Origin of the sequence: Enterococcus sp. ZJ1622 (genome assembly GCF_011038845.1) — a bacterium.
Taxonomy (GTDB): Bacteria; Bacillota; Bacilli; order Lactobacillales; family Enterococcaceae; genus Enterococcus_B.
Genome location: NZ_JAAKDW010000008.1, coordinates 1 through 115,343, shown reverse-complemented (window position 1 = coordinate 115,343; position 115,343 = coordinate 1). Strand labels below are relative to the sequence as shown.

Genomic DNA, 115,343 nt, shown 5'->3' with positions numbered 1-115,343 from the left:
ACGCAATGATTCCGCTAGATGGATCATCACGCTATCCAATTCTTTTTTCTTCTCTTCGTCTTTTGCCAATACCCATGGTTCTGTTTCATCGATATATTTATTCGCACGGGAAATCAATACCCAGATTTCAGCTAAAGCTGTATTGAACTCCATTTTTTCCATTGCATCATGATAACGACCTACGACGTTTGCAGCTGTAGTTGACAATTCGCTGTCAAATGGTGTCACTAATGAAGCATAATCAGGCACGATTCCTTCGCAATATTTATTGATCATCGCAATCGTACGATTCAACAGGTTCCCCAGATCGTTTGCTAAGTCGTAATTCACGCGTGAGACAAAATCTTCAGGGGTGAACACACCGTCTGACCCAAATGGCACCGCACGAAGCAAATAGTAACGAAGGGCATCTAATCCATAACGTTCGACTAACATTTCAGGATAAACGACGTTGCCTTTTGATTTAGACATTTTTCCGTCTTTCATCAATAGCCAGCCATGTCCAAATACTTTCTTAGGCAAAGGCAAGTCCAAAGCCATCAGCATGATCGGCCAATAGATCGTGTGGAAACGAACGATTTCTTTTCCTACCATATGGACGTCTGCCGGCCAGTATTTTTGGAAAAGCTGGTCATCTTCTGAGCCATAGCCTAAAGCTGTGATATAGTTCGACAATGCATCGATCCAGACATATACTACGTGTTTCGGATCATTTCTCACTGGGATCCCCCAACTGAAAGTCGTTCTTGAAACAGCAAGATCTTCTAATCCTGGCTTGATGAAGTTATTGATCATTTCATTTTTACGTGATTCTGGCTGGATGAATTCCGGGTGTTCTTCGTAATATTCCAGCAGACGATCAGCGTATTTACTCATACGGAAGAAGTATGACTCTTCTTTGACCAATTCTACCTCGTGTCCGCTTGGCGCTTTCCCGCCAATGACATTGCCTTCATCATCTTTATACACTTCTGCTAATTGTGTTTCTGTAAAGAATTCTTCATCAGAAACGGAGTACCAGCCTTCATATTCGCCTAAATAGATATCACCTTGTTCTAATAAGCGATCAAAGATTTTTTGAACAGCGGCTTTATGATAATCATCTGTTGTACGGATGAATTTATCATAGCTGATATCAAGCGTTTTCCACAGTTTTTTGACATCTGCGGCCATCTTATCTACGTATTCTTGAGGTTTGACACCTAGTTCTTCTGCTTTTTTCTCGATTTTTTGACCGTGTTCATCCACCCCAGTTAGATAAAACACGTCAAAGCCCATCAACCGTTTGTAACGGGCAACTGCATCACAGGCAATCGTTGTGTAAGAATTGCCGATATGCAATTTGCCACTTGGATAATAGATTGGCGTAGTAATATAAAAAGTTTCCTTTTCTGCCACGGGGCTCTTCCTCCTTTATCGCATGATGCGAATTCGTTTCCTTGCTAGTATACCACAAAACGGATTGGCTGTTGGCTTTTTTTCGAATCTCACGATTGAAACTGATTGCCTACTCCTTGATTTTTTTCATCGGAAACATGTTATAATGAGAACTATCTATTTTATTAAAAGGACTGGAATGCTCATGCAAAAGAAACATTTGTTTTTTACGATCAGTATCGCGCTGCTTTCTTTACTACATTTATTATTCAGCTATTTTTATGTAAGAATGTACGGATATTTTAATTTGACTGGCAGCTTAAGCAGTTTTTTACTGGCGGCTCGACTTTTTCGGTTTGCCATTGATGCGTATATCATCATCTGCGGTTTTTATGCCATCCGTGAAGAAAGATTGAAAATCCTGCCGTTTTATCTGCTTTTCTTCTTATTTAATTTGATTCTGCCTTTCTTGTTCCATATCTAAGTGAATGCACCGCTTTTTCATGCAAATTCTTGGTTTTTTTCCAGAGTCTGCTACAATAAGGTAAAAAGTACTTTTAAAGTCAGTGGAGGTGGCATAAATGAAACAATTTGCTTCTAAAGAAGAAGAAAAATTATATTACGAGCACGAAGCAAGTGAGGAAGATTTTCTTGCTTGGTACCAAAAACAAGAACGTCCAGAATATGACAAACCCTCCTTGACTGTCGATATCGTACTGATGTGCTACAACAAAGAAGAAGATCAGCTGAAAGTGCTGCTGATCCAGCGAAAAGGACATCCATATCGGAATTCATGGGCATTGCCTGGAGGGTTTGTTCAGAAAAACGAATCTACTGGAGAAAGTGTCTTGCGAGAAACACAAGAAGAGACAGGCGTGATCATTTCTCAGGAAAACATTGAACAGCTTCATACTTTCAGTACCCCCAACCGTGATCCGCGCGGCTGGGTGGTGACGGTGAGCTACTTGGCGTTTATTGGCGAAGAACCGCTGATCGCAGGAGATGACGCAAAAGAAGTCCAATGGTTCACTTTAGAACGTCATGGAAACAAGATCAATCTGTCGAGCGGTGATGTGGCAATTTCTCTTGATTTGCTGACAGGTGAATCTTCCGGAAAGGACACATTGGCTTTTGACCATAGCGAGATCATACTCAAAGCATTCAATCGGGTGGTCAATAAGATGGAACATGAACCACAAGTCCTGCAGGTCCTAGGCAAAGATTTCACGATCACTGAAGCACGGAAAGTATTTGCCAAATTTTTAGGGATCGATTATAAAACGATCGATCATTCGAATTTCAAAAAAGCGATGCTGCAGTATTTCGATGAAATCGGCGAGCGGCCAGTGGGAATCGGTCGGCCTTCGAAGATCTATCAGTTGAAGCCTGGACATCATGAATAAGGTTGTGACAGAGGCGTTCAGCTTCCGATCCTTAAAGCACGGATCATGTCTGTTAACTTGATGAACCGAAAAAAGGAATGACACAAGAAATCAATACTGATTTCCTGTGTCATTCCTTTTTTGGTTTATCATAATTAGTGAGCTTTTCTTATAAAAAGAAAATTCCTAGAAACAAAAACGGATTCATTTTTTATGAACAAGGCGATCCCTGGCGCTCCTACCAGTTTTTTTGTTTTCAAAAACCACTCAATCTGCCGATCTGTTCCCTTTTTTGGCTTCTTTCCAATAAATGAGAAGAGAAATCCTTCTGATCGATCAAACAGACCGTCTTGTTATACCACTTTGCTTTATACTGGAGCTTCATCAGTAGCTTATGCCAATCATGGAGTGAAAATTCAGCGGACGCTAAGTGGACCGGTGTCTCTTCGACAAGCAAATAGTCATATTCTCTGATAAATAGCCCAGATATCTTTTCCAAGTAATCTTCTTTCTGACACTTTTGCTTTAGATACAGATCCATCACTTTTCTTTTTTGCTTTTGATAGTTCTTGGCTCGATACACAGGTTCTTTTCGCTGCTGTGCCGACTTTCCTTTGATAACTAGTTTTCTTTTTGCGATTTCAAGCCTTTTCGCGGTTTGGTTAAATGGAGGAACTGGGAGCTGGACAGGAAAAGAAGTCTTGACCAGCTTTTCAGGATCGTACGCGATTTCGATTCTTTTATTTGAACCGGTTCGATCCACCGGCAGAACCTCACAGAGCAGAGAAACATAAAACTGTTCATTGTATCGGGCAGAAATGGTCGCTGAACGGATCTTCCCTTCCACAGGCCGATGAAGCTCCACTTTGAACAATTCTTTTTGCTTCGGCAATTTTAACCGATCGCCTTTCAGGTAAATCGTATGGGATTGATTATTTGTCGTATAGGATTGCCACATGTTCTTTTTGCTTTTCAGCTTGGGAAATCCTGCACGCCCTTTGAAATAATTCCGAAAGGCACGATCCAGATTCAATTGTGCATTGGCTAAAGCCAAGCTGTCTGCTTCTTTCAAAAAAAGATATTCTTTTTTTAACGAAGCAGGTGTCAGCGTATAGTCGATGACACCTGTTTTTTTATAAGAGACTTGCCGTGCGTGCAATAAGTGATTATACGTGAAACGGACACAACCGAAATTACGGATCAGCCATTGTTTCTGACATTCTGACGGGTATATCCGGAATCTAAAGGCTTTTAGCATAATCACTCACCTCCACTTACTTCTTAGTTTGCAACGAGCATGGCTTCCTTTTGTTTTTTCAATTTTTTCGCGTAATAAGGAACTTCTTGTTCAGTTGCATAAACAAAATGTTCTGGTGCGATCTCTCGAAGCGTCCGTACCTGTCCATCTTCCGGCTCCGGCTGATACTTGATACGTCGGCGTTGTCTTTCATGATCTGGATCAGGCAAAGGGATCGCAGACAATAAACTTTCGGTATAAGGATGAACCCCGTGATTATAAATCTCGTCACTTGTGCCCATCTCTAATAAAAGTCCGTTGTGCATCACGCCGATCCGGTCACTGATGTGTTTGACCATCGACAAGTCATGCGCAATGAACAGATACGTCAGCTGATGCTGTTTCTGAAGATCCTGCAGCAGATTGACGACTTGTGCCTGGATCGAAACATCTAATGCTGAGATTGGCTCATCACAGATGATGAAACGAGGTTTGACTGCCAATGCTCGGGCAATCCCGATCCTCTGCCGCTGTCCTCCGGAAAATTCATGCGGATAGCGCGTCCCGTGACTGGGGTTCAATCCTACTGTTTTCAACAGTTCGTCTACCTTTCTGGCACGTTCTTCCGGCGTCTTTGCCAACCCATTCACATCGATTCCTTCTGCGATGATATCACGAACTTTCATACGCGGATTCAAAGAAGCATATGGATCTTGAAAAATCATTTGGACATCATGACGGAATTTCGTCATTTCTTGTTTTCCTTTGATTTGTGTTACGTCTTTTCCGTCGAATAAAATTTCGCCAGCTGTTGGCTCATTCAATCGGATGATTGTACGTCCCGTTGTCGATTTTCCGCTTCCGGATTCTCCTACTAAGCCAAATGTTTCGCCTTCATAGATATGGAAGCTGATATCATTCACTGCATGGACTTCATTCTTTTTCCCTACATTAAAGTATTGTTTCAGACCTTTAACCTCGAGTAGCTTCTTTGACATCCATCATTCCCCCTTGGCTGTAAATATGGTGTTGTTTTTCTCTGAAAATAGCCCAGCGGCGTTGGATCTCTTCTGGTGGCGTTACTTTTGGCGCTTGTGGTGCAAGCAGCCAAGTTGCTGCTTGATGTGTGTTCGATAATTCAAAAAATGGCGGTTCTTGTTCCGCATCGATTTTCATCGCATACTCATTTCGCGGATAAAACGCGTCACCCTTTGGCGGATTCAACAAGTCAGGCGGAGAACCTGGGATCGCATATAACCGGTCGCTGGCACTATCCAATGTCGGCATCGATCCCAGTAATCCCCATGTGTACGGATGCTGCGGATTATAAAAGATTTCTTCTGAGGTTCCTACCTCCACGATCTTCCCGCCATACATGACAGCTACACGATCAGCCACATTGGCTACTACGCCAAGATCATGGGTGATAAAGATGATCGAAGTGTCGATTTTCGTTTGGATCTCTTTCAGTAATTCCAGAATCTGTGCTTGGATCGTTACGTCCAATGCGGTCGTAGGTTCATCAGCAATCAGGATTTCTGGATAACAAACAAGTGCGATCGCAATCACGATCCGCTGCCGTTGTCCTCCTGAAAACTGGTGCGGATAACTGTTGATCCGTTTTTCTGCTTCAGGGATTCCTACTAATTTCAACAGTTCCAGCGCTGCCTTTTGTCCCTCTTTTTTCGATACTTTGTTATGTTTACGAAGAGACTCCGCTACTTGTTTACCGATAGGCATCGTTGGGTCCAGAGAAGTCATCGGGTCTTGGAAAATCATTGCGATTTCTTTTCCGCGGATCTTTTGCATTTCCCGCTCCGTTTTTCCAACGATATCTTCTCCTTTGAATAAAATCTGACCGGAATCGATGTTGGCATTGCTTGAAAGCAGCCGCATGATACTTCTTGTCGTGACAGACTTCCCACTTCCGGATTCTCCTACGATCGCTAATGTTTCGCCTTTATTCAAATGAAAATTGACACCGCGAATCGCCCGGACTTTTCCAGCATACGTATCAAAGGAGATTTCTAGATTTTTCACTTCCAAAATTTTCGTCATAAGTCTCACTCTTTCATTTTAGGATCAAAGGCATCACGCAAACCGTCAGCCAGCAAATTGAAGCCGATCATGATGACCGATAAAGTCACTGCCGGAATCCATAGAAGATACGGCAAGTACAGGAAGGTTTTGTATCCTTCGCTCAGCATCGTTCCAAGGGAAGCAGATGGTGGGGTCAGACCCAGACCGATAAAGCTCAAAAAGGCTTCAAAGAATATCGCTGACGGGATACTGAACATCATTTGGATAATGATCACACTGGAGATGTTCGGTAAAATATGCTTGAAGGCAATCTTCATTTTCGACTCACCTAAGGTCATCCCGGCTAATACATATTCCTGATCTTTCAATTTCAAGGTTTGTGCACGGACGATCCGCGCCATGGGAATCCAGTTCGTGATCGCCATTGCAGCTACGATCGAGAAGATCCCTGGTTCAAATACCACTAGCATCAAGATCATGACGACTAAATTGGGGATACCAGATAAGATTTCCAAAAAACGCTGCATCGCATTGTCGATCCGTCCGCCTAATAAACCGGAGACCAGCCCATATGCAACACCAATCGTCACATCAAGTAAAGCAGCGATGAAAGCGATCAGCAGTGAGATCCTCGTGCCCATGAACAATCGGCTCAATACATCTCGTCCCAAACCATCTGTCCCTAAAAAGAAGTTCACATTTGCCGGGATATTCGCTTGGGCATATTTATCGACTAATTCGCCGCCGACCATGGCTTTCCCATTCAGACCATCAATGTTGATCCCAGGGATACGAGGCGGCAGATTGATATACGCTACATTTTGTGCAGTGGGGTCATGTGGTGAAACAAACACCGTGATAATCGAAACAAAGATAATTATCAGCAGTAAGACCATCGAAATGACTGCTGCTTTGTTTTTCTTCAAGCGCCGCCATGAATCCTGGATAAAATTCAAAGACGGAGCTGTGATCTGTTCTCTTTCTTCTTCCGTATTCTTCTGTAATGGCAGAAACTCATCAGCTGGAATCTCTGCGATCGTTTCATAACGTTTCGGTATCATTTCCATCTAGCTTCGGCTCCCTTCTGAAACACGGATTCTCGGGTCAACTAACCCGTACAGTAAATCCACTACCAAGATCACGAAGATCAGCATGAATGAATAAAGGATCGTTACTGCCATGATCGTTGGATAATCATTGGTAGTGATCGATTTGACAAACTGTTCGCCGATACCTGGGATCGCAAAGATATTCTCAACAACAAGTGAACCTGTCATCAATGCGACAGCAAGTGGCCCTAACAGCGTCATCAATGGAATCAAGCTATTTCGGAGTCCATGTTTGAAAGCGATCTCCCATCGGCTGAGTCCTTTTGCTTTGGCTAATTCTACATAATCACTGTGTAAAACTTCTACCATTTCTGTTCGGATGAATCGTGCGGAATCTGCTAACGGCGACATGGCTAACGCAATCGTCGGCAAGATCGTATAGGCGAACCCATCCCATTTTGCAATAGGCAGCATTTGTAATTTGATTGCAAAGATATATTGCAGTAATACCGCAAATACAAAGTTTGGGATAGAGCGTCCCAAGATCGCTACTAATGTAGAAGAAGTATCTGCCCATGTGTTTTGCTTCATGGCAGAAATCGTTCCTAAGATCGTCCCGATCACTGTTCCGAAAATAATCGCCTGCAATCCTAGCTGTAAAGAAGGACCAACCCTTCCTGCAAGCAGGTTTGCGACTGGCTGGTTTTTAAATTGGAAGGAAATACCAAAATCTCCTTGAAGAAGGTTTGACAGATAAATCCCGTACTGTACGATTACTGGCTTGTCCAAACCGACTTGCTTGTTCAGCATCTCGATCGTTTCAGGACTTAATCTTTCCTGATTGGTATAAGGCGTGCCTGGTAATAACTGCATCAAGAAAAAAGTGATGGTCGCAATTAACCATAGTGTGATGACCATAAAGAAGACACGTTTCAATACATATTTGATATAACTATTCACGAATGTTTCCCCCTAGCTTTTGACTTCTGACAAATGTTTCGCTACATTTAATGAAAGAACCAAAGATAAAGGAGCAAAATAATGAAAAAGAATTCTCTTCCTTACACATTTGCCGGTGCGTTGATTCTCCTCGTTTTACTGAAAAACGGTTTGACTAACCAATTCACCCTGATCCAATTATCGAATGATTTATTTTTATGCGCGCTGCCGTTTTTGATTATCGGCGGATTTTTATGGGTCTTTTCTTCGGGTTTCTTTGATCATTTTCAACGATCGATCCATTTAGCCCGAACAAGAAACCGAAAGAAAAAACCGGAATTTTCTTCACTCTCGTCTGCTAGCTACGGTATGTACAGCTTTTGGCTGATCATTGCCGGAATCTTGCTTGTTCTTTCTATCGTGTTGATGTTTCTTTCTTTTTTATAATCGTTGAGTATGAGATGGGGCGTGACAAAGATCTTGTCAAGCCCCTTTTTTCTCATCCTCATCTCATGCGCTTATTCTTCTACGTAAGTCCACTTGTAATCCCAAGAAGCGCCAGCCGCATGGTGAACGATCCCTTTGATTTTTTCATTGACTAAGTGTCCTTCAGCCTTTTGGAAAACTGGAACGACGCCCATGTCATCAGCAATGATCTTGTTCGCTTTTTGGAAATCATCCCATCGTGCTTTTTCATCGCCAGCATCTTGTGAAGCAGCCGCAGCTACCGCTTTATCGTATTCTTCATTGCTCCATTGGCCTCGGTTATAAGAATTCCCTGTAACAAACAGATCAGTGAAGCTGCTTGGGTCTGCATAGTCTGCACCCCATCCGCCTAATACAGCATCGAAATCACCAGAAGTCGAGCGGTCAAGACGTACAGAGAACGGTACTGGTGTAGGTTTTACCTTGACACCATCTAGATTTTCCTGGATCGAGTTTTGGATATATTCGATCACTTTCTTCGTTGAATCATCATCGGAAGCCATCAGATCGAATTCCAATGAATCGATTCCCAATTCTTTTTTCGCTTTGTCCCAGTGTTCTTTTGCTTTGTCTTTGTCGTAGGAAACCAATTCGCCAGCTTCTTTTGCGAAGTCTTCATTCGTTTCCGGATTCGTTGACATATCTGACGGGATCAGACCAGTCGAAACAACTGAACCGTCACCCATTACTTGTTTGACTAAAGCTTCACGGTTGATCGAATAAGAGATTGCTTTTCTCAAATTCACGTTATTGAATGGCGAATCCTTTTCACGCTGATTGAATTCGATGTAACTTGTACGTGCTTCTTTCACGGAAGTATACGCAGGATCATTGGCATTTTGCTGAGCAAGTTCACCTGATAAGATCACATCGTCTGCTTGTCCGTCTTTAAACAGATTCAATGCAGTAGAGGATTCTTTGACGACACTGACCTTGATTTCTGAGAGTTTCACTGTGTCTTTGTCCCAATAGTGATCGTTCTTTTTGTATGTCCATTCTGTATCTGTTCCTGGTCCGTCAAAGTCCTCTAATGTGAATGGCCCATTGTAGACGGCTTTGTCACTTGCTGAAGCATATGCATCTCCATTCTTCTCAACTACAGCTTGACTTTGTGGGAAGAATGATGGAAAGGCAAGCAAGTATTGGAAATACGGAGTTTGTTTGTTCAACGTGATTTCCAGTTCGTAGTCGCCTACTGCTTTGATCCCTAATTCTGATTTGTCTTTCTTGCCAGCTGTGATATCTTCTGCATTTACGACTGGAGCAAAAAGATACGCATATTCCGAAGCTGTAGCTGGATCAACTGTCCGCTGCCAGCCATATACGTAGTCTGCCGCTTTCACAGGTTCGCCGTTAGACCACTTGGCATCTTCTCTCAATTTGACTTTATAGGTTAATCCATCTTCACTGACTTCAGCCATCTCACTTGCGCCTGCAGGTTGAGGCTTGCTGTCTTCATCCAGACGATAGATCCCTTCATATACGTTATTCAATGCGGTGAAACTGATGGTATCGGTTGCTACAGACAGATCAGCTGTCGGCATTTCTTGAGGTACAACTAGATTGAATACGCCACCTCCATCTGCTGAACCGCTACTTGCAGAACTACTGTTACTTGTTGCTGAACTACCGCCATAACAACCGGCAAGTACAAGGCCGCATACTGCAACCAAACCAAATGTCATCTTCTTTTTCATTTTCTGTACCCCTTTATTGGAATTTTCAGAATAATTAATATTTTCTGAAGTTGTATAAGAGTTTAATGAATAATTATTAAAAAAGCAACACTTTTTTTCTCTTTTTCCAAAAAATAATGCTTTTTTCGTGAATTGTTACGTACTTTTTTCTGAAAATTCTTTATTTAATAAGGATTTTCTTTCACAAATAAAGAAAATAAAATAATAAACCTGAAGAACCGTTCATACGAACAGTTCTTCAGGTTTATTCTAGAAAAGGATGATTAGATGCTCTTTACTCACCCTGTGAATCAATCCCCTTATTCAATTTGTTCCGGCCGGGAAACGATTCCTTTAGCCATCCAAATGTCCGGTTTGTCCCAACCGTTCGCATTCGGGATCACACCCACGATCTTATACCCCAATTTCTCATAAAACTCATAAGGGTGCTCTTTCAGATTTTTGACTGCCTCTACTTTGTCAAATGTATGTTCAAATAGATCTGCTTGACTTAATGTTGTCGCATGATCCAAGTCGTCTGCGCCTAAGTATAAGGTGATCCCACCTCTTGAAGCTACTTCTTTTTCCAGATAGTCCACAAGACGAGTCCCGATTTTATTTTTTCGACGAGAGCTTTCGACAACTAAAGGATGAAGCTCCCAGCCAGTCACTCCGTATTGCGGAATCGCTCCGACAAACCCTAGAAGCTGATCCCCATCAATTGCAGAAACAGCCACACGTTCAGGCTTCATCAGCTCTTCAACTGCTTTTAAAGAATCTTCACTGTATTCCTCTGGCCAAGTCAACCTCAATAAGTCAGCAAGCTGATCTTTCAAAACTGGATTGTTGCGATCGAATTCACTGATAATCATCTGTTTCCCTCCATTCCTGCTTATTCTAACAGTCTGGGGGAAAAAAGCGAAAAAATAATGCTTAAAAAAGGTTGTGAAAAAGCTGCCCTGCATCAAGCAGTAAAAAAGGGACATGTGACAACATTATTGTCACACCCCCCTTTTTATCTTGCTGCTTTTTCTTTTTTCATCTGTTTGCTCCGCAGCTGACCGCACGCTGCGTCAATATCCGTTCCGTGTTCTTTTCGTATAACGCAATTCACGCCGTTTTTCTTCAATACATCATAGAATTTCAGTACATCGGCTTTGGGACTGCGGGAATACTGGTCATGTTCACTCACTGGATTGTAAGGAATCAAATTCACATAAGCAAGCTTCTTCTTATCTTTCAAGAGATCTGCTAATTGCTGTGCATGTTCCGGCCGGTCATTCACCTGGTTCAGCATGATATATTCGAAGGTGATTCTTCGATTTGTCTTTTCCAGATATTCATCTACTGCTTCCATCAGTTTTTCGATCGGGAAACTGCGGTTGATCCGCATGATCGATGTTCGAACGTCATTATTCGGTGCATGTAAAGAAATCGCCAAGTTCACTTGTAATCCGTTATTAGCGAATTCTTTGATTTTATGTGCCAAACCGCTTGTTGACACGGTGATGTGACGTGCGCCGATTGCCAATCCCTTTGCATCGTTGATGATATGAAGAAAATTCATTACATTATCATAGTTGTCAAATGGTTCGCCGATCCCCATCACAACGACGTGAGAAACTCGCTCTCCTAGACCTCGTTCGTCGAAATAATGCTGGACCATCATGATTTGCGCCACGATCTCGCCTGCGGTCAGATCACGGTTTTTCTTCAATAAACCACTCGCACAGAAAGTACAGCCGATGTTACATCCTACTTGTGTCGTCACACAAACTGATAACCCGTATTCCTGTCTCATCAAAACCGTTTCGATCATGTTCTTGTCAGGTAATTCGAACAGATATTTCACTGTCCCGTCAGCAGCTTCTTGAACCACCATCTGCTTCAAAGGATTGATCACAAAATGATCAGACAGTTTCTGGATCAGCTGTTTGGACAGGTTCGTCATTTCTGAAAAATCACTGACACGCTTTTGATACAACCATTCCCAAACTTGGGCAGCTCGGAATTTTTTCTCACCGTTTTCTAAAAACCAATTTGTTAACTCTTCATTCGTCAAGCCGTATATGGATTGTTTTTCCAAAATATTTTCCCTCTTTTTCTCAAAGTTTCGCTACATACTATACCTGATTCAGTTAGTTAATGCAATACTTCACAAATAAATCGAATAGAACTTTAATCTAACAAAATAAAAAAAGACAAGACCGCGTATCAAAAGGATAAAGCTCAGCTTTCCCCCTTTGGTATCGCCATGTCTTGTCTTTTACATGATTGTTTGTTTTTTATCGTATAAGGAACTGGAGGACTTACATCCCTTCATCTTCAGGGATAGTCTCTGATTCCTCTGCTTGTTCGATAAAGACTTTTCTTGGTTTGCTTCCTTCAGATGGCCCCACTACTCCATGGGCTTCCAGCTCGTCTACGAGACGTGCCGCACGGTTGTAGCCGATCCGGAATCTTCGCTGCAATAAAGAGATACTTGCTGTCTGCATTTCGATGACGAGCGCTTTTGCTTCTTCGAACAGATCGTCTTGTGGCTGCTCTGTCGTTCCAGTCGATTCCACTTCATCTGTCGGCATCATTTTTTCCTCATAATGCGCTTCTTGCTGATCGGTCACAAAGCTTACGATACGTTCCACTTCATGATCAGAGATGAACGCACCTTGGACACGGATCGGTTTGTTTTCTCCCATAGGCAAGAAGAGCATGTCTCCTCGACCTAGTAGTTTTTCGGCGCCATTTGAATCAATGATCGTACGAGAATCGGTCCCGCTGGAAACTGCAAAGGCCATTCGTGATGGTACATTGGCTTTAATGATCCCGGTGATAACGTCCACACTTGGCCGTTGTGTTGCCAAAATCATATGGATACCGGCAGCACGAGCCATTTGCGCTAACCGAATGATCGCATCTTCTACTTCGTTACTTGCGACCATCATCAGATCAGCCAATTCATCCACGATAACGACGATAAATGGCAAGGTAGGATGTTTCGTCCCATTTTCCAGATTTTTCTGCTGGATGAATTCATTATATCCAGAAATATTTCTGACACCTGTTGCTGCAAATTTTTCGTAACGTTCTTCCATTTCTTGAACGACTTTTTGCAAAGCTTGTGCCGCTTTTCTCGGATTGGTTACAACGGGCGTCAAAAGATGCGGTATCCCATTGTACATGTTCAGTTCGACCATTTTCGGATCGATCATCATCAGTTTCACTTCATGTGGTTTCGCCCGCATCAGGATACTTGTGATGATCCCATTGATCGCGACCGATTTCCCGCTACCGGTAGAACCTGCCACAAGCAAGTGAGGCATTTTGGACAGATCCGCTGTTTGGACACGTCCAGAGACATCTCGACCTAATGGCACTTCCAGCAGCTTGTCAGGATGGTTGGGCTGAGCCTCAATGATTTCTCTAAACGAAACCATACTGATCTTCCCATTCGGCACTTCGATACCAATCAATGATTTCCCGGGGATCGGTGCTTCCATCCGGACATCCTTAGCTGCTAGAGCCAGGGCAATGTCATCCGTCAAATTGACGATCTTACTTACCTTCACTCCTACAGCAGGCTGTACTTCAAACTTAGTGACGGAAGGGCCTAAGCTAGCTTTGACCACTTTGGCATCCACACCGAAACTTTGGAACGTCTGCTCCAGTACACCGATATTTTTTTCGATCTTCTTATATTCATCACTTTGATCCACGGTTGGGATGGAGTCGAGCAGATCGATCGACGGCAATTCATAATCATGATTCTCCTGCTCTGCCTCGATCTCAAATTCCAGAGCAGTCCCATCGTCTTCTACCACTTCATCTGACTGCGTCTCTGACAGTGGTGCCAGATCTTGCTGCGGCATTGCTGGAGGACTTGCGACGGGTTTTATCTTTTCCTGGAAGCTGTCGATCGGAACAAAACTTAATTGCTCCGGTTCTGCTTCTTCAGGTTCATCTTTATCCCCAGTTGGTCTATCCTCTACTTGCTGTTTCCTTGACGCTCGTTTTTGTTCCAGCTCCGCTATTTCCGCTTCTGCTGCTTCTTTTGCCGCCAGTCGTCTTGCTTCTCTGGCTTCTGCCCGCTGCTTTTGGCGTGCTTCTCTGGCTTCTTGCTTACGTGCCTGTTTCGCAGGATCACCTTCTAGTAATTCCTGCAAGCGTTCGCCGATTGTCTGGATACCGTTCAGTAACTGATAACCTTCTAAATTACTGAATAAGAATGCGCCTCCTGCCAATAACAGGAGTGCCGCTAGATAACTGCCAGGCTGTGCGATCAGAAAATACGTAAAATGATAAAGAATTGCACCGAGCATACCGCCGCCTACATTGTTATCGACTTGGCTTTGTTTGATATCGCTAGCTAGCAGATCCCAGGTCGTTCCGATGATGTTCGGTTCTCCGCTATGCATTTTCCCGAATAAATGCGCGTGTAAGACAAGTAAAATCCCCAGATAAAAAAGGAGCCCGCCAAACCAGCGCCGATTTTTTCCTATTGAAAATTCCGTATTCTTGATCACAATCCAAAATCCCAAGATGGCTAACAAAAGACAGAGAATCTGATAGGTATTTCCTGCAATGATCCGAAAGCCGTTTGCAACTAGAATACCTAAAAAGCCCAATTTCAAAAAACCGAAAACGGCAAATAAAATCAAGGCAAATCCCACACCGATCGTCAGCATTTGTTCCTGCTGCTGTTTTTGCTTTTTGGTCTTTTTCCTTTTCTTCGCAGGACGTTTCTTCTGTGCCATATTTATCCCTCATTTCATCAAGTTCCATTATACAAAAAAAAGCAAGGGAACAAAAGTTTTGTTTGAAAGTTCTTTCTTTTTCTTTCATATTTAAATGGATTGTCGAATGATCCTTAAGAATACTTTAAGAGGGATGAAAAAGAGCGTCACTAAAAAAGGGAGTGACAAAATTCCGTCATCTCCCTTTTTCACGTCATCTTCTTTATTTTATAGATTTTCGCCGTTTTCTTCGATTACTTTCTGATACCAGTAGTAACTGTCTTTTTTATAACGTTCAAGTGTACCTTCTTGTGTTTCGTCCTGATCGACGTAGACAAAGCCGTAACGTTTCTGATAGCCATTCAGCCAGCTTAACAGATCGGTGTAAGACCACGTACAATAGCCTAATACTTCCGCCCCATCGGAGATTGCATCTTTGATTGCCTTGACATGATTCTCCAGATAGCTGATCCGATAGTCATCATGGATCTTCTTGTCTTCCGTCAATTGATCATATTCTCCCAGACCATTTTCAGTAATCAGCACAGGAATCCGGTAACGGCTAGTGATCCGTCTAAGCCCGATCCGCAGACCTTCTGGATCGATTTCCCAATCCCAGTTGGTGCGTTCGACAAATGGATTTTCAACTTTCTTATACATCCCCGGCACGCCTGTTTCTTCAGAAGAGCCTTTTTTACCGGTTGTATTCATTTTTCCTGCGCCTACGCCGTTCAATGGATTGAATGCATTCGTTGCTGTCTGATAATAATTGATTCCTAAAAAGTCCGGTTTAGCCGATTGGAGCAGTTCATCGTCCCCTGGTTCGATCTGCGGCGCCCAGCCTTGTTCTTCCAAGAATTTCATCGCGGCGATCGGGTACTTGCCCCACAGATAAACATCCATCCAGTAATGAGCCATCAGATCTTCTGCATTTTCTGCTGCTAAAATATTTTTAGGATCGCTGTCGATCGGATAATTTGGCGTATACGCAAAACTTGGTCCGATTTTCCCTGGCATTTCCAGTTCATGGAATTTATTGATGACTGAAGCATTTGCCAGATTGGCAATATGGTTTACTTGATACATCCGTTTCGGATCTGTGACACCTGGCGGATGCACGGCTAACAAATAGCCTAAAGAAGTGAAAATATTCTGTTCATTCAAACTGATCCAATAATGGACTTTCCCGCGAAAAGCGTTGAACAGAGTCTCTGCATAATTCGTGAAATCTTCGATGATTTGGCGGGATTCCCAGCCGTTATATTCTTCTTGAAGCGCTTGCGGAAGATCCCAGTGATATAAAGTCAGCATCGGTTCGATCCCATTTCTGATCAATTCATCAATCAGCTCGTGATAAAAATCAAGGCCTGCCTGGTTGATTTCTCCGCGTCCATCAGGAAAGATCCGTGTCCATGCGACTGAAAAGCGATAGGCTTTCAGCCCTTGCTCCTTCATCAGTGCAATATCTTCTTTATATCGGTGATAATGATCCACCGCTAAATCGCCATTCGTTCCTTTGAATGTTTTCCCAGGAATGCGAACGAAGCGGTCCCAAACCGATTCGCCTTTCCCATCTTCTTGCCAAGCACCTTCTACTTGGTATGCGGCAGAAGCAGATCCCCATAAAAAATTTTTCGGGAATGAAGTTCGTTTTTGATGTTCCATCCAGCTCTTCCTTTCCTATGCCTACTTATTTCTTTTTAAGAATAACACGAAACCCTTTTCATTACAAAATAGAAACAAAAAAATCGCTGCACTTCGTTTCCAATCGTCCAGTTTTTTTGAATGTCTCATCTTTTTGAGCTTCAAAAAGATAAAGAATAGTTATTTCACTGATTTTTTAGAGAAAGATTTTACTTTATTTTTTATAGTAGTATAATAACAATTGTAATTGAAATCGTTTTTACAAGGAGATGTCTATATGGAAAACAAGAAAGTGGCATTTGTTACTGGCGGAGCTCAAGGGATTGGCGAAGCAATTGTGAAGCGTTTAGCCAAAGACGGATTTGCAGTCGGGATAGCGGATCTAAATATAGAAAAAGCGCAGGCTGTTGCCGAAGAAGTGAATACACAAGGCGGTGATGCGCTGGCTGTACGGGTCGATGTAAGTGATAGAGAAGATGTTATTCGTGCTGTAACAGAAGTATCGGATCATTTCCATGAATTCAATGTAATCGTAAACAATGCGGGTTTAGGGCCTACTACGCCTATAGAAACAATCACACCAGAACAATTTGACAAAGTATACCATATCAATGTCGGCGGAGTGATCTGGGGCATTCAGGCAGCTTTGCAGCAATTTGAGCGGTATGGACATGGCGGCAAGATCATCAATGCGACTTCTCAAGCAGGAGTTGTCGGGAATCCGGATCTTGCATTGTATTCAGGCACTAAATTTGCTGTACGTGGTATCACACAAGTTGCTGCCAGAGATTTAGCGGAAAAAAACATCACCGTCAATGCTTTTGCACCTGGGATCGTTCGCACACCTATGATGATGGATATTGCCCATAATGTTGGGAAAAACGCCGGAAAAGATGATGAATGGGGCATGCAGCAATTCGCTAAAGACATCACCTTGAAACGACTTTCTGAACCAGAAGATGTAGCGAATGCAGTTGCATTTTTAGCAGGAAATGATTCAAATTATATGACAGGACAGACATTGATCGTCGATGGCGGGATGCAATTCCATTAATTTATTCTTATCCTCCAAATCTGAACGGCTCTGTCACAAACTCTTGGACATTGGTCCTGAAAAAAACATCTCTCCATTCAGGTGATGGAGAGATGTTTTTTAATTATATCGCAAATTTTCATGATTTACGGATTGATTTTTAGCGGACCAGCACATATGAGTGTCTTTTCCCGTTTTTATTAAAAAAATCAAGATTTCGGCGTAACATCTTCGCCGAACCATTTATTCGATATTTTCTGGAATTCACCTGTTTGTTCTAATCGTTCGAAGGATTCATTGATTTTCTTTACTAATTCATCATCATTTTTTCTGGCACCAACAGCGAAATCTTCACTTTGGTAATCCCCACTCGTGATGTTGAAATCATCTAGCTCATCTCTTTGCTTCAAATAGTAATCCGCATATACTTGGTCCATCAGCAGACCATCGATCCGTCCGCTTTTCAAATCGATCAGTGCTTCATTGAAACTGTCATATAAAACAGCGTCGTGATTCTTTACGATGTTTTTCAGGATATCGGGCTGTTTCTGGAATACATCGTACCCGGAAGAACCATTCTGTGCGCCTAGCACTTTTCCTCTCATCTGCTCGAAGCTAGTGATATTGGATGCTTTAGGCGTGATCAGTACTTGATCATTTTCCATATACGGTTTGGTGAACTGCACCTTTTTTTCTCGGGCGGGTGTTTTGGAATAGCCATTCCAGATCAGATCGATCGTCCCATTGTTCAATTCGAACTCTTTCATCGACCAGTCGATTGGCTGGAAGTCAACAGTAATACCATATTGTTTAAATACCGCTCTTGCAAGGTCGATGTCAAAGCCTGTCAGTTTTCCTTCCTTATCCCGAAATCCCATTGGAACAAAGGTATCATCAAGACCGATCGTGATTTTTTTCTCTTCCTTGATAGCTGCCCAATTGTCTTCATCAGTCTTTTTGTTCGTACAGCCGGAAAGAAGGATAAGACCTGCAACTACTGCAAGCAACAAGCTGATTTTTTTCATCTGTCTTTCCTCCTTATTGATTATTCGGGGTCACTTTCAACAGCTGATCCCCTATATTTTCAGCAAATACCAGATCATGGGTCACGATGATCTGGGTGACTCCATCCTTTTTCAATGTAAGGATCAGGTTCTCTACTTGCTGGCGCAATTCAGGGTCCAATGCACTCGTAGGTTCATCATAAGCGAGTACCCGAGGATTCATGGCAAGGGCTCGTGCAATGGCTACACGTTGTTTTTGTCCGCCAGACAGCTGGTAAGGATAGTTTTTCAGCAAATCACTGATTCCTAACGATTGAGCAAGGGATTCTGCTTTTTTGGTGTATTCTTCCTTCGTTTGCTTCAAGACCATTTTCGGTGCAAGGGTGATGTTGTCAAAAATATTCAAGTGCGGAAAAAGTTGGAAATCCTGGAATACGACTCCCACTACTTGTTCCTTTGTTTTTAATTCAAATGGATTGAACGGCGTACCATCTAAATAAAATTCGCCGCTGTCTGAACTTTCCAAGCCTGCAAGGATTCTCAGAAGCGTGGTTTTACCGCCTCCAGAAGGCCCGACGATTGCCAGTGTTTGTCCATCTGGAATGACTAGATCCAATTCTTTGATGACTGCTTTGTCACCGAAAGCTTTACTCACTTTTTTTAATTCAATCATGTGTTCTCCTCCTAGCGTTTAGCGATAATAGTTTAATTTTCCTTCGACTTGTTTCATGATCAAAGTCAAAATACCGGTCAAAGCAAGATAGATGATCGCCACTCCTAGAAGAGGCAGAAGTGTAGCATCTCTTTCCATGGCGATTTTTCCTGCTCGCATCACGTCACCTAGTCCTAAGATATAGATCAGTGAAGAATCTTTGACTAAATTGATGACCTCATTCCCAACAGAAGGCAGGACGATCTTTGTCACTTGCGGGATGATGATTTTGGTCACAGTTTGAAAAGGGCTAAGCTGCAAAACTTGGGCTGCTTCATATTGTCCCTGTGGAATGGACTGGATCCCTCCTCGAAAGATCTCTGCAAAATAAGCGGCATAGTTCAATATGAAAGCGATCAGCGCCGCTTCGAAACGATCAAATACAATGCCAATCGTCGGCAGACCGTAAAAGACAAAAATCAGCTGGAGCAATAAAGGAGTCCCGCGCATGATCCAGACATATGTTTGAAGTACATAACGGATCGGTTTAAAATGCAGGGACAGTCCCAATGCTAAGATGATCCCTAATGGCAAAGACCCAATCAAGGTAAACATAAATAATTTCAAAGTGGTAAGTGCGCCCGCTAATAATTGCGGCATGACTTCAATCAGATAATTCATTTCTTCTTCCTCCTTTTAATAAAAAAAATCCTCTTGGCCTAAGCCAAGAGGACGTTCACAACGTGGTTCCACCTCTGTTTGTTTTTTCCTCGCAGAAAAAACCTCCAGCAGTCGCAGCTAACAGAAACAGGCAAACAAAAAATCCTTTGGTCCGAAGACCAAAGGACGTCAATAACGTGGTTCCACCTTTTTTTGCCGGCTCCTCACGGAAAAACCGACCTTATCTGGTCATCAAGCAACGACCGCAGCTGTAACGGGCTTCCCGGATTTCCCTACTGTATGCTTCAGAAAATCGACTCCAAGATGTGTTTCACGATTAGCTGCTGCCTCTTTCCACCTGCCAGAGACTCTCTAAAAACATCTAATTGCTACTCTTCTTTTCGATGTCGTTTATTTTAACTTTAGGTGTAATTTACATGATTCTTTTCCTTTTGTCAACTATTATTTATGATAAACTAAGTAAAAAGGAGGAATTCATGAAATGGTCTGCGCAACTGAACAAGAAGCCTATGAACTACTGAAACACTTGGATATCTCTTATGAAAAAGTCGAACACCCAGCAATCACTTCGGTCAAAAACGTCCCGTTCGCTCTTCCCGGTCCCCAAGTAAAGAATCTAGTCCTCCAGTCCCGTAAAGGCAAACAGGTCTATTTGGTGATCCTACCTGATGAAAAACAGGCAGATCTCAAATTTTTAGCTGAACAGCTGAATGAAAAACGGTTGTCTTTCGTACCTGAGGACAAACTGAACCAGTTATTAGGCGTCTCGGCAGGCACAGTTACCCCACTTGCCTTGATGCATGATCAGGAAAAGAAGATCCAAGTCGTGATCGATGCAGCAATCGACCGAAAGGATACAGTGGGTTTCCATCCGAATGTGAATACTGCTACGCTGATCATGAAATTTGAAGATTTCGAAAAAATTCTGGAATATCTCGGTTATACCCCTGTCTATGAACAACTATAAGCCAGTCAAAAAGCAGCAGCTGTGACAAAAGGCTTGTCGCAGCTGCTTTTATTCTAGCTCTTTTCCATTGCCGCCTTCAGAGCTGCTGCTAATGGACTTTCCTCTGGTTCTTCTGCTTGTGCATATTTTTTCACGAGACGGCGTTCTTCCTGCTTGGTCATTTTTTTCTTCTGTTCTTTTTTGCCAAGCATCTTTTCAGTCGTACCGTCATATTTACAACGGAAATAGGCACCGTTTTTACCTTCGATGATCTCCATTTTCCGGTGACACTGCGGACAGCGATGGTTCGATACTTTTGGATCTTTTCGTCGTCTGTAGCTGCAGTCGTTATTCGTGCAAACATAGATCTTGCCATCACGGGTATTTTTTTCACGCAAGTTCGATCCGCAATCCGGACATTTTTTCTGAGTAATCGAAAAGTCCTGATATTCTTGTTTGCTTGTTTTGATTTCCTGGACTAAACGTTTGGTCTCTTTTTCGATGCTTTGGAGGAAGCTTTCAGCTTGTTTTTTCCCAGCGGCGATCGCTTCAAGGTCCTTCTCCCAGCTTTCTGTCAGATCAGGCGTGACCAGAGAAGGATTGACTAGCACTAATAGCTGTTTTCCTTTTGGCGAGACTTGCAAGCCTTGCGGTGTCCGTTCCATCAATTCTGATTTGATCAGTTTTTCGATGATCTCTGCACGTGTAGCTGGTGTACCTAAGCTGTATTTTTCCATTTGTCCCAGCAAACTTGCTTCAGTCAATGGTTTCGGCGGTGCGGACAATTCTTTCTTGATCGTAAAGTCAGGATTGATACGCATGCCTTTCTTCCAGTCAAAAGATTCTGTTTCACTTTCTACTGAGGCTTTCCAGCCTGCTTCTATGACACGGTTATGACGAAAGACAAACTGTTCTTTACCAAAAGCCACAGTGACTTTTGTCTGACTGACTTTATGCGGTTCTGCGAATAATCCTAAGAACCGAGTGACGATCATTTGATAGATCTTTTGTTCTTCATTACTCAATTTTTCGTAACGAGCACGGTTTTCTGTCGGCAAAAGCGCATGGTGATCCGTTACTTTGCTGTCTTGGAACACCTTTGTCTGGCGTACGACTGCGCCGTTTTTCAAATAAGTTTTCACTTCTGGTGCAAAATCGCTGACTGCTTGCAGACGTTCTTTCATCGTGCTTTTCATGTCATTTGTCAGATACTTGCTGTCTGTTCGAGGATAGGTCACGATTTTATGGGTCTCATATAAGCTTTGGACGACACTTAATGTTTTCTTTGCAGAATAACCATAACGCTGATTGGCTTCTCGCTGGATCTCGGTCAAGTCGTAAGGCAGTGGTGCACTTTCTGTTTTCTGCTTTTCTTGGATCTCTTCTACCGTACCTTTGATTTTGCTCATTTCCTGGACAAGTGCTTGTGCTTCGTCATGGTTCTGCAAGGCGAACTGGTTTTTCTGGACCATTTTCGCTTGTTCTTTTCCAGCTTGAAGAGAGATCGTGAAATATGTTTGCGGACGGAACTGGTCGATTTTCTTTTCCTGTTCTCTCACTAATGCGAGTGTCGGCGTCTGGACACGTCCGGCAGACAAATTATCCTGATATTTGACTGTCAATGCACGTGTCACGTTCAACCCGACCAGCCAATCTGCTTTTGCTCTGGCTAATGCTGATTCATATAAGGCGTTATATTCTTTCGCCGGTCTCAACTGCTTGAAGCCCGTTTTGATCGCTTTGTCCGTTTGTGAAGAGATCCAAAGGCGTTTCACAGGTTTGCTGAAATGGACATATTCCAGAATCCAGCGAGCGACAAGCTCTCCTTCTCTTCCTGCATCGGTCGCAATCACGGCTTCAGAAACATCTTTTCGATTTGCCAGCTGTTTGATCGCTTTTAACTGATGCCCGGTTTTAGGCAGCGGCTTGATCCCCAGTTTTTTCGGGATCATCGGCAGTGTCTCCATCTGCCAGCTTTGCCATTCCTTGTTCAGATCTTCAGGCATCTTCAATCCCAATAAATGACCAAGGGCCCAAGTTACGATCACCTTGGGTCCTTCGTAATAATTTTTATGTTTCTGATTAGCACCAAGCACCTTGCTTAGGTCTTTCGCAACGCTTGGTTTTTCCGCTAGAATTAGTTGTTTCATAAAATTCCTTTCCGCTTTCTATTGTGACTGGCTGATGATTTTTCAATAAAGCAAGTCCTTTGTACTGCTGCAGATCATCATCACACTCTTCACACCAGCGCTCATCTCCGTCATTCCAGAAGGCGCTTAGAAAGTTGCTTTTTGCATTGATATATTCGTATTGCTGATGGATCGCCATCCATTTTGTTTCATAATCTTGGCGTGCTTCTTCAAAAGATTCAAATGAATCTTCTAGTTCGATATCGTCTTCCCAGTTTTCAAAGAACCACCATGGCTCATTGTCACCGAACATGGTTACTACTTGATACATACTCGTGCCCCTTCTCTTCCTTTTTTTCTAGACTTATCTTAGTCACTTTTCAAGAAAGTTGCAAGAAATTTCTCTTATAAAAGGGTCATTTAATGAATCTCCTAGAAAACAAATAAGATCAGTCTGGATGCTTGCCTGATAATGTCGTGATAAAGTCTTCAATCATCCAAAGATAGCTTTCTTCCGGATCCACTTTCGGCTCTTTCGTGAAATAGCCTAGAAAACGTAAAGAGAGGTAGCCATGTATCATACTTCTGAGTTCTCTACTTCTGTGGATCTTTTCTTCCTTCGTCAATTGGAATGATTCGAAGATCTGAAGGATGATTTGATTGGTCTCATGTATTCCTTCTAATAGAATCTCTTCTTTTGTATTCGGCACACTGATCAGCAGTTCGTACACACTTTGATTGGCAAAAGCAAAAGACTGATAAGTTTTGGCATACACGCGTAAGGCGTCGCCCCCACTCTTGCCGACAAGTGCCCGGCGCAGCTGGTCATTCAATTCTTGCAGGAGTTTAGCAGTCAATGCTGTTTTGACTTCTCGAATATTTTTGAAGTAATTATATAATGAAGGTGATTTGATATCCAAACGCTTGGCTAGATGCTGAAAAGTAACTTGCTGAATATCCATCTCTTCTGCCAGCTCACGAAGGCAGTCGACGATTTTTTCTTGAGACAGATTTCTTTTTTTCATTCTGGTGGTTCCTCTCATAAAATAGATCCTTGACAATTTTAGTTTACCACGAATAAGCCAGATAAAAAAGAGACTTTCATTGATAAACTACAGATTGTAGTTTATAATAATCTATCGTAGATGAAAATTTTCAGAAAGAAGGAATTTACTTGGCTGCACGAATAAAGGAACGCTTATTCAAAAAACGGGAGCCGTGGGAACAAAATTTATTTGTATTATGGTTTGGCACATTTATGGCAGGGATCGGTTTTAGTTTAGTCATGCCTTTTATGTCACTTTACATAGATACTTTGGGAAATTACAGTACGTCGCAATTGAATTTCTGGAGCGGATTGACCTTCTCTTCCACTTTTTTAGTGACGACCTTGATCTCTCCTTGGTGGGGGAAGCTAGCAGACCAAAAAGGCAGGAAGCTGATGCTTCTGCGGGCCTCATTAGGGATGGCTATTGTCATCGCTTTGATGGGCTGCGTTACAAGCGTCTATCAATTGGTCGCCTTGCGTTTGCTACAAGGGATTTTTTCCGGCTACATCAGTAACGCTACTGCGCTTGTCGCAACTGGCACACCTAAAGAAAAAAGCGGGCAAGTACTCGGTACATTAGCTACTGGTTCTGTGACTGGTACGCTGCTTGGGCCATTGCTTGGGGGGATTTCTGCTTCAGCATTCGGCTATCGCCCTACTTTCTTTATCACGGGGATCATTTTGTTCTTCGTCTTTCTACTTAGCCTGTTTTTCGTTCACGAAACTTTTGTCCCAGTGGAGAAAAAAGACATGGTCTCAGCAAAGCAGATCTTTAAAGACCTGAAATATCCGCATGTCGTGATCGGTATGTTCGTGACAACGATGATCATTCAAGCTTCAAACAACTCGATCAGTCCGATTATCAGTCTCTATATCCGTCAATTGCTCAACGGTCATGGCAATGTCACCTTGATCAGCGGGATCATCGCTTCGATTCCAGGGATCGCCACACTGATTGCTGCTCCTCGATTTGGACGATTAGGAGATAAGATCGGCAGTGAACGTATCCTTGCTATCGGATTGGGCTTTGCGATTCTTGTCTATATCCCTATGGCCTTTGTGACGAATGTATGGCAACTGGCAGTGTTGCGCTTTTTGATCGGTATTTCTGATGCTTGTCTGCTTCCAGCTGTCCAAGCATTGATCACGAAATACTCACCACATCAAGCAGCAGGAAGGATATTTAGTTACAACCAGTCTTTCCAGGCAACAGGGAATGTGGTCGGTCCGATGATCGGCTCCAGTGTTTCTAGCATGTTTGGTTACCGCGGAGTCTTTCTTTCGACTTCATTGCTTGTGTTCGTCAACTTCCTGTTAGTACGTCACAATACACAAGAGATCCATCAGCAAGAAACAGCAGAAGAAAAAGCTTCAGGAGTATCCATATCTTCAGAACACTCTCCTTCTCATAGACAATAAGAATAAATGAAAAACACTGCAAGAACAGTTCTGTGACAACTGTTCACGCAGTGTTTTTGTTTAGGCCTGTTTTTTCAAGAATTCAGATAAGAGAGATAATCCCTTTTCCAAGGTCTCTTTTTTACAGCAGTACCCTAGACGCGCGTGTTGCGGCAAGTCAAAGGCACTGCCGGGTACAAGCAGCACTCCCGTTTCTTTTAATAATTCAGAGCAGAATACTCGATCATCTTCTTTGATCGCTAATTTGATAAAGGAAGTAGATACGTAATTAGGCATCACTAGTTCGACTTTTGGTTCATTTAGGACCCATTCTTTTAATATCGCAAGATTCTCAGAAACGATTTTTTTATTGCGGGCAACGATCTTGTCCTTATTTTTCAACACATGGACAGCTAAATCATCTGCTAACACCCCACCGCAGATCATCGTGTAATCCCGATATTTCCGGAATAATTCTGTTAATTCGGAACTAGCAGCGGTCCAGCCGATTCGTATCCCGGGAACCGAATATGTTTTGGAAAGTGAATTGGTCGCGATGCCTTTTTCATAGACATCTACGATCGATACGAATTCGCCGTCAGCTGTCAATGGTGCATAAACTTCGTCTACTAAGACATATGCGTCAACCGTACGTGCGATTTCTGCGATTTTTTCTAGTGTCTTTCGATCAAGTAACGTACCTGTAGGGTTATTCGCACTATTCAAACAGATCATTTTTGTCTCAGGTTTGACTAGAGCTGACAGTTGTTCTAAATCAAATCGCCAATCGTCTTCTTTCAAGTGGACAAAGTCGACTACTGCTCCTAGAGATTTCGGAATATCATATAATTGCTGGTAAGTGGGCAGCATCGAGATCACATGATCTTCTGGTTCGATCAACGCATAGAGCGATAGCAGATTTGCGCCAGTTGCACCATTTGTTTGTAAGATATTTTCTGGTGTGATATTTTGATATAACGAAGCCACTTCTTCTTTAAATGCATCCGATCCTTCGATCCAGCCATAATCCAATGGCATCTGACGGCGCTCTCCAAAAAAGGTTTCGACCGTTGTCCCGTCCAGTCCAATCAACTCCTCTAATGTCAGTGCTTCGATCGAGCTTTGCGCAATATCGTAGACTGCTTGCTTTTCCCATTTATTCAACCATTCTTCTACACCAAAATTTGCGATTTCCATGTTCTCGTCCTCCTCAGATTTGAATCGTTCCAGTTGCAAGCAATGCGATCGAAATCACTGCCGCGATACTGATGACTGTGATCATGACCTTTTCTTTTCCAGTGATTTGATGCCCCGTTTCTCGACAAGCGACCCAGTAAAAATAAAATCCCGGTATATAGGCGATACTGCACAACAGCACATAGGAAAATCCTGCTAGAATGATCCCCATCAGCTCAAAAGCGACAGTAATGACACCGATCACGACTTGCTTGCTGTTTTTTTCAGTTAAAGAAAACTGGACTTGATAGATTCCGACCAGTAGATAACAGATCAAGATCGCAGCCGTACATAATGAATACGCAAATTGATACGCATAGTCTGTTACTAAAAAGGTCAGTAAAAACAGATTTGTCAACACAGCTGTGATGACGAGTGAATACGTCGGCGCTTTTTTTCGGTTGGCTTTTCCCCAGCTTTTCGGAAGCAAGCCATCTCTTGCCATCAGCATCGTTGTTTCTGCTGGCAGCATCGTCCAAGAAAGCCATGAACCGATGATCGAAATGATCAACCCGATATTGATCAGCGCTGCACCCCAGTTTCCTACGATTCCCTTCAGAATATTAGCCATCGCAGGCTGGGAGATCGTTGCTAATTCACTTTGGGACAAAACACCATATGGAAGAAGAGAAGCTAAGATATAGATGAATAGCAAGCAGAAAAGCCCGATAATGGAAGCTTGCTGCGCTTGTGACCGTTTTTTGGCCCGATTCGCTAAGACGCTTGCGCCTTCAATCCCGACAAATACCCACATCATGACCATCAGACAGCCTTTGATCTGTGTCCAGATGCTTAACTGATTCTTGGGATCTTGTGCAAGATTTGCTGATACATTTCCCCAAAAATCGGCTGTGAAAATATTTGCTTTAAACGCAATAATGGCAAAAACTAAAAATAAGAATAATGGTACTAATTTACAGATCGTCACGATCGTGTTGATCACACTCGCGCCTTCGATCCCGTTATTTACTAATAAAGTCAATCCCCAAATAAAAATACTTGCGAATAGAATCGAAGGGATGTTTTGTCCGCCTTTGAATAAAGGAAAAAACTCACCCATCGCACTCATCAGCATCGTTGCAAAAGCGACATTCCCAAGCCATGCCGAAAGCCAATATCCCCAGCCGCTGATGAAACCGCCCAATGTACCAAACGACGCTTCTGCGTACCCAAAAATCCCACCGTCCAAATCCGGTCTCTTTTCGCCCAGATGATTCAGCGACAACACTAAAGCCAAGATCCCGATCCCTACGATGAGCCAAGAAAGAATCGCGGGGCCTGGCGCTGCCGCATTCGCTAAATCACTCGTGATCCCAAACACGCCGCTGCCGATCGATGAACTTACGACCAGTGCAACTAATCCCCACTTACTGATACCTGTTTTCTTTTGTTCCATTTACCTCACACCTTTTCGATTGATTGTTTGCTTGAAAAATATGTCGTCCTCCTTTTTTCGAATAAATGGTGTTCAAAAGCTTGCATCTACGGTAATAAGCCCAACCAAACGAAAAATATGGAGAGCTATTTTTGTTTGGCTGTTCTTATTACTTGATGCAGGGCAGCTTTTTTACAACCTCTTGATATAAATGGTGTTCCAACTGCTGCTTCTCGGCAATAAGTTCACTGAACAAGAAAATATGAGGAGCTATTTTCTGTTCAGTGTCCTTATTCCTTAAAGCAGAACGTAGTTGTCACAACCTCTCCACTAAACGGTGTTCCAGAAGTAGCTTCTTCGGAAATAAGCCGAAATTTTACAAAAAGTTGAGAAGCAAATTTCGTAAATTCCTTCTTATTTCTTGAAGCTTCCCACTTCTGTCACAACCTCTCCACCAAACGGTGTTCTCCTGCCAACTCCTCGGGCACAAGTCACAATATTCACAAAACATGAGAAGCTGGCCTCAGAGTTAAACGGCAGGCTCACAACCTCTGATTCACGGTGTTCAAGAGACAGCCTATCGGCAATAAGGCACGATTTTGTAAAATATGGGAAGCTATTTTTCAAAATCGCTTCTTATCGCTCAAGGCTGAACATCTCTCTCACAGCCTTTCTAAATATATACTTATTCAGATTAACGAATATTATGCGCCTTTTTATTCGTTTTTTCAAGGTGAAAATGAATAAAAATCAATTATTGTTTTTTTGTACAAAAAAACAGCCAAGACGTTCAAAAGAAAAATACATTTCTTTTTACTTGTCTTAGCTGTTTGATATCGTTCGTCATTTTTGGTGATCAATGATTATACATATTGTAAAACTTTTGTTTCCTGGTATGCATGGTCGATCAAACCGCCACCTAAACATTCCATTCCATCATAGAATACAACGGCTTGTCCTGGAGTGATGGCACGTACTGGTTCGTCGAAGATCACTTCTGCGCGGTCTCCATCTAATAAACGGACAGTCACTGGCACATCTTGCTGACGATAGCGGAATTTCGCTGTACATTTGAATTCTTTTGGCATCGCTTCATTGGTTGTAAAGTGGATTTCGCTTGCATCAAGGCTAGTTGCATATAATGCAGGATGATGGAAGCCTTGACCTACGTACAATGTATTTGTAGCAAGATCTTTTCCGACAACAAACCAAGGTTCTTGTGAAGCGCCACCGCCGCCGATCCCTAGTCCTTGGCGTTGACCGATCGTATAGTACATCAAGCCAGCATGCTGACCTTTTACTTCACCGTCAAGTGTCACCATGTTTCCTTTTTTCGCTGGCAGATAGTTGCTCAAAAATTGTTTGAAGTTCTTTTCTCCGATGAAGCAGATCCCAGTAGAATCTTTTTTCTTCGCAGTAGCAAGTCCCGCACGTTCAGCGATCGCACGTACTTCTGATTTTTCCATGCCGCCTAGAGGGAACATCGTTTTTGAAAGTTGTTCTTGAGACAATTGGCTAAGGAAGTAAGTTTGATCCTTGTTGTTGTCTACGCCGCGAAGCATGTGGACAACGCCATTTTCATCCCGAGTGACTTGTGCATAATGTCCAGTAGCTACATAATCAGCCCCAAGATCCATCGCATAGTCTAAGAAAGCTTTGAATTTGATTTCTTTGTTGCACATCACATCTGGATTCGGTGTACGTCCAGCGCGGTATTCAGCTAAGAAATATTCAAATACCCGGTCCCAATATTCTTTTTCAAAATTCACGGAATAATAAGGGATCCCGATTTGTGAAGCAACTTTTGCTACATCTTTGTAGTCTTCTGTCGCTGTACACACCCCGTTTTCGTCTGTATCATCCCAGTTTTTCATAAAGATCCCAACGACGTCATATCCTTGTTCCTTTAATAAAAGTGCTGTTACAGATGAGTCGACACCGCCGCTCATCCCAACGACAACGCGTGTTTTGCTGTTGTCTGTCATGGTATCACCATCATTTCAATTAGATTCTGAAACATCTACGAGTTGAAGGTCGCAACTTTTCAGTATTTTACATTATACGTCATATTTCTGAAAATTTCACCCCTTAATTCTCAGAGTTCGAATACATAACATAGTAGAAGAAAAAGACATCGTTTTCCACCTACTCCAATGATTCCTGGGATCACAAGCGAACAGCGGCTTTTGATTCATAAGAAAAACAATAGAACAATATTGTAATAAGTAACAAATAGATAGTTCATTCCTAAAAGCAGCCATTTTATTCGACTATCTTCGAGTTTTGTAGAGAAATACAGACCCATCAAGCCAGAAATCATCATGAAAAGCAACAAAGGGATAGTAAGCCAAGATTTAATAGTATTTAAATGGAAAGCCAACAGGTAATGGATCCAAATAAGCGAACTGATCGATATCAACATCGGTAGACCTAGACCGAACAGATAGAATGTTTTTTTCTTTTTTTGATAATCTAATGTTACGACTGCTCCAAAATACAACACACATACTAACAACAACTCCCACCTAGGTAAACTTAGCCACCCGATGATCCACCCGATGATGAAAAAAAGCCCTACTCCGCAAGTCAAAAGAAAATGAAGAGCAATCACTAGCCATTTACTTTTTGGGAACCCATTCTTCTTGAAAAAGCTAGACTGATACCACTTAAAATCCAACATGAATACTGGACAATTAGAAACCCTATCACTTCATGACGAATATACAAATGACTGCTGAGCAAAATCATACAGAATACTAACAGAACCACCGATACCCACTTACTTTTCTTACTTTCTATTGACAACATCCAACTCGCTCCTTTTTAATTGTTTGCTTCATTGCTGACTTCAAAAAGTTTGAAACAAAATAAATAGAAATTGGAAAACATTAAAATATGTAGCAAATAGATAATTGATAACTAACAACAGCCATCTTCACTTCACGGACTTGATCTTTGTCGAAAAAACCAAACTCAAACCGCCAGTACTCCAACAACAAAATATTATGAACACTAAGAACTGAAGATTATTTTCTATAGAAGGATGAAAATAAAAACTAGCTGAAATGAAACAAATCGACAACAAACTTATTGAAATGATCGTACACGTCTTACTTTTTAATGGTAACATTCACACATCTCCTTTCTAATTGATTGATACTTGTCTATCTTCAAAAAAACTCTAAACAAAAATCTCACAATTTGTTATTTAAAAATAAACAAATAAAAAATATAATAACGTAATAAAACAAATAGATATACAAATCAACACGCCTATTCAATACTTATCCCTACCAATAAATTGTATTTTCTGTAGACTATCTAACCCCAAATAAAATATAACATCTTTGATTTTATTCGTAAAAAGCCTAAGTTAACCGCTAATTATTCCATTAAAGATAACAGTTCTCAATCATCGATATAGCTGATTTTACTCTTTGGTGTTATGTGCAATATACGCCTAGATTAAATAACCAATATATTTTATTTTTAAGCTATCATCATACTTATTCATATGTTATTATTTTAGCATAAAACAAGGAGGGATTACATTGAAATCAAAAATTAAATTGCTTCTGACTACCTGTTTACTCGCCGTCGCATTTGCCATCCCAATCACTACTGTACATGCTGATACAGATACCCAGCAGATATTGGAGGAGTATTATGAAGAATTCAAAAATAAATACGCTTCCTTTGATCAGACATTTGAAGAATTCACCTCGAATTATTACAATCATCTATTTTAAGGATTCACGGTTCGTTCATGAATGCTGCTTCTGCAAGAAACGGTTATGGCTTCAATCACGATTTCACGATGACGGATGAAGCAAAAGCGATTTATGGGAATTATTTCTATCATATCGGCGTGAATCAATCGGTGGATTATGTGATCGACTGGCTCAATCAGTACACGAAAGAAAAAACCCTGATCGTTTATTCCAATGATATAGACAATGATCTCAGAAAACTGAATAACGGTACTGCAACTGTCAGAAAAGCAGTCAATGATCAAGGAAAATTCGTATACTGTATTTTGTAGTTCCTCTTGATCGAATATGAATGCATTACTAAAAAAAGTATAAAAAGTCGTACCCTTTTCGGCGCGACTTTTTATACTTTTTTTGAAAATCAGATACTTCAATTATTTTATAAAATGCGGAGAACTGTTTTTCCATCTTCTTCCTTGTAACGCGGAGTTGGACGGCAGGCTCACAACCTCTTCACTTCATAGATTTCTTTGATCTGCTGCTCCGATAATGGTGTCCCGAATGGCAGTTCTTCTTTTAGAAATGCTCGTTCTGGTGCATCTACCCCAACATTCACATCGTTTCCGATCGGCACGCTGTAGCGATGGATGTGCCCGTGAAGGTTTCGGATCGTATCATTGGGACCAAGCAGCATCGGATAATGGGTCAGATAATATTGCTGATGATCGAATTTGACGATCGCTCCTACGTCGTAAAAATAAAACTTGTTACGTCCATCAGAAAGTCCAGGGTCATGTTTCTCTAAATAACGGAAAAACGCTCGACTGTCATGGTTTCCTTTGATGAAATGGATCGTTCCATTCAATTGTGCCACCAACTCAAGGATATCTCCGCTGCCTTTCTCATACTGCGGATGCATGGCCAGATCACCTAAATGATAGACGTGGTCGGTTTCTTTCACTACCGCATTCCAGCTTGTGATCAGCTGCTGGTTCATCTCCTCAACTGTCTGGAACGGTCTTGGCGCAAAATCATTTTCTCCTAAGAGTCGTTCGTGGAAAAAATGCATATCACTAATAAAAAAATTCATCGTTATCCCTTCTTGCTCTTCTTTTCTTCTAGCGTAAACAAAATCCGGTCTGCAAGCAACTCATGACTCTTGCTCCTACTACTTTACTCGGTTTGATCCCCTTCTGCGGACCTTTTTTGCCTCAATCGTTCTTGCAGCTTCTTATCGTAATTTCGCGCAGACGGTGTCAAGAACAAGGCAAGTCCACATAATAACGTACCGACTCCTGCAATCAGGAACATTTTCTCAACACCGATCCGATCGGTCAATGGTCCGGCAAAGATGAGGCCAACCGGTCCCGGCAAGGTCATCAGAGAATTGAATACTCCTAAGATGCGCCCTAAAATATTCGGTTCATAGCTTTGCTGGATGATCGCCATCAGCAATGTATTGAAATAAGGGGTCGCAAAACCGGCACCTGCATTCAGCAAAATGAAATAAAAGAATCCTTGTGCGGTTCCCGGCAGCAAGCCACTTGCGCCGATCGTCACGCCGACGACCAAGTACGCCATAAAAATCGGCTTCATCCGATCTTTCCAGTTCCCTAAAAATCCGATGAATGCTCCTCCTGCAAGCATCCCCACCGAATAAACCACTTCGACAAGTCCTGCCTGTCCGACATTTTGACCAAAATAGCCCATGGTCATCAAAGGATACAGACTGGCAGCCGGCATGAACAGCAAGGTGAACACCGCTCCGTTGATCATGATATACCAAAGCCCTTTATTCTCATATAATTTTTTTACGCCGAATTTCGTATCGGCAAGCAAGTGAACTGTTTCTCCTTGCGAGACTACTTTAGGGATCGTCACGAAAATCAATAACCCTACACCGAATATCGCACCTAATACATCGAGCAGGATCAGCCAATTGATCGGGATCACCGAAAATAAGAATGCGCCTAACGCGGGAGCGATGATGAAGTTCGCCGACTGGACCATCCCCAACTGCCCATTGATACGGGTCAATTCTTCTTCAGGGACCATCGTAGGCAAGATCGATTGGATCGTCGGCATCTGGAAAGTTTGTGCGATCGCTCGCACGAACAAAGAAACGAATACCAGCCACAGAGGAAATGATGCGGCAATCGTTCCGGCAATGACTAAAATCACTGCAAACAAAGCCACAATCACATCTGTCAGGATCAGTAGTCGTTTTTTGTCCCAGCGATCGACTAGCGGTCCGGCAAACGGACTCAAAAGAACCATCGGGATCATCCCTAATAATGTGGCAAAACTCAAAATCGTTGCTGATCCCGTTTCTTTCGTCAAATACCAGATGATTGCGTACTGCACGATCATACTTGTGATCCCGGACAAAAACTGACCAGTCAAAAATAAATTGATATTTTTACGCCAATGTAAGATCGGCTGTTTTTCTTCTCCCATATGCTCTCCTCATTTCTTATAGCGCTTACGTAGCTAGAATTATACTGGATTTTCTGTTTGAAACCTAGCTGTTTGTTCAAATACCACTGTTATATATTTGCTGTTTCATTCACCAAGCAAAACAAGCGGTAAAAAGCAGCAAACAATGCTACACTAAGAAAAAACAGGAGGTGTATCAGTGATGGAAATCAGCTTCCACACCACGCTTACGCCAGAAACAGTGAAAATCGAACTTGAACAGTCAAAAGAAACGCTGCTGATCAGTCATACCGTCCCAGAACTTGCTGAGAATGCTTTTTATCTTTTTTACAGCCAGAGAGTATGTACCGGAATCGGAAAAACAGTTCGTCCCAAAACAAAGGATACCGTGATCATGGTCCAGCTTCCTTGGGATATAGAAGCCGATCATCTGATGTATCTACTCATTGAGCAAGCAGAAGAAGCAGCAATGACCATCGAAAAAGATCCTTTGCCAGCTATTCCTGAGAATATCAGGAAACAATTGACAGAAGAATCGGAAAAACTGACGGCCGTGCTGAACGCATTCGGTTATCTGCTCACTCGACCTGAACTAAGCAGTACCGAAAAATCAAAAAAGAAACCAGCGAAAGCTCGGCATCGCTGGACAAAAGAAGTGAGCGAAATCCCCTTCACGGTCAATTTCAGAGGAAGCCAAGCAACACTTTACTGGATCAGCAGAAATGAGATGCTGATCAAACGAGGAGCGAAACTACTGAAAGATGCACCATTGAATAAAGACGGATCATTGGGCTATGCAGCCAAATACGGCGAAAAACTTCGAGACGATCACAAAGGTAAAATCTCTGGTGCGACAACGACGGATGACATCATCGTAAAAAGTGTGAATGAAGCCAGTCTCCTTCTTTATTTCGGCGGAACGAACAGCTGGTTGGAATTAGTAGACGAACGCGGAAAATCCATGGATGAATGGACGAAGGTTTAACTGCTGTTCAGATGAGAACAACTACCTCCCTACACTGTTATTGAAACAAAAAGACAACTTGTCTGAATCGTCTTCATGAAGTCAGTTTTTCATCTGACTGTCAAGGGCGATCCATCACTAGTTGTCTTTTTTCGTTACTATTCAATTACATAATCAATTACACGATTACAGCTCATTCCACTTTTTCGAATAATCCTCGGCTGATCATTCCATCCATCAGAAAATAAAATTTTTCCTGGCTCATTTTTTGCTTTGGATCTTTGAAAATATTCACTGCTTTTAAACCATTAGCTGTGGTGATCGACATCTTCAGTGTATCGATATCTTTTGAAACAGTGATCTTCAATTTGAAGCCTTCTTTGCTTTGGGGCGTTGCGTCTAATGGACGGATCAGCTGATAGTTGCCTCCGTTCGTTTCTGTAAAGCCATTGTCTCGCAATGTGTATCTTTTTGCATTGGGATGTAAGCGGTAGCTGACGTCTGATCCAAGAACTGATGCTGTTTTTTCAAATGCCATGATCTTCACCTCGGTAAATGTAGTTTTCTCTTTTATTATAAAAGTTTATGGCTAGCTTTACTAGGTTTTTTCCGTGATTTTCGAAAAACAGCTATGTCATCTTGATAAAAACAGATCAGATTCTCAGTTATTTTTTCACACATTCGACCAACTGATCGGCAAAACGCTGGACTTCTTCTTCCGTATTCCCAAATCCGAAACTGATTCGGATGGATTCTTTCAAAATAGGTGTATCTTTTCCATACATCGCTTCTAGTACGTGAGAAGGTTCGATATTTCCTGCCGTACATGCAGAACCTGTGGAGATCGCTAGACCACGAAGATCCAGTTTCATCAAAAGCAGATCATTGACTACACCTGGCAAGCGCAGATTCAAGACATGAGGTAATTTGTTTTCTAAATCACCATTTACCTGATACTCAATGCCGTTTTCTTTGAGGGAATCCAGGATTTGCTGTTGGAAGCCATGATATTTCTGGCTTCTTGCTTCTCTTTCTTCTGGTGTCAAGATCTCAACGGCTTTGGCCATCCCCCAGATCCCAGCAAGGTTTTCTGTACCTGCACGACGTTTTTCTTCTTGTTCGCCGCCTAAAAGCAAAGATGGGATATTGACGCCATCTTTTTTGTACAAGAATCCTACGCCTTTTGGTCCATTGATCTTATGAGCAGAGACACTCAGTAGATCGATGCCTGCTTCTTCTGGACGGATTGTTTGATTGCCGTATGCTTGGACAGCATCGGTATGGAAATAGGCCGGATGTTCTCTTAACAACTCACCGATTTCCTTGATTGGCATCAGATTGCCGATTTCATTGTTCCCATACATCACAGAAACTAAGATCGTGTCTTCTCGCAACGCAGAACGAACATCTTCCATCGAAAGATTCCCTTTCTCATCCACAGGCAGATATGTAACTTCAAATCCTTTTGTCTCTAAAAATCTCATCGTATTCAATACAGCTGGATGTTCGATCGTAGTAGTGATCAGATGTCTGCCTTCATTCTGGCGAGAATAAGCTGTTTCAAGGATCGCTGTGTTGTCGCCTTCTGTCCCGCCACTATTGAAGATGATCTCGTGAGCATTCACCTGAAGACTGTCTGCGATGATCTGTCTTGCTGTTTCCAGCTTTTCATGAGCTGCTCGTCCGAATCCGTGGATACTTGACGGGTTCCCAAATGTTTCTTGCATGATTGCTGTCATTGCTTCGATTACTTGCGGATGCATCGGCGTTGTTGCCGCGTGATCCAAATATATTTTTTCCACCTTGTTTCATCCCTTCTCATTTATAGCTAGGCACATTCTAGCACAAAATGGCTGACATACCAAAAAGAGTGATTTTTTCCTTTATTTTTCCTGATTTCCTCAACGAGAGAACAACAAAAAAAGACCGAGACATACTTTCGTCCCGGCCTCCTTTCCCTAAATCCGAATAAATGGTGCGGTCGCTCGTTTATTCAAACTCTTTTGTTTCTAAACGGAACAAAGGACTCATCGGTGTATTTTCATGGATCCGCTTGACTGCCTCACCCATTAATTCAGAGCAAGTGACGATCGTCAAGTTCTCTGGATGACGTTCATCTTCTGTGTAGACAGAATCAGTGATACAGATGTCTTTGATTGGTGCATTGTCCAGAATACTTTTAGCAGAATCAGACAATAATCCATGGGAAGCACACGCGTATACTTCTTTTGCGCCATTTTCTTTCAATACCTTCGCTGCTCGTGCAAGCGTTGCGCCGGTATTCAAGATATCATCGACCATGATACATGTTTTTCCTTTGACGTCTCCGATCACATAGCCGCTGTCAGCAGATGCATCATCTGCGTGGTCAACGATAGCAAGTGTACTGTTCAGATACTCTGAAAGGCTTCGTGCCCGCTGAACTCCGCTGTTTTTTGGCGAAACAACAACGATATCATCGCCTGTCAGACCAAGCTGACGGTAGTAGTGAGCGAATAAGGGCATCGTGAACAAGTTATCGACTGGAATGTCAAAGAATCCCTGTACTTGGACTGTATGCAGATCCAATGTCAGCACACGAGTCGCCCCCGCTTCTTCGATCAGGTTGGCGATCAGTTTTGCTGTGATCGGTTCATGCGGCTTTGCTGTCCGGTCTTGTCTGGCATAGCCGTAATAAGGCAGAACCACATTGATCGTCTTGGCACTTGCACGTTTCATCGCATCGATCATGATGAGCAATTCCATATAATAATCATTGACGGGCGCATTCGTCGACTGCACGATGTATACATGATCGCCTCGGATACTTTCCTCGATATTGATCGAGATCTCCCCGTCACTAAACTGTTTTACGACACTTTTTCCTAATTCTGTCCCGAACACCTTGGCGATTTTTTCTGCTAACGGCCGGTTTCCATTCAAACTAAAAATCTTCAACGTGTCATCCTGATACTTTTTACTCATGTAGTCCTCCCCAAACTTCTCTATTCTTCGATAGTTTAACATATTTTCTCAAGATTTTCTGTTAATTTCAGCAAATTATTAAGGAAGTGAGACTGTCCCGTTGCTCCAGCTTGCCGGAATGACTCGGTGGAAATCGCCCCAGTTATCATGGACTTTGTAATAACGTTCGCCAGAAGCTGATTCGAAATACGCGTATGCCGTGACCCAATGATTGCCGTAAGGACTGCCCAAAGCACGCAGTATCCCGATCATTACAGGTTTTCCTTGGCGGATCCGTTTAGTCGCCCGCTGCCAAGAGCCGATCACTGTACTTCGTGCGCTGGTATTGCTTCCAGCTGCTTTCAAAAAAGCCGTGATCCCTGCGCTCACTTGAAAAGGAACAGTCGGCAAACCATGAGGCTGGATCGTTTGTCGTAAAACAGGGACAAGGTTTTGAGGATCACTTGCGTTTTTCTCACGAATCGTCTGCGGTATGCGTACGTCTTCTCGATAATCTTGGTAATAAGCCAATAAGACAGCTGCTGCATAAGTCCCGCAAAGATAACCAACTGGTGTTTTCCAATCCTTATAGTTCGAAAATCGCTGTTCCGGCAACCCTACCCAGCATTCGGTCAGTTCTTGCCCAGCTCTTTTTTCTTCTATTAATACAGGGATCGATCCGTCTTTGTTGATCCAATCTTTCCAGTCGAACGTTTTATCTGCTTCTGTTTGTTCCCATTTTGCCGGATTTTTCATCCATTCAGAATAACCTTGCGTTGCTGGACAATACTCGACCGCTTTTCCAGTAGAATCGACAATCACATAGCTTTGATCTTCAAAAACAATGGCTAAATGACGCTGTCCATTTTCTTTTGAGCGTAACTGCTGCATGCTGACAGCACATTTTTTCTCTTTCCCTACTTTGAAATATACAGGTTTTCCCACTGTTTGCACGGATTCGAACGCCTCCTTTTTATTCATTATAAGTGATGCGGTGAAAAAAACAAATCGGTTTGATTACCCAAGGACTGGGGCTGTTTCTTTTAAAAACTGCCATTCTATTTGTTTAATTAAGAAATTTGTAAGATAATGGGCACACGGAATAAAAAGGAGCGATCAATGAATGAACAGAGAACGTTTGAAACAAGATTTTTATGAGGCAGTCAATGAAGATTGGCTGAAAACAGCAAAAATACCTGCGGATAAACCGGTAACTGGCGGTTTTACAGATTTGGTAGACGATATCGACAATCTTCTCATGGAAGAGTTCGATCATCTGTTAGCTGATCCTGAAGCTGTCCGTTCGGAAAAAATGAACCATTTCCTCGCCTACTATCAGTTGGCAAATGACTACGATCGCAGAAATCAGCTGCATGCAGAACCATTACTTCCTCTGCTTGAAAGAATCGAGAATCTGCACTCCTTCGAAGAGCTGAATCAGCAGTTCCCAGAATGGACATTGGATAGTCTGCCTTTACCTTTTCATTTTGATGTAGACGCTGATATGAAGCATGCACAGACAAATGCGCTTTTTGCCTATTCCCCTTCTCTTTTCTTGCCAGACAAGACTTACTATACGCCGGATCATCCAAATGGTGCGCAGTTATTAGGTGTCTTCTTCGAGATGATGGTGCGACTGCTAGAATTATCCGGCAAAGAAAAAAGCCAGGCAGAAGCGATCGTGGAACAAGCGATCCAATTCGATAAACTGATCGCACCACATGTAAAAAGTGCAGAAGAAAACGCGGACTATAGCAAAACGTATAATCCGCAATCTCTAGCTACATTTATCCAGCATACAGATAAACTAGATCTGGAAAAACTGATCACAGGTCTGATCGGTGCAAAACCGGACAAAGTAATCGTGACAGATCCTGTTTATTTCGATCATTTGGCAGATCTTTTGACCGATGCTCATTTTTCGTTAGTCAAAAGCTGGATGATCGTCAAAACAGTTTATTCTCTCAGCGGTTATCTATCAGAAGAATTCCGTCAAACCGGCAGTGTGTTCTCACGTACGCTTTCAGGCGCAGAAGAAGCGATGCCGCAGAAAAAAGCAGCGTATTATTTAGCTTCGGGACAATTCGACCAAGTAGTCGGTGATTACTACGGCAAGAAATATTTTGGTGAAGCGGCGAAAAAAGACGTCGAGCAAATGGTGGAAAAAATGGTCGCTGTCTACAAAAAACGTTTAGAGGAAAACAGCTGGCTGAGTGATGCCACTCGGGAGAAAGCCATCATAAAACTGGACAAACTAGGTATCCAAGTAGGTTACCCTGACAAGATCCCTGCCCTTTTCGATCGTTTCAAAACGATCCCTGCAAAGGAGGGCGGAACCCTGCTGTCTAATGCCCTCAACTTCAGCAAAGAAACATTGAAAGACCAATTCGCCAAATGGAACAAGCCTGTCGATCGTACAGAATGGGAAATGAGCGCAGACACAGTGAATGCCTACTATCATCCATTCCGCAATATCATCGTCTTTCCAGCAGCGATCTTGCAGGCGCCATTTTACAGTTTGGATCAGTCAAGCTCAGCTAACTTCGGCGGAATCGGTGCCGTGATCGCACATGAGATCTCTCACGCATTCGACAATAACGGTGCGCTGTTCGATGAATTCGGGAATCTGAACAACTGGTGGACAGAAGAAGACTTTGTCCACTTCCAGGAAAAAGCAGCTGCCATGATTGAAGAATTTGACGGACTGCCTTTCGCAGATGGAAAAGTCAATGGAAAGCTCACCGTTTCGGAGAATATCGCAGATGCGGGTGGTTTGAGTTGTGCATTAGAAGCGGCAAGATCAGAAAAGGATCTTTCAATGGAAGAATTTTTTGTCAATTGGGCAACGATCTGGCGGACAAAAGCGAAAAAAGAATACCAGCAGCTTCTGTTACAAATCGATGTCCATGCCCCAACGAAGCTTCGGGCAAATGTCCAACCGCAAAATCTTGAAGAATTTTATGAAACATTCGGGATTACGAAACAAGACCAAATGTACCTTGCGCCAGAAAAAAGAGTGCATATCTGGTAAAAATGACTGAAAAGAGGAGGTTGTGAAAAAGCTGCTCTGCATCAAGCAGTAAGAACAATCAGATAAAAATAGCTCTCCATATTTTTCATCTGATTGGGCTTAGTGCCGCAGATGCAAGCTTTTGAACACCGTGTGTGAGGTTGTGACAGAGATGTTCAGCCTTATTGCCGATAGGCTATCTCTGGAACACCGTTTATTCGAAAAAGAGGAGCTACGACAAGAATTTTGTCGTAGCTCCTCCTTTTTTTCTGTATGCCACCCAAATCACGTGAATTTTTTGTGAAGTCTAGCTTGATGAAACAGATTTATTTTTTACGTTGTCTCAGCACATAAGTAGCTATCCCAGCTAAAAGCGTCACTCCTGCAAATGCGAACAAAGGATTGCCAGAAGCACCTGTTTCTGGAAGCTGCGGTTTTTGATCTTGCTTAGGTACGTCTTTTCCTGCTTCCTTCACGTCTTCTTTTTCCCCCGACTGCTCAGGTGCCGGTTTGTCTGATCCCGATTCTTCTTTTGTATTCGCTAAAACAGTGATCCTTTTTGACTGGTTGGCTGTTTCGGTGTAGTCGATCCAGTTCTCTCCGTCAAACTGTTCGATTCGGTAGGTCACTTCGAGTGTGTAGTTTCCTCTTGCTGGTGCAGTGATGACTGCCGTCTCACCTGCAAATACACCACTCGTCTGGTTTTCTCTGATCTGCCATTTCTCCGGGATGTAACGGAGATCTTCTAGAATAGGTGCCTCTGGATTCGGTGTAAATTCAGCGACAAAGACCGTGAACGGTTTCCATTCGATGATCCGATCAGCGGCCTGTTCAGTCACACCGTTTGCTTCTTTGATCACGATCGGATTATTCTCTTCATTGGGTTTCGCCCGATTCGGTGCCCGGTCTTCCTCGATCTCATACTCAGGATAATCAGAAGAAGGGGAAGTCTGACCATCAAATACCGCACCGACAGACGCTGGGAGTCCTTCAGCTTTACTGCTCTCAGGCTGTCGAAATTCCGCTTTGATCTGCATCAGCCCATGGACATGGATACTGCCATTCCCGTAACGAGAGATTGGCTGTTTGTCTCCTTTTGCTGGTTCAAGCGACTGGATCCAATGCTTTTCTATTTGACGTCCTTCAGAATTCTCCGAGACTCCTGTTCGTTCATTCCAGTAATAATTCAGCGGATGATAGATCTTACGCTCGTCTTGGTTCAACGGACGGATCTGTTCCCGCATCCCTAAATGTTCCGTGCGGTAGGACAAGATTCCTGATGCATCAAAATCTGTTTGTCCGGCAGAAGAAGTATAGAGCGCGATATTATAAGATCCATTATTGAAGCTGGTACTGCTTTTTACAGAGATATCCGTCCCGCTATTTGAATCGATTCCTTTTGCCAAGTTTTCAAACGAAAGGCTGTTGATCAGTTCATGAGGACCAGATAAGGAAGAACCACCCATTTTGAAGCCGTTCCCGTTCCCTTCTCCTTCCATTCCAGAAATCCAGCCATTACGATAAGCAACAGAGTTTTTGATGACAACTTTGCCGATCGATCCTGTTTCATTTTTTGCGAACAAATCCCATCCGTCATCTGCATTATGGTAGGCAATACAGCCATCGAAGACATTTCCTTCTCCGACTGTCAATTTGGCTGCAAATCCGTCTGCATCTTCAAATCCAGGATCTGCATTTTCAAACGAGGTACAGTTCTTCACCAGATTATGCGCAGGCCATGCTTCAGCTGGATCATTGGAGCTTCCGCTGATCTGTATCCCGGTGTTCCCGTTGCGATAAGCCTGGATGTCTTCAATCAGATTATAGCTTCCTGAAATCTGCAGTCCTTTTTGCATCGCTGCACTATTCGTTACATCAAAGCCTCTAAGTATCCAGTGATCGCTGAATAAGGTCATCCCACTTCCTGTACCTTTGAAATCCAGCACAGGACGTTTGTTTTTGTTTTGTTTCTCCGCAATCAAGCGGATCGGTGCTTCTTCTGTTCCATTGACCCCTTTTGGAATCGTGAATCCCTGATCGAATTCATAGACGCCCGATGCTAAAACAATGGTTTGACCCGCATAGGCATATCTCAAAGCTTGAGAAAAAGATAACGGGCTTTGTCTGCTTCCCGTTCCGCTGTCTTGCCCATCTGGCGTCACATAGACAGTCGAATACTGCGGCTTTTGATAATCAACTGTGTGGCTGATCTCTTGTGTCTCGTAACTCGCCATTTCCGTATATTCTTCCGGTGGATAATTCTCGTCAGGTGTAAAACTGAAAATAAAACGATTCTCTCCTAGTCTCAGTTTCACTGGATACGTGAAATCGCGATTCGCTTTGACTGCTAATCGATCAGCGCCTGCTAATACTTCACCTGTCTCTTGGTCTTTGATGGTCAAAAGACCGTCTGCATTTGCTCTGAAAGTCATCGTATGGTCTTCATTGCCGGAATAGCGGCTAGATGTCACATTGTACACCGGCTCGATGATTTTATTCGGCCGTTCTTTTGCTGGCGGATCGGTCGCAGGATCAGAGAAGGAAAGATCGATCCCTTCTACCTTGATCGTCATATTTCGAGCAGCTGAAAAACCGACGTAAACATACGGATCTTTTGAACTGTACAATTTTTCCCAATCATACATGATATCCCAACCTAGCTCTTCTTTTGTTTCCGGATCATAATAAGATGCTTCGAATCCGGTGTTGGTTTTCCTCAATTCCAATTCTAACTTTGTGATATTATCGGTTGCTGGGAATAAATTGCCGTTGCCGTTGCCGAAAATATTATAAGAACCGGCTTCTTTTTCCTGCTTTCCAGCGGAGGTCTCAAGTGGCGTTGATTCTGATACTACACTCCCTGGGGCTGGAGCAGTTTCTGGCGTATCTGGGGAAACGCCTGTGATCGTCCGTGTCCCTAGACCTAAACGCATCGTGTATTTGCTGCCGTTTGTACTGACTACTTCTTGCGTGTCCGAATTCCACAGATACTCGATCCGACTACCCAAGATAGCATAGGAATTTGAATAATAGGCTTGGCCGAACAAATGGTTTTCCGGCACCGAATCACGCACCATCAATGAAAATCCTTCTTGGGCATTCGTGTACGTCCAAGATTCTACTTCGATCGTAGCACGCAATTTGAAATTCTTCTCTTTCGGGATCGCCTGATAGTAATACGTCATTCCATCAGAACCGCTCGTCTGGAATTTCCCGCCGTTATTCGTCGAAGCTAAGCGGACACCGTTTTCGAAAGGTTCGATCGCATACTTGCTGGCACTGGTACTTTCGCCAAAGACGACACCTTTCCATTCTTCTTCGAACAGCTCCTTGTTCGAAAGATCGTTTGTCTGACCTGTCATGACGTTTTTTTCTTCCTCCATCTGATTGTTTTCTTTTTCCAGTTTTGGATTTTCTGCGGGATCTTCTTGTCTGGAAGCTTCCTGATCCATAATGTTCACGTGTGCATTTTCTTCAAAAACTAACGGACTGTCAAATGGCGATAATTCAGCTGCGGACGTAAAAACCGGAGTACCAAGCAAAAAAACATTGAGCAACACTGCACCGTATCTGATCTGTTTTTTTCTCACTAACATTCCTCCTACTTTTAAGAAAACGCTTGCTACAAAAAGTATCTCTTACTTTCTTTTTTCTGTCAATAAAAAACAAAAAAATATAAAAAATGTGTTTCATAACCAAAAAAATATAACGTACATCATTTAATAAGCTATGTTAATTAGTTATTTTAAATAACAAAAAAGAGGTTGCGACAACTGCGTTTTGACCTGAGTATTAGAGAGAAAGAATGTAAAATAGCTCCCTATATTTTGCATTTTTATGAGCTAATATCGAAGGTCAGCAGATGGAACACCGTGAATCAGAGGTTGTGACAACTGCGTTTTGCTTTAAGGAATAAGGACACTGAACAGAAAATAGCTCCTCATATTTTCTTGTTCAGTGAACTTATTGCCGAGAAGCAGCAGTTGGAACACCGTTTAGCGGAGAGGTTGTGAAAAAGCTGCTCTGCATCAAGCAGTAAGAACGATCAGAGAAAAATAGCTTCCCATATTTTACAAAATCGTGCCTTATTGCCGATAGGCTGTCTCTTGAACACCGTTTATTCGGAAAAAGAAGCTGCGACAAGACTTTTGTCACAGCTCCCCTTCTATCTTATTCAAGTCTTGCTAATGGTTCTACGAATTCAAATGATCTCAGCACCCAGAGCGGTTTGGAAATGACGCAATGCCCACTCATGTCCTGCGGGATCGAAGCTTGCTACTGCATCTTTATAAATGAACAGTTTATAGCCTAAGTTATAGGCATCTACTGCGGTGTGCAGTACGCAAATATCCGTACATACTCCTGTTAGATAAAGCTCAGTGATATTTCGTTCCCGCAAACGGATATCCAGATCTGTTCCGCTGAAAGCAGAATAATGTCTCTTATCGATCCAATAAACTGTCGCTTGCTCCTGATATGCCTGATAGACCGTTTCTAACGTGCCGTAAAGTTTGCGTCCATCCGTCCCTATCACATTGTGAGGAGGGAACAACCGGTTTTCCGGATGGAAGTGGTCATTTGGATCATGGGCATCGATCGCAAAGACCACAAATTCTTCTTGTTCGATAAATTCTTTCGTGTGCGCAGTTATTGCCTGCTCAATTGCCTGTCCTGCTTTTCCAGTTGTCAATTTTCCGTCATTTGCAACAAAATCATACGTATAATCGATCGAGATCAAAGCTTTCATAGACGCTCTCCTTAAACTAGATGTTTTACAAATTCAATCACCATTTCTGCTGAACGTTTCCCTGCATCTTCAATAAATTCATCAAAACTTTGCGTAGCTGCATGGTCTGCCGTATCACTCATTGCCCGAACGATCAGGAAAGGAATATTGAATTGACGAGCAGTTTGTCCGACTGCTGCACCTTCCATCTCACAAGCTAATGCTTCTGGGAAATTCGTCAAGATCTCTTTGATCTTGTCTGGTGAATCAACGAATGTATCCCCTGTGACGATCAACCCTTCTTTTGCATTCAGGTCCGTAGCTTTCGCTGCTTTTGCCATCTCGCTCTTCAAATACGTACTTGCTTCATAATAAAGAGGCATGCCTGGCAGCTGGCCTGGTTGATAGCCGAATCCAGTCGCATCCGCATCAAAATACGCGACCTTGTCAGAAATCACGATATCTCCGACTTTCAATCCTTCGCCGATTCCGCCAGCTGATCCTGTATTGATGACCATGTTGACCCCGTATTGCTGGATCAGTAAACTTGTCGTGATCGAAGCCAGCACCTTGCCGATTCCTGAACGAACGACGATTACTTCATGTCTGCCTAAAGAACCGGAAATGAATAACGCACCTGCACGTTCCCATGATAGAGGTTCACTTAGGTTTTCTCTCAAGATTTTTACTTCTTCTTCCATTGCTCCGATAATACCGATTTTCATATTATTCCTTCTTTCTAAATAAATGCGATTGCTAAAAATACGACACACAACATTAGGATAACAATAATGAGTGATTTCATCAAAAAAGAATTCCACTTTGTTGTTTTTTCTCGTTCACCTGTCCGTGTTTTCGTGACAGGCTTGTTCTTTTTATTTTCTTTGCGATAAAAATTCGCGATCTTTTTTTCTTCCTGCTGATAAGCAGATTCTTCTCTTCTCTGCTTTCTCAGCGACTCGTTTGCTTGCGCCTGCTGCCGTTTACGAAGTTCGCTCCGTGTAATCAGCGGTCCCTTGGCCATAAGCCGATCCCTCTACTTTCCTTTGGTCAATAGTTCCCAGTATTGAATCGCAAAAATCGTTTTTGCGTCACAGATTACCTGATCTGCCATTGCCTGCTTCGCTTCTGTCAAGGTGAGTCGATAAAGTTCCAACACTTCGTCTTCATCTTGTGCCAGCGGATTTTCTGCTTTCGTCAATCCTTTTGCATGGTAGATATGAAGCACTTCATTCGCAAATCCTGGTGAAAGATACATGGAAGTCAAATGAGTCATCGTTTCTGCCCGATACCCGGTTTCTTCTTCCAGTTCTCTAGCCGCAGTGATTTCAGGCATGCTTCCTTCTCCCTGATCGATTTTCCCAGCAGGAATCTCTAAGATCACCTTTTCTAACGGTTTTCGAAACTGTTTCACCAGCAGCAAACGGTCTTCTTCGTCAAATGCGATGATTCCTACACCGCCAGGATGGAAGACCAGTTCTCTTTGTGCTGTCGTGCCATCAGGTAATCGTACCTCATCCAAGGCGACTTCGATGATCTTTCCTTTGAAGATCTCTTTGCGGCTGATCGTTTTTTCTTCAAACTGTTCATATTCCAGCATCTTTTCTACCAGCTTTCTTTTGTAATAATAACTGCTTTCCTTGTTTTTTTCAATTTTTGTTGAAATCTCATGCTTAGTTTACCATAGATAAACCTTAGATTTTCTCTAAATCTTCAAAATCCATCTTTAGCCCGATACTCTTTCTTAAGGACAGTGTGCTAAAATAAGGATGTAAACGAAAAGAAAAGTTTAGTTACTCAACGAATGAATATATTTGGAGGGCTTATTATGATAAAACGAAATTGGCCATGGTTGCTAGGTCTGGTCTTACTCTTTTTCTTTGTCCGTTACGATGGCATCTCTTTCGTGACAGGTCTGCTCTTGCTAGGGGTGATTTTAGTGGTATGGGGACTTTCAGGCTCACGGAAGAAAAAGAAAACGCGATCCGAAGTGCCTGACCTTTCAGCCGAGCTTGAATCTCATTATGCTGAAAGCGGGATGTCTTCAAGTGAGATCACTTTTTTTAGAGAAACGATGAATCAGACGAAAAACGAGATCACGCAACTGCAGGAAAACATGCAGCAAACAGCAAAACTCAAAGCTATTGACCTTCGTCATGATCCGGTCAAAGCAGCAAAAGCATTGTTCAAGGAACTGGTCAAAGAACCGAATCGGCTGCACGAAGCCAGTCAGTTTCTTTATACTCATTTGCCGAACTTGGTGGATCTTACGAATAAGTATAATGAAATCAATGACCATGAGATCAAAAACAAACAAACCTATGAAAAGCTGGAAGAAAGCGCACAGATCATCGATCAGCTGGCGCGTTTGATCGCCCAGGACTACCAGCAGTTCGTCTCTGAGGATCTAGAGGATCTGGATGTAGAGATATCTGTTGCGAAACAAAGCTTAAAGCGAGATAATAAACATGAACCTGAAGAAAAATCTTAAACATTGACGTTCAAAAAATCGACTCGAAGCACTCAGATCATGTCTGGAGGTTTCGAGTACTTTTTCTAAACAATGCATTTTAGTTGAGCAAAACCGAAGTGCCAAACTCGATAGGAGGAATTGACATGGATCATAAACCAAATGACCTGAAAGAAGTAACACCAGTAAACGATACGTTAGATGATTTACTCAATAATCCGTTCACTACACCTACTGACCAGCTGACACAGACGCAGCAGACAGAAATCAATGCATTGCAGGAACAGCAATCAGCGACACGTCTGATCGACAAGCTGCCGGCAGAAAGACAAGAACAAGCGAAACAGCTTGCAGCAAAGATCGACGCAACAGATGCACAATCAGTCATCAGTTACGGTTCCGCTGCACAAACAAAACTAAGTGAATTCTCTCAGTCGATGCTGAACCACGTACAAGCACAAGACATCGGCCCTGTCGGCGATTCACTGACTGAGCTGATGTATCGTCTGCAAGAAGCAAATCCTGATGAATTGCGGGCAGGAGAAGGCAATATTTTCCAGCGTGTATTCGGCAAAGTGAAACAGTCTATTTATGAAGTAACGGCCAAATACCAGAAGATCGGCGCACAAATCGACAAAATCTCTGTCAAACTGGAAAAAGAGAAAGACGGCTTGCTGAAAGACAATCTGATGCTTGAACAGCTTTATCAAAAGAACAAGGATTATTTTGATGCGTTGAATATTTACATCGCTGCTGGAGAACTCAAGATGGAAGAATTACAAACGACGATCATCCCAGAAGCACTGAAAAAAGCCGAAGAAACCGGCGATCAAATGGACGCCCAGATTGCCAATGACTATACGCAGTTCCTTGACCGTTTAGACAAACGTACGCATGACTTGCGTCTAGCAAGACAAATCACGATCCAGCAAGCGCCGCAAATCCGCCTGATCCAGAATACGAACCAGGCACTTGCCGAAAAAATCCAAGCTTCGATCGCCACAGCGATCCCTTTGTGGAAAAACCAGGTAGTGATCGCCTTGACGCTGCTTCGTCAAAAAGATGCGGTAACCGCACAGCGTCAAGTTTCTGAAACAACGAATGATCTATTGAAGAAAAATTCAGAAATGCTGAAAATCTCTGCGATCGAAACTGCAAAAGAAAACGAGCGGGGAATCGTCGATATCGAGACCCTTCAAACAACGCAAAACGACTTGATCGAAACGATCCAGGAAACCTTGCGTATCCAAAAAGAAGGAAAAGAAAAACGTCGCCATGCCGAAGTGGAACTGGGGCATATGGAAGAAGATCTGAAGCAGAAGCTTTTGGATTTGACGCAATAAGACGCTTTTTATGTTTCTTTTGTACAAAGAACCCTCCCTCACCTGTTCTCGCAGGCGAAGGAGGGTTCTTTCTTATTATTTATTTTCAGTGTTCATTCATTTTACTGTGCTGATACCCATAACTGAAATAGATGACTAATCCGATCACCATGACGATCCCGAACACGATCCATGTGACTGCCTGCAAACGCAGCATCAATACGATACATGTAAGGATCGAAACGACTGGCAATACTGGGACAAATGGAACCTTGAATTCTCCGGCTTTCGGTTTCCCGAACATCCTCCGCATTTTCAAAAGCCCTAAGCTCACTAACATCAAATAGGCTAACGCCATGATATTCGTCAACTCCGCTAAGATATTCAACGGGAAGAAGCCCGCAAAGAACAAAGCGGCAACTCCTGCTGCATATGTTGCTTTTTTAGGTGTCCGGTGTTTTTTGTCGATTTCCGTCATGAATTTCGGCAACAGACCATCTTTGCTGACAGCGAACAGTAAGCGAGCCAGTGAATACATCATCGAGATCGTCACAGTCAGTAACGTCAAGATCGCACCAACTGCGATCACTGCCCCCACCGTTCCATGTCCAATGTAGCGCATAGCAAAAGCCACAGGATCTGTCACACCTAATTCTGTGAACGGAACGATCCCAGTCAAGATCAATGTCACGATAATATACAAAATAGTTGCGATCAGAATCGATCCGATGATTCCGCGCGGTACGTCCTTTTGCGGGTTCTTGACTTCTTCAGCTGCCATCGCTACTGCATCGAATCCCAGAAAAGCAAAGAAGACCAGCGCAGCACCGTCTAACACACCAGAAAAACCGAAAGGCATGAAAGGCTGCCAATTATCAGGTTTGACAAAAAAGATTCCGACCACGATGAACAATGCAATGATGCCGAATTTGACGAAAACCATGATGTTATTCAGCCGCAAAGCTTTTTTAGCCTCTAGCGAAACCACATAGGTGACGAAAATCACGACAAGCACGGCGATCAAATCGACATATGTGCCATTTTCCGGGTGATAACCGCCAGACAGCGCTTGCGGAAATCGGATACCTGTACTTTCCAGAAATCCTCTCACATAGCCCGACCAGCCAGAAGCAACAGATGAGACCGCCAATAAAAATTCGCCGATCAACAGCCAGCCCGTCAGCCAAGCAGCAAACTCTCCAAATACAACATACAAATAAGCATAAGGGCCACCGATTACTGGAATGCGCGAAGCAAATTCCGCGAAGCTCAATCCTGATAAAACGACGACGACTGCAGCTAAGACAAACGAAAGTGACAGTGCCGGACCAGCATTCTGATTGGCCGCAACCCCTGTCACTACGAATATTCCCGTCCCGATGATCGCGCCAATTCCAAGCATGATCAGATCAGACGTTTTCAGCTCTTTTTTCATCTCACTTGCCTGATTGAGATTGATTTCCTTCTTACGAAACAAATCCATTGAAGTTCCTCCCCATTTTAGGTTGGAAAACAGTGATTAAACTGTTTTCATATACCCTAAAAGGATACCACCTAAAATGACTAAAAGGCAACCGACAATCACATAAACAAGTTCTTTTTTCGTTTTTCTTTCACCTAAGATGAAGATTCCGCCTAATGTAGAGATAATGATCCCCATTTGTGAAAGTGAGAAACCGACCGCTAATCCTAATGACTTCACGGTTAGAAGCATACAGATATTACCGATACCCCATAGCAATCCGCATATCATGTTTTTCCATACGAACTGATCCACTTTTACTTTGCGGAAAGCAAAGAAACTTGCACCTAAGATCATCCCGATACTTTGCGGTAAAATGATTGACATCGCATCCAAGTTTGCCCAGTTGACGATGATCGTATACACGCCGTAACCGATCGTTGAATAGATCAGTGCTCTGAAGCCCTTTCCAAAATCAAGCATTTTATTGTCTGCATTTACTTTGCCTTCATCATCTTGACGAGCTGTCAAATACGCACCGCTTACAAGAAGGATCAACGCAATAATACCGTATACATAATCTTTCGTTTGTGTCCATTCCTGGAAGAAAACCGCGCCCGCAATCGTATTCAAAATTAATTGAAAACCAGTAGAAAGAGGCAATCCGACAGACACACCCATGAATTTCATCCCATGGAATTGACCATTTTGACCGACACTCCATGCTAAACCAGATAAAAACCCGATCAGAAAGATCCAAGGGGTGATCGCTGGGTTCACCACGAAAAAGACAACGAGAGAAAACAGGAAGGCACCGATCGTCATTCCTAATGTTTGCTGATTGGCATCGCCACCAATTTTCCCACTTACTAAACCTATACTACCCCATGCTAACATAGGGACCAATGCTATTAAAATTTCCATAACCAATCTCCTTTTATTTCACATGATAAGAAACTTATCAGGGAAAACGTTAACAACACAAGTAATTTTTTTCGTTTCTAACGATTTTCTAACGTTTCTCATTGTAGAAATTTAAGATTGGGAAAAATAAAGTCATTGTCGTCCCTTTTCCTTCGACTGATTCCACCGTTAAATGGATGCCCAGTTTTTCTGCAAGATTCCTTGCCAGATAAAGCCCCAGACCGGTCGAATGCGTCTTGCTCAACCGTCCGTTGGTGCCGGTAAATCCTTTGTCAAAAATCCGCTTCACATCTTCTTCCGGGATGCCGATACCAGAATCTTTGATGGAAAACGCGACGCCCTGTGCCCCTTTTTCAATGATCATATCGATCTGACCGTTATCTGGTGTGTATTTGATTGCGTTGCTCAAAATCTGTTTGAAAATAAACCCGACCCATTTCGCATCGGTCAACACCGATACATCTTCGCCAATGATCTCATAACGAAGATTTTTTTGAATGAAATAATTCGCCTGACTGCGGATCACCGGCTGGATGATCCCTTTCAAGTCGTACTCCTGGATCAAGTAGTCTCTGGAAAAACTATCCAGACGAGCATAATACAAGACTTGTTCGACATACTCATCGATTTTGGCCAACTCGTTTTCTAAAAGTGTGTATTTCTGATCATCAATATCGAACTCGATCGACCGGACAAGCAATTCAGATGCGGCTAAAGGTACTTTTATCTCATGGACCCATGAGTCGATGTAGTCCTTTTGGTCCTGCTGGCTGCTGATCGCTTCTTGCATCACTTCCTGGTGTTCCCGGATCAGCTGATTGATATACTCTTCTATCAGCTTCTCCTCTTCGGTATGACCGCCTTCCAAGTAGTTCTGCAGCGGAGACACCTTTTGGAAACTCGCTAGTCTTCCCCACCATCTTCGTTTACTCAAATAACAGCCAACTAAGTAAAAAATCAGAAAGACCCCTTCGATCAGCATCAAATAAGCGATTGTTCCCCAGTCCACACTGATATTCGGGGCTAACCACATCACAAACACAGTTAATACGATAAAAAACAGCCATCCAAGGATCAGTGACCATTGATCTTTCATATATTTAAAGAAATTCATCTCAGCTGTTCATCCTTTCAGGGAACGATATATCCCTGTCCAACTTTTGTTTCGATATATCCATTGATGCCTGCCTGTTCGATTTTTCTGCGAAGACGATTGATATTGACCGTCAATGTGTTGTCATCGACAAAACGTTCATCATCCCACAACGCACGCAATAATTTTTCACGACTCAAGATTTTTCCGTGCTGCTTCATCAGAATGAACAAAAGCCGATATTCATTCTTGCTCAGGTCGATCACTTCGCCATTGATCTCCATGCTGCCATTGTCGACGTTCAACGTGATTCCGTTATGGCTCATCATTTCGCTCGACAGCTCTGTATAGTTGTAAGAACGGCGAAGCAGGGCATTGATTTTCGCAATCAGCACATCGATTTGGAATGGCTTTGTCACAAAGTCATCTGCCCCCATATTCATTGCCATGATCATATCCATATTGGTATTTCTACTTGATATGAAGATGATCGGTACTTTCGATACTTCACGGATTTTTTGGCACCAGTAGTACCCATCAAACACGGGCAAGTTGATATCCAGCAAAACAAGCTGCGGCTCTTCTTGCTCGAAGTCTGCGAACACTTGATTGAAATCTGTCGTGCCATAGGTTTCGAATTGCCATTTTTCAAGTTCTTCCATCATCAGCTGGCGGATAATTTCTTCATCTTCGACTATCATGATTTTTGCCATATTCATTTCTCCACCTTTCTTCTTATTACTACAATATCAAAGAAGACTTATTGAGACAAGCAGGTTCTTGTCTGGCTCTTTCTTGTCTCTGCTAGCTAAAAAGGCGTAAAATAACGGATCATTTTATATCGTTTCCAGATGTTTCTCTTTTTTCTGATAAGATAAATTATCACTTTCTTAAGAACTACTTGTTTTCTTTTAAAGAAGACTTTACCTTTTGCAACGATCTGATCTTTCGATAGATCCAATAACCGACTAGGGAGAGAACGAGCAGTGAGCCAAGCAATAACAGCAGTAAACGGAGCAGATGATGTCTTGCTGTCTGTTTGATTTGCTTGTCTGCCTGTTCCGGAAAGGGGACCCGTTTTCCTGTCACTAGCAGTCTATGGGTATTCACCGCATATGGCGTACAAGTCACTAACGTTACCAAGTCTTTTTCTTGGTCGATTTTCAGCCTGTCGATGTCATGAGGCAAAACGATTGTTTTATCGGTTACTTGGTACGCCAGTTTTCGCCCTGCGACTTCTAGGAAGAATAAATCTTCTGGTATCATTTTTTCAAGATCGGTAAATAGTTTCTTTTCGGTCAGACCGCTGTGGGCAGTGAGGACCGAATGGGTGCCTTCTCCGCCTATGGGAAAGGAGGTTCCTTGAAGCAGCGTCGCTCCCTTATCAAGCAGCAAGTCATTGGTCTCATCGAATAAGGGTAAACTGACATTGATTTTGGGGATATAGATAGCGCCGATCATGTGTTTTTCATAATAGGTCTTATCTGGGTTCTTGACATTCCTGACCGCATTCTCAAAAGGATCTTCGACTGTTCCCATTCCGGGAATCGCAGAGGATCGGGCAAGTTCCTGATTTTTTTGCTCATATTCTTTCAATTGCCTTTCGTGCGTTTTCTTTTTGTCTGCTGCTATTTTCTTCTGGTACTGCTCGATCTTTCGCTGGTCCACGTAATTGTTGATGGCATCTGCCATGAATGGATATGTAAAAATAGCTGCACCAAGAAGAAACATGGTCGCCATAAAAACCTTCAATAGAAGCGTCGTTTTTGTTCGATTGGTTTGATTGTTTTTGTTCTTCATTGTCAGCGCCTCCTGATAAAAAAAGCTGCAGCAGCATAGAATGACCTTGCTGCTGCAGCTAACAGTTTTCTTACACTTCAGATTTCATTTTTGATTTACGGTACCAAGAATAGGCACCAAGCATCAAGCTCAGCCCGATCAGTAAGAATGCCAAAATCCCATTGCCACCTGTAGAAGGAAGCCATCCTTGCCGTACGTTTGGCACTTGTGCTGCTCCTGGATACTCATAATCCACAATCACAAGTCCATCATCATAGCTACCCAATTCTACACTGAACTCTGTGAAAGCAGCGTCGCCTGTTGGCAGAACATATCCTTCTGGTGCCACGGTTTCTTTCATGAAGTATGTTCCGTAATCTAGTCCAACAACTTCGAAGTATCCTCGGTCGCCCGAGACAAATTCTGTTGCGTCTACACTATTATCGCTTACCCAAACGATTGTGATTTCTTCTGCATCAGCCCCAGACTCATAAACAGGTAAACGTGCGCCATCTTTATAGAAAACAGCATAAGCATCTTTGTCAGCGTTCCACAATTCAAATCTTGCACCAGATAGTAAGCCATTGCTTGAAGCATCATATTTTTCAAATCTTCTTCCGCCAGTCGTTACTTCTTCTGGTGGTACACGACGTTCGTTGTAGTCATACTGGTCACCTCTACCGATTTCGATCAACGCTGTATTGTTATGGAATTCGTCTGCATTGATTACTGCATTGACCTGCAAGTCATAGGTAACAGTCAAGTTTCCACCACGATGATTCCCTAATTTTGTAAGTGTTTCTGTATTCGGTATACCATCATTTTCAAGAATAATCTCCACGACAAACCCGTTTCCTACTTTCGTTACTGTATAATCAGTACCTTCTACCAGCGTTGTATCTCCTGCTTGTACAAGGAGTTCCTGATCAAAATAACTCAAACCTTCTGTTGGCGTATCTGTGATTGTGAAATGTGTGATGACTGTTGTATTGTCATCGTTGATTTCATCAATAAAGTAAGGAATTGGCGCAGTAATCGTATAAGAAACTGTTTTTCCTTTTTCCAAGTCAACATATCGGATCGTTTCAGTTTCACCATTTTCATGGCGAATCGTCACTGTTCTAACGTCTGCTTCATCTACATTCATTTCTTTAGAAGAATCTTGGATTTCATTTTTAGGATACAAGTGTACATCGTTGTTGTACGTATTCTTCCAAGTTTTTCCGTCCCATGTCTCATTTTCCATCTCCGGCATCATCACAGGCATCATGACAACCATTGGAGACGCGATTCTTGAAATATGAGCTGGTGAATATGTTTCTAAGAAGAGATAAACTTTATCTCTTAATTCTCCAGTTGTTTCAGTTACTTGTACATTTCCGAAAACAGCTTCACCATTTTCGCCAGTCGTCTGCTTATCTATACTTTCGAGACCATAAGACACGAACCATGCTGCTGTGTGATCTGATTGGATCAAGGAAATCGCATCGGCAGGTTCTAACCCATCATCATCTATGTCAGTTGTTCTAGGGTCATCTTTCAGCAAATTATAATAGACATCTGTAACATCAAACATTTCAAAATCGACACCTGGAAGATTCTCATTGCCAAAATCATCTGATATCAACCCGCTATTCGGTCGTTCTTCAGGCACAGTCGAGAATGCTTTTTTATGAAGTGTGATCGTCACTTCACTTGGTTTTTCCGTGACTTCATCAGCGTGGACTAATTTCCCATTTCCAAAACTTCCTAATCCTGCAGCAGCGAGCAACAGTGCACTCATCCCCATGGTCATCATTTTTTTATTCATTTTTCTCTCCCCGTTCTTTTTTTATTGATAAAATCGTTCCTACAACAATGATCAACCCCAACAATGAGATCATCGTTTTTGCTTCATTTGTCTGTGGAAAAAATCCGCCGCCTTTTGGCTGGTCTGTGCTGCCTTTTGGATGGTCCGTGCCGCCTTTTCCAGGCTCTTTCGGTGTATCCGGCGGAGTTTCTTTCTCCTTCGTTTCGTTATAGACTCTTGGTGTGGCTTTCTGATAGGCAGATTCTGGAACTTTCCCCGATTCCAATTCTGCCATTTCCTGACCCGCGACTGTGACGTATCTTGGCTGTCCATTTTCGTCTACCCAAGAATCAGGAACCACGACTTCGATCCTTTTGCTTGCTTCATCGATCTCATAGCCCGGAACACTTTTCAATTCTTCGAAATAGTAAGTGCCTGATGGGAGGAAGCGCTGTCCAGTGGTCACAAGTCCATTTTCGTCTGAAGTGAACTTGCTGACATTCTGATCAGTCAACGGATCATTATTTTTCGGTTTGATCCAGTTGTTTTTCAGATCATTCGCCGGTGCCATGTCCAGATAATATTTTTCTCCGTCGATCATCTGATATAGTGCGAAGACCGCACCTTCCAGCGGGTTTCCTTTTTCGTTCGTTCCTTGTTCTCTTCCGTACTTGAAGAAGTAAGGATCACGTAAATAGCCGATGTTTTTCGGGTAGATATGGATCTCTTTCAGTTCTTCTTTCTGATTTAGAGGATTCACGATAGGCAGGACTGCGGCAATCGGGATGGCCTTTTGATCCAGATCGACATTCAAACCGACTTCCGGATCGATCTTGTCTTCAAAAATCAGATATACAGCATCTCTTCCCTGACTCCTTCTCGGTGCTTGCAGTCTTGCGATCCCATCGCCTAATCCGCCAACTGTATCAGGTCCTGTCGTCACTGGAGCACCGATTTCTTGCAATCGTTCTTCAGTGATCAGTTTGCGGATATTTTCTCTGCTGGTTTCGGCAATCTGTGTGACAAACGTTTCAGATGACAACTGCTCCTCGCTCACTTTTTTCTCATAATAATCTGTCAGATCGTACACTTTGAATGTGGCACCATTCAAAGGAACTGTTTGTGACAGGATATCCGTGGTTTCCCAGTCGGACTCCGGGATTGCCAGACCATCGTTTTGATAAAACTCGAAGTTTTCATCATCATAGTCGATATCACGTATCATTCGTTTATGGAGAATAAACTCCACACTGTCTTCTGGTAGTTCTGCTGCGCGATTTTGTTGTGGAAGGAGCAGCGTCACAACAGGTAACAGCACAAGTAATTGAAGAGCAAAACACATCAGTTTTTTCATTACTTTACTCCCTCCCTCTTAAAATGCCGAAATGCCAAGACACAACCAGTGATTCCAGCAATCGCAACTAGAATTGCCGCGATAAAGAGATACAGGTGTCTTCCTGGTCCTCCTGTTGCTGGCAATGGTCTTTCCGGATCATTTCCAACTTCCAACTGGATACTGATCCGATTGTTGTCTAGTAATTCATACGTTAATTCCTGAGTCATTGCAGGATCTCCTGAATCACCACTTGGGTAGTAAGCGATCTCTGCTTTCAAACTACCCTTTTCTTTTCCAGGGATCACCTGTCCGTTATCATCTGTTTCTGCTTCTTCTCGATAACTGATGGTCATAATAAAGTGTCCTGGCAATTTCATATAGCCTTCTGGTGACTTCACTTCTTTGATCCGATACATACCTTCTGTAAGATCAAGAGCTGAAAATCGTGCAGAATCTTCTTGGTCCGGTACTAATCCATTTTCGATCAGATCATATTCGCCAGATTCGTTCTGCTTTTCAATCGAGAACTCTGCGCCTTGCAGTCTTCGATTGGTCATGCTGTCGAGTTTCAGCAGTTCCAGATCGACTGGAGCTAGTTCATCTTGCAGTGTCACTTGCAGTACGCCGTCAATGATCGCAAATCCTTCTGGCAGAACTGCGCCTTCATCTTCGATCACTTCTCCGTCAATCACGAATTTTCCTTCTTCATTCAATTCAAAACGGAAGATCTGATCAGAAAGCTGGTAACCATTCGGGGCAACAGATTCTGAGACTTCATATTCGCCGATGGACAAACGCAGTGGCTGGCTGTATTCTAAATCGATATATTTCTCTACGCCTACCGTATAAAGATAGAAGTAACCGATTCCATCTAAGCGTCTCGACTCATCTGGTTCTAACGGATTGCCAGTATATGCACGATACAGCGGGAAAGAAGAATCATTTACTTTCCGGATATCAAATCCTGCACCGTTTAAAGGATCGCCATTATGATCCAGTTTTCTTACGCTGACCTCTCGATAGTCAAAGGTATTATAAGCAGTAAACTCTACCCACAAACGCCCTTCACTATCCGTCGTATAACTCAAATAACGCCAATCCTCTACATTTACTTGTCGAATTTGTATGGTGCCTTCATCATTGTCATACAACCGCAAGATCCACTCGTCTTCGTCACTAGGGTCTTTGAACCCTTCCGGACTTTCACTCTCGATGATCCGATATTCGACATAATTTGCTTCTTCTTCAGTATCTAGATGGGTAAATGCATCTGGCTCACCGATAGGATGGACGACTTTTTCTCCATCTACAAGCAAATAATCGCCATTGTCATCGACAGTATAAAAAGTGAGTGTTCCTTTTTCTCCGCTTTTCTCGTTCTCACCAGAAATCCCTTTAGCGATCGGGTTTCCTGTCGCAACGCCTGCCCCATCTGTCTCATAAAGCTCAAACTCAGCGCCATTGATCGGCATCGTGCTATCTGCGATCAATTTGTTGATGTTCATGTGGACTGGCTTGAATTCATTTCTCATTTCCAATTTGACATACAGATCTTCGTAATCTGTTCCGTCTTCGTTGATGTTCTGCACAATAGAAAGCTTGTGATACTCTCCTTCATAATAAGAAGCTGGGTCTGTCCCTTCTGCCCCACCGACTCTTGTTCCAGAGGTGTTTTCGTCTACAAGCTCGTAGTGTCCTAGTGCTGTATCTTCGCCAGACATATATTTTTGGATCTGGAATTGATACGTGTCATCCACTAACTGATAACGTGGCGGCCCAGCGATCTCTCTGATCCAGAAAACATCACTGACAGCACCTGTTTCATCACCCAATACAGGGATCTTCGTTTCAAAGATCGCGAGTCCATCACCGGTAGTTGTACTCGTTTCAATCGGTTCCACATCCCCGATATCCAGGTCTTGGTCATATAGAGCAAATTCGATTCCTGCTAAAGGTTCCCCATTTTGCCCTGTTTTGCTTATTTGGAAATTACGATCCTTATGCTCATAACGAATAGATGAGGTCGGGAAATACATTCGACCAGATGTGATATCGTTCTCATAATCATCCAGGTTCTGGATATATGCCTGATTATTTACAGCATAGAAATTCCCGTCCTGTGCTCCACCATCAAGTTTTACCTGATACTTGATCCGGACCATTTCTCCTTCCCCTAAAGAGATTGGAGAGAATTTATAAGCCTGATTGTCACGGCCGACATAAGTTGTCGGTGTCGCTACTACTTCTGGCGGTGCTTCGCCGTGACGATTTTTATCCCATTTTTGCGGTTCTTGATACTTCAAGCCGTTTTCTCCTGGATCTAGATGATAAAACTGAATAGCAGCCTCACTTCCAGCCCCAAATGGCGAAACATTGAAGCCTGTTTCATCATAAAGTGTTGCTTGCTGGATCGTCTTCTTGAATGTTGAAGAAATGTCTTCTAAAGCAGCGATGATATCGTTTTTATTGTTTGCATCGTAATACCATGGGGTTTCCCCATCGTCTTCTAGATCAGCGATATTTTTCAATACATTCCGTCCGATCGCATCCAATCGCTGTCTTCCGGCAATACTTCCATCGATCCCTAAACCAATCGAGAAGATACTTGGCGGATTATCGTGCTGGTTTTTCAGCCAATGATGATAAGCGACTGTATTGATCGCAGCTGATTTCTCTGGTGAACTTGGACTGCCATCTGTATCATTGTTAGATGCGCCATTCCCTACCCAATGCGTAGTTTTGTTATCTCCTTCTTTTACCTCACCATAACGATACTCCGCGTTCGTTGTGTTTCCCGGACGATTGAAGTCCGACGCGTAGGTGACTGGATAAGCAAATCCTGCATTAGAAGCATTTTCAGGAAAAGTCTCAAAGTTTCTGAACAATTCGCCATTGTCTTGAGCGATTCTGTCTCCCATCACACCCCAGCTACTCCACCCCCCCGCAACACGAGTTCTTGTCTGGATCGGCGCATAACTGAATGTCGGTGTACCATCTCCTACGACGATCAGGATCTTTTCAGGATCTCTATCCTCTCCACCATTGTCTTTATACAATGTTTCATATCCGTTTTTAAGACCTAAAGTAAGCGGAGTCCCACCGATTGGCACACGATTCAATGCATTATTGTTTCCCCCTGTCAACGCATTGATGTCCCTGGTTAATTCGAAGATATCCGAACTGATTTGTTCCTGGTTATTGATCACTGTACTATTGTGATAAAAATTCACCATACCGATCCTGATATCCATACCTGGTGCAGAAAGCAGATTCTCACTGATCTCTGTCACCGCTTCGATCAGCGCAGCGTTTTTGCTTTGTCCGCCTCCTTCAAGTGTCCCCTCATTCATACTGGCAGATTTGTCCAGAACAAAAACGATATCGATCGGGCTGATTTCCTCTTTCTCGCTTCCAATCACATCCAGATAGACATTATAAAGTGTCGTTGCATCTTCAGGATGTAAGTCAGATGTCGGATTGTTAGAAAGAACTGGTTCTACCCATTTTTTGATATATGCGCCATTATAATCCAAGTAACTGTTCTCAAAAGTCCGTTCGTCTCCCCAAAGTTGAACGGTTTGAGCTGGCACATTGACATCTTCTTCAGCAGCAGTCGATCCATTGTCCACGGCATAATTATAGTTCCGCCAATTCGCGCCGCCGATCGAGTAATCGCTATCATCGATCAGATTGTCGTTATCATATGGCGAACCTTTCTCACCTTGATACGTTTCATTGCTCTGAGAAAGCCATTCTGTGTTTACCTTCGTGTAGTCATTCGTCGTGAATGTCGGATAGCGATGCTGATTATCCCCTGTTTCAGAAGGATAGACATATTCATATGGATCACGTGTAGCTGTTGGTCCAAGGCGCTCTAAAATTCCGTTAAATAATCGACGTTGGATGCGTTGAAGTGCTTGTCCTGTAGGAATAACTGGCTCTTCTGAACTCTCTTCGGTATCCTCTCGCTGATCTTCACCGGAATCTTTTGCTTCTTCCTCTGACTCAGGACTGCTTTCGGCAAGTTCTGTGTCATTTGTCTCCACTCTTTCGTCCACGACCACTTGAAGCGGAAGTTCCCCTTCTTTGACATCCTGGATCTTTTCCGTTTCAAAATGCAATGTCCCTTTTTCTGAATCCTTTGAATAAATCGTTCCGACGTACCACTCTTGGTCATCGATCGTTTCGACTTTCAGTTCCTCTCCCTCATCGTCATAGGAGGCGAGACCTGTTCCTCTTACATTCTTTACTGTCCCGATCCCAGCCGCAGCTGTATCGATGGCTAAGCGGATCCTTCCTTCGTTTGAGCTTGCTTTTTTTTCAAACTCGAGGGTCCATTCGAACGTGTCTTCTTTTTCTACGTATCTCCCTTCGATTTTCGCATACTCTTCATCCAAAAAAACTTCCGTCTCTGCACCACTGATCGTTTCCGCCGTAGCCGTCAAAGCTGTCATACTATACACAGCTTGGATGTACGGAGCGAACAACATGCTGAGAGCTGCAAACTGCAAAATTTTTGCTCTTAACCCTTTCACATTCTTATACTCCTTTCTCTAAACATCAAAAAACAACATTTCCCCAACAACAAACAAAAACAACCTCTCTCTAATTACAATTTAATCTATTTATAATTTAAAATCAAACGATATCCTAAACGCTTACAAATCAACGTTTTTATTTAAGTTTTATTAGAATTCGAATATAACATATATTATATTTCTCATTTTATTCAAAAAACAATAAGTATAAAAACGGTAAAAATAAGTTTCTAATTGCTTCTCACCACAAAAAATACACAAAAAAATGAGCAATACTGCAAAAAATGCGAGTATCACTCAATAATGAACTATTTATTCAAATAACAAGGGCGCATATCACTCCAATAACACTCCCTAAAAGCGCGCCACCGATCACATCTGTAGGATAATGAAGCAGTAAAAATATTCTGGAATAAGCGATCAGACAAGCAAATAAAAAAGCCAAAATACCGATCACCGGACTCAACTCGAACAAAGCTGCAACAGACAAAAACGCCAGTGCCGTGTGTCCAGACGGGAACGAGGAAGTCTTAGGTTTGCTCGTATATAAAATCAGACTGCGATTTTTTTCAAACGGGCGTTTTCGTCTGGTTGTTTTCTTTATGAACAGTAACCCGACAACAAAATAAATCACGCTGCCTGCCAGAATCGCAAGGCCATATTCTCTTGTTGAAGGCAAAAGAACCAAAAAAGCAGCTATGACTAGCCAGATAAACCCGCCATTCGAGATTTTGCTGATAAATTTCAAAAAATCGATCATCTGACTATCCGGTCGTCTTTTGCTCGCGATTCGATTGATGATCTTGTCATCGATTTTACTAATAAAACGCAGCATCTCATCACCTCTTCTCCAGACTTAAGCTATACGCTTTTTATTGAGAAAAAGAACTACCTGGAAATAGATCGTCACGCTCATACCCAACACAAAAAGATAAATAGGTCCCAGCCAAGAAAGAATAACTAATAGACCAATCGTACCTAAAAAATGGACCAATACAAGTTTCGGAAACCGGAACAGCTGGACAAATGCCAAGAGTGCTGTCACTTTCGAACTAGTCTCTAGCTGCAGCAGTACTTTGTAAAAGAAAACGATCACGCTCAAAAAAATAAGGATCACTGTAGCATACATCAATGACAGAGCGACCCCTCCACCCTGATAGTGGAAGATTCGGCTATCGATGAGTAAAAGCCAGAAATAAGTACTAAATAAAAGATCTTGTTTCCAATATTTTTTGAAACTATGATACCCCTCGGAAAAAAACGAAGAAAAAAGATGAAGTCCTTCTTCCTGCATTTTATACCGATAAATCACATGGATCACCGCTCTGCTCGCGCTGCCAATCGTCAAAAGCGGCAGTACAGAGACAAACCATAGAAGCTGTAAGCCTGCCAAGCGCGGAATCCACTCTATCATATCCAATACCCAGTGATTCAAACGATCTGCATGTTTCTTCCTGATCATCCTTTCGAGCCCCCTGTCAGATCCATCCCTTCAATAAAGTAGCGCTGTGCGAAAAAGAAAAGCAGGATCGTCGGCAATAAAACGAGTGTCGCACCAGCCATCAGATAATTCCATTGGGTCGTTGCCTGATTTTGGAAGACTTGCAATCCGATCTGCAACGTATATTTTTCCTGATCCTGGATGTAGAGTAATGGACCTAAAAAATCATTCCACGCTGCATTGAATGAGTTGATCGCGATTGTGATCAGCGCAGGTTTTGTCAGCGGCAACATCAAATGGCTCCAGATATACAAATGATTCGCGCCATCGATCTCAGCGGCTTCGATCAATTCATTATTGATCGACAGGTAAAACTGACGCATCAAAAAGATATTGAAGGCATTGCCGAAAAAGGAAGGAACGATCAGCGGGAGATACGTCCCCACCCAGCCGATTTTCGAAAACAGGACATATTGCGGGATCATCGTCACAAATCCTGGGATCATCATGGTCGAAAGCACCAACGCAAACATGATTTTTTTCCCTGGAAAATCTAATTTGGCGAATCCATATGCAATGAACGAATTGGACAATACATTTCCAATAACAACTAAAACTGTGATAAATAACGTATTTCTAGCATAACGCCAAAATGGAAAAGCAGCGATCGTATCAAAGTAATTCTGCCAGACGATCGTTTCAGGAAAGAAAGTAGGCGGATAACGAACGATTTCTTCCATTGGTTTCAAAGAAGTAAAGACCATCCATAACAACGGGATGATCAGCACGATCCCGATAACGGTCATCAGCAAATAACTCAACAGTTTTTTAGACTTTCGGTTGACACTTGCCTTCTTGAAATAATCGATCATTTACGCTCACCTCCTGAATAATAGACCCATCTTGGCGCAAGTTTCAAATTGACGAATGTCAGTACTAAGACGATCAAGAACAAAATCATGGACATTGCCATCGCATACCCCATATCAAAAGCTACGAACGCCTTGTTCCACATATGGAGATTGTAAAACAGCAAGGAATTGGCAGGTCCGCCTGTCCCGTTTTTCGTCATGACATACGCTTCTTGGAAAATCTGGAAGGAACCGATCGTTGAAGTAATCACATCATAGAAAATGATCGGAGTGATCAGCGGAAGCGTGATACTTTTGAATTTTCCCCAGATCCCTGCGCCATCGATCTCTGCCGATTCATACAGCGCACGAGGTACGTTTTGCAACGTGGCCAGATACAACAGCATCGCACCGCCAGAGCTCCAGATCTTCATCAAGATCAAAGCTGGCTTGGTCCATTCCGGATCGAACAGCCAAGCCGGTCCCGTGATATTGAACCACCCTAAAAAAGTATTGATCAGCCCGGCGGATGGAGAAAGCAGCTGCATCCATAAGATGTAGACTGCTACTCCAGACAAGACTGCCGGTAAATAAAAGACGGTTCGAAAAATACTGATCCCTTTCATCCGCTGATTGAGAACGACTGCTAGAAATACACTGAAAACTGTCGTCAGCGGAACATTGAAAAGAACAAAATAAACAGTGTTGTATAACGACTTCCAAAAAAGATCGTCATGCAGAAACATTCGTCTGAAATTTGCAAACCCGATAAAATTCATTTTGGAAGTCAAATTATAATCGGTAAAGCTGCCGATGACTGAAAACAGCATCGGTCCTAGCATGAATACCGTAAAGCCAATGATGAACGGCGAAATAAACAAATAGGCCCATCTGGCTTCTTTTTTCTTTCGTATCGACAAACGTTTCAAATGATACGCCTCCTTTGCAGCTGATAATTCAAAAAAACAGGTTATTTATTTTGTTTGACTAAATTTTCCACTGCTTTTTGCGCATCATCCAATCCTTCTTTCGGTGATTTTGTCCCTAAAAGGATCTGATCGATTTGCTCGTTGACCAATGTTGTGTAGTCTGGTGCATCCAATGGCACTGGTGTGATCACTGTGTTTTTGAAGTTTTCATCTGCCATTTGATAGATCATCCGGCCTTTTTCCGTCAACTGATCATTTTTGACTAGGTTCTCATTGGCTTTTTTACTTGCCATGATATCGAAACTCTTTTCACCGAATTTTTCTTGGACTTCTGGGGAAGACAAGTATTTGATGAATTCGTACGAAGCTTCTGGGTCTTTTGCCCCGTAAGGAACTTCTAACACGAAGCCTCCGCCCCAAGACCAGTGTCCGGAACCTTCTTCTTTTTCTGGAAGCTGCATCACGCCGAAATCAAAATCTTCAGGGGCATTTTCCATTAGGCTGGAATAATAATTGATGTTTTGTGCCCGCATCGCGACTAATCCCGAAATGAACGGATCAGATACTCCTGAACCAAATTCGGCTTCTAATTTATTGATAGTATTTTTCCCATAATAATCCTGCCAGTCCTGGATCCATTCTAATGCTTCTACTTTGTTTTTCGTATTGATTTTTACTTTGTCTTCTTTGTCAAACCAGCTTGTCCCATTGTCTGCGTTCAATGCCCAAACATCTGCACCTAGATTCCATAATGGATAAAAACCGATTCGAGTGAATTCTTTGTTTTCTTTTTTATCAAGCTTGCGCGCTGTTTCTTCCAGTTCTTCCCATGTGTTTGGCAGATCCTGTTCACTGATGCCAGCTTCTTTGAATAATTTCTTGTTATAAAAGATTACTTGTGTATCTGTATTGAAAGGAATCGCGTATGGATCGCCTTTGTACTCTACTGTGTCCCAAAGCTGCGGATAGAATTCTTTCGACAAATCTGCGTCCACATATTTCGACAAGTTCGTTGCCTGCTGGGCCTCTGCTCTTTGCGCGACAGAGTTGATATCTTGAACAATAACATCAGGTGGATTGCCGGCTGTTATGGCAGATAACGATTTTGTCCAAATATCTCCCCAAGGCTGATACTTGTAGTTGACATGAATCTCATTTTGCGACTGATTGAAGTCCTCGATGATTTCTTCGATCACTTCTTTTCGTGCACCTGAGCCCCAAAAAGACCAGAAATCAATATTTTTCTTCCCATCGCTTGTTTTTTCAGATGAATTAGCTGCACTTGAGCTGGCATTTGTAGCGTTGCCTGAACTACAGCCCCCTAATACCAAAAGCGCTGCACTTGCCAGCAAGCCGGTAAATAACATTTTTTTCATTTTATACCTCCAAATTTTAATGTAACCGATAACGGCTTTAATATAAAAATATCATTTTGTTCTCAAAATAACAATTTTTAAGACATATAATCTCAAAAAAAGTTGTTAAACCAACTTAAATAAATGAGCGAGCGTTTTCTTTGAATTTTTTAATCATTCGTAGGAGAATAAATGTGTATTAAAAAATGATTAGGAGGAATTTTGATGTTTAGACACCAAAAAGAATTGCAGTTTGAAGCAAAACCCGATCGTCCGAATCCGTTGATCGCCAAATATTTGCAAGAGCTTATCGGAGGCCAATATGGTGAGATGAGTGTTGCGATGCAGTATCTGTTCCAAGGATGGAGCTGCCGTGGTGAAGAAAAATACAAAGATATGCTGATGGATATTGCAACGGAAGAAATCGGCCACGTGGAAATGCTGGCGACGATGGTTGCACGTCTGTTAGAAGGCGCACCAGTAGAAGATCAAGAAGAAGCAATGAAAAAAGATCCAACAATCGGCGCGATCATTTCTGGCATGAACCCGCAGCATGCGATCGTGGCTGGCTTAGGACCTCGCCCTGCTGATAGCGTAGGCAATCCTTGGAGTGGTGCTTATATCATCGCTAGCGGTAACCTACTTGCTGACTTCAGAGCAAACTTGAACGCAGAGTCTCAAGGAAGACTCCAAGTTGCGCGAATCTATGAAATGATCGATGACCGTGGCGTGAAAGACATGCTTTCTGTCCTTCTTGCTAGAGATAGCTACCACCAAAATCAATGGGCATGTGCGGTCAAAGAATTAGAAGAAAAAGAAGGGATCCTCGTTCCAAGTACTTTCCCTCGTGAGAACGAGCGTAAAGATATCGCTTATGATTTCTATAATTTCTCAGAAGGCGATCAAAGTAGCGAAGGCTCATGGGCTAGCGGGAAAGCCTTGGATGGCGAAGGCGAATACCAATGGCTGAAAGAACCGAAAATCGAAGGTGCGGCACCTAAATTGAAACCTGTCACACCAAAAATGTACGGTACGCCTCCATTTAAATAAAAAAAAATAGAGACAGCACTCTTTTCGAGTGCTGTCTCTATTTTTTAAACTTTATCCATCACTAACTCCGGCATTTTTTCAGTCAACATCGTCCGTGCAAATCCAAGATCTGAAATCCATGGTTCGATCTGGTCGCTTTCTAAGATCAGAGGCATACGATCGTGGACAGAAGCAACAGTGCGATTCGGTGCTGTCGTCAAAATGATCGATTCTGTCACAAATCCTTCTTCTTTCCGATGGATCCGATAAAAACCGCCGACATACAAAATATCATCCTTATCCGTGAACAAAAATTTTTCTTTCTCCGTGTTCCATTCATAAAAACCGCTCATAGGGAAGACACAGCGAGTTTCAGTAAATGGCTTTCTGAATGTTTTTTTCTCCTCGACGGTTTCCGCACGAGCATTGATCATCAACTGTCCTTTTTTGAATCCTTCAAATCCCCACTTCGTACGCCCGGCAACGATCTTTTTTTCTTTGTCTGCCCCTAAAGTCACGACATGGGTTGAAGGGAACACTTCGCCAGATGCAATTTTTTCAGAAGGATCAGACTGACTCTTTTTTGCAGCTTCATAATAGTCCCGCAGTTTTTCAGATTCCAGATCAAAGAAATAACGTCCACACATCTTTACCGCCTCCTAGGATGTTCTCTACTTTTTTCTATCATACACCAATCAGAAAGAAAGTAGCGAACAAAAGGCTGTACTTAGCAGGTGATCGTTATACGCTTTGCTGAATTGACTCTTCTGATCCTCATTCGAATAAACGGTTGTTATGCCTTTCCAGTTATAAGTTCGTTCGGATCATTTGAAAATTATTTTCTAGGATAGATAGATCTTGTGTCACTTTCAATAAGAGAATACTTCCTTGTATCTCTGCGATCATCGCATTTGCTTTGATCTTCGCTTCTTCTTCTGACAACTCATGATCTGTCAGTTCCAGAAGGCGCTGTTTGATTTGTTTGGACCACTCAGATACCAATTCTAGCAGAAGTGCTCGGAAATCTTCGTCTACCACGCTCAATTCGATAATGAGGTTCCCTACAGGACAGCCGTAATAGATTTCCTGCACTTTATGACTATCGTAAATCCAGTCCAGCATTTGTTCTAGTGCTTCTCTGGCAGGGATATCAGCACTTAGGATCCCATCGAACAGCTCTGTCTGCCATTCTTCCATATGAGAACGGATCACGGCTAGACAAACCGCTTTTTTGGAATCAAAATAATAATAGAATTGACCTTTTCCTGTATCGGAAGCTGCCAAGATATCTCGGATAGAAGTTTCGTGATATCCTTTCTGGTAGATAAGATCTCTGGTTGCTGTCATGATCTTTTCTTTTGCTTTCACCTTATGAACCCCTTTTTTTGTCACCTATACTCATTGATTATATCTTAAGATTTCTTTTCTTCCAACTATTGCTAAAAAGAGCTGTGCCGATCATCTCCAACACAGCTCTGATTACTGGATCTGCTCTTTTCCCGTTTACTATCCAGAGGGTGAGCACTGATCCAAATCATTTTGTCATTCAATTATAGCTGTTCAAGTACTTGTTCAGTTGTCAGTACTTCATCAGCAATAAAACCGAAGTTCGTCAAAGCTGCGTCCATCGGTTCTTGTCCAGGAGCACCGATGGCATCTGTCGCTACTACTACATTGAAGCCATCTTCGATCAATTCACGCATATGAGAATCCACACATAGATTTGCGTTCATTCCACCCAAAATCACGGTATCGATGCCGTTTTTTCTTAGTTGGAGTGCCAGATCATTGCTTTCTGGCCCAAAGATTTTATGCGGCGAGCTGATGATTGTATTTTCATCTAGATAAGGCTTCATTTCTTCGATAAAATCTGCGCCTGAGCCTTCTACAACAGGTTCATACTGGCTATTTCTGGCAAACATCTGCTGTTCAAGCATCATGTGTTCTCCTGCGCCACCGAATTGCCATTTATGGTCATGCGGATAGAAATAATGAGGAGAGATGAAAACTTTATAGCCTTTTTCCTTTGCTTGTCGAACTAGTTCGATCATGTGTTCAATCGTATTGTATTTTTCTAAAACATCTTTTGTCAAACCGAACCCCGCACCTGCTGGTTTCAAGAATTCGATTTGTGGATCAGTTAAAACAATCGCTGTGTTGGTATTTTTAAACATGGTAAAAGCTCCATTCTTCTCTTTATTTCAATGCGTCATTCAATGCTTCGCTCATTGTCGGATGTGTATAGATCTGATCTCTCAGCAATGTATAAGGCAGATTTCCATTCATCGCCAAAGTAATCAGATTGATGACTTCCTGGGATTCTTCTGCATAGATACTTGCACCTAAGATTTTGTCTGTCTTAGGATCTACTAACACTTTGAACATCCCTTTTGGATCTTCCAGCACTTGGGCTTTAGGAACACTACTTGTCATGTATTTGAACAATTTGTATTCGACGCCTTGTGCTTTTGCTTCTTTTTCTGTCAAACCGACATTAGATAATGGCGGAGTGATGAAGACGCTATAAGGGACAGCTGGACGGTTATTTAGTGTACGTTTCGATTGTCCGTTCAACTGATCCATGATGATCCGATAATCATCCAAGGAGATATACGTGAACTGCAAGCCGCCTTTTACGTCACCGATTGCCCAAATATTCTCTGCGTCTGTTCGCAAGAATTCATCGACTACGATCACACCACGATCGGTTAGCTTCACATCAGTATTTTCAAGTCCTAGGTTTTCTGTATTTGCTTTTCGGCCAGTTGCAGCTAGTACTTTTGATGCTTTCACTGTTTTTGTTTCCCCGTTCTCAGTAAAGCTGACTTCTGCAAAATCTGCCTGATCGCTGATTTCATCTACGGAAACGCCTAAATGGAATTCGACTCCCTGATTGGTCAAATCATCTAAAATCATTTGTGCGATGTCTTCGTCTTCCCGATAAAGAAATTCAGGATGTGAGTCAAGGACGACTACTTTTGAGCCATAATGATTGAACATCGATGCAAATTCCAATCCAATATATCCTGCACCAATGATGACTAGTGTTTCTGGGAGTGCTGTCTGATCCATCGCTTGCGTTGAATCTAGCAAATAACGGCTTTCTTGCAATCCTTTGATTGGCAGGATGATTGGTTCTGATCCTGTGTTGATAAAAATACGTTCCCCTTCAACGATTGTCTTATTGCCATCTTGTGTGACTTCGATTTGGTTGTTGGAGATAAAACGCGCTGTGCCGTCCATCACTGTTCCAGTCGCTTCATCGCTGATCATATGATAATTTTTTGCCCGAAGCATTCCTGTCAGTTTTTCTTTTCGTTCCACCGCTTCTGGAAATGCCACGCCTCGCTCCCCATTGGTAATCAAAGATTTCGATGGGATGCAGGCGATGTTGATACATGTTCCGCCATACATTCTTTTAGATTTCTCGATCACTAACACTGATTCGCCTTTTGCTGCTAATGCTTTTGCTAATGTTTTCCCGCCTTTTCCGAAGCCGACAACAATATTCTGATATTTTTCCATCGCTATTCCCTCGCTTTGTTTTTTACCTACCGATTGGTACAAAAATATGATAACTCTTTTCGCGCCATCTCGCAAGTGTTTTGTCTTTTTGAAAAAAAACCAGACTAAATCGATTATCCTGCGCTTTAGTCTGGAGAGTGATTCTTATTTTTAAACAATCGTTACCTGAACGTCGATATTTCCTCTTGTTGCCTTAGAATAAGGGCAGAAATCATGCGCATCTTCTGCTAGTTTTTTCGCTTCTTCTTCGCTTACACCGTCAATATGCACTTCCAGGATCGCGCCGATCTCATACCCGCCGTCGTCAAGCGTATATAAGGAAACACGTGCTTTGACTGTGGAGTCTGCAGTAAGTCCAGCTTCTTTGATCATGTGCTGGAGCGCACCATTGAAACAAGAAGCATAGCCTGCTGCAAACAGTTGTTCCGGATTCGTTCCTTCCGCATGGATTCCTGGAGGGGTGATTTTCATGTGCATCGAACCATTTGGCGCTTCTACTTCTCCTTCACGCCCACCATGATTGATCATTGCTGTTTCGTATAATTTTTTCATTGTACTACTCCTTTCAATCATGCCTTCACTTCTGACTACATCTCCAGTGTAAGCATATTCAGCGCTTTATTCAACGATTCTGCTTACTCGAAAGCGAGTATCCCGTCCTCTACTAGCTTGCCGAAAAACAAAAATATCCCGCTTGTAAACAACAAGGTCATGTTCGTACCGAAGTAGATCGCTATTTTTTCTAAATAATCTTTGATATGGTTGATTTTAATATACATATATACCAGAAAATTGACCCCATATACTAACACAGTCAAAAAAATGACCATATTCGTCACCATTTTTTCTCCTCCTTCAGCTGACATTTCGTCAGTATCCGCAATAAACATAACATTACTTATGTTATTCAAGCAACTGCTTTTCAAATTATTCCTGCTTGTCAATGATCAAAGGCTCGACTGTCGGATATTCAGCCAATGCGTGCGCCAACTCTTTTAAGACCATGGGATTTTTACCAGCTTCATCGTTTTCGATCTGTAAGACAAGTAGTGGTTCGTGTAAGCTGAGGCGAAGCAAGAACCAGCCACTTCCATATGGACTGCTCAGATCATATCGTATTCCTTCTTCGTTGTCTGTATTTGCTGTTATACCCGTTTTTCCTTCTAATTGTTCAGCTACCCCTGCAATGATCTGCTGTCCCTCTCGTTTAGGATCGTCTCCGTTCAATCGCAGTCTGATTTCTTGTACTTCCACTGGTTGTGCCAGTTCTTTGATATGATCATCAAGAGAAAGTCCTCTTTCCCTCAAACTAGGGAGCATCATCAGGATCTTTGCAATGACATATGCGCCATCATCTAAAAAATAATTTTCTTTGAATGCAGCATGTCCGCTTGTCTCAATCGCCAATGGTGCATCCAGTCCAGCCTTGTTCAATTCGATCGCTTTGTTGATCACATTCCGGTACCCTGAGATATAACGGACTTGGATACCGCCTTTTGCTTCGATGAATTGCTGTAAGTGCGTAGAAGTCGGAGAATTGGTAACGATTCTTGCACCTGGATAGTCACTTAAAACCATGGTACTCAAAACGGCAATCAGATTGTTCCGGTTGATGACTTGTCCAGAAGCTGTGACTACTGCTGAACGATCGACATCTGTATCAAAAATCACACCAAGGTCTGCTTTATTTTCTAAAACGGCCTGTTTGATACTTGCCATCGCTTCTTTATTGTCGGGATTGGGGATATGATTAGGAAAATAGCCGTCTGGTTCCAGAAATTGTGAACCCGTCGTATCTGCACCGAGTTCCTGTAATACGTATTCTGCGAAAAAACCGCCTGAACCGTTACCAGCATCCACTACGATATGCCAGCCCGCCAATGGTTTTGTTTCTTGACTCCCGATTCCTTTTCTGATTTTTTCAACTAGATCTTTCGCATATGGTTTAAGGATATCTGCCATTTTTCTTTTCCCAGTTTTCTCGTTTCTGCTGGCAGTTTCGGCCGAAAGAATCCATGCGACATCTTCTTTTTCTGCTCCTCCAGCTGGCCGGAAAAATTTCAGCCCGTTGAACTCATACGGCAAATGACTTGCAGTCAGCATGACAGCAGCATCACACTTGAATTCTGCAAACTGTGTTGCCATGAACATAGCAGGAGTTGTCGCTAATCCGAAATCGATTACATTTATTCCTTGCGAAATCAGACTTTGGATCAGTGCTTCCTTTAATTCTGGACCGCTTATTCTACTGTCTCTGCCTATTCCGACGGTCAAACTACCGGCTTGGTAAGCCTCTTCTTGTTCTTTTCTTAACCAGCTGACAAGGCCCCATCCGATCTTTTCTACTGCTTCGATAGTCAAATCAGCGGCCCTTTCTTTTGCTGCAATAGCGATCCCGCGGATGTCTGATCCATTTTGCAACGCTTTCATTTCTGTCATGTCATCATTCTCCTTTCCTTATTCCCTCATATTTTCCAATTTGTCTGCAAAAGCTTCCGCCTCTTTTTCCGATCGGCAAATAATGATGAAGGTATCCACACCAGCGATCGTCGCTACTACTTCTGGATATTGGGCTTCATCTAACCAGTTGGTGACAACATCTGCACCGTTTTTTTCGGTCAGCACAACGATCATGAACTGGACGACTTGGATCCGTAAGACCTCTCGTTTTACAGAGCTGCGCAAACGATCTTCAGTCAAAGATACAGAAGGCTGGCTGAAGAGTGAGTAGCGGATATTTTTATTTTCATCTTGTGTTTTGATTAGTTTAAGCTCTCGGATATCACGTGAGATCGTTGCTTGTGTCGCACGCACACCGGCTTCTTGTAAACGTGCCAGCAGTTCTTCTTGTGTACTGATCGGATATTCTGTGATAATTTGGCGAATCAATGCCTGACGCTGGTTTTTTTTCATAATAGACACCTCTCGTAACTAATTATAGCAAAAAAAAATAAATTTTGCGGTTTTTTTGGTATTTTTTACTTTTATTTTTTGTTTCTTCTTTTAGTCGATCGCTACGCGTAAAATTGTTTTCATTTTTTCAGGTACTGCTTTTCTTGGATCACTTAAGTATATCTCTTTGTGCTCTTTCGAAAGTCTCTCATGACCTTCTTGCTGGATGAACATCTCCAGTTTTTCAAAGGTTTCCGGTTCATCATCGTACGGCCCGATGTGCAGGATCTGCGCTACTCTTCCTTCTTCTATCGAAAGAAATTCTACCTGATCTGCTAAATCTGCCGGGAGTTTTGCAGCAGCGCGTACAAGTGCTTCTTGTGCGATGTCTTCGGTCACAAAATCAGGCTGTCTGATCATGAGCTGATAAGAAAAATGTTCTTTTTTCATCACCTTTTCCTGTAAGAATTTTTCCTGGAGTCCCCATTGCCCTTCTAGCGGATAAACCGTGTATGGCAGATAACCGGGTATCTGCCAGTCTTTTTTGGGAGCCATACGAATGGTGTAACTGACAGCATACAGACAGGCAACACGTCTTTGAAAGTCCTCTTGATTCGGATCACCGATGCCTTTGATGCTGAAGAATTGCTGGGTGGGTAATTCTAAAATCTGCGGTTTCTTTTTTGCACTGTAGCTAGGATCTGATTTTCGCCATTCGATTTTTTCCATGTGTCTCCTCCAACGTCCATTTTTCTCTTATTTATTCCTATAATAACTCTTTCGTGATGCCTTGGCTAATCTTATTGACACTGTTTTTATGTCTATGCTAGAATGAATGCAGATGAATAAATCGTACAGATAACACGTAATCACGTGTCGAGAGAGAGGCGATTTCTATTTGACAAATAGAAATCTCTCTCTTTTTTTACGAAATTTTTTAGAGGTGATCTTATGACAAAACAAAAACAACTGCTGCTAGTTCCAGCAGTGATCGCAACGGGGATGATGTCATTTGCGGGAGTCCTGATCGAAACCGCGATGAACGTCACGTTCCCTACATTGATCGAACAATTCCATTTGACCACATCGCAAGTCCAATGGGTAACGACTATTTACTTGCTGATGATCTCCATCGTTGTACCGCTTTCCACCTATTTGAATCGGAATTTCAGTATCCGAAATCTGTTTCTACTTTCCAATTTGCTGTTTCTGGCTGGTATTTTAGTTGATTTCTTCTCGCCGACCTTTATGATCCTACTTTTTGGTCGTCTGCTACAGGGGGCTGCAACTGGGATCGCTTTACCACTGATGTTCCATATTATTTTGACATTCGCACCAATGAGCCGCCGGGGAGCGATGATGGGCGTCGGTACGCTGACAACTGCAATCGCACCTGCGATCGGGCCGACTTATGGGGGGCTTTTGACTTCTAATTTTACTTGGAATCATATTTTTCTGTTTCTCGTACCAGTCTTACTCGTCTCTCTTGTGCTTGGCCTGTTCGCTATCCCGAAAATGCCTGTTCACAAAAGCGGTCGCTTGGATGTACTGAGTATTTTCACTTTATTCTTGTTCTTTAGCGGCAGCTTGACTTTTCTAAGTACTTTAGGCACATGGACAAGCTGGCTCGGACTTGCGATTGGGGTAATCGGGGTGATTCTTTTTTATCGCAGAACCAAAAAAATCGATGATCCTCTGATCCAGTTTTCGATTTTTTCGAACCGATCTTTTCGACTGTTTCTGTTCAGTTTCTTAGTCTATCAATTTTTATTGCTGGGTGTATCTTTTGTCTTGCCGAATTTTATCCAGATCGTTCAAGGAAACAGTCCTTTTGTCGCTGGCTTGTCTATGCTTCCTGGCGCAGCAGTAGGTGCTTTGCTTTCGCCAGTATCTGGTAAATTGCTGGATCAATATGGTCCTGGAAAACCGATCATGGCTGGGCTGATTCTTTCATTTATCGGCTGGTCTGCACTCGTTTTGCTTTTGGGCCATGTTTCTCTTGGTTGGCTGATTGCTTGTCATGTCGTTTATATGATCGGTATCGGGCTTTCTTACAGTAACATGATGACCACTGGGATGAATGCCTTAAGTGATGAGTTCCAGGCAGATGGCAATGCGGTATTCAATACGCTGCAGCAATTCTCCGGGGCAGTGGCGACTTCTCTTGTGGCTGTGATCATCGGGCTTGTTCAGAGTCATGCTGATTACAGCTATGAATTCTCTACTACCTTAGGATCCAAAGCTGCTTTAGGCGTTTTGCTTCTTTTATTACTAGCTAGCTTCATTAGCTTTATCCGCTACAGTACTCGCACCAGCAGATCATAAGTAACAGACACACGGCAGACGGTTGCATCTGCCGTGTTTTTGTGTGAGAATGTATAGCGAAAAAAAGGAGGCTTTTTTATGGAAAAAATCGCCATCATCGGCGGTGGGATCATCGGGATGACACTAGCAAATTATCTGGATACGTCTAAATTTGCTGTGACGTTATTCGATGATCAGACAGGACAGGCAACAAAAGCCAGCGCAGGAATCATTTCTCCCTGGTTATCCAAAAGAAGGAACAAGCAATGGTATCAGCTGGCTAAAGACGGCGCTGCCTTTTTCCCTAAACTGATCCAAGATTTTGCACTCGATCAGTCGATTTATGCCCAATGCGGGACACTTCTTCTCCGTCCAAAAGAAACATTGACGGATTTAGCAGAATTAGCTGAGAAACGCCGGGAGGAAGCTCCGGAAATCGGACATATCGATTTACTGTCACCTGAGCAGACGGCAGACGCACTTCCTTTACTGAAACCAGCAGATTCTTTGCGTATCAGCGGAGGCGGACGTCTGGATGGCAAAGCCTATCTGGAACATCTCGCCCTTCGATCTGCCAATAGGAAAGTAGAGCTAGTAGCTGGACACGTGACCTTGAAAAAATCTCAGGATACCTGGTGTATTCAAGGGGAATTTGGTGAACGTTTCTTTGACCGTGTCGTATTAGCACCTGGCCCTTCTTTAAAACTACTTTTAGCCCAGATCGGTTATCAAGCAGATATCCGTCCGCAAAAAGGACAGCTAGTCGTATTTGACACACCTTATACTGTCAGCCAAGAATGGCCAGTGGCGATGCTTGACGGCGAAGCAGATTTTATCCCATTTATTAACGGAAAGATTTTGTTAGGTGCCACTCATGAAAATGAAGAAGGCTGGGATCTGACTCCTACTCCAGAGGCTTATCATTCTCTGACAGAAGGGACAAAGCACTTTATGGCTGAACCTGCACAACTGGATCAATGGCCGCATCATCTGCGTGTCGGAACACGAGCTTATACTTCTGATTTTGCGCCATTCTTCGGTCCGTTGCCTGATGACGCAAGTATCTTGGCAGCAAGCGGACTTGGCTCTTCTGGTCTGACGACAGGCCCTTATATCGGTTACCTCTTAGCATCGTATGTAAACAGCGGGGTCTGGCAAGGAACGATGTATCAAAAAGAGATCGGAAATTATATTACTCGAGTCTAAAAAAACAGGAAAAGAAGAAGCTGCGAGAAAAGACTTGTCGCAGCTTCTTCTTTTTATGGAAATCCCTGCTGCCATTTTTCCAGCAAGCTTTTTAGACACTCTCCTGCTTCTGCGGGCAAATGATCGTAGCCTTCTTGCTCCTCGATAAATCGAAGGCGTACTGCTAAACGCTGTTTGAACAAGTCGATATACTGTTTTTCTTCCAGCGGGAGTGAAAAACCTGCAATCGGCAAATAAGAGATCTCTGATAATGGTCCAAAAGGCTCGAACTGAGTGGTCTGATGAACGATTTTTTCTATGCTCGTCAACGTTGTTTCAGGCGTCACCTTTTCCCCATTGAAATGTCCCGTATTCAAGATGTAGCATTGCGTGCGTTGTTTGCTGAAAAGATCCCTGAATGCCTGATAATCTTCTTGCAGCGGGTATGCTCGAAACGGATTCGCGAAGGGTTCGATCACTAACTGATCAAGCTGTGTATCTCTGATATTTTCTGCGCTTGATCGCTTCGTAGCAAGTGTCAATCCGAAAACGGCGGATAAGATCGGATCATTGATTCGAAGAACAGGTGGCAGCGAATCATCTTTCGTGAGCCAAAAAACAGCATCGATTTTTTCTTTTAAGTGATCTGTCCGGTTTGGCGTCACAAATCTCGATTTCACTGTGCGGCCATTCCCATTACGGATATCCGAAGTGACTAGCACTTTTTTCCCGTCAGGATCAAGTGTGACCCCTACGTTCTGGCATGTAAGGAAGAAATCGATTGACAGGTCATCTGCCGGATAGTCTTGTGTCTTGTCGAAATAAGCAGGTTCAAGCGCTGTGGCAGAACCATCTGACCGCGAAATCACAAAGGCGTCATCATGGAGGATCGTCACTGGCATTTTCTCCGAATGCTTGGCTAAGGTGATGGTCGACTTGCCTGAACCTGATAGTCCAAAAACAGCCATCGTATAAGCTGTATCCTCTAAACGATATTGCTTCATGCCGCCGTGACAGGCAACGAATCCATGCCGGTTCGCCATTGCCCAGGCAAGTGTCAATGTCGCTTTTTTCAGTTCACCGAAGTAGCGTAGTCCTAGTACTGCAGCAGCATTATGAAGCGGATCGAGCAGCACAAGTCCGTCTGGATAATCTGCATTTGTCCACTCAGGGTCGCAGAAGAGATAAAAATCGCCTTCTGAAAAAGCAGTGGATTGCTGATATTTCTCCTTTTCTGCGGCCGTTGCTAATTGAAAATTCAGCAAATACGAATAAAGATTGTTCTCGAAACCTTCCGGGATGAGCAGATGGCTCTGAGCAGAGAATGCTTTATCCAATCCCACGAACACTTTTCCCGAATAAAATTTGCGGTTTCGACTTTGATATACAGCTTCCCGCAGGATCTTTTCATATGTGGCGCAATCGACGTTTGGCTTCCCGATGATCCGCCTAGCTGAAGCCGTTCGTCCGACAATCTCTCCGTCATTGAAAACCAGTACTTTCGCTTCACTAGGCAATCCCAATTCGTTTACATGAGCAATCGGCAGATCCGTCTCGATCGTCCCTGCACTTTCTTTTGCCAGTTGATAGGCTTCGGTCAAATCTTTGATTTCCTGAACATTGTTTCCATAAAAAGCCGTCTCAATGATTGAGCGAATACTGGAAAACACTGGATTTTTCTCATTGATCTCAGTTTTCTGAAACATTGCTTTTGTCGTCATGATTTCTCCTTCGTTCTTTGATATGCCGTCATTATATATAAAACGTTTTCTTTTCTTATTATAACTTATCCAGTCTCTTCTTTACGACTATTTATGTTTCATTTGGGGAGTTTCGGACAAAAAGAACACAAAAAAACCGAGAGAACCGATAACAGTTCTCCCGGAATAATGATGATGGATGACAATCGGCTTAGTACCAGCCGTTTGCTAACCAGAATGTTTTAGCAGCGTCCCATGAACCATAACGAGATGTTACATATTGATCTGCTACGCGTTCTTGGTTTGCAGCTGAATAGTCGCCGTTCAAGTATGAAGCGTCTAATTGGTAACGGCCGATGTAGCGTCCGTTTGTTGCTGTGTAAGAACCGCTTGATTCTTTTTGTGCGATCCATTCTTTTGCTGAATTAGTCGTACTTGGAGTTGTTGCTGTTGCAGCAGCTGGGGCAGCAGGTGCTACTTCAACTGTTTCAACTGGGGCAACGTATGTATGTTCGTTCGTTGCTGTTTCAGTTGCTGTTGTGCTTTGTGCAGGTGCTGAAGCTTCGCTTGAAGTTGGGATCGTTAATTGTTCGCCAACAAAAATGCGGTTGATGTCTGCAATTGAATTTTTTTCAGCAATTGCTTGAATCAATGAATTGTCGCCTGCAAATTTTTGTGAGATCTTAGATAATGAATCACCTGATTGGATAGTATATACTTCATCAGCGTGAGCATCTGTAGTTCCTACAAACATTGCAGTGGCACCAGCAGCAAAAGTTGTTCCTAAAACGATTTTTTTAATTGAATTCATAGTAAGCTCCTTTATGTTCTCATGTTTTCTTTCAACGTCATTAACTTTATCATCTAGAAATATTTCATAGGTAAAAGAAGTATGACATTTGATGACAAAATGACGCATTATTTAATATTTGTAACATTTGAGACGGATAAAAAATCAGACTAAAGTCGTAGAACCTAATGAAATCAACAAAGGAAACGATTTTTCACGTTTTTTTATATTCCATGAAAAACATGTGTTTTTGTAATATTTCTCCTCATTTCTTGTAAAAAAACTCGATTTTTTTTATTTATTTCTCTCATAATTTATTAAAAAAGTGTAAAAAATAAAAAAAAACCAGTAATTGTTACAACAATTACTGGACAAATATTTGAAACCATGAAAGATATCACTTGTTTTTACGTCTGTTTTTCGTTTGCAGCATCTGCATTGCCTGCTGCAATTCCTCTCTGACTTCCTCTTCTGTTTCTTTTTCTAACGAATCAGTTAATACCGCTTGCCATTTTTCAGGCTCTTTCGTTCCTAAACGGCCAATTGCCCATGCCGCTGTTCCACGGATCACTGGGCGGATATCTGTCAGGCATTCTTCTATTTCCGGCAATGCACTGCGATCGCCCAAATTCGCCAAGGCTATCAGTGCGTTACGCTGCAGCGGTTTTTTCCCTCTCCAAGAACCTGCCAGATGTCCAAACTGCTGCTTGAACTCTTTATTTGACATCGAAAGCATCGGCTTTAATTTAGGATAGACTTCATCAGCTTTTGGCTCCATCTCTTCATGAAAATGAAAGTCTTTGCCTTGGTTATAAGGACAAACTAGCTGACAGATATCACAGCCATACACGACATTTCGCATCTTCTTCCTGTATTCTTCCGGCATCAGGCCCTTGGTTTGCGTCTGATAGGATAAACAGCGCTGGGCGTTCATCCGTCCGTCCCCCAATAATGCTTTAGTCGGGCAGGCAGTCACGCATCGAGTGCAGTCACCACAGCCGAACTCCCCGGGTTTGTCCGGTTCGAAGACGATATTCGTGATGATTTCGCCCAAATAAACGAAGGACCCGAATTCTTCGGTGATGAGCAGTCCGTTTCTTCCGATAAAACCCAGTCCTGCTCTCTGGGCTACTGCGGTATCGATCAGCTCTCCTGTATCTACTTGAGGCGCGAAACGCCATTCTTCTTCCTGCTGCCAGTATGCTGCTCTCGTTTGGATGAATCCGATCAGCCGATTCAAACGATCCCGTAAAATATCGTGGTAATCGATTCCCCAAGAAGCACGGGCAAATTGTCCACGTTTCTCATCTTTCGGGATCTCCTGATGGATTTTTGTCGGATAGGCCAATGCGATCGAGATGATCGATTTCGGCTCATCAAACGTTTTTTCTGGATAGATTCGTTCCTCGATCACGGGATGTTCAAATCCAGAAGTATGTCCAGCAGCTTTTTGCTCTTCTAATGACTCTTTCAGGTAGTCAAAAGGTTCAGCAGTAGTGAAGCCGATCTTATCGATGCCCAAACGCTTGCTTTCCTGAATGATCTCTTCTTTTAATGTCATCTTTTCTCACCTGTTCCTATTGTTAGCGACTGTATACTCCATAATATAATTTTTCTTTTTTGAGTTGTACAAACTGGATCTGCTGGTCGGTGATGTTCTTTTCTTCCATCCATCGTTTTCTTGCGGCGAATACTTCCCAGTAGTTGGTGGAGATCAGTTTTCTCTGATCATCCAGTGCGTTGAAGAAATTAAGTGACACCGGTTTGGTATGGAGAAGCTCATGCAGGCGCATCTGCTCCTTTGGCGGAAATTCAGAAATATCCCGTGAATACAGCACTTCTTCGTATAGATTTTTTTGCTGGAAATAAGTAAAGGTTTGCGGGATCTTACCGGGCCGTGCGATCAGTACGAGTCGATTATAGAATAAATTCATTAATTTGCTGTTAGCGATAAATGCACTTTTATAGTAAGCAGATTGGATTTTTTTGATGACTCCTTCTGCGCCGATTTCTGAAAATAAAGCAGGCCACGCATTCATTTTGGTTTCATTGCCTTGTTTGACTAACACGCCGGGGACAAATCCGACTGAAGAAAGAAAGACAAAATAGCCGATACCCGTTTCTTCATCTAACGGCTGAAATTCGTCAAACAGCCATTTTCCCGGATAACGTTCTTCTAGCGGCGGCTCTTGCTGTGTTTCATTTTCTTTCTGATTTGCTATGAATAATCCAGCCATCTCCGTTTCAAGAAATTGAAGGTCCTGATCCTTATCTGCGTTCATTTGCTGATCGATCTGGTCGAAGAGTGCTTCTTTGATTATCTGTTTATCTTTACGTGTAAAATTCATAGCGTCACCTTCCTTTCTTTCCTTTAACTATAACGGAATTTAACGAAAAAGGATATCCGTATGCTAAAAAAACAAGTGAAATTTCTCCTTGTTTTTCTCAAAAAAAATGCAGAAAATCGGCTTCACAGCCAAGTCTTCTGCATTTCTTGCTAATCTGTATTCTGCGAAAGTCCTTTATGGATCGTCTCGATGTTCCACTTCATCATTTGATAATAGGAGTCTCCAGTCTCTCCTTTTTTTGCGATCGAATCTGTGAATAGCTTATCATAGATGCTTAAGCCTGTTTCTTTGGCTACACGCTCCATGCTTCTGGCATCGACACTTGTTTCGACGAATAAGACCGGAACTGCTGATTCTCTTACTTGATTCACGATCGACTTCATCTGATCTGGTGTCCCTTGGCTTTCTGTATTGATTTCCCAAATATACGCAGCGGGAAGGTCATATGCTTTTGAGAAGTACTTGAATGCTCCTTCGCTTGTGACCAACAGCTTCTTACTTTCTTCGATCGTCTGGAATTTTTCTTTTGCCTGTTCGTCTAGCGACTGCAGCTTCTCCATGTATGTTTCTGCATTTTTTTTGTAATCTTCTGCGTGTTTTTGATCTTTTTCAGAAAAAATCCTTGAAATTTCTTTCACATATTCGATTCCGTTCGACAGGTCTAGCCAGGCATGAGGATCTGCTTGTGTTTTCTTCTTGTCATTCGATAGATAAAGCGGTTCGACATTGGTACTCACAGCAAAGTAGTCTTTTCCTTCTTCTTTCTTAGCAGTATCCATCAAATTCGTAAACCAGCTGTTTCCTGTTTCGAGATTCAACCCGTTATACAAGATCACATCCGCATCGCTTGCCTTTCGGATGTCTTCCGGTAGCACCTCATACTCATGAGGATCTGTTCCTACTGGCACGATACTGTGGATCTTAACATGCTCTTTTCCGACTTCTTTAGCCATATCCGCCAAAATAGAATTGGTCGCGACTACTGAAAGCTTGTTTTCTTTCTTTGATTGACCGCATCCGGCTAAGAAAAAAGCCCCGACGATCGTGAACAAAAATAGCCATTTATATTTCTTCATTTAGTTGCTCCTTTTCTGAAATAAGATTCCTTTTGATGGCGAGAATAAAAATGCCAGGACGAAAAATACCGCACAAGCTAAGACGATCGTGGCTCCTGATGGCCAATTATAGCTGTAGCTGAAAAACACGCCGACCACCGCACTCATGACACCAATCGTTGCAGACAAAGCAATCATTTTTGCTAGATGATTGGTGAGAAGATAGGCTGTTGCAGCTGGTGTGATCAGCATAGCGATCACTAAGATCGTCCCGACTGTCTGCAGACTGACCACTGCTACTAATGTCAAAAAGAACATCAGTAAATAATGGATCAATCCCGTGTTCAACCCATATGCTTTTGCCATCATCGGGTCGAATGAAGTGATTTTCAGCTCTTTATAGAATAAGAAGACAAAGAGCAAGACGATGCCGCTGATCACGGCTGTCAGCAATAAGTCGCTTTCTCGGACAGCCAGCACATTTCCAAATAAAATATGGTACAGGTCAGTCGCACTCTGCGCAAAAGAGATCAAGATGATCCCCAATGCAAAAAACGAACTGAAGACGATCCCGATTGCTGTATCATTCTTCAATCGGCTGCGTTGCGTGACGAACCCGATGATTCCTGCAGTCAGCATCCCGAAAATCGTTGCCCCGAAAATGTAGCTGAACCCGAACATATAAGAAATCGCTACACCAGGCAGTACCGCGTGGGAGATCGCATCCCCCATCAGAGACATCCCCCGCAAAATAATAAAAGAACCGATGACTCCTGAAGCAATCCCGACCAATATGGAGGTGATGAGGGCATATTGCAAAAACTGGTAATTCATGATTCCTTCTATAAATGAATGGATCATTTGTTTTCCGCTCCTTTCAGCTGGCTGATGATCTCACCATATGCCCGCTGCAGATTTTCTGCGGTAAATATCTCTGAAACCGGTCCTGCTGCGATCAATTCCTGATTCAGCAAAATCACTTCATCGAAATAGGCTTCTACCTTATGCAAATCATGGTGGACGATCAGCAGCGTTTTTCCTTCTTCTTTCAGTTCTTTCAGGATCGAAAAGATTTTCTTTTCACTCACCGCATCGATCCCTACGAAAGGCTCATCCAGAAAAATCCATTCTGCTCCTTGCGCTAGCGCCCGAGCAATAAAGACACGCTGAAGCTGACCGCCTGAAAGCTCGCTGATCTGTCTCTTCGCATAATTGGACATCCCAACTTTTTCCAGAGCTTGAATTGCATGTTCCTTTTCCTTTTTTCCTGGTCGTTGTCCCAGACGCAATGAAGGATAGGTACCTAACAGGACCACGCCGAACACATCGATTGGAAATGACAGATCTAGCTCACTTCGCTGCTCAACATAGGCGATCTTTTTTCGTACTTCGCGGATTGCTTTTCCGCCAAAGACGATTTCGCCGGAAGTATTCGGTACCAATCCTAGTAAAGCTTTCATAAATGTCGACTTTCCTGCACCATTCGGGCCGATGATCCCAGTGATATTTTGCGGTTTTATGGCTACATCAATATCTTTCAAGGCTGTTTTCCCTTGATAAGCCGCTGAAAGATGCTGGATTTTTATTGTTGTGTCTATCATGTTTCACTCCTTTTTAGGTTTACCTAACTTTTTATTTAACTACAGTTTAACTAAAAAGGAAAGCATTTTCAAGTGTTAGCTTAAAAAATCTTTTAAATATCCCCTCGCATTTTATGAAAATTTTCTGTAGAATCACATCAAGAGTTCATTGAGACAAAAAAGAAAGAAATTGCTTGCTGCTTTTTCGTTGAGCCAGCTATTTTTTGTCTAATTTTTATCTCTTAGCTCATGAAGAAAGGAGTTTTTAGATGGAAGAAAAAAAATTGAACCGAAGTCTTAGCGCACGCCACATCCAGATGATCGCTCTGGGCGGTACCATCGGCGTTGGATTATTCATGGGTGCTTCTTCTACCATACGCTGGACAGGGCCTTCTGTCATGGTAGCGTACGCAATCGCAGGTTTCTTTTTATATCTGATTATGCGGGCTTTGGGTGAGATGCTTTATATTGATCCTTCGACAGGTTCGTTCGCCAACTATGCGAGCGAATATCTCCATCCAGTCGTTGGTTATCTGACGGCTTGGAGCAATGTCTTTCAATATGTTGTCGTGGGAATCAGTGAGGTGATCGCAGTTGGTTCCTATATGAATTACTGGTGGCCTGATTTGCCTGCTGTTATCCCTGGTGTCATTGTCGTTCTCTTTTTGATGCTGGCAAACCTTGTCTCGGTGAAAGCATTCGGGGAACTGGAATACTGGTTTTCGATCATCAAAGTCGTGACGATTGTTTTAATGATCATTGCAGGTCTCGGTGTGATTCTATTTGGATTCGGCAATCATGGTCAGGCAGTAGGGATTTCAAATCTGTGGAAGAATGGTGGCTTCTTTACTGGCGGGATCAAAGGATTTTTCTTTGCGTTGTCAATCGTGGTCGCTTCTTATCAAGGCATCGAACTGATTGGGATGACAGCTGGCGAAGCGGAAAATCCGAAAAAGACGATCGTCGAAGCGGTTCAGTCGACGATTGGACGAATCCTGATCTTTTATATCGGTGCAATTTTTATTATTGTCAGCATTTATCCATGGGATCAGCTAGGAGAAATCGGCTCTCCCTTCGTCCAAACCTTTTCTAAGATAGGGATCACATTTGCCGCAGGGCTCATCAATTTCGTTGTGATCACAGCAGCTTTGTCAGGATGCAATTCTGGTATATTTAGCGCAAGCAGGATGATCTATACACTGGCGGTGAGCGGAAAGATGTCCAAAAAATTCCTCAAGCTTTCGCGACATGGGGTTCCCTTCTATCCGGTCGTTGCGATTTCTGGCGGGATTTTTATTGGTCTGGTTCTGAATTACCTTTTGCCGCTGTTTTTCGATCATTTCGAGAATATCTTCGTATTTGTGTACAGTTCGAGTATCCTGCCGGGAATGGTTCCATGGATTGTGATCTTACTCAGTGAGATACGGTTCAAAAAGGCTCATGAAGAGAAGATGGCGAAGCATCCTTTCAAAATGCCGCTTTCTCCTTATACGAATTATCTGACTTTAGCATTCTTAGCAGTCGTCCTTGTCTTTATGTTCATCAATCCAGAAACAAGGATCTCGTTACTGATCGGGTTCGTCTTTTTACTTTATATGACGCTCCATTATTTTCTTCGGGAACGTAGAATGCAAAGAAAATAAAAAAATCTGGAATGAAGATTTGAGATCGAATCTTCATTTCAGATTTTTTGCTTTTATACTAATTCAATTTCAACACTTCACCGGGTGTCAAGAAATAATCATCCATGCTCATCCCATTCAGCGCCAAGATCGTCTCTACTGGCACACCTGTCCGTTGCGCAATCTGATTGGGTCCTTCTCCTGCCAGAACAACAGTCGAAGCTCCTTGCGTGCTTTGACTGCTAGCTGTTGTCTCGTTTGCCGAGGCGCTTCCTGCATATTCGCCATACTGGCTGGATGAGGTTTGGGTCTCGCTTGCTGTAGTCGATCCAGTAGTTTCTGCTGTTTCTGATGGTTCTGTCGTTTCAGATACCGATTGGCTGCTGGCTGTCTCTGCCTGTAAAGCAGCACTTGTCCGCAGATAAATATCTGAGATTTTAGCGACTTGGTTCGTATAATTCGCAGATAACTGATTGATCAGCGTAGCCAGATCGACACCGGATTTGTCATCTGCTGCTTGATAAGCTGATCTTAACTTGCTGATCCCTTCATCAGATATCGCTTGAAGTTCCCGTGCTTTTTGGTTTGCAATCGCTGATAAGCCGGCAACACCGTCCGTATTGTTTTGGATCTCTGCCTGGTATTCTTCGATCAGCACAGGTGTTTTCTCATCGATTTGTTTCGAATAATCAGTGACGACTGCTTCAAGCTGCGTTTTCAGATCCTTTTCTTCCGTTTTTTTGTCCGATGACTCTGTCTGTTTCGTCTCGGAAGAAGTTGTATCTGCTGTTTTTTTGGATTTCACTGTCTTTGTCTCTGATGTGACTGCGCTTTTTGCACTTGATGTGTTTTTCCCGTGGAAGTACAGTCCAGCGATAGCTCCGACTGCCAGCAAAAAGACTGCGGCTGCAGCCCCGATCTTCATCCATCGTTTTCGAGCTTCCTGTTTTTGCTGCCGTCTGCGGGTCATACGGACGTTTTCTTCTCGTTCATTGTCATAATTCATTTTTTCACCACCAGTTTATTTATGTAAAATAGCGTTATCAATACATGATACCTTTATTGTAGCAAATAAACGAGATTCTGCACATTGTTACCCGTGTTATTTATGACGAAAAATTCACCATTTTCGATGGTTCCAAGATTCTCCGTCGATTTCGCCTTTTAGCTGGATAATCCGTTCGTCGGTTTCAGCTATCAGCTTTTGTGTCTCATAGAGCAAGGCACGGCTTTCATAATCTGCTTGTCTGCTCAGTTCTTCCAATTGCTGCTGCAGCCATTCGTTCGTCATAGCGAAGTTCCTTTCATTTCTTGTAATGTGAATGTCAAATCTTCAATTTTTTCTTTTGCTTCGATCAATTCATCAATGACATACTTTTTCCTTTGCGGATCTGCTTGTTCCAGTGACTGATTCTCCTGCAGCTGCTGGATGAACCATTCGATCCGATGCACCAGTGACGGCTTGTCTTCTAAAGTGAGGTACTGCTGATAGGCGACGAGTTTCTCCCAACGTGTTTCTTGTGTCTGGTACATGAATTGCGCCATCACAAAAGGCGGTAAGTAAGTCATCTGGAATTTATGGGCAATACGCTGATACGGCCGTAAAAATTCTGAGAGTGTGTACTCTTCTTTCCCGCCGGCTTGATATTCTTTTTCAGAAACGCCAGTCGATAAGACGATCCCTAATTCTTTCCCTTTCAATGCTGCTTCTGCGTGCTCTAAAACTGTGTCTTGCCACATCTTTAGATGCGCAGGTGCGCTGTACCAGTAAAAAGGAAATTGAAAAATGATCCGATCATGTTCGCTTAATAACTGCAATTCAGCCTCCAATTCGATCTTTCCCTCTGGATAAAGCGACTCCAGATGATGCCATGTAACAGGCAGATTGGCAGAAGCCTCTTTGAAAAACTGCTGATTCAGCGATTCTTCGATAGTCGGATGGCTGACAAGGATCAATGTCTTCATCTCTTTTTCTTCCTTTCTTCTATATAGTTCTTGTTCAATAGTGTAGCATACCGGTTTGAGCATTGTTTGTTTTCATGCTTTTTTCTGTAGTTAAGTGGACCAGGAGACGACCGCTTGTTTTTCTAATTGCTTTTTCAGGGATTCTAGCGTGATATTCTTGAGGTCCTCGTTTTTCATGCGTTTGCGGTAACTCGTTGCTGTTTCTCCTGTACTTTTTTTGAACATGCGGCTGAAGACGACCAGACTGTTGAAGCCAACCTGATAGGCGATATTCTCAACTGATTCATTCGTTAGAGAAAGCAGGAATGCTGCACGATTGATCCGAACGCCGATCATATATTCCTTGATGCTTGTGCCCATATGATTGTGAAACACTCGAGATAAATGACTCCGATTGACAGCTAAATGCTTTGCGATCCCCTCAACTGTGAGCTGTTCAGCATAATGCTCCCCGATATACTTGACCGTCTCTACGGCTAAAGGAGAGTACACCTTTTGTTCGCCTAAACTGATTTTCCCGCCATCTTCCAGCAGAACTGCTAAAAAACGATAAGTAAGCGAATTCAAATAAAGTTCATTAGCTAAACTTTCGGGAGAATAATTCATACATTCCAAAATAATATCAATATATTTCTGGATATTCGAGGAGATCATCGTATATTTGTCTTCTTTAAATAGCGAATGCCGGATGATCTCATCTGCTTCTGGTCCTCCAAAAGAAAGCCAGAAGTAGATCCACGGCTCCTCTGCATCAGCTAGATAAAAAGTCGAATCTCCCGGCCGGATCAAAAACAAATCACCTTTTTTCAAATGGTACTGTTTGTTTTTGACATGATAAGTTCCTTTTCCTTCCATAACGATATGCAGAATATAATCTTGACGGATCGCAGGACCAAAGGAATGAAAGGGCAAGGTCTTGGAGAAGCCGCAAAAATCAAAATACAGTTTCTTATCCAATTGCTGGTGTTCTTTTTTCAGAAAAATCGCTTGTTCCATCAAACCACTCCTTTCCTCTCTTAGTATAATGCAACAAAACGTTAAATAAAAGTCACAGAAATACGTTAAAAAGGAAGCGATTTCTTGGTAAATTGAAGATATTAAAAGATCTTTGCTATTCATTGTAACCGGTTCACTTTTTATTGTATATTTAACAGGAAAGGAATATAAATTATGAAAAACAAAATGATGCAGCGTATCTCTTATGCTTTGGGGGCTTTCGGGCATGATACCTTCTACGTTACACTGAGCACTTATTTCATGGTCTTTGTCACAAGTCAGATGTTCGCAGGTGCAGATAAAGCAACAACAGCCAAAATGATCGCCACTGTTACTAGCCTGGTGGTCGGTATCCGTCTGGTGGAGATCATTTTCGACCCGCTGATTGGAGGAATTATTGACAATACTCGTACGAAATACGGAAAATTCAAGCCTTGGCTTGTGATCGGCGGTGTTGTGAGCTCTTTATTACTGATCGTCATCTTTACCAATTTCTTTGGATTAGCTACGCATAATACGACATTATTTATCATTTTATTTGCAATCGTTTTCATTCTGTTGGACAGTTTTTATTCCTTCAAGGATATCGCTTTTTGGTCGATGATCCCTGCATTGAGTACAGAAACGAAAGAACGCGAAAAATATGCGACATTCGCTCGTTTCGGTTCATCGTTAGGCGCAAATGGGACGACACTGGTTGTTGTACCAATCGTAACCTTCTTTACTTACCTTGTTACGCATAAACATATTGAAGGCGCTTCAGGCTGGTTCTGGTTCGGCGTGATCGCTGCAGTGATTTCAGGTGGAACAGCGATCCTTACAGCGCTAGGCACAAAAGAAGTGGATACAGCGATCCGTCAACAAAATGAAAAAGCTGGAATCAAAGACGTGTTCAAAGCCATCGCTCAAAATGACCAGTTGATGTGGCTAGCTCTGGCTTATATCGCCTATGCCATCGCGAATGTAGCAACAACTGCTGTCTTGTTCTACTTCTTCAAGTATGTGTTAGGACAACCAACTGAATTCTGGATCGTCGGATTGGTTGCTGCTTTACTTGGTTTAGTCGCTGTACCGCTGTTTCCAGCTTTGACTCGTATGATCTCCCGCCGCTATGTTTATCTGGGCGGCATCACGATGATGATCTCTTCCTACTTTTTCTTTACAATTGCTGGTTCAAGTTTGCCAGTCGTCATCATCGGTTTAGTTTTGTTCTACTTCCCGCAACAATTGATTTTCTTATCTGCACTGATGACGATCACAGATTCTGTTGAATACGGACAATGGAAAAACGGCATCCGCAATGAAGCAGTCACATTATCGATTCGTCCGCTACTAGACAAGATCGCCGGTGCATTGTCAAATGGGATCGTAGGGTTCGTAGCCATTGCTTCTGGAATGACTGGAAATGCGACTGCTGCTGATATCACCACACATGGTGTAGCTACTTTCAAAGCTTATGCCTTTTATGCACCTGCAGCATTGATGATCTTCTCAGCTATCATTTTTGCCTGGAAAATCACCTTGACAGAAAAGAAACATGCACAGATCGTGGAAGAATTAGAAAACAAATTAACAACGACTGATCACGTCGAAGAAGACATTCACGATGATCTCATTGTTCCTCAGCACTAAGAAAGGATCGTATATAAATGAAGATGACAGAACAATCATTCGGTCAGGATTACCACTTGATCACTTTAGAAAACGAACAGGGTGTCACCCTCTCCGTCACTGATCTAGGTGCCAGAATCGTCAGTCTCAAAGCAGATAATGCAGAATTGATCTTGGGATTCGATTCTGCTAGCGAATATCTGGAAAAAGACCCCTATATCGGTGCCACGATTGGCCGAACAGCCGGAAGAATCGAAAACGGCCGATTTACCTTGGGAGACAAAACTTATCAAGCAGCAGTCGATCCAGCTACTGGTCACGCGCTTCATGGCGGTTCTCCCGGATTTGAATCAAAAAAATGGTCTTATGTTCTACTGAATGGCGAAAACGAAGCTTCCGTCCTCTTCACTACTACTAGTCCAGATATGGAACATGGTTTTCCCGGGACTTTAGATGTCGAAGTCCGATACACATTGACCCAAGAAAATGTTTGGCGGATCACCACGCGAGGAATCAGTGATCGTGAAACGATTTTCAATCCGACAAACCATGTCTATTTCAATCTGTGTGGCGATGTTTCACAACCTGTCGATCAGCATGAGCTTTGGGTCAACAGTGAAAAATTCGCTCCTTTGCGCTCTGACAGCATCCCTACTGGCGAGCAGCAGGAAGTAGCGGGAACTGCATTTGATTTTCGCAAAGCAAAAAATCTGGCTACTGTATTTGCCAGTGACTTCGAGCAGAAAAATTTATTTGAGGGGATCGACCATCCTTTCTTCTTGAAAGAATCTGGATTGGACAAACCAGCTGCCTGCTTGACTAGTCCAGATAAAAAAGTGCGAATCATCCTGTCGACTGATGCCTCAAGTGTCGTTATTTTCACAGCCAACTTCGGCGAGGATACACCTGTTATGCATGGAAAAAAACTGGCAAACCACGGCGGGATCACTTTCGAAACACAGACCGCACCAGGAGCCGAACAATATCCTGGATTTGGTTCGATCCGTTTGCTGCCACATGTACCTTTTGAAACAACTACTGAATTCAAAATCGAAACAAGAGAGGATCTTTAACTATGGAAATCAAACGAAGCCTGAATACTAAATTTGCCGAAATCTTCGGTCCTAAACCAACTGCACAATATTTTTCACCTGGTCGTATCAATCTGATCGGCGAACACACTGACTACAATGGCGGTCATGTCTTCCCTGCCTCTATCACTTATGGTACACAAGGCGTCGCAGCTTCTCGGGAAGATGACAAAATCTTAGTTTATTCGACCAACTTCGACGATATCGGCGTCATCAGCTTCACACTAGATGAATTAGACTATGACAAAAAAGCCAACTGGGCGAATTACGTCAAAGGAATGGTATTGAAACTGAAAGAAGCTGGTCATCCGATCGATCACGGATTTGAATTATTAGTAGAAGGAACGATCCCGAATGGCGCCGGACTTTCTAGCAGTGCCTCTTTAGAATTGCTTGTCGGTGTCGTATTAGAAGATCTATTCGACTTGACGACGGATCGTCTGGAACTGGTACAAACGGGTAAAAAAGTGGAAAATGAATTTATCGGCGTCAACTCAGGGATCATGGATCAGTTCGCTATCGGCTTTGGTGAATTGGACAAAGCGATCTTGCTTGATACCAATACATTGAAATATGAAATGGTCCCAGTGAAGCTTGGCGATTATGCCGTTGTGATCATGAATACCAATAAACGCCGTGAATTAGCCGATTCGAAATATAACGAACGACGCAGCGAATGTGAAGAAGCGCTGGCACGTCTGAAAAAAAGATTAGACATCACTGCATTGGGTGATTTAAACGAAGCAGAATTCGAAGCAAACACTGATTTGATCGCAGATGATACATTGATCCGCCGTGCTCGCCATGCAGTCACTGAAAACCAGCGTACTTTAGAAGCAAAATCAGAATTGGAAAAAGGGAATCTGGAAGCATTCGGACAATTGCTGAATGACTCTCACCACTCGCTTCGTTATGATTATGAAGTAACAGGGATCGAATTAGACACATTGGTCGATGCCGCTCAAAAACAAGAAGGTGTCTTAGGCGCACGTATGACAGGTGCTGGATTCGGCGGCTGTGCCATTGCGCTCGTCAAGGAAGATAAGATCCCAAGTTTCAAAAATAATGTATACGACGAATACATGGAAACCGTGGGTTATGCACCTGAATTTTATGTCGCACATATTGGAAACGGCACAACCAAGATCGATCCAGAAGCTGTCCACGTTTAATACTGAAAAGCATCAAACATTTCGCATTCATTGAATGAACGGAACGATCCATCCGCAGTTTGCAAGAGTTGGTTTTACACTGACTTTTGCGAACTGCTATTTTTTTGTTGACACAAAAAGCGAACGTGTGTTCTAATTATGTAGAGGTGGTTTTGTTATGTGGGCAAATAAAAATCCTTATTTTATCTATGAAAAGGAACCTTCCAGAGATATCTTGTGCATCGACTGCAAGTCTTTCTATGCCTCAGTAGAATGTGTCGCCCGTAACCTTGATCCGTTGACAGCCAAGCTTGTCGTGATGTCTTACCCGTCTGATTCGATCGAAGAACGCGGCAGCGGATTGATCTTGGCCTCTAGCCCTGCTGCGAAAGAAGCTTACGGGATCACCAATATCAGTCGAGCTAGAGATCTGCCTTTCCCCTACCCGGAAGACCTGCATATCGCTGCGCCAAGAATGGCTTATTATATGGAAAAAAATAGAGAAATCAACAATATCTATAAGAAATACGCAGACGAATCCAATCATCACGTCTATTCTGTAGATGAAAGTTTTCTTGACGTGACGAACAGTATGGCGCTCTTCGGTAAGTCTACTGCTTACGAAATGGCTGCGCTTATTTGCAAGGATGTGCTGGAACAAACAGGAATCTACACGACTGTAGGGATCGGGGACAACCCGCTGCTTGCTAAATTAGCCTTGGACAATGGATCGAAGGATGGAAAAAAAAGGATCGCAGAATGGCGATACGAAGATGTACCGGATACGTTATGGCGTATCGCAGACATCACTGATTTCTGGGGCATCGGCAAACGTACGGCGAAACGGCTAGAACAAATGGGCATCCACACAGTTTACGATTTGGCACACGCTGATTACTATCGATTGAAAAGCCGTCTCGGTGTGATCGGCGCGCAGCTTTACGCCCATGCTTGGGGGATCGATCGCAGTTTTTTGGGACAAGAATATAGCCCAAAATCCAAAAGTATCGGCAATAGCCAGATTTTAGACAGAGATTATACACGAAGAGAAGAGATCGAGATCGTCATCAAAGAGATGGCAGATCAGGTAGGAACTCGTCTGCGGCGTTTAGGCGCCAAAGCACAAGTCGTTAGCCTTTGGGTCGGTTTTTCGCTAGGTTACACAGATCCCGCAGGAAAAACAGGCTTCCATCAGCAAGTGAAAATCGAACCGACAAATTCTAGTAAAGAGCTGGCTGCTGTTTTATTGCAGCTCTTCGATCACCATTACCGACAACAAGACATCCGGCGTTTGGGCGTCAACTGTTCTGATCTCGTTTACGCGACCGGTCTGCAGCTGAATCTTTTTGAAGATCCAAAAAAGCAGATCAATGACGAAAAAGTCGATTTTGTCGTAGATACGATCAGAAAAAAATACGGCTTCAAATCGATCATCCACGCACATAGTCTTCTTCAAGGCGGAAGAGCCATCGCTCGCAGTTCACTCGTCGGCGGACATGCAGGCGGGATGAGCGGATTGGAGGAGAACCAAAATGAGACGACGCACAGCGAAAATCTTTATCGACTATAATGAATACCGCGACCGGCCGTTTGGGTTGAAATGGGGCACTGCTTTTGCGATGGAGGAATTGATGCGAGGAATCAGACAAAACGAACAAGAAGCTCAGAAAGATCCTCTCCCTAAACCACAGATGACCCTTCATGAGATCGACCATATATTGACCGAAGCATTCTTGTCCCGTAAACCCGTCACTATCCAGCTGAATCTGAAGGATGATTTCGGTAGATTACTAGATGACATTGAGGGAAACTTCATCGGTGAAGCCTACGATGACTGCTTCGTGATCGACCAACACCCTATAATGTGGGAAGATGTCAGACATATCGAGCTGAAAGAAACCAGAAAATGGTTTGATCTTGCATAAAAAAGGGAGGTTGTGACAGAAGTGGGCAGCTTCAAGAAATAAGAAGGAATTTACGAAAATTGCTTCTTAAATTTTTGTGAAATTTCGGCTTATTTTCGAAGAAGCTACTTCTGGAACACCGTGTATGAGGTTGTGAAAACTGCGCTCTGCTTTGAGTAATAAGAGCACTGAACAGAAAATAGCTCCTCATATTTTCTTGTTCAGTGAGCTTATTACCGAAAAGCAGCAGTTGGAACACCGTGAATCAGAGGTTGTGAAATCAGCGTTTTGACCTGATTATTAGAGAGAAAAAATGTAAAATAGCTCCCCATATTTTACATTTTTATGAGCTAATATCGAAGGTTAGCAGATGGAACACCGTTTATTCGGAAAAAGGAGGCGTGACAAGACCTTTGTCACACCTCCGCCTCTCGTTTTAAATCCTCATTCGGGATCGATCATTCTACAAATGGCTCTTCCCCTAGTGCTTGCTGTGCTGCCAGATTCAGCATGCTCCATTGACGGTCGAATCCTGGCTGGAAGAAGAAGTCGGCTTCTGCCAGTTCTTCTACTGTCAATTTTTTCTGAACGGCAAGTGCTAAGACGTTTCCTTGTGCCGTGATATCATAATCAGACAAAACTGCTCCACCTAAAATCTGATGTGTCATCGGATCAAAGAACAACTGGATGGACACTTTTGTATTGCCGTGTTTTTCTGGTACATATTTAGGTCGCAACGTGTCTTCATAATATGCTGAACGGATTTCTATGCCAGCTTTCGCAGCGGTAAAGCTGTTCAGTCCACTTGCAGCAAAGTGATAGTCGAACACACTCAATGCAGAAGAACCGACAACTCCGCCGAATGGCTTGCTTGGGATCTTTTCAAAGAGATGCTGTACCACATAACGCGCTTCTCTTCTTGCCACAGTAGCTAAAGCGATCGGCATTTTTTTACGTGCCGGGATCGAATAGGCTAGTGTCGCATCACCTACTGCATAGACATCAGGAAGGTTTGTCTGCAAGTATTCATTGGTCTGTATCCAGCCGCGTTCGTCCAAATCGACTGTTCCTTTCAGCCATTCGGTATTCGCTTTGACCCCTGCTGCCTGGATCACTAGATCTGCTGGTATTTCTTGGTCACTCGTTTTGATTGCTTCGACTTTTTCGTCCCCTGTGAACGCTTCGATTTTCGCATTTGTCATGACCTTGATCCCATTGTCAGATAAATGTTTGGCAAGAATATCTGTCATTTCTGAGTCAAGATAAGTACCTAATGGGCGGTCGATCACATCAAGAAGTGTGACTTCTTTTCCTGCTTTACGAAAGGCTTCCGCTGCTTCGATCCCGATATAGCCGGCACCAATTACTGCAACATTTTTCACAGAAGGATCTTCTAGTTTTGTTTTGATTTTTGTTGCCCAGTTATATCCGCGCATCAAATAGACGTTTTCCAAATCCGTTCCTGGTACAGGCAAGGCATTTGGAGTGACGCCTGAGCTCAAAATCAATTTGTCATAAGGGAATTCTTTTGTCTGGTCATCTGAAGCGCTTTTTACAGTGACTGTTTTTTTCTCTGCGTTGATAGCTGTTACTTCGTGGTTATTTAAAATGTGGACATTGGGTTGCGGGAAATTTTCTGGTCTAAAATTACGAACATCGTTTACATCTGTGACTTGGTCTTCTAAATATAATTCCATACCACAAGACATAAAGGAGACATAATCCCCTGATTCGAATAATGTGATTTCGACATCTTCTCCATATCGGGACAATAATTCCAAAATTGACTGGTGCCCACCATGTGATGCACCTACAATAATAACTTGTGTTTTTTCCATAGATAAACCCTCCTCGAACATTGTTTATAATTATTCTAAACAGTTTAAACTTACCATTGACCTTGTTATAAATCAAAGGAAACGCATTTGCTCATTTATATAAAAAAACGGACAGGCTGGTTTGAACCAAGCTGTCCGTGATCCTTTACTCAACCATCGATACGATAAGCAGTATGGAGGATTTCATCTTTTGTGACGCTGTAAAAGCCTTTTTCTTCAGACCATTCCACATAAAGCAGATCTTCTACCGTTTCATGTCCTTCTTTTTTCAGATGTTCTCGTAACCAGCTTTCCTCCAATTGATTCGATCGAAGAACAGAATATTGGATCTGCCCTTCATCGATCAGTAAGATCGACAAGGCTTTATCATCCTCTGATTTTTTCAATACACTCATTTGTCCGGCATTTTCTAGTACGACATGTTTGGCATTTTCAAGAGAAAAGCAGCCTTGCTGTCTTAAGATTGCCCGCAGCTGCTCCATTTCGATGTGGTTTTTGGAAAGTTCTGCCATATTCAATACACCGTCTTTGATCAAGACAGATGGCTCTCCTTTGACCCAGCGATTGACCTTTTCATTTTTCTGTACGATCCTTTCGATCCCAAAAATCATGAGCGCCCATAACGCGATCGCAAACAAGACATGTCCTACATGTACATTGTCATCATAAGTAGATTCTTCCAGGATCCCGCCTAATACCAGTGTGTAAACCAAATCAAACGGGGTGATTTCAGACATTGATTTTTTTCCCAACAACCGAACAACCAGTAACAATCCCATCAAGCCAAACACTAATTTGAGCGCTATCGTAAAGAACATCCTTTTTCTCTCCTCACTTGTTCGTTATATCTCAATTATAGCGGGTTTCCATAAAAAAGGCGGGAGAAAGGCACATAGATCCTGCTTTCGTGCTACCTGATCAGCGAGCATTACTTGAGATGTCGATAAGCTTCGATGATCTCTTCGTATTTTTCTTTAGCATTTTCTTCCGTACTTTTATCTGGATGGTATCTCATGACTTTTTGTCGATAGGCTTGCTTGATTTCTTCCTTTGTCGCGTTTTCGCTGACACCGAGGATCAATCGGAAGTAAGCTTCAGGATCGAAGGGTTCCTCTTCTTGTATAGGTTCGTCATCAACTGTTTTCTCTTGGCTTTCTTCTTGCGGTTCTTCAGGATCTGGCTGTTTCTTTCTTCGACGGAAATGAGAGGACTGCCATTCGATTGAAAAAAAAGCGTTCAATTTTTGGTAGACAAGCGTTCGCGCACTGACAGTAAGCAGTGATACTGGGATTGCCAGCACGAATGTCCAAACCTGATCGAATGCAAGAAAAGATTCCATCAAATAAAATACGGTCAGGATATTCACGAACACGCCCATGACTTGCAGCGGATAGAATGATTTATATCGAATCAGACTCAGTAGCATCAGATAGATTAACGGAATACTCAAAAGGACCACAAGCTTCAAGCCAAGATGCAGCTCAGGCAGGCTATGATGAAAGTACTCGGCTGCAGTATATACTGTAGCAAAAGGTTCTGATTGCCACGCTCCTACTTTATATGGATTGAATAGCGCAAGTGAGAAGATAATCAAATAAACAGTGATCTCAGGGAATGCAAGAGCTGCTATCAACAGCCACAGACATAAAAGAAACAAATAAAAAATCATAAGAAACAGGAAAAACATCATAGCACCTTCCTTTCTGCTGATTATCCAAGTAAAAAGTGTGGGGAACTAGCCTTGATTGCCATTACTTAAATTGTATTTCATGTTCGAAACAAAACAAATAGTTTTTAATTTTTTGAAAAGAGGTTGTGAAAAAGCTGTTCTGCATCAAGCGGTAAGAACGTAAAAAACGCAAAGAGCCTGGAACCTACTTTCGTTCCAGACTCTTCCCTATTCTATATATTTCACTTCATCAAAAATCCTTCGATCCGGCTACATGCTTCCTGAAGCTGTTCCATACTGCTGGCATAAGAAACACGGATATACCCTTCTCCTTCTTGTCCAAATGCAATGCCAGGTATACAAGCGACTTTGGCTTTTTCTGCTAAGTCTAAGCAAAACTGCCACGAATCATTTTGTAGCTTATCAGGGATCTTGCAAAACAGATAAAAGGCACCATCTGGTTGAGAAACAGCAAATCCTAAAGCACGTAATCGCGCAGTCAGGTAATCTCTTCGTTGACGATAGTGTTCTTTCATTTTTTCGCTATCTTCCATGTTTGACAAAGCTTCAATCGCCGCTTTTTGCGAAATGGTTGTGGCAGCAGTGACAAGATATTGGTGGACTTTGACGATTTCGTCGATCAGCTGTTTCTGTGCAAAAATAAACCCGATCCGCCAACCTGTCATCGCATGCGATTTAGACAAGCCACTCACAACGATCGTCTGTTCAGGTAAGTAAGAAGCGATGGAGGCATGAATGAATGTATAGGACAACTCCGCGTATACTTCATCACTTAACACAAATACTGGCTGTTTTTTCAGGACATCAGCGATTTTTTTCAGCTGTTCTCTGGATAGAGCAGTGCCTGTCGGATTGTTAGGATAATTCAGGATCACAGCTTTTATTTTTGAGCCATACTGTTCAAATGCTTTTTCAAACTGTTCCGGCTGGCAAAGAAAATCAGTCTCAGAAGTATCGAGGAAAATCAGTTCGGCACCAGCTAATTCAATCAGCGACTGATAACCGGAATACGCAGGCGCCGGGATCAACACCTTGTCCCCTTCTTCTAAGATCGCCATTAACGAAGCGGCTATGGCTTCTGTCGCACCGACTGTTGTCAGGACTTCTGTTTCTGGATCATAGATCAGTCCGTATCGCTTTTTCTGATACAGACAGGCTGCTTCACGTAGTTGTTCTAATCCTCTCATCCCTGTGTAATGGGAATAGTCCGCTTTGATTGCTTCGATCCCTGCTTCTTTGACAGGTGCTGGTGTCTGAAAATCCGGTTCTCCTAAAGTCAATTTGATGATATTCGGGATACTTGAGATTTGCTGATCGAAACGACGTATTTTCGATACTTCTATTCTAGAAAGTCTGGGACTAAATCGATTGGATAAATTCATAAGTATTTGCTCGCTCCTCTTTTGAACTGCTGTCGATTTTTTCAAGAAGATTTTCTGTAAAAAGAATTGTTTTGTACCATTCTACTCCATTTTCTAAAACATCCATGTCAAAATCGAAAGTCGGATCGTGCAAAGCAGGTGTATCACCGACACCTAAAAAGAAAAATACAGATGGATATTGTTGCGTATATATGCCAAAATCTTCGGCTTGAAGAACTGGTTCATCTAATTCATGTAGTTTGTTTGAGTCCGACAATGCTGCATACAATCCTCTATGGTTGATCACAGCTGGATAGCCGTCATTATAACGGAAAGAAATAGTAGCTTCAGAGTGAAACTGTTCTGCTAAATGTGCTAATCCCCTCTTCAAATAATCTTGCATATCTGAACTGTAAGAACGGATACTTCCAGATACAATAACTTCTCCGGCTAAAATATTTCGGATCGTTCCACCTTGGATTTGGCCAAATTTCATTAGATGAGTCCACTCTGACGGTAACTGCCGGTCAAAATCATAGACATTCTTCAAAAATCGTACAGCTGCTTCCAGACTATCGACCCCTTTTTCACTCGAAGCAATATGTGCGGACTTGCCTTTGATGATGATGTCTGTTTCACTGCTTTGAGCCATCAAAGGACCAGGTCGGGAAAAAACATTTCCTTTAGGCAGCCCTGGCCAAAGATGGAAACCGAAAATCGCTCTCACTTCATATGTTTCCAGTAACCCTGACTGAATGACGCTTTGCGCTCCGCCTGAGATCTCTTCTGAAGGCTGATAGATCAGAACAACATTATAGATTAACTCCTTTTTATGCTTGGAGATGTAATCTGTCAGTCCTAAAAGCATCGCCATGTGCCCATCATGTCCGCATGCGTGCATATATCCTTCATGCCGAGAAGAAAAGGAGAGATTCGTCTCTTCTTGGATCGGCAGTGCATCGATATCAGTCCGAAAAGCAATTGTCTCTGTCTGCTGATTATCAAAGTACAATAATAGACCAGTCTCACCGATTTCATGGATAATGGCCCCACTGTTTTTTACTTGTTCGTATAAATATTTTTTTGTTTCAAATTCGTGAAACCCGATTTCAGGAATTTGGTGTAATGCCATTCGATGTTCTGCCAGCATGCCGGTTCACCATCCCTTCATAAATTCCTTTGACAACTGTCTCGTATTCCTCATTTCGTATGCCGATGATCAGATTCAGTTCTTGTGCACCTTGGGACAGGATCGAAGTACGTATGCCCAACTGATTCAAGATCGACAGTACTTTGCCAGATAATCCGATCAATTCTTTATGCGGGCCGCCGACTACCGAAACTAACGCTAAGTCCTCGATCACCTCGATTTCTTCGACGCCAAGGGTTTCTTTCAATTCTTTCGTGATCACGAACAACTTATCTGCAATCGCTTCTGCAAAGACCACTACTCCTATGTTATCGATGCCAGAAGGGATATGTTCGATCGAGATGCCGTGTTTTGCAAAAATACTCATCGCTTTCCAAATAAATCCGATCTCATCTGACATATGCCGTTTGAATAATGTGATAGAAAGAAAGTCTTTGCGACCGGCAATTCCGGTAAGTCCATTTTCTTTTTCCACTTCCTGATTTGAGATCATTGTTCCCTGTGCCGCAGGGTCATTCGTATTCTTAATCTGGATGGGGATATCTGCTTCCTGAACTGGGAATACAGCTGCTTCATGGAGGACATTCGCACCCATGTAGGCCATTTCTCTTAATTCTCTAAATGAGATCTCCTCAATGATCTTAGGTGACTCGATAATCCGAGGGTCAGCCATCATGATGCCGGAAACATCTGTCCAGTTTTCATAGGATTCAGCTTGCAGTGATTTTGCTAAAACAGCGCCTGTAATATCGCTGCCCCCTCGACCAAGCAGTTTTTCTTTCCCATCAGGATTCGCTCCGTAAAAACCGGGAACGATCATCGTCTTGTGCAGTTTTTGTGCTTGCATGACTGCTTGTTGTGTCCGTTCGTAATCAATGTTTCCCTCATAGTCGAAAAAAATGAGTTCTTTTGCATCGATAAATGAATAACCGAGATATTCACCCATCAACTGAGCTGTAAGATACTCGCCTCTGCTGATCAGATAGTCTTTCGTCATTTTTTCATTCTCAAGCTTTTTTTGTATCTTCGCTAGTTCTTCTTCGAGGGGGAAAGTGAGTTCCAGCATATCTCTTACGCGGATAAAACGTGTACAGATTCGCTGCCAAAGAGGAGTCCAGTCAACGTGATGCTGAAGATAAGCGTAGATCAGATAAAGAAGATCAGTCACTTTATCATCTTCCGGCGTTCGTTTTCCGAGTGCAGAAACAACGATCACCTGACGTTTCGGATCAGAAAGAATGATTGATCGTACTTTTTTGAACTGTGCTTCCTGCGCCATCGAGGAACCGCCGAATTTCGCTACTTTCATCGAATCACCTCCATCGTATGCTGGAACAAAGCAGAAGCGATCTGGATCGCATTTGCTGCAGCACCTTTTCGAATATTGTCAGCAGTCGTATACAAAAGCAACCCGTTTTCTAAAGAGCTGTCTCGTCTGATCCTTCCTACATACACCGTATCCGTGCCTTTGGCTAGGACACTTGTCGGATATTTATGTGCAGCCAGATCATCTTCTAACTGGATCCCCGGAAACTGATTGAGACATTCTCTAACTTCTTTGATCGTAAATTCTTTTTTCAACTGAACTGCCACCGAGACTCCGTGTCCATTTTCGATTGGCACACGTACACAGGTAGCAGAAACAGGCAATTCTGGCTGATGAAGAATCTTTCGTGTCTCGTTGATCATTTTCTGTTCTTCTTTGGTATACCCGTTTTCTAAAGGGACATCGATTTCCGGAATCACGGTTTGGCTGATGTCATACGGATAAAGCAGCGGAGATTCATGTTGTCTCGTACGATATAAATCTTGGACCCCTTTTTGTCCTGAACCTGAAACGGCTTGATAAGTCGAATAATTCACTCGGCTGAGCCCGAAAGTTTCCTGCAACGCTTTAAGAGGAAGCACTGCTTGGATCGTGGAACAATTGGGATTTGCGATCAGTCGGTTCAATGTAGAGTCTTCCAAGTTGACCTCTGGAACGATCAATGGAATATCCGTATCTTCTCGCCATGCCGAGGAGTTATCTATGACAACTAATCCCTGGTTTCTTGCGATTGGCGCAAACTTTTTGGATACAGAAGCACCTGCAGAAAATAGCGCTAAATCATCTCCTTCAAATGAAGTTTCTGTCAATTCCTGTACAGTGTGTTTCTTCCCCTTGAATACACAAACCTTGCCAGCTGAACGTTTTGAAGCTAATAACTTCAAACGTCCTACTGGAAAATCATATTCTTCTAACACTTTGAGCATCGTTTGTCCAACTAATCCGGTTGCTCCGACGATACAGGTATTTATCTCACGCATTTTTCTCCATCTCCTCTATAATTCGCGCAGCGCAGTAATCAATGCTGTCTGTTCTTTTGTCTGTTCATCTCTTATTTTCAATACGCGTGCTGGCATCCCTCCTACGACTGTCTCTTCTTCCACATCTTCCAAGACGACTGCTCCGGCTGCTATCACCGCGTTTTTCCCGACATGGACACCTTCGACGATCACCGCATTCGCCCCTACCAATACACCGTCTTCGATCACGACTGGTTTTGCTGATGCTGGTTCGATGACCCCCGCTAAAACTGCACCGGCACCGATATGGCAATTTTTCCCGACAATGGCTCTTCCTCCGAGAATAGCTCCCATATCGATCATCGTATTCTCGCCAATCTCTGCACCGATGTTGATGATTGCGCCCATCATGATGACAGCATGATCGCCAATCACTACTTGCTCACGAATGATTGCACCCGGTTCGATCCGAGCATGCAATGCTGTAGTATCAAGCATAGGGACCGCACTATTTCTAGCGAAAGCTTCAATTTCTACATCGATGATTTTTTCTGCCTCTGCTTTTAGGACCGGCGCAATGTCTTCATAGTCACCAAAAACGATCAGTGTCTCTTCGTGACCAAAAACTTTGCTGTTCGGGAATCGGATCGGCTCTGACACATTTAAATAAACTTTCACAGGTGTTTTTTTCGTCGCTGTCTGGATATAATGAATGATTTCTGCTGCGTCCATTTTTTTACACTCCTTCATTGATTAGCAAATCTTCTAGCTTGTAGGAACCTGGTGACTGGTCTTTTAGCCAGCTCGCCGCTTGTAAAGCGCCTAGCGCAAAGATCCGGCTGGAAAAAGCTTCGTGCTTGATCGTAAATACTTCATCTGGCCCAGCGAATAAGACTTCATGTTCGCCAGGAAACGACCCTGCTCGAATACTGTGTACGCCGATTTGCTCCTCTTCTCTTTTTTTTCCTTGCCAGTTATGGATCGGCTGCAGATTTCTTACATTTTGGATGGTATGAAGCAACTGTTCTGCTGTGCCGGAGGGTGCATCTTTTTTTTGACTATGATGTTTTTCGATCAATTCGATCTGCCAATTATGCAAAAGCGCTGCAGCTTGGCCTACTAACTGATTCATGACCATTATCCCTAAAGAAAAGTTGGCACTGTAGAGTACGGGGACATGCTGCGCGTGGTCTTTTATCGCTTGCAGCTGCTCTTTCGTATAGCCTGTCGTACCGATAACGAGAGGCAGCTGGTTCGATAAACTGAACGATAGGAGTTTATCCAAGTTGTCCGGATGAGAAAAATCGATCAGTATATCTGGCTGACTTGGAAAAGACAACTGGTCTTCCTCTCTAAGAACCGTGTCAGGAAGTGTAACCTCAAGTCTTTTCTCCAAAGCAGCGTCCTGAAGCTCAGCGCCCATTTTTCCATTTCCAATAATCCCGATTTTCATCTATCTACTCCCCCTTCATTCAGTAGAACCTGCGTCAATTGCTCCAATTTCTCTTCTGAAAGAGAGACTAACGGCAATCGTAAAGGTCCTGAAGGCATGTCAGATATCTTCATCGCAGCTTTTATGGGGATAGGATTCGTTTCACTGAATAAAGCCCGGATCAGCGGTAACGCAGCTAATTGTTTTTCTCTGGCCTCCAAGATTCTTCCTTCACTGAAATCCTGCACTAATTCATGGACAAGCTTCGGCTGTAGATTTGCCCAGACACTGATCACACCACTTCCGCCAACGCTCAATATCGGCACAATCAACTCGTCATTTCCGCTATAAAGCGCGAAGGACGCATCAACCAGTCGAGCGACTTCCATGACATAATCCATCTCTCCAGAGGCTTCTTTTATCCCTTGGATCATTGGGTGGCTCGCCAGTTTTTCCAGGACAGGAATGGGAATCGTCATACCTGTTCTTGCAGGGACGTTATACAAAATAACAGGAACAGATACGTTGTCGGCAATCGCTGTGAAATGTGCAAGCAATCCTTTTTCGCTTGTCTTATTGTAATAAGGAGTGATCACTAATAAAGCATCTGCACCAAGTTCAGCAAATCGTTGCGCTTTTCTGATCGTTTCTTTTGTATTGTTCGTACCAGCTCCTGCAATGACCGGCAAACGCCCTTGCACTTTTTCTACAGTCATTTGGAGAATCTTCTCTTCCTCTTCTTCTGTAAGGGTTGGTGATTCTCCAGTCGTCCCTAAAACGAGCAGGCCATCTGTCTTTTCCTCAAGCTGAAAATCAATCAGCTTTTCTAATCCTAAGTAATCGACCTCTCCTTCCTCATCCATCGGTGTAATCAAGGCCACAATCGATCCATTTATCATCTTCATCCCTCCATTGGTTTTGTCCATTCATGTATTGCAGGGCCAGCCATTCGGATCGATTCTTCACCGGAAATGACCAGATCTCCCTTTGCTAAGTGGACAGTGACCTCCTGTTCAGAGATATACCCATTTTCTTTTGCTGCTACATAAGCCGCACAACAGTCAGTTCCGCAAGCAAGTGTCCAGCCTACCCCTCTTTCATACGTACGCACAATCAATTCGTGTTCGTTGACTACTTCGACAAAATTGACGTTTGTTCGTTCTTTGAATAAAGGATGATGACAGATTCTTTCACCTGTTTTCTTGCTTAATTCTGCATCTGCATTTTCTACAAATACGACTGTATGGATCGTTCCCATGAACAAACTGGTCACTTTTCTTGTTTCATCACCGAGCTGCAGCATTTGATTTCGAATCGGATAGAGCTGATCTACTGCAAGTTTCTCTGGCGAATAATCTGGTCTACCCATCTCGACTTCACAATAAAAAGGATCTTGATCCAGTATATGGATTTGTCTCGCCCCAGCTAATGTCTCAATCATGAATTCCTGTGCTTCGATGAGTTTCTGATCCCTGACATATCGGGCAAAGCAGCGGATACCATTGCCACACATAGGCGCTCGGCTACCGTCTTTATTGAAATAAACCATTTCCAGAGGATCTGTTTTCACAGCGATCAGCCCGTCTGTATCAAATGATTCTTTTGCGCACAATCGTCTAGCCAATTCACTATAATCCGTATGTTCGATATGATCTAACAGGAGGAAATCATTCCCGCAGCCATTGTATTTATGGATGTTCATAGGCGACTTCCCCCTTGAGTAAATCTGAGTATTCTTGTCTTCGAACGACTAGTCTCGACTCACCATTTCCTACAAACACGACTGCCGGCGTAACAGTCCGGTTGTAATTGCTGCTCATCGAATAGCCATAAGCTCCCGTTGCGTAAACGGCTAAAATATCCCCCAATTTCGCAGCTGGGAGAAGGACTTCTTTGATCACGATATCGCCCGATTCGCACATTTTTCCCGCAACTGTTACTTTCTCCGTTTTTTCTTCCGATAGTTTTGTGGCGATATCACAGCTGTATTCGGCCTGATAAAGCGCTGGACGGATATTATCAGTCATTCCGCCATCGACAAAATAGTAGGTCTTGTGTGGGGTTTTTTTGATGAATCCGATCGTATAAAGGGTTGTCCCTGCTTCTCCTACGATGCTTCTTCCTGGTTCGATGATCAGCTGACTGATTTTCAGCTGCTGCTGTTCCAAGGTTTCTTCTGTATGTCGGATCAGCTGCCGCAGGGAATCTTCAATTGGAAGAGGCCTATCGTTGTCGGTATACCGTATGCCAAATCCCCCACCTAAATTCAAGGAAAGTGTCTCGTCAAAATCCTTTAGATAACTGATCAACTGATCGATCTCTGCGAACCAGGCAGTCAGGTCAAAAATCTGCGAGCCAATGTGTGCATGGAAGCCTTCCAACTGTAAATGACTGCTTTTTTTGATGAGTTGAAGTGCTTGCTGACAATCTTCACTCTCATAGCTCATGCCGAATTTCGAGTCAATATGAGCAGTTACGATGTACTCATGGGTATGTGCTTCGATCCCTACGTTCAGGCGCAACATGACCTGTATCTTTTTGGAATACTCCTTGCATAAAGCTTCCAGCAATTCGATTTCCATCAGATTATCTGCAACAAAATGGGTCAGTCCGTTGTTCAATGCGTAGGTCAATTCTCCCAATGTTTTATTGTTTCCGTGGAAATAGATTCGCTCTTCAGGAAAATTTGCCGCCAAAGCGGTATAGATTTCGCCGCCGCTTACGACATCCAAACCAAGACCTTGTTCTTTAACTAAATGAAGCATTTCGATCGTTTGGAAGGCTTTGGAAGCGTATAGAACTTTTGTGTTAAAATGATGAGAGATGAATCCTTGTTTGAATCGCTTCATTCCATTCTTCAATTTTTCTTCGTCGTATACGTATAACGGTGTCTGATATTCTTCTGCTAGCGTTCGTGCAGGAATACCACCTATTTCCAGTTCTGTCATCCTTTATTCCCTCTTTTCGAAACATGACTTTCTTCTAATTTAAATTTGAATCAGATTGGATAGAGATTTGAATTTTATTTGAATAATATTAAACAAAATTTTCTGAATTGTCTAGTATATTTCAATATTTTTTCATAAAAACAGGAAAAAAATTCATTAAAAAGAGAAATTCGTATTTTTATTCAGTTCGAAAAATAAAAAAACAACCGAACACAAGAAGTACATCTCCGGCTATCAGCCGGTCTTCGTCTCTAGACGGACGAAGCGAACACTTCAAGTAGTTCGGTTATTTTTTATGGTTCGATGATATGAAAGTAGTCATTTTTCTCTACATGAAACAGAGCAGACCATTCTTTTGGCTCTCCTGACGGGTCCAGCATTTGTTGCAGAAAGTCCAACCGCTCTCCTTCATAAATCACAGGGAAACTATCCGTTTCATATATAGGTGAGTAGGTCAAGATCCCTTTCCAGTAATCAAGCAAGTAGCTTGAATCTATCGATTGGACACGACCAGCTGACATTTGCCAATCATCTGTAAATGTTACGATTCCTTTTTGTTCTTTGTCTGAGGAAACAGTATGGATACTCAAGTAGTCAAGCAGCATTTCGCCATTCATGTGTGCAGATAATTCGGAGGAATCAGCCGCGTCTCTTTTGGCTGGATCATATGCTTCTCTCAATTCTGCTGCGCCAGTCAGATATTCATTCCGCCATGCACCGGATTCTGCCTGATAGCCTAACTGTGTCAGCGAACGCCGACAAAGCGCTCGTGCTTCTTTATTTTCAGGCTCTGCAAAAATCAGTATATTCGTAATTTTTGCAGCCCACTGATAATTGCCACTTTCATAGTCTTCGTGTGCTTTTTCTAAAATCGCTTCTGCACCACCCATGTACTTGACCATTTGTTTTGCTTCAAGCTCCGGAGTAAGCGGATTCAAATTCACCGGGTTCGAATCATACCAGCCGATGTATTTTTGATAGACAGCTTTACTGTTATGAGCAATCGTTCCGTAATAAGGCCGCAAGTACCATTTTTCGGTCAATTCTTTCGGTAAGTTTACTTGCTCGTGTAATTCATTGATTGTGTAGCCTGCATTGATTGCCTTGAGTGACTGGTCATGGATTCCTTTATATAATCTAGCCTGAGAGAACAGATAGCTATTGATGGTATCTGGCGCTTCAATTGTTGCATAACGCGGCCATGTATGTGCATGGAACAGGATTTTTGCTTTTTGTCCATACTTTTGCTGAGCTTCCAAGAGATATTTCGCCCAGCTTTTTCCATCTCGAACTTGTGCGCCTCGCAGTGTATAGAGATTGTGCATCGTGCACGTACAGTTTTCTGCCATCCATAATGCTTCATATGCCGGAATATACGTATTCATCTCGGCAGGCGCTTCTGTTCCCGGTGTCAATTGGAATGCCAATTCTAAATCGTCGATCACTATTTTTTCATTTTCAGTGATCTCATATGTGGGCAATTCAAAACTGATCGTCCCTGTAGACTGTCCTTGACCGATTCCAACTGACAAAGAGCCAAATGGACTTTTTTCCAGTACAGAGCCGTACTGATAAACCGCCCGTCTGCCCATTGCCTTTCCAACCATCAGATTTTCAGAAATCGCAGCTTCTGTAAATCCGCTAGGTGCATAGATTGGGATAGAAGGATCTATGTTATAGTCTGGGAAGATGCCTCGTATCCCGCCAAAATGATCGACATGCGAATGACTGATCACGATGCCCGCCAGGTTCTGTTCCACTGTAGGATACCCATGATCATTGAACCACAGATTAGCAAACTCAATGGCTGCTCTAGAGCATTCGATGCTCATCAATGTATCAAAAACGATCCAATTATTGTTCGGTGTCAACACCAAAGTCAAATTGGCCATATCGAAACCGCGCAGCTGAAAAATCTGATCGGATACACGAAATAAGCCGGTTTGATGATTACAACGTGCATTTTCCCATAAACTTGGATTGGCACAATTGGGACATTCTTCTTCCAAAAAATCATACGCTTTTTGGCTCCAGATCACTTTCCCATCCCGAATGATTTCTAAATGATCGAAGGCTGCTACACAATTTTGGCTAGCAAGCAAAAATTCTTCATTCGATTCAAAATCCAATTGTTTTTTGACCTTTTCATTTTCTTGCTGTGTCTCTTTTGTCGTATGCTTTTCCATTACTCAACCCCCATTCCTTTTTTTATACTAATTCAATTATAATGTTTTTTTAATATTAAATAAAAGAATACGCTGAGTACGCAAAAAAAATACTTTTTATCAAATTCAACACTGAATTTAACAAAAAGTATTTCTTCATCAGCTAACTCGTCAGCAGATTATTTTGATGCGCGTTTCACGTAAGAACCTTCTGTTGTATTGATTTCTAACAATTCGTCTGTTTCGATGAAATCTGGTACGTTGACAACCAGACCTGTTTCCATTGTCGCAGGTTTTCCTGAACCAGTCACTGTAGCACCCTTGATTGAAGGCTGTGTTTCAACGACACGTAGAACAACTGTTGTAGGTAATTGGACACCGATTACTTCACTGCCGAAGAATTGGATTTTTACTTCCATGTTTTCTAAGATATATTTCATTTCTTCTTCTACAGTTTCTACTGGGATTTCATATTGTTCATATGTTTCCAAGTCCATGAAAAAGGCTGTATCATCCATTGTGTACAAGTATTGCACTGGTTTTGTATCGATATGCGCTTTTTCGAATTTTTCTTCTGGGCGGAATGTCGTATCATACGTTGCACCTGAACGGACATCTTTCAGTTTCATACGCATTACGGTATTTCCTTTACCAGGTTTGTGATGGCTTGCATCTAGAACTTTAATCAATTTGCCGTCTTGTACGAATGTCATACCGGCTCTTAAATCACTTGCTGAGATCATTATTTTTGCTCCTTCTTATCTTTATCATAATCAACTTTATTGTATCAGACAACCGGCTAGAAAACTAGAGGATTCTCTCTTTTTAACATTTACCCTTTGACTTTCTCTCTTTTTCATGATACTTTTAATAAAATTCTTAATTGGAGGGGCCAACATGACAATCAGCAGCCAAAAACAATTGGATCGTTGCTGTTGTATGGTGCGTAAAAGCAGCATACTGTTTGTCATGTCTATTAATTGCCCTTCATAAGAATGAGCCGAAAAATATTTATTTTTTTTCGTATACTCAACAATCTTGTGTCTTTAAGGAGCTGATTTAATAGTCAGCTCCTTTTTTATTATACTTTTTTAGGAGGTCCCTATGATCATATCGACAATTACTGAAGCTATTGGCTCTACTCCGCTCTATCGATTCACGGCAAAAGATTATCCCATGCCGAAAAATTCTGCTATTTATGCAAAACTAGAATACATGAATCCAGGAGGCAGTATCAAAGATCGATTAGGTGAATATTTGATAAATACTGCCTATACCAATGGAAAAATCGATCACGAAACAACCATTATCGAACCGACTGCCGGCAATACCGGGATTGGAATCGCTTTGGCTGCTCAACAGTTCCATTTAAAAACGATCTTTGTCGTACCAGAAAAGTTTAGTATCGAAAAACAGCAATTGATGAAAGCGCTAGGTGCGGAAATCATTCATACACCTAGCGAATTGGGTATCAGGGGCGCAATCGAAAAAAGCAAGTCACTTGCTAAAGAAATCAGAAACAGCTATCTTCCTTTGCAATTTGAGAATTCCGATAACCCTGCTGCTTATTATCATACATTAGGGCCGGAATTATGGAACGAACTGGGCAGAAATCTGCACAGTTTTGTAGCTGGAATCGGTAGCGGCGGTACATTTGCCGGGACTTCTGCTTATTTAAAAGAACAAAATGAAAACATCCGTTTGATCGGTGTTGAACCTGAGGGATCGATTTTGAATGGTGGACTCCCAGGATCTCACAAGATCGAAGGGATCGGGGTAGAATTCATTCCGCCCTTTCTTTCAGATCTGACAATCGATCATTTCGAAACAGTCTCTGATGAAGAAGGATTCAGATATACTCGTCAATTAGCTGAGAAACAAGGACTGCTCGTTGGTAGTTCAAGTGGCGCAGCATTTGCCGCAGCTTTAAAGGAAGTACAGCATCTACCAGATGGTCATTCAGTCATCACCATTTTCCCAGATGCAGCTGACCGTTATCTTTCCAAAAATATCTATTTATAGGAGGAATCATTTATGCATATCCAAACAAAATTAATCCATGGCGGTATTAGCGAAGATCCTGCCACAGGAGCCGTCAGTGTCCCGATTTATCAAACCTCTACCTATCGTCAAGACGGTGTGGGCCAACCCAAGCAATACGAGTATTCCAGATCAGGAAATCCCACCCGTTTTGCTTTAGAAGAATTAATTGCTGACTTGGAAGGCGGTGTGCGTGGTTTCGCTTTTTCATCAGGCCTTGCCGGGATTCACGCAGTATTCTCCCTTTTCAAAAATGGTGATCATATTTTACTCGGAGACGATGTCTATGGCGGCACATTCCGGCTATTTGACAAAGTGTTAAGTAAAAATGGTCTGGAATATACAATTATTGACACGAGCAATCTAGAACAGATCAAACATTCGATTCAACCAAACACAAAAGCACTTTATCTAGAAACACCAAGTAATCCGTTACTCAAAATCACAGATTTGAAGGAAAGCGTGAAACTAGCCCAACAGCATGACCTATTGACGATTGTCGATAATACCTTTGCTACGCCGTATTTCCAAAAGCCCTTAACGATCGGCGCAGACATCGTGTTGCATAGCGGCACGAAATATCTTGGTGGACACAGTGATCTAGTCGCCGGTCTAGTTACGACTCGGCATGAAAAATTAGCGGATACGATCGGATTTTATCAAAATGCCATTGGTGCAGTATTAGGTCCTCAAGATAGCTGGCTACTGCAAAGAGGGATCAAAACGCTGAGTGTCCGAATGGAGGAACATCAAAAAAATGCTCTTTCTGTAGCGAAGTTTCTCTCCGAACATCCTGATGTCGATGCTGTGTATTATCCCGGACTGGCTTCCCACCCTAATCATCCCATTGCTGCACAGCAAATGAGCGGGTTTAGTGGAATGGTTTCTTTCACTTTGCGTACCGAAGCAGATGCGATTCCTTTTGTTGAATCACTCCAATTGTTCACTTTAGCAGAAAGCCTGGGTGGCGTAGAAAGTTTGGTAGAAGTTCCTTCAGTTATGACTCATGCCTCTGTCCCAAAAGAGAAACGAGAAGAAGCCGGAATAAAAGAGGGGCTGATTCGTCTTTCAGTCGGGATCGAATATGGCCAAGATCTATTAGAGGATCTGTCTCAAGCTTTTACAGCTGTCAAACATAAATAAGTACGAATAGTTATAAGGAAAATCTAAAAAACATTTCAGATTGCTACAACTCAGAAGAAATAAGTGATAGAATCAAGTAGAAAAGCTTAATCGATGTTTTTGTAAATTTGCTGAATACTTTGCACGCATATTTACAAAACAAATGAACAAATAGATAGGAGATTTACAAAATGAGAATGAATGTTGAAAGCTTTAATCTTGATCATACGAAAGTAAAAGCACCATACGTTCGTGTGGATGATCGTAAAACGGGCGAACATGGAGATGTGATCATCAAATATGATGTTCGCTTCAAACAACCGAATAAAGAACACATGGAGATGCCAAGTCTTCATTCCCTTGAACATTTGACTGCTGAATTGATTCGTAATCACGCAGATTATATCGTTGACTGGTCACCAATGGGATGCCAGACCGGTTTTTATCTGACGGTTTTAAATCATGAAAGCTATGATGATATCTTAGATGTTTTAGAAAAAACGATGAATGATGTACTAAAAGCAACTGAAGTACCTGCAAGCAACGAAACACAATGCGGCTGGGCAGCAAGCCATACCTTGGAAGGTGCGCAGTCTTTGGCACGTGAATTCTTAGCAAAACGCGACGAATGGGCTGAAGTCGAAGCTTAATCCCGTAGATCTATTGCACGATTCTCTAAAAGTTCCGAACTTGAAAACAAGAATATGTTTTTGAGTTTGGAACTTTTTTTAAATTTTATTAGGAGGACTTACTATGACTATTTATGATTTCAATGCAACGTTAGAAGATGGAACTACCTATTCGTTAAATAAATACGCAGGCCATCCAATTATTATTGTCAATACTGCGACAAAATGTGGTTTAGCCCCACAGTTCGAACAACTAGAAGAACTCTATCAGAAATATCAAACAAAGGGATTAATCATCCTCGGATTTCCCTCCAATCAATTCAAACAAGAAGTCGATTCTGCTCATGATGCAGCTGAAGCTTGCCGTGCCACTTATGGCGTTACTTTTCCGATGCATCAGCTGATTGAGGTGAACGGGGAAAACACAGATCCTCTCTTTACCTATTTAAAAGAAAAAGCTCCTGGGACGATCACAAACGCAGTGAAGTGGAATTTCACTAAATTCCTGATCGACAAAAATGGACAAGTGATCGAGCGTTTTGCTCCGAAAACCTCACCATTAAAAATGATAGAAGCAATCGAATCAATCATTTAAGTAACGTTGACTCTCATTACCATATACAAAAAAAACAGATGAGCTTTAACAGCTCATCTGTTTTTACCATTTGCGTGGCGACGTCCTACTCTCACAAGGGGCAACCCCTCACTACAATCGGCGCTAAGAAGCTTAACTTCTGTGTTCGGCATGGTTACAGGTGTATCCTTCTCGCTATCGCCACCACACTGTGGTGTTA

At 42.6% G+C, this 115,343-nt stretch carries 103 protein-coding genes, 1 rRNA gene, 2 pseudogenes and 1 other annotated feature (1 of these 107 running past the window's edge); of the genes and pseudogenes, 25 read left to right on the top strand and 81 right to left on the bottom strand.

Annotation, left to right across the window (positions count from 1 at the left end):
• A protein-coding gene (metG, locus tag G7Y42_RS09265; protein ID WP_165038178.1) for a methionine--tRNA ligase crosses the window boundary here: on the bottom strand, positions 1-1,398 show its 5' portion. Its footprint begins 612 nt before the window's first position; the window shows 1,398 of its 2,010 coding nt (coding positions 1-1,398); the start codon lies at positions 1,396-1,398; its stop codon lies beyond the left edge, outside the window.
• A gap of 184 nt (positions 1,399-1,582) precedes the next feature.
• Between metG and G7Y42_RS09260 the strand changes: the two genes are divergently transcribed.
• A complete protein-coding gene (locus tag G7Y42_RS09260) occupies positions 1,583-1,861 on the top strand; it encodes a hypothetical protein (RefSeq protein WP_165038175.1) in 279 nt (92 codons plus the stop codon).
• A 97-nt stretch (positions 1,862-1,958) separates the two neighbouring features.
• Positions 1,959-2,780: an NUDIX hydrolase gene (locus G7Y42_RS09255; RefSeq protein WP_165005557.1), complete on the top strand. Its 822-nt coding sequence runs from the start codon at positions 1,959-1,961 to the stop codon at positions 2,778-2,780.
• Positions 2,781-3,015: 235 nt separating this feature from the next.
• On the opposite strand, the gene G7Y42_RS09250 is transcribed toward G7Y42_RS09255, so the two are convergent.
• From G7Y42_RS09250 to opp3b, 5 genes are read right to left on the bottom strand one after another with little or no spacing between them, the layout of a single operon-like run.
• On the bottom strand, positions 3,016-4,017 hold the full coding sequence (locus G7Y42_RS09250; RefSeq protein WP_165038173.1) for an RNA-guided endonuclease TnpB family protein: 1,002 nt from the start codon (positions 4,015-4,017) through the stop codon (positions 3,016-3,018).
• Between the two features lie 23 nt (positions 4,018-4,040).
• The gene (locus tag G7Y42_RS09245) at positions 4,041-4,994 is read right to left on the bottom strand and encodes an ATP-binding cassette domain-containing protein (RefSeq protein WP_165038171.1); all 954 of its coding nucleotides are present in this window, start codon (positions 4,992-4,994) and stop codon (positions 4,041-4,043) included.
• Positions 4,969-6,054 (bottom strand): ABC transporter ATP-binding protein, encoded by a 1,086-nt coding sequence (locus G7Y42_RS09240; RefSeq protein WP_165038169.1) that lies wholly within the window; start codon positions 6,052-6,054, stop codon positions 4,969-4,971. Before G7Y42_RS09240 ends, G7Y42_RS09245 begins: the two co-directional genes overlap by 26 nt.
• A gap of 5 nt (positions 6,055-6,059) precedes the next feature.
• Positions 6,060-7,103 (bottom strand): ABC transporter permease, encoded by a 1,044-nt coding sequence (locus G7Y42_RS09235; RefSeq protein WP_165038167.1) that lies wholly within the window; start codon positions 7,101-7,103, stop codon positions 6,060-6,062.
• Complete coding sequence (opp3b, locus tag G7Y42_RS09230) at positions 7,104-8,045, bottom strand: oligopeptide ABC transporter permease (protein WP_165005552.1); 942 nt, start codon at positions 8,043-8,045, stop codon at positions 7,104-7,106. It abuts the gene before it with no gap.
• 81 nt (positions 8,046-8,126) lie between these two features.
• Here opp3b and G7Y42_RS09225 point away from each other — a divergent pair, with 81 nt between their 5' ends.
• Complete coding sequence (locus G7Y42_RS09225; protein ID WP_165038164.1) at positions 8,127-8,471, top strand: DUF3899 domain-containing protein; 345 nt, start codon at positions 8,127-8,129, stop codon at positions 8,469-8,471.
• A gap of 71 nt (positions 8,472-8,542) precedes the next feature.
• On the opposite strand, the gene G7Y42_RS09220 is transcribed toward G7Y42_RS09225, so the two are convergent.
• From G7Y42_RS09220 to G7Y42_RS09200, 5 genes are all read right to left on the bottom strand, one after another.
• Positions 8,543-10,207, bottom strand: coding sequence for a peptide ABC transporter substrate-binding protein (locus tag G7Y42_RS09220; protein ID WP_165038162.1), 1,665 nt, complete (start codon positions 10,205-10,207; stop codon positions 8,543-8,545).
• A 299-nt stretch (positions 10,208-10,506) separates the two neighbouring features.
• Positions 10,507-11,058, bottom strand: a complete 552-nt coding sequence (gene aac(6') / locus G7Y42_RS09215) for an aminoglycoside N-acetyltransferase AAC(6')-Ii (protein WP_165038160.1) — start codon at positions 11,056-11,058, stop codon at positions 10,507-10,509.
• Positions 11,059-11,201: 143 nt separating this feature from the next.
• A complete protein-coding gene (gene rlmN / locus G7Y42_RS09210; RefSeq protein ID WP_165038158.1) occupies positions 11,202-12,272 on the bottom strand; it encodes a 23S rRNA (adenine(2503)-C(2))-methyltransferase RlmN in 1,071 nt (356 codons plus the stop codon).
• A gap of 223 nt (positions 12,273-12,495) precedes the next feature.
• Positions 12,496-14,937: a DNA translocase FtsK gene (locus G7Y42_RS09205; RefSeq protein ID WP_165038155.1), complete on the bottom strand. Its 2,442-nt coding sequence runs from the start codon at positions 14,935-14,937 to the stop codon at positions 12,496-12,498.
• 207 nt (positions 14,938-15,144) lie between these two features.
• On the bottom strand, positions 15,145-16,581 hold the full coding sequence (locus G7Y42_RS09200) for a glycoside hydrolase family 1 protein (RefSeq protein WP_165038153.1): 1,437 nt from the start codon (positions 16,579-16,581) through the stop codon (positions 15,145-15,147).
• A gap of 256 nt (positions 16,582-16,837) precedes the next feature.
• On the opposite strand from G7Y42_RS09200, the gene G7Y42_RS09195 reads away from it, so the two are divergent.
• Positions 16,838-17,614, top strand: coding sequence for a (S)-acetoin forming diacetyl reductase (locus G7Y42_RS09195; protein WP_165038151.1), 777 nt, complete (start codon positions 16,838-16,840; stop codon positions 17,612-17,614).
• A gap of 188 nt (positions 17,615-17,802) precedes the next feature.
• Here G7Y42_RS09195 and G7Y42_RS09190 read toward each other — a convergent pair whose 3' ends face one another.
• From G7Y42_RS09190 to G7Y42_RS09180, 3 genes are read right to left on the bottom strand one after another with little or no spacing between them, the layout of a single operon-like run.
• A complete protein-coding gene (locus tag G7Y42_RS09190; protein ID WP_165038149.1) occupies positions 17,803-18,618 on the bottom strand; it encodes an amino acid ABC transporter substrate-binding protein in 816 nt (271 codons plus the stop codon).
• Between the two features lie 13 nt (positions 18,619-18,631).
• Entirely contained in the window at positions 18,632-19,270 is a 639-nt protein-coding gene (locus tag G7Y42_RS09185; protein ID WP_165038147.1) for an ATP-binding cassette domain-containing protein, read from the bottom strand.
• A gap of 18 nt (positions 19,271-19,288) precedes the next feature.
• Positions 19,289-19,930 carry an amino acid ABC transporter permease gene (locus tag G7Y42_RS09180; RefSeq protein ID WP_165005542.1) on the bottom strand — a complete coding sequence of 214 codons (642 nt, stop codon included), beginning with the start codon at positions 19,928-19,930 and terminating at the stop codon, positions 19,289-19,291.
• A gap of 158 nt (positions 19,931-20,088) precedes the next feature.
• Positions 20,089-20,323: a binding site (T-box leader), on the bottom strand.
• 88 nt (positions 20,324-20,411) lie between these two features.
• Here G7Y42_RS09180 and G7Y42_RS09175 point away from each other — a divergent pair.
• Positions 20,412-20,897 (top strand): prolyl-tRNA synthetase associated domain-containing protein, encoded by a 486-nt coding sequence (locus tag G7Y42_RS09175; protein ID WP_165038145.1) that lies wholly within the window; start codon positions 20,412-20,414, stop codon positions 20,895-20,897.
• Between the two features lie 53 nt (positions 20,898-20,950).
• Here the strand turns inward: G7Y42_RS09175 and G7Y42_RS09170 are convergent, their stop codons facing one another.
• The 3 genes from G7Y42_RS09170 to G7Y42_RS09160 form a co-directional block, all read right to left on the bottom strand.
• Positions 20,951-23,026: a DNA topoisomerase III gene (locus G7Y42_RS09170; RefSeq protein WP_165038143.1), complete on the bottom strand. Its 2,076-nt coding sequence runs from the start codon at positions 23,024-23,026 to the stop codon at positions 20,951-20,953.
• Positions 22,959-23,336, bottom strand: coding sequence for a DUF1033 family protein (locus G7Y42_RS09165; RefSeq protein WP_165038141.1), 378 nt, complete (start codon positions 23,334-23,336; stop codon positions 22,959-22,961). Before G7Y42_RS09165 ends, G7Y42_RS09170 begins: the two co-directional genes overlap by 68 nt.
• Before the next feature lie 118 nt (positions 23,337-23,454).
• Positions 23,455-24,030, bottom strand: a complete 576-nt coding sequence (locus tag G7Y42_RS09160) for a TetR/AcrR family transcriptional regulator (protein ID WP_165038138.1) — start codon at positions 24,028-24,030, stop codon at positions 23,455-23,457.
• A 149-nt stretch (positions 24,031-24,179) separates the two neighbouring features.
• On the opposite strand from G7Y42_RS09160, the gene G7Y42_RS09155 reads away from it, so the two are divergent.
• Positions 24,180-25,472 carry a multidrug efflux MFS transporter gene (locus G7Y42_RS09155; protein ID WP_165038136.1) on the top strand — a complete coding sequence of 431 codons (1,293 nt, stop codon included), beginning with the start codon at positions 24,180-24,182 and terminating at the stop codon, positions 25,470-25,472.
• Positions 25,473-25,532: 60 nt separating this feature from the next.
• On the opposite strand, the gene G7Y42_RS09150 is transcribed toward G7Y42_RS09155, so the two are convergent.
• The 5 genes and pseudogenes from G7Y42_RS09150 to G7Y42_RS15200 all read right to left on the bottom strand — a co-directional run.
• A complete protein-coding gene (locus tag G7Y42_RS09150) occupies positions 25,533-26,648 on the bottom strand; it encodes an aminotransferase (protein WP_165038134.1) in 1,116 nt (371 codons plus the stop codon).
• 13 nt (positions 26,649-26,661) lie between these two features.
• Positions 26,662-28,083 carry an arginine-ornithine antiporter gene (gene arcD, locus G7Y42_RS09145; RefSeq protein WP_165038132.1) on the bottom strand — a complete coding sequence of 474 codons (1,422 nt, stop codon included), beginning with the start codon at positions 28,081-28,083 and terminating at the stop codon, positions 26,662-26,664.
• Positions 28,084-28,925: 842 nt separating this feature from the next.
• Entirely contained in the window at positions 28,926-30,047 is a 1,122-nt protein-coding gene (mnmA, locus tag G7Y42_RS09140; protein ID WP_165005534.1) for a tRNA 2-thiouridine(34) synthase MnmA, read from the bottom strand.
• Between the two features lie 206 nt (positions 30,048-30,253).
• Positions 30,254-30,577 (bottom strand): hypothetical protein, encoded by a 324-nt coding sequence (locus G7Y42_RS14995; RefSeq protein WP_241161940.1) that lies wholly within the window; start codon positions 30,575-30,577, stop codon positions 30,254-30,256.
• A gap of 423 nt (positions 30,578-31,000) precedes the next feature.
• Positions 31,001-31,192: pseudogene (locus tag G7Y42_RS15200) on the bottom strand (hypothetical protein); the annotation flags it as partial.
• A gap of 421 nt (positions 31,193-31,613) precedes the next feature.
• Between G7Y42_RS15200 and G7Y42_RS09130 the strand changes: the two are divergent.
• Complete coding sequence (locus G7Y42_RS09130; RefSeq protein WP_165038130.1) at positions 31,614-31,811, top strand: hypothetical protein; 198 nt, start codon at positions 31,614-31,616, stop codon at positions 31,809-31,811.
• Positions 31,808-32,104: pseudogene (locus G7Y42_RS09125) on the top strand (hypothetical protein); the annotation flags it as partial. The gene G7Y42_RS09130 and the pseudogene G7Y42_RS09125, both read left to right, overlap by 4 nt.
• A 170-nt stretch (positions 32,105-32,274) precedes the next feature.
• On the opposite strand, the gene G7Y42_RS09120 reads toward G7Y42_RS09125, so the two are convergent.
• Together G7Y42_RS09120 and G7Y42_RS09115 are read right to left on the bottom strand one after the other, a co-directional pair.
• Positions 32,275-32,862 carry a metallophosphoesterase family protein gene (locus G7Y42_RS09120; protein ID WP_165038128.1) on the bottom strand — a complete coding sequence of 196 codons (588 nt, stop codon included), beginning with the start codon at positions 32,860-32,862 and terminating at the stop codon, positions 32,275-32,277.
• 83 nt (positions 32,863-32,945) lie between these two features.
• Entirely contained in the window at positions 32,946-34,229 is a 1,284-nt protein-coding gene (locus G7Y42_RS09115; RefSeq protein WP_165038125.1) for an MFS transporter, read from the bottom strand.
• 181 nt (positions 34,230-34,410) lie between these two features.
• On the opposite strand from G7Y42_RS09115, the gene G7Y42_RS09110 reads away from it, so the two are divergent.
• Positions 34,411-35,193, top strand: a complete 783-nt coding sequence (locus tag G7Y42_RS09110; protein WP_165038184.1) for a hypothetical protein — start codon at positions 34,411-34,413, stop codon at positions 35,191-35,193.
• A 172-nt stretch (positions 35,194-35,365) separates the two neighbouring features.
• Here the strand turns inward: G7Y42_RS09110 and G7Y42_RS09105 are convergent, their stop codons facing one another.
• The 4 genes from G7Y42_RS09105 to G7Y42_RS09090 form a co-directional block, all read right to left on the bottom strand.
• Positions 35,366-35,710 (bottom strand): DUF1831 domain-containing protein, encoded by a 345-nt coding sequence (locus G7Y42_RS09105; protein ID WP_165038122.1) that lies wholly within the window; start codon positions 35,708-35,710, stop codon positions 35,366-35,368.
• A gap of 127 nt (positions 35,711-35,837) precedes the next feature.
• Positions 35,838-36,974: a cysteine desulfurase family protein gene (locus G7Y42_RS09100; RefSeq protein ID WP_165038120.1), complete on the bottom strand. Its 1,137-nt coding sequence runs from the start codon at positions 36,972-36,974 to the stop codon at positions 35,838-35,840.
• Between the two features lie 187 nt (positions 36,975-37,161).
• Positions 37,162-38,136, bottom strand: a complete 975-nt coding sequence (locus G7Y42_RS09095) for a ribose-phosphate diphosphokinase (RefSeq protein ID WP_165005527.1) — start codon at positions 38,134-38,136, stop codon at positions 37,162-37,164.
• 78 nt (positions 38,137-38,214) lie between these two features.
• Positions 38,215-39,096 (bottom strand): dihydrolipoamide dehydrogenase, encoded by an 882-nt coding sequence (locus G7Y42_RS09090; protein ID WP_165038118.1) that lies wholly within the window; start codon positions 39,094-39,096, stop codon positions 38,215-38,217.
• 142 nt (positions 39,097-39,238) lie between these two features.
• Here G7Y42_RS09090 and G7Y42_RS09085 point away from each other — a divergent pair, with 142 nt between their 5' ends.
• Positions 39,239-41,146, top strand: a complete 1,908-nt coding sequence (locus G7Y42_RS09085; RefSeq protein WP_165038116.1) for a M13-type metalloendopeptidase — start codon at positions 39,239-39,241, stop codon at positions 41,144-41,146.
• Between the two features lie 305 nt (positions 41,147-41,451).
• On the opposite strand, the gene G7Y42_RS09080 is transcribed toward G7Y42_RS09085, so the two are convergent.
• From G7Y42_RS09080 to G7Y42_RS09060, 5 genes are all read right to left on the bottom strand, one after another.
• Positions 41,452-44,715 (bottom strand): LPXTG cell wall anchor domain-containing protein, encoded by a 3,264-nt coding sequence (locus G7Y42_RS09080; RefSeq protein WP_165038114.1) that lies wholly within the window; start codon positions 44,713-44,715, stop codon positions 41,452-41,454.
• A gap of 611 nt (positions 44,716-45,326) precedes the next feature.
• Entirely contained in the window at positions 45,327-45,872 is a 546-nt protein-coding gene (locus G7Y42_RS09075; protein WP_165038112.1) for an isochorismatase family cysteine hydrolase, read from the bottom strand.
• Positions 45,873-45,883: 11 nt separating this feature from the next.
• On the bottom strand, positions 45,884-46,576 hold the full coding sequence (locus G7Y42_RS09070; RefSeq protein ID WP_165038110.1) for a 5'-methylthioadenosine/adenosylhomocysteine nucleosidase: 693 nt from the start codon (positions 46,574-46,576) through the stop codon (positions 45,884-45,886).
• A gap of 14 nt (positions 46,577-46,590) precedes the next feature.
• Positions 46,591-46,875, bottom strand: coding sequence for a cell wall synthase accessory phosphoprotein MacP (gene macP / locus G7Y42_RS09065; RefSeq protein WP_165038108.1), 285 nt, complete (start codon positions 46,873-46,875; stop codon positions 46,591-46,593).
• A 12-nt stretch (positions 46,876-46,887) separates the two neighbouring features.
• Complete coding sequence (locus G7Y42_RS09060) at positions 46,888-47,451, bottom strand: NUDIX hydrolase (protein WP_165038106.1); 564 nt, start codon at positions 47,449-47,451, stop codon at positions 46,888-46,890.
• A gap of 228 nt (positions 47,452-47,679) precedes the next feature.
• On the opposite strand from G7Y42_RS09060, the gene G7Y42_RS09055 reads away from it, so the two are divergent.
• Together G7Y42_RS09055 and G7Y42_RS09050 are read left to right on the top strand one after the other, a co-directional pair.
• Positions 47,680-48,342, top strand: coding sequence for a 5-bromo-4-chloroindolyl phosphate hydrolysis family protein (locus tag G7Y42_RS09055; RefSeq protein ID WP_165038103.1), 663 nt, complete (start codon positions 47,680-47,682; stop codon positions 48,340-48,342).
• A gap of 125 nt (positions 48,343-48,467) precedes the next feature.
• Positions 48,468-49,664 carry a toxic anion resistance protein gene (locus G7Y42_RS09050; RefSeq protein ID WP_165038101.1) on the top strand — a complete coding sequence of 399 codons (1,197 nt, stop codon included), beginning with the start codon at positions 48,468-48,470 and terminating at the stop codon, positions 49,662-49,664.
• An 85-nt stretch (positions 49,665-49,749) separates the two neighbouring features.
• On the opposite strand, the gene G7Y42_RS09045 is transcribed toward G7Y42_RS09050, so the two are convergent.
• The 13 genes from G7Y42_RS09045 to G7Y42_RS08985 all read right to left on the bottom strand — a co-directional run bounded on the left by G7Y42_RS09045 (position 49,750) and on the right by G7Y42_RS08985 (position 67,161).
• A complete protein-coding gene (locus G7Y42_RS09045) occupies positions 49,750-51,126 on the bottom strand; it encodes an amino acid permease (RefSeq protein ID WP_165038099.1) in 1,377 nt (458 codons plus the stop codon).
• A 36-nt stretch (positions 51,127-51,162) separates the two neighbouring features.
• Complete coding sequence (locus G7Y42_RS09040) at positions 51,163-52,029, bottom strand: GRP family sugar transporter (protein WP_165038097.1); 867 nt, start codon at positions 52,027-52,029, stop codon at positions 51,163-51,165.
• Positions 52,030-52,117: 88 nt separating this feature from the next.
• Complete coding sequence (locus tag G7Y42_RS09035) at positions 52,118-53,143, bottom strand: sensor histidine kinase (RefSeq protein WP_165038095.1); 1,026 nt, start codon at positions 53,141-53,143, stop codon at positions 52,118-52,120.
• A gap of 17 nt (positions 53,144-53,160) precedes the next feature.
• Complete coding sequence (locus G7Y42_RS09030) at positions 53,161-53,835, bottom strand: response regulator transcription factor (protein WP_165038093.1); 675 nt, start codon at positions 53,833-53,835, stop codon at positions 53,161-53,163.
• A gap of 184 nt (positions 53,836-54,019) precedes the next feature.
• Positions 54,020-54,922 carry a class C sortase gene (locus G7Y42_RS09025; protein WP_165038091.1) on the bottom strand — a complete coding sequence of 301 codons (903 nt, stop codon included), beginning with the start codon at positions 54,920-54,922 and terminating at the stop codon, positions 54,020-54,022.
• 70 nt (positions 54,923-54,992) lie between these two features.
• Entirely contained in the window at positions 54,993-56,711 is a 1,719-nt protein-coding gene (locus G7Y42_RS09020; RefSeq protein ID WP_165038089.1) for a SpaH/EbpB family LPXTG-anchored major pilin, read from the bottom strand.
• A complete protein-coding gene (locus G7Y42_RS09015; RefSeq protein WP_165038087.1) occupies positions 56,704-58,044 on the bottom strand; it encodes a pilin N-terminal domain-containing protein in 1,341 nt (446 codons plus the stop codon). Before G7Y42_RS09015 ends, G7Y42_RS09020 begins: the two co-directional genes overlap by 8 nt.
• Positions 58,044-62,561, bottom strand: coding sequence for a SpaA isopeptide-forming pilin-related protein (locus tag G7Y42_RS09010; RefSeq protein WP_165038085.1), 4,518 nt, complete (start codon positions 62,559-62,561; stop codon positions 58,044-58,046). The genes G7Y42_RS09015 and G7Y42_RS09010 overlap by 1 nt, the downstream gene beginning before the upstream one ends.
• A 319-nt stretch (positions 62,562-62,880) precedes the next feature.
• The gene (locus tag G7Y42_RS09005) at positions 62,881-63,399 is read right to left on the bottom strand and encodes a phosphatase PAP2 family protein (RefSeq protein ID WP_165005510.1); all 519 of its coding nucleotides are present in this window, start codon (positions 63,397-63,399) and stop codon (positions 62,881-62,883) included.
• Positions 63,400-63,420: 21 nt separating this feature from the next.
• A complete protein-coding gene (locus tag G7Y42_RS09000) occupies positions 63,421-64,026 on the bottom strand; it encodes a DUF624 domain-containing protein (RefSeq protein ID WP_165038083.1) in 606 nt (201 codons plus the stop codon).
• Positions 64,023-64,877 carry a carbohydrate ABC transporter permease gene (locus G7Y42_RS08995; RefSeq protein ID WP_165038081.1) on the bottom strand — a complete coding sequence of 285 codons (855 nt, stop codon included), beginning with the start codon at positions 64,875-64,877 and terminating at the stop codon, positions 64,023-64,025. The genes G7Y42_RS09000 and G7Y42_RS08995 overlap by 4 nt, the downstream gene beginning before the upstream one ends.
• Positions 64,874-65,785: a sugar ABC transporter permease gene (locus G7Y42_RS08990; RefSeq protein WP_165038079.1), complete on the bottom strand. Its 912-nt coding sequence runs from the start codon at positions 65,783-65,785 to the stop codon at positions 64,874-64,876. Before G7Y42_RS08990 ends, G7Y42_RS08995 begins: the two co-directional genes overlap by 4 nt.
• A 41-nt stretch (positions 65,786-65,826) precedes the next feature.
• Entirely contained in the window at positions 65,827-67,161 is a 1,335-nt protein-coding gene (locus G7Y42_RS08985) for an ABC transporter substrate-binding protein (RefSeq protein ID WP_165038077.1), read from the bottom strand.
• A gap of 204 nt (positions 67,162-67,365) precedes the next feature.
• Between G7Y42_RS08985 and G7Y42_RS08980 the strand changes: the two genes are divergently transcribed.
• The gene (locus tag G7Y42_RS08980) at positions 67,366-68,190 is read left to right on the top strand and encodes a manganese catalase family protein (protein WP_165005505.1); all 825 of its coding nucleotides are present in this window, start codon (positions 67,366-67,368) and stop codon (positions 68,188-68,190) included.
• 44 nt (positions 68,191-68,234) lie between these two features.
• Here the strand turns inward: G7Y42_RS08980 and G7Y42_RS08975 are convergent, their stop codons facing one another.
• The 9 genes from G7Y42_RS08975 to G7Y42_RS08935 all read right to left on the bottom strand — a co-directional run bounded on the left by G7Y42_RS08975 (position 68,235) and on the right by G7Y42_RS08935 (position 75,315).
• The gene (locus tag G7Y42_RS08975; protein ID WP_165038075.1) at positions 68,235-68,816 is read right to left on the bottom strand and encodes an SOS response-associated peptidase; all 582 of its coding nucleotides are present in this window, start codon (positions 68,814-68,816) and stop codon (positions 68,235-68,237) included.
• Between the two features lie 160 nt (positions 68,817-68,976).
• Positions 68,977-69,537, bottom strand: coding sequence for a TetR/AcrR family transcriptional regulator (locus G7Y42_RS08970; protein ID WP_165038073.1), 561 nt, complete (start codon positions 69,535-69,537; stop codon positions 68,977-68,979).
• 182 nt (positions 69,538-69,719) lie between these two features.
• Positions 69,720-70,343 carry a cysteine hydrolase gene (locus tag G7Y42_RS08965; protein ID WP_165038070.1) on the bottom strand — a complete coding sequence of 208 codons (624 nt, stop codon included), beginning with the start codon at positions 70,341-70,343 and terminating at the stop codon, positions 69,720-69,722.
• A 22-nt stretch (positions 70,344-70,365) separates the two neighbouring features.
• A complete protein-coding gene (locus G7Y42_RS08960) occupies positions 70,366-71,694 on the bottom strand; it encodes an FAD-dependent oxidoreductase (RefSeq protein ID WP_165038068.1) in 1,329 nt (442 codons plus the stop codon).
• A 150-nt stretch (positions 71,695-71,844) separates the two neighbouring features.
• Positions 71,845-72,246 (bottom strand): organic hydroperoxide resistance protein, encoded by a 402-nt coding sequence (locus G7Y42_RS08955; RefSeq protein WP_165038066.1) that lies wholly within the window; start codon positions 72,244-72,246, stop codon positions 71,845-71,847.
• Positions 72,247-72,329: 83 nt separating this feature from the next.
• Positions 72,330-72,536 carry a hypothetical protein gene (locus tag G7Y42_RS08950; protein ID WP_165038064.1) on the bottom strand — a complete coding sequence of 69 codons (207 nt, stop codon included), beginning with the start codon at positions 72,534-72,536 and terminating at the stop codon, positions 72,330-72,332.
• Positions 72,537-72,621: 85 nt separating this feature from the next.
• Positions 72,622-74,133: a phosphomannomutase/phosphoglucomutase gene (locus tag G7Y42_RS08945; RefSeq protein ID WP_165038062.1), complete on the bottom strand. Its 1,512-nt coding sequence runs from the start codon at positions 74,131-74,133 to the stop codon at positions 72,622-72,624.
• A gap of 18 nt (positions 74,134-74,151) precedes the next feature.
• The gene (gene argR, locus G7Y42_RS08940) at positions 74,152-74,607 is read right to left on the bottom strand and encodes an arginine repressor (protein WP_165038060.1); all 456 of its coding nucleotides are present in this window, start codon (positions 74,605-74,607) and stop codon (positions 74,152-74,154) included.
• Between the two features lie 90 nt (positions 74,608-74,697).
• A complete protein-coding gene (locus G7Y42_RS08935) occupies positions 74,698-75,315 on the bottom strand; it encodes a GyrI-like domain-containing protein (protein WP_165038058.1) in 618 nt (205 codons plus the stop codon).
• 222 nt (positions 75,316-75,537) lie between these two features.
• On the opposite strand from G7Y42_RS08935, the gene G7Y42_RS08930 reads away from it, so the two are divergent.
• Complete coding sequence (locus G7Y42_RS08930) at positions 75,538-76,911, top strand: MFS transporter (protein ID WP_165038056.1); 1,374 nt, start codon at positions 75,538-75,540, stop codon at positions 76,909-76,911.
• A gap of 78 nt (positions 76,912-76,989) precedes the next feature.
• On the top strand, positions 76,990-78,096 hold the full coding sequence (locus G7Y42_RS08925; RefSeq protein ID WP_165038054.1) for an FAD-dependent oxidoreductase: 1,107 nt from the start codon (positions 76,990-76,992) through the stop codon (positions 78,094-78,096).
• Positions 78,097-78,149: 53 nt separating this feature from the next.
• Here the strand turns inward: G7Y42_RS08925 and G7Y42_RS08920 are convergent, their stop codons facing one another.
• The 7 genes from G7Y42_RS08920 to G7Y42_RS08890 all read right to left on the bottom strand — a co-directional run bounded on the left by G7Y42_RS08920 (position 78,150) and on the right by G7Y42_RS08890 (position 85,569).
• Complete coding sequence (locus G7Y42_RS08920; RefSeq protein ID WP_165038052.1) at positions 78,150-79,796, bottom strand: phosphoenolpyruvate carboxykinase (ATP); 1,647 nt, start codon at positions 79,794-79,796, stop codon at positions 78,150-78,152.
• 190 nt (positions 79,797-79,986) lie between these two features.
• Positions 79,987-80,586, bottom strand: a complete 600-nt coding sequence (locus G7Y42_RS08915) for a LysM peptidoglycan-binding domain-containing protein (RefSeq protein WP_165038050.1) — start codon at positions 80,584-80,586, stop codon at positions 79,987-79,989.
• Positions 80,587-80,962: 376 nt separating this feature from the next.
• Positions 80,963-82,126, bottom strand: coding sequence for a tRNA epoxyqueuosine(34) reductase QueG (gene queG, locus G7Y42_RS08910; RefSeq protein WP_165038048.1), 1,164 nt, complete (start codon positions 82,124-82,126; stop codon positions 80,963-80,965).
• A 22-nt stretch (positions 82,127-82,148) separates the two neighbouring features.
• Positions 82,149-82,913, bottom strand: a complete 765-nt coding sequence (locus G7Y42_RS08905; RefSeq protein WP_165038046.1) for a hypothetical protein — start codon at positions 82,911-82,913, stop codon at positions 82,149-82,151.
• Between the two features lie 149 nt (positions 82,914-83,062).
• On the bottom strand, positions 83,063-83,989 hold the full coding sequence (locus tag G7Y42_RS08900) for a metal ABC transporter substrate-binding protein (RefSeq protein ID WP_165038044.1): 927 nt from the start codon (positions 83,987-83,989) through the stop codon (positions 83,063-83,065).
• On the bottom strand, positions 83,990-84,829 hold the full coding sequence (locus tag G7Y42_RS08895; protein ID WP_165038042.1) for a metal ABC transporter permease: 840 nt from the start codon (positions 84,827-84,829) through the stop codon (positions 83,990-83,992).
• Positions 84,826-85,569 (bottom strand): metal ABC transporter ATP-binding protein, encoded by a 744-nt coding sequence (locus G7Y42_RS08890; RefSeq protein WP_165038040.1) that lies wholly within the window; start codon positions 85,567-85,569, stop codon positions 84,826-84,828. The genes G7Y42_RS08895 and G7Y42_RS08890 overlap by 4 nt, the downstream gene beginning before the upstream one ends.
• A gap of 248 nt (positions 85,570-85,817) precedes the next feature.
• Between G7Y42_RS08890 and G7Y42_RS08885 the strand changes: the two genes are divergently transcribed.
• Positions 85,818-87,191, top strand: a complete 1,374-nt coding sequence (locus G7Y42_RS08885) for an amino acid permease (RefSeq protein WP_165038038.1) — start codon at positions 85,818-85,820, stop codon at positions 87,189-87,191.
• A gap of 58 nt (positions 87,192-87,249) precedes the next feature.
• On the opposite strand, the gene G7Y42_RS08880 is transcribed toward G7Y42_RS08885, so the two are convergent.
• The 4 genes from G7Y42_RS08880 to G7Y42_RS08865 all read right to left on the bottom strand — a co-directional run bounded on the left by G7Y42_RS08880 (position 87,250) and on the right by G7Y42_RS08865 (position 90,131).
• Positions 87,250-88,176 (bottom strand): LysM peptidoglycan-binding domain-containing protein, encoded by a 927-nt coding sequence (locus G7Y42_RS08880; protein ID WP_165038036.1) that lies wholly within the window; start codon positions 88,174-88,176, stop codon positions 87,250-87,252.
• A gap of 114 nt (positions 88,177-88,290) precedes the next feature.
• Entirely contained in the window at positions 88,291-88,461 is a 171-nt protein-coding gene (locus G7Y42_RS08875) for a hypothetical protein (protein WP_165038034.1), read from the bottom strand.
• Positions 88,458-89,135, bottom strand: coding sequence for an NAD(P)H-dependent oxidoreductase (locus G7Y42_RS08870; protein WP_165038032.1), 678 nt, complete (start codon positions 89,133-89,135; stop codon positions 88,458-88,460). Before G7Y42_RS08870 ends, G7Y42_RS08875 begins: the two co-directional genes overlap by 4 nt.
• Positions 89,136-89,225: 90 nt before the next feature.
• Positions 89,226-90,131 (bottom strand): AraC family transcriptional regulator, encoded by a 906-nt coding sequence (locus G7Y42_RS08865; RefSeq protein WP_165038030.1) that lies wholly within the window; start codon positions 90,129-90,131, stop codon positions 89,226-89,228.
• 174 nt (positions 90,132-90,305) lie between these two features.
• Between G7Y42_RS08865 and G7Y42_RS08860 the strand changes: the two genes are divergently transcribed.
• The 5 genes from G7Y42_RS08860 (at position 90,306) to G7Y42_RS08840 (ending at position 95,909) form a co-directional block, all read left to right on the top strand.
• Positions 90,306-91,763, top strand: coding sequence for a glycoside-pentoside-hexuronide (GPH):cation symporter (locus G7Y42_RS08860; RefSeq protein WP_165038028.1), 1,458 nt, complete (start codon positions 90,306-90,308; stop codon positions 91,761-91,763).
• A gap of 17 nt (positions 91,764-91,780) precedes the next feature.
• Positions 91,781-92,815: an aldose epimerase family protein gene (locus G7Y42_RS08855; protein ID WP_165038026.1), complete on the top strand. Its 1,035-nt coding sequence runs from the start codon at positions 91,781-91,783 to the stop codon at positions 92,813-92,815.
• Positions 92,816-92,817: 2 nt separating this feature from the next.
• Complete coding sequence (locus tag G7Y42_RS08850) at positions 92,818-94,005, top strand: galactokinase (RefSeq protein ID WP_165038024.1); 1,188 nt, start codon at positions 92,818-92,820, stop codon at positions 94,003-94,005.
• 157 nt (positions 94,006-94,162) lie between these two features.
• A complete protein-coding gene (locus G7Y42_RS08845; protein WP_165038022.1) occupies positions 94,163-95,554 on the top strand; it encodes a Y-family DNA polymerase in 1,392 nt (463 codons plus the stop codon).
• On the top strand, positions 95,517-95,909 hold the full coding sequence (locus tag G7Y42_RS08840; RefSeq protein ID WP_165038020.1) for a hypothetical protein: 393 nt from the start codon (positions 95,517-95,519) through the stop codon (positions 95,907-95,909). Before G7Y42_RS08845 ends, G7Y42_RS08840 begins: the two co-directional genes overlap by 38 nt.
• A gap of 437 nt (positions 95,910-96,346) precedes the next feature.
• On the opposite strand, the gene G7Y42_RS08835 is transcribed toward G7Y42_RS08840, so the two are convergent.
• From G7Y42_RS08835 to efp, 14 genes are all read right to left on the bottom strand, one after another.
• Complete coding sequence (locus tag G7Y42_RS08835) at positions 96,347-97,726, bottom strand: FAD-dependent oxidoreductase (protein WP_165038018.1); 1,380 nt, start codon at positions 97,724-97,726, stop codon at positions 96,347-96,349.
• Between the two features lie 149 nt (positions 97,727-97,875).
• Positions 97,876-98,544 carry a YetF domain-containing protein gene (locus tag G7Y42_RS08830; RefSeq protein WP_165038016.1) on the bottom strand — a complete coding sequence of 223 codons (669 nt, stop codon included), beginning with the start codon at positions 98,542-98,544 and terminating at the stop codon, positions 97,876-97,878.
• 110 nt (positions 98,545-98,654) lie between these two features.
• The gene (locus G7Y42_RS14915; protein WP_206215480.1) at positions 98,655-99,413 is read right to left on the bottom strand and encodes a DnaJ domain-containing protein; all 759 of its coding nucleotides are present in this window, start codon (positions 99,411-99,413) and stop codon (positions 98,655-98,657) included.
• A 224-nt stretch (positions 99,414-99,637) separates the two neighbouring features.
• On the bottom strand, positions 99,638-100,798 hold the full coding sequence (locus tag G7Y42_RS08820; protein ID WP_165038014.1) for a pyridoxal phosphate-dependent aminotransferase: 1,161 nt from the start codon (positions 100,796-100,798) through the stop codon (positions 99,638-99,640).
• The gene (locus G7Y42_RS08815; protein ID WP_165038012.1) at positions 100,776-101,927 is read right to left on the bottom strand and encodes a M20 family metallopeptidase; all 1,152 of its coding nucleotides are present in this window, start codon (positions 101,925-101,927) and stop codon (positions 100,776-100,778) included. The genes G7Y42_RS08820 and G7Y42_RS08815 overlap by 23 nt, the downstream gene beginning before the upstream one ends.
• Positions 101,887-103,236, bottom strand: a complete 1,350-nt coding sequence (locus G7Y42_RS08810) for an aspartate kinase (protein ID WP_165038010.1) — start codon at positions 103,234-103,236, stop codon at positions 101,887-101,889. The genes G7Y42_RS08815 and G7Y42_RS08810 overlap by 41 nt, the downstream gene beginning before the upstream one ends.
• Positions 103,233-104,234 carry an aspartate-semialdehyde dehydrogenase gene (locus G7Y42_RS08805; RefSeq protein ID WP_165038008.1) on the bottom strand — a complete coding sequence of 334 codons (1,002 nt, stop codon included), beginning with the start codon at positions 104,232-104,234 and terminating at the stop codon, positions 103,233-103,235. The genes G7Y42_RS08810 and G7Y42_RS08805 overlap by 4 nt, the downstream gene beginning before the upstream one ends.
• Positions 104,235-104,249: 15 nt before the next feature.
• Positions 104,250-104,945, bottom strand: a complete 696-nt coding sequence (dapD, locus tag G7Y42_RS08800; RefSeq protein WP_165038006.1) for a 2,3,4,5-tetrahydropyridine-2,6-dicarboxylate N-acetyltransferase — start codon at positions 104,943-104,945, stop codon at positions 104,250-104,252.
• 4 nt (positions 104,946-104,949) lie between these two features.
• A complete protein-coding gene (dapB, locus tag G7Y42_RS08795; protein ID WP_165038004.1) occupies positions 104,950-105,666 on the bottom strand; it encodes a 4-hydroxy-tetrahydrodipicolinate reductase in 717 nt (238 codons plus the stop codon).
• The gene (gene dapA, locus G7Y42_RS08790; RefSeq protein WP_165038002.1) at positions 105,663-106,544 is read right to left on the bottom strand and encodes a 4-hydroxy-tetrahydrodipicolinate synthase; all 882 of its coding nucleotides are present in this window, start codon (positions 106,542-106,544) and stop codon (positions 105,663-105,665) included. Before dapA ends, dapB begins: the two co-directional genes overlap by 4 nt.
• Positions 106,545-106,546: 2 nt before the next feature.
• Positions 106,547-107,347, bottom strand: coding sequence for a diaminopimelate epimerase (dapF, locus tag G7Y42_RS08785; protein WP_165038000.1), 801 nt, complete (start codon positions 107,345-107,347; stop codon positions 106,547-106,549).
• Positions 107,334-108,593: a diaminopimelate decarboxylase gene (gene lysA, locus G7Y42_RS08780; protein ID WP_165037998.1), complete on the bottom strand. Its 1,260-nt coding sequence runs from the start codon at positions 108,591-108,593 to the stop codon at positions 107,334-107,336. Before lysA ends, dapF begins: the two co-directional genes overlap by 14 nt.
• Before the next feature lie 293 nt (positions 108,594-108,886).
• Positions 108,887-110,779 (bottom strand): alkyl sulfatase dimerization domain-containing protein, encoded by a 1,893-nt coding sequence (locus G7Y42_RS08775; RefSeq protein ID WP_165037996.1) that lies wholly within the window; start codon positions 110,777-110,779, stop codon positions 108,887-108,889.
• 158 nt (positions 110,780-110,937) lie between these two features.
• Positions 110,938-111,501 (bottom strand): elongation factor P, encoded by a 564-nt coding sequence (gene efp, locus G7Y42_RS08770; RefSeq protein ID WP_165037994.1) that lies wholly within the window; start codon positions 111,499-111,501, stop codon positions 110,938-110,940.
• Between the two features lie 361 nt (positions 111,502-111,862).
• Here efp and G7Y42_RS08765 point away from each other — a divergent pair, with 361 nt between their 5' ends.
• From G7Y42_RS08765 to G7Y42_RS08750, 4 genes are all read left to right on the top strand, one after another.
• A complete protein-coding gene (locus G7Y42_RS08765) occupies positions 111,863-112,780 on the top strand; it encodes a cysteine synthase family protein (protein WP_165037992.1) in 918 nt (305 codons plus the stop codon).
• A gap of 12 nt (positions 112,781-112,792) precedes the next feature.
• Positions 112,793-113,941 carry a cystathionine gamma-synthase gene (locus G7Y42_RS08760; RefSeq protein ID WP_165037990.1) on the top strand — a complete coding sequence of 383 codons (1,149 nt, stop codon included), beginning with the start codon at positions 112,793-112,795 and terminating at the stop codon, positions 113,939-113,941.
• Between the two features lie 170 nt (positions 113,942-114,111).
• The gene (locus G7Y42_RS08755) at positions 114,112-114,570 is read left to right on the top strand and encodes an S-ribosylhomocysteine lyase (protein ID WP_165037988.1); all 459 of its coding nucleotides are present in this window, start codon (positions 114,112-114,114) and stop codon (positions 114,568-114,570) included.
• A gap of 103 nt (positions 114,571-114,673) precedes the next feature.
• On the top strand, positions 114,674-115,144 hold the full coding sequence (locus G7Y42_RS08750) for a glutathione peroxidase (protein WP_165037986.1): 471 nt from the start codon (positions 114,674-114,676) through the stop codon (positions 115,142-115,144).
• A 72-nt stretch (positions 115,145-115,216) separates the two neighbouring features.
• Here G7Y42_RS08750 and rrf read toward each other — a convergent pair.
• Positions 115,217-115,332, bottom strand: a 5S ribosomal RNA gene (rrf, locus tag G7Y42_RS08745).
• Positions 115,333-115,343 lie beyond the last annotated feature (11 nt).

Excerpts from the sequence above, each read along its gene's own strand:
- G7Y42_RS08895 (WP_165038042.1), bottom strand. The coding sequence starts at position 84,829 with ATGATCCATTCATTTATAGAAGGAATCATGAATTACCAGTTTTTGCAA.
- G7Y42_RS08965 (WP_165038070.1), bottom strand. The coding sequence starts at position 70,343 with ATGTTTAAAAATACCAACACAGCGATTGTTTTAACTGATCCACAAATC.
- G7Y42_RS08915 (WP_165038050.1), bottom strand. The coding sequence starts at position 80,586 with ATGAATTCAATTAAAAAAATCGTTTTAGGAACAACTTTTGCTGCTGGT.
- dapB (WP_165038004.1), bottom strand. The coding sequence starts at position 105,666 with ATGAAAATCGGGATTATTGGAAATGGAAAAATGGGCGCTGAGCTTCAG.
- G7Y42_RS08805 (WP_165038008.1), bottom strand. The coding sequence starts at position 104,234 with ATGCGTGAGATAAATACCTGTATCGTCGGAGCAACCGGATTAGTTGGA.
- macP (WP_165038108.1), bottom strand. The coding sequence starts at position 46,875 with ATGGCCAAGGGACCGCTGATTACACGGAGCGAACTTCGTAAACGGCAG.
- G7Y42_RS09005 (WP_165005510.1), bottom strand. The coding sequence starts at position 63,399 with ATGCTGCGTTTTATTAGTAAAATCGATGACAAGATCATCAATCGAATC.
- G7Y42_RS08840 (WP_165038020.1), top strand. The coding sequence starts at position 95,517 with ATGAGACGACGCACAGCGAAAATCTTTATCGACTATAATGAATACCGC.
- G7Y42_RS08870 (WP_165038032.1), bottom strand. The coding sequence starts at position 89,135 with ATGAAGACATTGATCCTTGTCAGCCATCCGACTATCGAAGAATCGCTG.
- G7Y42_RS08985 (WP_165038077.1), bottom strand. The coding sequence starts at position 67,161 with ATGAAAAAAATGTTATTTACCGGCTTGCTGGCAAGTGCAGCGCTTTTG.
- G7Y42_RS09165 (WP_165038141.1), bottom strand. The coding sequence starts at position 23,336 with ATGTATCAAGTAGTAACCATGTTCGGTGACAATGAGCCATGGTGGTTC.
- G7Y42_RS09070 (WP_165038110.1), bottom strand. The coding sequence starts at position 46,576 with ATGAAAATCGGTATTATCGGAGCAATGGAAGAAGAAGTAAAAATCTTG.
- G7Y42_RS09020 (WP_165038089.1), bottom strand. The coding sequence starts at position 56,711 with ATGAATAAAAAAATGATGACCATGGGGATGAGTGCACTGTTGCTCGCT.
- G7Y42_RS08935 (WP_165038058.1), bottom strand. The coding sequence starts at position 75,315 with ATGGAAAAAATCGAATGGCGAAAATCAGATCCTAGCTACAGTGCAAAA.
- G7Y42_RS08875 (WP_165038034.1), bottom strand. The coding sequence starts at position 88,461 with ATGACGAACGAATGGCTGCAGCAGCAATTGGAAGAACTGAGCAGACAA.
- G7Y42_RS08850 (WP_165038024.1), top strand. The coding sequence starts at position 92,818 with ATGGAAATCAAACGAAGCCTGAATACTAAATTTGCCGAAATCTTCGGT.
- dapF (WP_165038000.1), bottom strand. The coding sequence starts at position 107,347 with ATGAACATCCATAAATACAATGGCTGCGGGAATGATTTCCTCCTGTTA.
- G7Y42_RS09220 (WP_165038162.1), bottom strand. The coding sequence starts at position 10,207 with ATGAAAAAGAAGATGACATTTGGTTTGGTTGCAGTATGCGGCCTTGTA.
- G7Y42_RS09095 (WP_165005527.1), bottom strand. The coding sequence starts at position 38,136 with ATGAGTAAAAAGTATCAGGATGACACGTTGAAGATTTTTAGTTTGAAT.
- G7Y42_RS09225 (WP_165038164.1), top strand. The coding sequence starts at position 8,127 with ATGAAAAAGAATTCTCTTCCTTACACATTTGCCGGTGCGTTGATTCTC.
- G7Y42_RS08810 (WP_165038010.1), bottom strand. The coding sequence starts at position 103,236 with ATGAAAGTAGCGAAATTCGGCGGTTCCTCGATGGCGCAGGAAGCACAG.
- G7Y42_RS08995 (WP_165038081.1), bottom strand. The coding sequence starts at position 64,877 with ATGATCGATTATTTCAAGAAGGCAAGTGTCAACCGAAAGTCTAAAAAA.
- G7Y42_RS09160 (WP_165038138.1), bottom strand. The coding sequence starts at position 24,030 with ATGAAAAAAAGAAATCTGTCTCAAGAAAAAATCGTCGACTGCCTTCGT.
- G7Y42_RS09175 (WP_165038145.1), top strand. The coding sequence starts at position 20,412 with ATGGTCTGCGCAACTGAACAAGAAGCCTATGAACTACTGAAACACTTG.
- G7Y42_RS08845 (WP_165038022.1), top strand. The coding sequence starts at position 94,163 with ATGTGGGCAAATAAAAATCCTTATTTTATCTATGAAAAGGAACCTTCC.
- G7Y42_RS09260 (WP_165038175.1), top strand. The coding sequence starts at position 1,583 with ATGCAAAAGAAACATTTGTTTTTTACGATCAGTATCGCGCTGCTTTCT.
- G7Y42_RS09055 (WP_165038103.1), top strand. The coding sequence starts at position 47,680 with ATGATAAAACGAAATTGGCCATGGTTGCTAGGTCTGGTCTTACTCTTT.
- dapA (WP_165038002.1), bottom strand. The coding sequence starts at position 106,544 with ATGATAAATGGATCGATTGTGGCCTTGATTACACCGATGGATGAGGAA.
- G7Y42_RS14915 (WP_206215480.1), bottom strand. The coding sequence starts at position 99,413 with ATGTTTTTCCTGTTTCTTATGATTTTTTATTTGTTTCTTTTATGTCTG.
- G7Y42_RS09235 (WP_165038167.1), bottom strand. The coding sequence starts at position 7,103 with ATGGAAATGATACCGAAACGTTATGAAACGATCGCAGAGATTCCAGCT.
- G7Y42_RS08905 (WP_165038046.1), bottom strand. The coding sequence starts at position 82,913 with ATGAATTTTACACGTAAAGATAAACAGATAATCAAAGAAGCACTCTTC.
- G7Y42_RS09060 (WP_165038106.1), bottom strand. The coding sequence starts at position 47,451 with ATGCTGGAATATGAACAGTTTGAAGAAAAAACGATCAGCCGCAAAGAG.
- G7Y42_RS09075 (WP_165038112.1), bottom strand. The coding sequence starts at position 45,872 with ATGAAAGCTTTGATCTCGATCGATTATACGTATGATTTTGTTGCAAAT.
- G7Y42_RS08900 (WP_165038044.1), bottom strand. The coding sequence starts at position 83,989 with ATGAAGAAATATAAATGGCTATTTTTGTTCACGATCGTCGGGGCTTTT.
- G7Y42_RS09240 (WP_165038169.1), bottom strand. The coding sequence starts at position 6,054 with ATGACGAAAATTTTGGAAGTGAAAAATCTAGAAATCTCCTTTGATACG.
- G7Y42_RS08830 (WP_165038016.1), bottom strand. The coding sequence starts at position 98,544 with ATGTTCTTTACGATAGCGCTCAAATTAGTGTTTGGCTTGATGGGATTG.
- G7Y42_RS08955 (WP_165038066.1), bottom strand. The coding sequence starts at position 72,246 with ATGAAAAAATTATACGAAACAGCAATGATCAATCATGGTGGGCGTGAA.
- G7Y42_RS09035 (WP_165038095.1), bottom strand. The coding sequence starts at position 53,143 with ATGAATTTCTTTAAATATATGAAAGATCAATGGTCACTGATCCTTGGA.
- G7Y42_RS08950 (WP_165038064.1), bottom strand. The coding sequence starts at position 72,536 with ATGGTGACGAATATGGTCATTTTTTTGACTGTGTTAGTATATGGGGTC.
- G7Y42_RS09150 (WP_165038134.1), bottom strand. The coding sequence starts at position 26,648 with ATGGAAATCGCAAATTTTGGTGTAGAAGAATGGTTGAATAAATGGGAA.
- G7Y42_RS09200 (WP_165038153.1), bottom strand. The coding sequence starts at position 16,581 with ATGGAACATCAAAAACGAACTTCATTCCCGAAAAATTTTTTATGGGGA.
- G7Y42_RS08920 (WP_165038052.1), bottom strand. The coding sequence starts at position 79,796 with ATGACGACAAAAGCAATGTTTCAGAAAACTGAGATCAATGAGAAAAAT.
- G7Y42_RS09015 (WP_165038087.1), bottom strand. The coding sequence starts at position 58,044 with ATGAAAAAACTGATGTGTTTTGCTCTTCAATTACTTGTGCTGTTACCT.
- G7Y42_RS09195 (WP_165038151.1), top strand. The coding sequence starts at position 16,838 with ATGGAAAACAAGAAAGTGGCATTTGTTACTGGCGGAGCTCAAGGGATT.
- G7Y42_RS08755 (WP_165037988.1), top strand. The coding sequence starts at position 114,112 with ATGAGAATGAATGTTGAAAGCTTTAATCTTGATCATACGAAAGTAAAA.
- G7Y42_RS09190 (WP_165038149.1), bottom strand. The coding sequence starts at position 18,618 with ATGAAAAAAATCAGCTTGTTGCTTGCAGTAGTTGCAGGTCTTATCCTT.
- arcD (WP_165038132.1), bottom strand. The coding sequence starts at position 28,083 with ATGGAACAAAAGAAAACAGGTATCAGTAAGTGGGGATTAGTTGCACTG.
- G7Y42_RS09245 (WP_165038171.1), bottom strand. The coding sequence starts at position 4,994 with ATGTCAAAGAAGCTACTCGAGGTTAAAGGTCTGAAACAATACTTTAAT.
- argR (WP_165038060.1), bottom strand. The coding sequence starts at position 74,607 with ATGAAAAAAAACCAGCGTCAGGCATTGATTCGCCAAATTATCACAGAA.
- G7Y42_RS08930 (WP_165038056.1), top strand. The coding sequence starts at position 75,538 with ATGACAAAACAAAAACAACTGCTGCTAGTTCCAGCAGTGATCGCAACG.
- G7Y42_RS09105 (WP_165038122.1), bottom strand. The coding sequence starts at position 35,710 with ATGGCATTTGAAAAAACAGCATCAGTTCTTGGATCAGACGTCAGCTAC.
- G7Y42_RS09025 (WP_165038091.1), bottom strand. The coding sequence starts at position 54,922 with ATGAAGAACAAAAACAATCAAACCAATCGAACAAAAACGACGCTTCTA.
- G7Y42_RS08815 (WP_165038012.1), bottom strand. The coding sequence starts at position 101,927 with ATGCTGGCAGAACATCGAATGGCATTACACCAAATTCCTGAAATCGGG.
- G7Y42_RS09115 (WP_165038125.1), bottom strand. The coding sequence starts at position 34,229 with ATGGGAGAAGAAAAACAGCCGATCTTACATTGGCGTAAAAATATCAAT.
- G7Y42_RS08820 (WP_165038014.1), bottom strand. The coding sequence starts at position 100,798 with ATGAATTTATCCAATCGATTTAGTCCCAGACTTTCTAGAATAGAAGTA.
- G7Y42_RS08945 (WP_165038062.1), bottom strand. The coding sequence starts at position 74,133 with ATGACAGAAATGAAAGCGTTGCAAAATGGATCAGACATCCGCGGGATC.
- dapD (WP_165038006.1), bottom strand. The coding sequence starts at position 104,945 with ATGGACGCAGCAGAAATCATTCATTATATCCAGACAGCGACGAAAAAA.
- G7Y42_RS08775 (WP_165037996.1), bottom strand. The coding sequence starts at position 110,779 with ATGGAAAAGCATACGACAAAAGAGACACAGCAAGAAAATGAAAAGGTC.
- G7Y42_RS08980 (WP_165005505.1), top strand. The coding sequence starts at position 67,366 with ATGTTTAGACACCAAAAAGAATTGCAGTTTGAAGCAAAACCCGATCGT.
- G7Y42_RS08960 (WP_165038068.1), bottom strand. The coding sequence starts at position 71,694 with ATGGAAAAATATCAGAATATTGTTGTCGGCTTCGGAAAAGGCGGGAAA.
- G7Y42_RS08865 (WP_165038030.1), bottom strand. The coding sequence starts at position 90,131 with ATGGAACAAGCGATTTTTCTGAAAAAAGAACACCAGCAATTGGATAAG.
- G7Y42_RS09050 (WP_165038101.1), top strand. The coding sequence starts at position 48,468 with ATGGATCATAAACCAAATGACCTGAAAGAAGTAACACCAGTAAACGAT.
- G7Y42_RS08885 (WP_165038038.1), top strand. The coding sequence starts at position 85,818 with ATGGAAGAAAAAAAATTGAACCGAAGTCTTAGCGCACGCCACATCCAG.
- G7Y42_RS09110 (WP_165038184.1), top strand. The coding sequence starts at position 34,411 with ATGGAAATCAGCTTCCACACCACGCTTACGCCAGAAACAGTGAAAATC.
- G7Y42_RS09045 (WP_165038099.1), bottom strand. The coding sequence starts at position 51,126 with ATGGATTTGTTTCGTAAGAAGGAAATCAATCTCAATCAGGCAAGTGAG.
- mnmA (WP_165005534.1), bottom strand. The coding sequence starts at position 30,047 with ATGACAGACAACAGCAAAACACGCGTTGTCGTTGGGATGAGCGGCGGT.
- G7Y42_RS08860 (WP_165038028.1), top strand. The coding sequence starts at position 90,306 with ATGAAAAACAAAATGATGCAGCGTATCTCTTATGCTTTGGGGGCTTTC.
- G7Y42_RS09180 (WP_165005542.1), bottom strand. The coding sequence starts at position 19,930 with ATGAATTATCTGATTGAAGTCATGCCGCAATTATTAGCGGGCGCACTT.
- G7Y42_RS08975 (WP_165038075.1), bottom strand. The coding sequence starts at position 68,816 with ATGTGTGGACGTTATTTCTTTGATCTGGAATCTGAAAAACTGCGGGAC.
- lysA (WP_165037998.1), bottom strand. The coding sequence starts at position 108,593 with ATGACAGAACTGGAAATAGGTGGTATTCCTGCACGAACGCTAGCAGAA.
- G7Y42_RS09120 (WP_165038128.1), bottom strand. The coding sequence starts at position 32,862 with ATGAATTTTTTTATTAGTGATATGCATTTTTTCCACGAACGACTCTTA.
- G7Y42_RS09085 (WP_165038116.1), top strand. The coding sequence starts at position 39,239 with ATGAACAGAGAACGTTTGAAACAAGATTTTTATGAGGCAGTCAATGAA.
- G7Y42_RS09250 (WP_165038173.1), bottom strand. The coding sequence starts at position 4,017 with ATGCTAAAAGCCTTTAGATTCCGGATATACCCGTCAGAATGTCAGAAA.
- G7Y42_RS09090 (WP_165038118.1), bottom strand. The coding sequence starts at position 39,096 with ATGAATAAAAAGGAGGCGTTCGAATCCGTGCAAACAGTGGGAAAACCT.
- G7Y42_RS09185 (WP_165038147.1), bottom strand. The coding sequence starts at position 19,270 with ATGATTGAATTAAAAAAAGTGAGTAAAGCTTTCGGTGACAAAGCAGTC.
- G7Y42_RS08835 (WP_165038018.1), bottom strand. The coding sequence starts at position 97,726 with ATGGAAAAAACACAAGTTATTATTGTAGGTGCATCACATGGTGGGCAC.
- G7Y42_RS09040 (WP_165038097.1), bottom strand. The coding sequence starts at position 52,029 with ATGGAAATTTTAATAGCATTGGTCCCTATGTTAGCATGGGGTAGTATA.
- G7Y42_RS09170 (WP_165038143.1), bottom strand. The coding sequence starts at position 23,026 with ATGAAACAACTAATTCTAGCGGAAAAACCAAGCGTTGCGAAAGACCTA.
- efp (WP_165037994.1), bottom strand. The coding sequence starts at position 111,501 with ATGATCTCAGCAAGTGATTTAAGAGCCGGTATGACATTCGTACAAGAC.
- G7Y42_RS09000 (WP_165038083.1), bottom strand. The coding sequence starts at position 64,026 with ATGATCAGGAAGAAACATGCAGATCGTTTGAATCACTGGGTATTGGAT.
- G7Y42_RS09205 (WP_165038155.1), bottom strand. The coding sequence starts at position 14,937 with ATGGCACAGAAGAAACGTCCTGCGAAGAAAAGGAAAAAGACCAAAAAG.
- G7Y42_RS08855 (WP_165038026.1), top strand. The coding sequence starts at position 91,781 with ATGAAGATGACAGAACAATCATTCGGTCAGGATTACCACTTGATCACT.
- G7Y42_RS08750 (WP_165037986.1), top strand. The coding sequence starts at position 114,674 with ATGACTATTTATGATTTCAATGCAACGTTAGAAGATGGAACTACCTAT.
- queG (WP_165038048.1), bottom strand. The coding sequence starts at position 82,126 with ATGACATTAAAAGAAGAGATCATTCAGGAAAGCAAGCGTTTGGGCATC.
- G7Y42_RS08880 (WP_165038036.1), bottom strand. The coding sequence starts at position 88,176 with ATGAATTATGACAATGAACGAGAAGAAAACGTCCGTATGACCCGCAGA.
- G7Y42_RS09255 (WP_165005557.1), top strand. The coding sequence starts at position 1,959 with ATGAAACAATTTGCTTCTAAAGAAGAAGAAAAATTATATTACGAGCAC.
- G7Y42_RS08760 (WP_165037990.1), top strand. The coding sequence starts at position 112,793 with ATGCATATCCAAACAAAATTAATCCATGGCGGTATTAGCGAAGATCCT.
- G7Y42_RS09030 (WP_165038093.1), bottom strand. The coding sequence starts at position 53,835 with ATGGCAAAAATCATGATAGTCGAAGATGAAGAAATTATCCGCCAGCTG.
- G7Y42_RS08765 (WP_165037992.1), top strand. The coding sequence starts at position 111,863 with ATGATCATATCGACAATTACTGAAGCTATTGGCTCTACTCCGCTCTAT.
- G7Y42_RS08890 (WP_165038040.1), bottom strand. The coding sequence starts at position 85,569 with ATGATAGACACAACAATAAAAATCCAGCATCTTTCAGCGGCTTATCAA.
- G7Y42_RS08925 (WP_165038054.1), top strand. The coding sequence starts at position 76,990 with ATGGAAAAAATCGCCATCATCGGCGGTGGGATCATCGGGATGACACTA.